This window comes from Variovorax sp. GW821-FHT09D04, from assembly GCF_059416405.1.
On sequence record NZ_JBWKPA010000007.1, the window covers coordinates 1 to 114,320 of the forward strand.

The 114,320-nt window shown below is 67.1% G+C and carries 98 protein-coding genes and 1 tRNA gene (1 of these 99 running past the window's edge); 51 read left to right on the top strand and 48 right to left on the bottom strand.

Features of this window, described 5'->3' with window-relative positions; all coding sequences use genetic code 11:
• From AC07O4_RS20935 to AC07O4_RS20945, 3 genes are all read left to right on the top strand, one after another.
• A partial coding sequence (locus AC07O4_RS20935) for an alanine racemase (protein WP_495305542.1) occupies positions 1-1,065 on the top strand: 1,065 nt, incomplete at its 5' end.
• A gap of 20 nt (positions 1,066-1,085) precedes the next feature.
• Positions 1,086-2,570, top strand: a complete 1,485-nt coding sequence (locus tag AC07O4_RS20940) for an N-acyl-D-amino-acid deacylase family protein (protein ID WP_495305543.1) — start codon at positions 1,086-1,088, stop codon at positions 2,568-2,570.
• A 42-nt stretch (positions 2,571-2,612) separates the two neighbouring features.
• Positions 2,613-3,572: a LysR family transcriptional regulator gene (locus tag AC07O4_RS20945; RefSeq protein ID WP_062481526.1), complete on the top strand. Its 960-nt coding sequence runs from the start codon at positions 2,613-2,615 to the stop codon at positions 3,570-3,572.
• A 33-nt stretch (positions 3,573-3,605) separates the two neighbouring features.
• Here AC07O4_RS20945 and AC07O4_RS20950 read toward each other — a convergent pair whose 3' ends face one another.
• Genes AC07O4_RS20950 through AC07O4_RS20960 form a run of 3 tightly spaced genes read right to left on the bottom strand, consistent with a single transcriptional unit; the run spans position 3,606 to position 7,088 of the window.
• Positions 3,606-5,048 carry an aldehyde dehydrogenase family protein gene (locus tag AC07O4_RS20950; protein WP_495305544.1) on the bottom strand — a complete coding sequence of 481 codons (1,443 nt, stop codon included), beginning with the start codon at positions 5,046-5,048 and terminating at the stop codon, positions 3,606-3,608.
• Between the two features lie 18 nt (positions 5,049-5,066).
• A complete protein-coding gene (locus AC07O4_RS20955) occupies positions 5,067-6,263 on the bottom strand; it encodes an ABC transporter ATP-binding protein (protein WP_495305545.1) in 1,197 nt (398 codons plus the stop codon).
• A gap of 36 nt (positions 6,264-6,299) precedes the next feature.
• A complete protein-coding gene (locus tag AC07O4_RS20960; protein WP_370681988.1) occupies positions 6,300-7,088 on the bottom strand; it encodes an SDR family oxidoreductase in 789 nt (262 codons plus the stop codon).
• 330 nt (positions 7,089-7,418) lie between these two features.
• Between AC07O4_RS20960 and AC07O4_RS20965 the strand changes: the two genes are divergently transcribed.
• The 5 genes from AC07O4_RS20965 (at position 7,419) to AC07O4_RS20985 (ending at position 11,662) form a co-directional block, all read left to right on the top strand.
• Positions 7,419-8,642 carry an ABC transporter substrate-binding protein gene (locus tag AC07O4_RS20965; protein WP_495305546.1) on the top strand — a complete coding sequence of 408 codons (1,224 nt, stop codon included), beginning with the start codon at positions 7,419-7,421 and terminating at the stop codon, positions 8,640-8,642.
• 77 nt (positions 8,643-8,719) lie between these two features.
• Positions 8,720-9,610 (top strand): carbohydrate ABC transporter permease, encoded by an 891-nt coding sequence (locus AC07O4_RS20970; protein WP_062481532.1) that lies wholly within the window; start codon positions 8,720-8,722, stop codon positions 9,608-9,610.
• Positions 9,607-10,461: a carbohydrate ABC transporter permease gene (locus AC07O4_RS20975; RefSeq protein ID WP_495305547.1), complete on the top strand. Its 855-nt coding sequence runs from the start codon at positions 9,607-9,609 to the stop codon at positions 10,459-10,461. Before AC07O4_RS20970 ends, AC07O4_RS20975 begins: the two co-directional genes overlap by 4 nt.
• Positions 10,462-10,588: 127 nt before the next feature.
• Positions 10,589-11,167, top strand: a complete 579-nt coding sequence (locus AC07O4_RS20980) for a DJ-1/PfpI family protein (protein ID WP_492697617.1) — start codon at positions 10,589-10,591, stop codon at positions 11,165-11,167.
• A 75-nt stretch (positions 11,168-11,242) separates the two neighbouring features.
• Positions 11,243-11,662 carry a ribbon-helix-helix domain-containing protein gene (locus AC07O4_RS20985; RefSeq protein ID WP_070062657.1) on the top strand — a complete coding sequence of 140 codons (420 nt, stop codon included), beginning with the start codon at positions 11,243-11,245 and terminating at the stop codon, positions 11,660-11,662.
• Between the two features lie 29 nt (positions 11,663-11,691).
• On the opposite strand, the gene AC07O4_RS20990 is transcribed toward AC07O4_RS20985, so the two are convergent.
• The 6 genes from AC07O4_RS20990 to AC07O4_RS21015 form a co-directional block, all read right to left on the bottom strand.
• On the bottom strand, positions 11,692-14,802 hold the full coding sequence (locus tag AC07O4_RS20990) for an autotransporter outer membrane beta-barrel domain-containing protein (protein WP_495305548.1): 3,111 nt from the start codon (positions 14,800-14,802) through the stop codon (positions 11,692-11,694).
• Positions 14,803-15,153: 351 nt separating this feature from the next.
• Positions 15,154-16,164 (bottom strand): Bug family tripartite tricarboxylate transporter substrate binding protein, encoded by a 1,011-nt coding sequence (locus tag AC07O4_RS20995; RefSeq protein ID WP_495305549.1) that lies wholly within the window; start codon positions 16,162-16,164, stop codon positions 15,154-15,156.
• Between the two features lie 56 nt (positions 16,165-16,220).
• Positions 16,221-17,198, bottom strand: a complete 978-nt coding sequence (locus tag AC07O4_RS21000; RefSeq protein ID WP_495305550.1) for a Bug family tripartite tricarboxylate transporter substrate binding protein — start codon at positions 17,196-17,198, stop codon at positions 16,221-16,223.
• Positions 17,198-18,403 carry a 3-oxoadipyl-CoA thiolase gene (pcaF, locus tag AC07O4_RS21005; protein WP_070062661.1) on the bottom strand — a complete coding sequence of 402 codons (1,206 nt, stop codon included), beginning with the start codon at positions 18,401-18,403 and terminating at the stop codon, positions 17,198-17,200. The genes AC07O4_RS21000 and pcaF overlap by 1 nt, the downstream gene beginning before the upstream one ends.
• Before the next feature lie 30 nt (positions 18,404-18,433).
• Positions 18,434-19,081, bottom strand: a complete 648-nt coding sequence (locus AC07O4_RS21010; RefSeq protein WP_139704866.1) for a 3-oxoacid CoA-transferase subunit B — start codon at positions 19,079-19,081, stop codon at positions 18,434-18,436.
• Positions 19,078-19,779 carry a 3-oxoacid CoA-transferase subunit A gene (locus tag AC07O4_RS21015; RefSeq protein ID WP_495305551.1) on the bottom strand — a complete coding sequence of 234 codons (702 nt, stop codon included), beginning with the start codon at positions 19,777-19,779 and terminating at the stop codon, positions 19,078-19,080. Before AC07O4_RS21015 ends, AC07O4_RS21010 begins: the two co-directional genes overlap by 4 nt.
• A gap of 137 nt (positions 19,780-19,916) precedes the next feature.
• On the opposite strand from AC07O4_RS21015, the gene AC07O4_RS21020 reads away from it, so the two are divergent.
• A complete protein-coding gene (locus AC07O4_RS21020) occupies positions 19,917-20,714 on the top strand; it encodes an IclR family transcriptional regulator domain-containing protein (RefSeq protein WP_492730959.1) in 798 nt (265 codons plus the stop codon).
• A gap of 27 nt (positions 20,715-20,741) precedes the next feature.
• Here AC07O4_RS21020 and AC07O4_RS21025 read toward each other — a convergent pair whose 3' ends face one another.
• Positions 20,742-21,746: a Bug family tripartite tricarboxylate transporter substrate binding protein gene (locus AC07O4_RS21025; RefSeq protein ID WP_495305552.1), complete on the bottom strand. Its 1,005-nt coding sequence runs from the start codon at positions 21,744-21,746 to the stop codon at positions 20,742-20,744.
• A 205-nt stretch (positions 21,747-21,951) separates the two neighbouring features.
• Here AC07O4_RS21025 and AC07O4_RS21030 point away from each other — a divergent pair, with 205 nt between their 5' ends.
• From AC07O4_RS21030 to AC07O4_RS21105, 16 genes are all read left to right on the top strand, one after another.
• On the top strand, positions 21,952-23,124 hold the full coding sequence (locus tag AC07O4_RS21030) for a YybH family protein (protein ID WP_495305553.1): 1,173 nt from the start codon (positions 21,952-21,954) through the stop codon (positions 23,122-23,124).
• Between the two features lie 77 nt (positions 23,125-23,201).
• Entirely contained in the window at positions 23,202-24,599 is a 1,398-nt protein-coding gene (locus tag AC07O4_RS21035) for a L,D-transpeptidase family protein (protein WP_495305554.1), read from the top strand.
• 373 nt (positions 24,600-24,972) lie between these two features.
• Positions 24,973-25,191, top strand: coding sequence for a Flp family type IVb pilin (locus AC07O4_RS21040; RefSeq protein ID WP_313906287.1), 219 nt, complete (start codon positions 24,973-24,975; stop codon positions 25,189-25,191).
• A 12-nt stretch (positions 25,192-25,203) separates the two neighbouring features.
• Entirely contained in the window at positions 25,204-25,707 is a 504-nt protein-coding gene (locus AC07O4_RS21045) for an A24 family peptidase (RefSeq protein ID WP_260685069.1), read from the top strand.
• Positions 25,708-25,779: 72 nt separating this feature from the next.
• The gene (gene cpaB / locus AC07O4_RS21050; protein WP_495305555.1) at positions 25,780-26,778 is read left to right on the top strand and encodes a Flp pilus assembly protein CpaB; all 999 of its coding nucleotides are present in this window, start codon (positions 25,780-25,782) and stop codon (positions 26,776-26,778) included.
• A 48-nt stretch (positions 26,779-26,826) separates the two neighbouring features.
• The gene (locus tag AC07O4_RS21055) at positions 26,827-28,200 is read left to right on the top strand and encodes a type II and III secretion system protein family protein (RefSeq protein ID WP_495305556.1); all 1,374 of its coding nucleotides are present in this window, start codon (positions 26,827-26,829) and stop codon (positions 28,198-28,200) included.
• 41 nt (positions 28,201-28,241) lie between these two features.
• On the top strand, positions 28,242-29,525 hold the full coding sequence (locus tag AC07O4_RS21060; RefSeq protein ID WP_493195764.1) for a CpaE/TadZ family protein: 1,284 nt from the start codon (positions 28,242-28,244) through the stop codon (positions 29,523-29,525).
• 3 nt (positions 29,526-29,528) lie between these two features.
• On the top strand, positions 29,529-30,845 hold the full coding sequence (locus AC07O4_RS21065) for a TadA family conjugal transfer-associated ATPase (RefSeq protein WP_139704881.1): 1,317 nt from the start codon (positions 29,529-29,531) through the stop codon (positions 30,843-30,845).
• Positions 30,838-31,842, top strand: coding sequence for a type II secretion system F family protein (locus AC07O4_RS21070; RefSeq protein ID WP_495305557.1), 1,005 nt, complete (start codon positions 30,838-30,840; stop codon positions 31,840-31,842). Before AC07O4_RS21065 ends, AC07O4_RS21070 begins: the two co-directional genes overlap by 8 nt.
• A complete protein-coding gene (locus AC07O4_RS21075; RefSeq protein WP_495305558.1) occupies positions 31,839-32,804 on the top strand; it encodes a type II secretion system F family protein in 966 nt (321 codons plus the stop codon). Before AC07O4_RS21070 ends, AC07O4_RS21075 begins: the two co-directional genes overlap by 4 nt.
• Complete coding sequence (locus tag AC07O4_RS21080; protein WP_495305559.1) at positions 32,801-33,724, top strand: tetratricopeptide repeat protein; 924 nt, start codon at positions 32,801-32,803, stop codon at positions 33,722-33,724. Before AC07O4_RS21075 ends, AC07O4_RS21080 begins: the two co-directional genes overlap by 4 nt.
• Positions 33,725-33,732: 8 nt before the next feature.
• A complete protein-coding gene (locus AC07O4_RS21085) occupies positions 33,733-34,146 on the top strand; it encodes a DUF3613 domain-containing protein (RefSeq protein WP_495305560.1) in 414 nt (137 codons plus the stop codon).
• 46 nt (positions 34,147-34,192) lie between these two features.
• A complete protein-coding gene (locus AC07O4_RS21090; protein WP_139704885.1) occupies positions 34,193-34,678 on the top strand; it encodes a TadE/TadG family type IV pilus assembly protein in 486 nt (161 codons plus the stop codon).
• Complete coding sequence (locus AC07O4_RS21095; RefSeq protein WP_139704887.1) at positions 34,675-35,160, top strand: TadE/TadG family type IV pilus assembly protein; 486 nt, start codon at positions 34,675-34,677, stop codon at positions 35,158-35,160. The genes AC07O4_RS21090 and AC07O4_RS21095 overlap by 4 nt, the downstream gene beginning before the upstream one ends.
• A 13-nt stretch (positions 35,161-35,173) precedes the next feature.
• Positions 35,174-36,943 carry a TadG family pilus assembly protein gene (locus AC07O4_RS21100; protein WP_495305561.1) on the top strand — a complete coding sequence of 590 codons (1,770 nt, stop codon included), beginning with the start codon at positions 35,174-35,176 and terminating at the stop codon, positions 36,941-36,943.
• A gap of 24 nt (positions 36,944-36,967) precedes the next feature.
• Entirely contained in the window at positions 36,968-38,380 is a 1,413-nt protein-coding gene (locus AC07O4_RS21105) for a sigma 54-interacting transcriptional regulator (protein WP_062479678.1), read from the top strand.
• A gap of 129 nt (positions 38,381-38,509) precedes the next feature.
• On the opposite strand, the gene AC07O4_RS21110 is transcribed toward AC07O4_RS21105, so the two are convergent.
• The 7 genes from AC07O4_RS21110 to AC07O4_RS21140 all read right to left on the bottom strand — a co-directional run bounded on the left by AC07O4_RS21110 (position 38,510) and on the right by AC07O4_RS21140 (position 51,852).
• Positions 38,510-40,084 carry a TolC family protein gene (locus AC07O4_RS21110; RefSeq protein WP_495305562.1) on the bottom strand — a complete coding sequence of 525 codons (1,575 nt, stop codon included), beginning with the start codon at positions 40,082-40,084 and terminating at the stop codon, positions 38,510-38,512.
• Positions 40,081-41,376 (bottom strand): HlyD family type I secretion periplasmic adaptor subunit, encoded by a 1,296-nt coding sequence (locus AC07O4_RS21115; RefSeq protein WP_495305727.1) that lies wholly within the window; start codon positions 41,374-41,376, stop codon positions 40,081-40,083. The genes AC07O4_RS21110 and AC07O4_RS21115 overlap by 4 nt, the downstream gene beginning before the upstream one ends.
• Positions 41,377-41,476: 100 nt before the next feature.
• Positions 41,477-43,315 carry a peptidase domain-containing ABC transporter gene (locus tag AC07O4_RS21120; protein ID WP_495305563.1) on the bottom strand — a complete coding sequence of 613 codons (1,839 nt, stop codon included), beginning with the start codon at positions 43,313-43,315 and terminating at the stop codon, positions 41,477-41,479.
• A gap of 91 nt (positions 43,316-43,406) precedes the next feature.
• Positions 43,407-43,700 (bottom strand): hypothetical protein, encoded by a 294-nt coding sequence (locus AC07O4_RS21125; RefSeq protein ID WP_495305564.1) that lies wholly within the window; start codon positions 43,698-43,700, stop codon positions 43,407-43,409.
• Positions 43,697-46,789, bottom strand: a complete 3,093-nt coding sequence (locus tag AC07O4_RS21130; RefSeq protein ID WP_159272919.1) for a glutamate ligase domain-containing protein — start codon at positions 46,787-46,789, stop codon at positions 43,697-43,699. The genes AC07O4_RS21125 and AC07O4_RS21130 overlap by 4 nt, the downstream gene beginning before the upstream one ends.
• A gap of 111 nt (positions 46,790-46,900) precedes the next feature.
• Complete coding sequence (locus AC07O4_RS21135) at positions 46,901-47,398, bottom strand: OmpA family protein (protein WP_062479666.1); 498 nt, start codon at positions 47,396-47,398, stop codon at positions 46,901-46,903.
• Between the two features lie 89 nt (positions 47,399-47,487).
• A complete protein-coding gene (locus AC07O4_RS21140) occupies positions 47,488-51,852 on the bottom strand; it encodes a hypothetical protein (RefSeq protein ID WP_495305565.1) in 4,365 nt (1,454 codons plus the stop codon).
• Positions 51,853-52,150: 298 nt separating this feature from the next.
• Between AC07O4_RS21140 and AC07O4_RS21145 the strand changes: the two genes are divergently transcribed.
• Positions 52,151-52,585: a DUF1841 family protein gene (locus tag AC07O4_RS21145; protein WP_062482964.1), complete on the top strand. Its 435-nt coding sequence runs from the start codon at positions 52,151-52,153 to the stop codon at positions 52,583-52,585.
• A gap of 7 nt (positions 52,586-52,592) precedes the next feature.
• Here AC07O4_RS21145 and AC07O4_RS21150 read toward each other — a convergent pair whose 3' ends face one another.
• Positions 52,593-53,588 (bottom strand): LysR substrate-binding domain-containing protein, encoded by a 996-nt coding sequence (locus tag AC07O4_RS21150; protein WP_495305566.1) that lies wholly within the window; start codon positions 53,586-53,588, stop codon positions 52,593-52,595.
• A 103-nt stretch (positions 53,589-53,691) separates the two neighbouring features.
• Between AC07O4_RS21150 and pcaH the strand changes: the two genes are divergently transcribed.
• Positions 53,692-54,414, top strand: coding sequence for a protocatechuate 3,4-dioxygenase subunit beta (gene pcaH, locus AC07O4_RS21155; RefSeq protein ID WP_062482599.1), 723 nt, complete (start codon positions 53,692-53,694; stop codon positions 54,412-54,414).
• 12 nt (positions 54,415-54,426) lie between these two features.
• Entirely contained in the window at positions 54,427-55,038 is a 612-nt protein-coding gene (pcaG, locus tag AC07O4_RS21160; RefSeq protein WP_159279303.1) for a protocatechuate 3,4-dioxygenase subunit alpha, read from the top strand.
• 81 nt (positions 55,039-55,119) lie between these two features.
• Here pcaG and AC07O4_RS21165 read toward each other — a convergent pair whose 3' ends face one another.
• Positions 55,120-55,812 carry a c-type cytochrome gene (locus AC07O4_RS21165; RefSeq protein WP_495305567.1) on the bottom strand — a complete coding sequence of 231 codons (693 nt, stop codon included), beginning with the start codon at positions 55,810-55,812 and terminating at the stop codon, positions 55,120-55,122.
• Positions 55,813-55,962: 150 nt separating this feature from the next.
• Here AC07O4_RS21165 and AC07O4_RS21170 point away from each other — a divergent pair, with 150 nt between their 5' ends.
• The 15 genes from AC07O4_RS21170 (at position 55,963) to AC07O4_RS21240 (ending at position 71,274) form a co-directional block, all read left to right on the top strand.
• Positions 55,963-56,817, top strand: coding sequence for an AAA family ATPase (locus tag AC07O4_RS21170; RefSeq protein ID WP_070062691.1), 855 nt, complete (start codon positions 55,963-55,965; stop codon positions 56,815-56,817).
• A gap of 3 nt (positions 56,818-56,820) precedes the next feature.
• On the top strand, positions 56,821-57,069 hold the full coding sequence (locus tag AC07O4_RS21175) for a hypothetical protein (RefSeq protein ID WP_159279304.1): 249 nt from the start codon (positions 56,821-56,823) through the stop codon (positions 57,067-57,069).
• 46 nt (positions 57,070-57,115) lie between these two features.
• Positions 57,116-57,703, top strand: a complete 588-nt coding sequence (locus AC07O4_RS21180; RefSeq protein WP_495305568.1) for a GNAT family N-acetyltransferase — start codon at positions 57,116-57,118, stop codon at positions 57,701-57,703.
• Positions 57,704-57,724: 21 nt separating this feature from the next.
• Complete coding sequence (locus AC07O4_RS21185; protein WP_062482585.1) at positions 57,725-58,912, top strand: vWA domain-containing protein; 1,188 nt, start codon at positions 57,725-57,727, stop codon at positions 58,910-58,912.
• 58 nt (positions 58,913-58,970) lie between these two features.
• Positions 58,971-60,902 carry an autotransporter assembly complex protein TamA gene (locus AC07O4_RS21190; RefSeq protein ID WP_495305569.1) on the top strand — a complete coding sequence of 644 codons (1,932 nt, stop codon included), beginning with the start codon at positions 58,971-58,973 and terminating at the stop codon, positions 60,900-60,902.
• An 8-nt stretch (positions 60,903-60,910) separates the two neighbouring features.
• A complete protein-coding gene (locus AC07O4_RS21195; protein WP_495305570.1) occupies positions 60,911-65,008 on the top strand; it encodes a translocation/assembly module TamB domain-containing protein in 4,098 nt (1,365 codons plus the stop codon).
• Between the two features lie 59 nt (positions 65,009-65,067).
• A tRNA-Arg gene (locus tag AC07O4_RS21200) sits at positions 65,068-65,142 on the top strand.
• 176 nt (positions 65,143-65,318) lie between these two features.
• Positions 65,319-66,542 (top strand): tyrosine-type recombinase/integrase, encoded by a 1,224-nt coding sequence (locus tag AC07O4_RS21205; RefSeq protein WP_062469482.1) that lies wholly within the window; start codon positions 65,319-65,321, stop codon positions 66,540-66,542.
• 70 nt (positions 66,543-66,612) lie between these two features.
• Positions 66,613-67,242: a site-specific integrase gene (locus AC07O4_RS21210; RefSeq protein WP_062469485.1), complete on the top strand. Its 630-nt coding sequence runs from the start codon at positions 66,613-66,615 to the stop codon at positions 67,240-67,242.
• On the top strand, positions 67,239-67,946 hold the full coding sequence (locus AC07O4_RS21215; RefSeq protein ID WP_062469487.1) for a hypothetical protein: 708 nt from the start codon (positions 67,239-67,241) through the stop codon (positions 67,944-67,946). Before AC07O4_RS21210 ends, AC07O4_RS21215 begins: the two co-directional genes overlap by 4 nt.
• A gap of 192 nt (positions 67,947-68,138) precedes the next feature.
• Entirely contained in the window at positions 68,139-68,402 is a 264-nt protein-coding gene (locus AC07O4_RS21220; RefSeq protein ID WP_082817927.1) for a helix-turn-helix transcriptional regulator, read from the top strand.
• 5 nt (positions 68,403-68,407) lie between these two features.
• The gene (locus AC07O4_RS21225) at positions 68,408-68,854 is read left to right on the top strand and encodes a hypothetical protein (RefSeq protein WP_495305571.1); all 447 of its coding nucleotides are present in this window, start codon (positions 68,408-68,410) and stop codon (positions 68,852-68,854) included.
• Positions 68,841-69,263 carry a DNA primase gene (locus tag AC07O4_RS21230; RefSeq protein ID WP_495305572.1) on the top strand — a complete coding sequence of 141 codons (423 nt, stop codon included), beginning with the start codon at positions 68,841-68,843 and terminating at the stop codon, positions 69,261-69,263. The genes AC07O4_RS21225 and AC07O4_RS21230 overlap by 14 nt, the downstream gene beginning before the upstream one ends.
• Entirely contained in the window at positions 69,260-70,783 is a 1,524-nt protein-coding gene (locus tag AC07O4_RS21235; RefSeq protein ID WP_495305573.1) for a YfjI family protein, read from the top strand. The genes AC07O4_RS21230 and AC07O4_RS21235 overlap by 4 nt, the downstream gene beginning before the upstream one ends.
• Before the next feature lie 188 nt (positions 70,784-70,971).
• The gene (locus tag AC07O4_RS21240) at positions 70,972-71,274 is read left to right on the top strand and encodes a hypothetical protein (RefSeq protein ID WP_495305574.1); all 303 of its coding nucleotides are present in this window, start codon (positions 70,972-70,974) and stop codon (positions 71,272-71,274) included.
• 771 nt (positions 71,275-72,045) lie between these two features.
• Here AC07O4_RS21240 and AC07O4_RS21245 read toward each other — a convergent pair.
• The 4 genes from AC07O4_RS21245 to AC07O4_RS21260 all read right to left on the bottom strand — a co-directional run bounded on the left by AC07O4_RS21245 (position 72,046) and on the right by AC07O4_RS21260 (position 75,022).
• Positions 72,046-72,885, bottom strand: coding sequence for a hypothetical protein (locus tag AC07O4_RS21245; protein ID WP_495305575.1), 840 nt, complete (start codon positions 72,883-72,885; stop codon positions 72,046-72,048).
• A gap of 9 nt (positions 72,886-72,894) precedes the next feature.
• Positions 72,895-73,530, bottom strand: coding sequence for a hypothetical protein (locus AC07O4_RS21250; RefSeq protein ID WP_495305576.1), 636 nt, complete (start codon positions 73,528-73,530; stop codon positions 72,895-72,897).
• A 13-nt stretch (positions 73,531-73,543) separates the two neighbouring features.
• Complete coding sequence (locus AC07O4_RS21255) at positions 73,544-74,338, bottom strand: TIGR04255 family protein (RefSeq protein WP_495305577.1); 795 nt, start codon at positions 74,336-74,338, stop codon at positions 73,544-73,546.
• Between the two features lie 411 nt (positions 74,339-74,749).
• Positions 74,750-75,022 carry a hypothetical protein gene (locus AC07O4_RS21260; protein WP_495305578.1) on the bottom strand — a complete coding sequence of 91 codons (273 nt, stop codon included), beginning with the start codon at positions 75,020-75,022 and terminating at the stop codon, positions 74,750-74,752.
• 177 nt (positions 75,023-75,199) lie between these two features.
• Between AC07O4_RS21260 and AC07O4_RS21265 the strand changes: the two genes are divergently transcribed.
• A complete protein-coding gene (locus AC07O4_RS21265; protein WP_495305579.1) occupies positions 75,200-75,850 on the top strand; it encodes a very short patch repair endonuclease in 651 nt (216 codons plus the stop codon).
• On the opposite strand, the gene AC07O4_RS21270 is transcribed toward AC07O4_RS21265, so the two are convergent.
• The 5 genes from AC07O4_RS21270 to AC07O4_RS21290 all read right to left on the bottom strand — a co-directional run bounded on the left by AC07O4_RS21270 (position 75,805) and on the right by AC07O4_RS21290 (position 84,797).
• Positions 75,805-77,382, bottom strand: a complete 1,578-nt coding sequence (locus AC07O4_RS21270) for a DNA cytosine methyltransferase (protein ID WP_495305580.1) — start codon at positions 77,380-77,382, stop codon at positions 75,805-75,807. The genes AC07O4_RS21265 and AC07O4_RS21270 overlap by 46 nt on opposite strands.
• Positions 77,383-77,528: 146 nt before the next feature.
• Positions 77,529-79,592, bottom strand: a complete 2,064-nt coding sequence (locus tag AC07O4_RS21275) for an AIPR family protein (RefSeq protein ID WP_495305581.1) — start codon at positions 79,590-79,592, stop codon at positions 77,529-77,531.
• Entirely contained in the window at positions 79,585-80,550 is a 966-nt protein-coding gene (locus AC07O4_RS21280) for a PD-(D/E)XK motif protein (RefSeq protein WP_495305582.1), read from the bottom strand. The genes AC07O4_RS21275 and AC07O4_RS21280 overlap by 8 nt, the downstream gene beginning before the upstream one ends.
• A complete protein-coding gene (locus tag AC07O4_RS21285) occupies positions 80,543-83,317 on the bottom strand; it encodes a Z1 domain-containing protein (protein ID WP_495305583.1) in 2,775 nt (924 codons plus the stop codon). The genes AC07O4_RS21280 and AC07O4_RS21285 overlap by 8 nt, the downstream gene beginning before the upstream one ends.
• Positions 83,310-84,797: an ATP-binding protein gene (locus AC07O4_RS21290; RefSeq protein ID WP_495305584.1), complete on the bottom strand. Its 1,488-nt coding sequence runs from the start codon at positions 84,795-84,797 to the stop codon at positions 83,310-83,312. Before AC07O4_RS21290 ends, AC07O4_RS21285 begins: the two co-directional genes overlap by 8 nt.
• A 755-nt stretch (positions 84,798-85,552) precedes the next feature.
• On the opposite strand from AC07O4_RS21290, the gene AC07O4_RS21295 reads away from it, so the two are divergent.
• The 4 genes from AC07O4_RS21295 to AC07O4_RS21310 all read left to right on the top strand — a co-directional run bounded on the left by AC07O4_RS21295 (position 85,553) and on the right by AC07O4_RS21310 (position 87,033).
• The gene (locus AC07O4_RS21295; RefSeq protein WP_495305585.1) at positions 85,553-85,681 is read left to right on the top strand and encodes a hypothetical protein; all 129 of its coding nucleotides are present in this window, start codon (positions 85,553-85,555) and stop codon (positions 85,679-85,681) included.
• A complete protein-coding gene (locus tag AC07O4_RS21300; RefSeq protein WP_495305586.1) occupies positions 85,678-85,971 on the top strand; it encodes a hypothetical protein in 294 nt (97 codons plus the stop codon). The genes AC07O4_RS21295 and AC07O4_RS21300 overlap by 4 nt, the downstream gene beginning before the upstream one ends.
• Positions 85,972-86,287: 316 nt before the next feature.
• Entirely contained in the window at positions 86,288-86,587 is a 300-nt protein-coding gene (locus tag AC07O4_RS21305; RefSeq protein WP_495305587.1) for a hypothetical protein, read from the top strand.
• A 47-nt stretch (positions 86,588-86,634) separates the two neighbouring features.
• Positions 86,635-87,033, top strand: coding sequence for a hypothetical protein (locus tag AC07O4_RS21310; RefSeq protein ID WP_495305588.1), 399 nt, complete (start codon positions 86,635-86,637; stop codon positions 87,031-87,033).
• 247 nt (positions 87,034-87,280) lie between these two features.
• Here AC07O4_RS21310 and AC07O4_RS21315 read toward each other — a convergent pair whose 3' ends face one another.
• Together AC07O4_RS21315 and AC07O4_RS21320 are read right to left on the bottom strand one after the other, a co-directional pair.
• Positions 87,281-87,664, bottom strand: a complete 384-nt coding sequence (locus AC07O4_RS21315; protein WP_307696962.1) for a hypothetical protein — start codon at positions 87,662-87,664, stop codon at positions 87,281-87,283.
• Between the two features lie 69 nt (positions 87,665-87,733).
• Positions 87,734-88,270 carry a hypothetical protein gene (locus AC07O4_RS21320; protein WP_495305589.1) on the bottom strand — a complete coding sequence of 179 codons (537 nt, stop codon included), beginning with the start codon at positions 88,268-88,270 and terminating at the stop codon, positions 87,734-87,736.
• A 187-nt stretch (positions 88,271-88,457) separates the two neighbouring features.
• Here AC07O4_RS21320 and AC07O4_RS21325 point away from each other — a divergent pair, with 187 nt between their 5' ends.
• Positions 88,458-88,859, top strand: a complete 402-nt coding sequence (locus AC07O4_RS21325; RefSeq protein WP_070062744.1) for a hypothetical protein — start codon at positions 88,458-88,460, stop codon at positions 88,857-88,859.
• Here the strand turns inward: AC07O4_RS21325 and AC07O4_RS21330 are convergent.
• From AC07O4_RS21330 to AC07O4_RS21375, 10 genes are read right to left on the bottom strand one after another with little or no spacing between them, the layout of a single operon-like run.
• Positions 88,822-89,541 carry an EthD domain-containing protein gene (locus tag AC07O4_RS21330; RefSeq protein ID WP_369645189.1) on the bottom strand — a complete coding sequence of 240 codons (720 nt, stop codon included), beginning with the start codon at positions 89,539-89,541 and terminating at the stop codon, positions 88,822-88,824. The genes AC07O4_RS21325 and AC07O4_RS21330 overlap by 38 nt on opposite strands.
• On the bottom strand, positions 89,538-90,722 hold the full coding sequence (locus AC07O4_RS21335; RefSeq protein ID WP_495305590.1) for an NADH:flavin oxidoreductase/NADH oxidase: 1,185 nt from the start codon (positions 90,720-90,722) through the stop codon (positions 89,538-89,540). The genes AC07O4_RS21330 and AC07O4_RS21335 overlap by 4 nt, the downstream gene beginning before the upstream one ends.
• Positions 90,723-90,731: 9 nt before the next feature.
• Positions 90,732-91,655, bottom strand: coding sequence for a DMT family transporter (locus AC07O4_RS21340; RefSeq protein ID WP_495305591.1), 924 nt, complete (start codon positions 91,653-91,655; stop codon positions 90,732-90,734).
• 1 nt (position 91,656) lies between these two features.
• The gene (locus tag AC07O4_RS21345; protein WP_095746773.1) at positions 91,657-92,625 is read right to left on the bottom strand and encodes an MBL fold metallo-hydrolase; all 969 of its coding nucleotides are present in this window, start codon (positions 92,623-92,625) and stop codon (positions 91,657-91,659) included.
• 28 nt (positions 92,626-92,653) lie between these two features.
• Positions 92,654-93,364, bottom strand: coding sequence for an ABC transporter ATP-binding protein (locus AC07O4_RS21350; RefSeq protein WP_095746774.1), 711 nt, complete (start codon positions 93,362-93,364; stop codon positions 92,654-92,656).
• A gap of 20 nt (positions 93,365-93,384) precedes the next feature.
• Positions 93,385-95,166, bottom strand: a complete 1,782-nt coding sequence (locus AC07O4_RS21355) for a branched-chain amino acid ABC transporter ATP-binding protein/permease (RefSeq protein ID WP_495305592.1) — start codon at positions 95,164-95,166, stop codon at positions 93,385-93,387.
• Positions 95,163-96,086 carry a branched-chain amino acid ABC transporter permease gene (locus AC07O4_RS21360; RefSeq protein ID WP_062469725.1) on the bottom strand — a complete coding sequence of 308 codons (924 nt, stop codon included), beginning with the start codon at positions 96,084-96,086 and terminating at the stop codon, positions 95,163-95,165. The genes AC07O4_RS21355 and AC07O4_RS21360 overlap by 4 nt, the downstream gene beginning before the upstream one ends.
• 55 nt (positions 96,087-96,141) lie before the next feature.
• Positions 96,142-97,341: an ABC transporter substrate-binding protein gene (locus tag AC07O4_RS21365; protein ID WP_062469728.1), complete on the bottom strand. Its 1,200-nt coding sequence runs from the start codon at positions 97,339-97,341 to the stop codon at positions 96,142-96,144.
• A 60-nt stretch (positions 97,342-97,401) separates the two neighbouring features.
• Positions 97,402-98,178: an SDR family NAD(P)-dependent oxidoreductase gene (locus AC07O4_RS21370; protein WP_095746777.1), complete on the bottom strand. Its 777-nt coding sequence runs from the start codon at positions 98,176-98,178 to the stop codon at positions 97,402-97,404.
• 34 nt (positions 98,179-98,212) lie between these two features.
• Complete coding sequence (locus AC07O4_RS21375; protein WP_095746778.1) at positions 98,213-99,967, bottom strand: FAD-dependent oxidoreductase; 1,755 nt, start codon at positions 99,965-99,967, stop codon at positions 98,213-98,215.
• A 191-nt stretch (positions 99,968-100,158) separates the two neighbouring features.
• On the opposite strand from AC07O4_RS21375, the gene AC07O4_RS21380 reads away from it, so the two are divergent.
• Positions 100,159-100,956, top strand: coding sequence for an IclR family transcriptional regulator (locus AC07O4_RS21380; RefSeq protein ID WP_070062752.1), 798 nt, complete (start codon positions 100,159-100,161; stop codon positions 100,954-100,956).
• 304 nt (positions 100,957-101,260) lie between these two features.
• On the opposite strand, the gene AC07O4_RS21385 is transcribed toward AC07O4_RS21380, so the two are convergent.
• The 6 genes from AC07O4_RS21385 to AC07O4_RS21410 are packed head-to-tail and all read right to left on the bottom strand — an operon-like array spanning position 101,261 to position 105,850.
• Entirely contained in the window at positions 101,261-102,007 is a 747-nt protein-coding gene (locus AC07O4_RS21385) for a lysophospholipid acyltransferase family protein (RefSeq protein WP_095948045.1), read from the bottom strand.
• A 58-nt stretch (positions 102,008-102,065) separates the two neighbouring features.
• Complete coding sequence (locus tag AC07O4_RS21390; protein ID WP_307637999.1) at positions 102,066-103,349, bottom strand: dihydroorotase; 1,284 nt, start codon at positions 103,347-103,349, stop codon at positions 102,066-102,068.
• Positions 103,346-104,308, bottom strand: a complete 963-nt coding sequence (locus tag AC07O4_RS21395) for an aspartate carbamoyltransferase catalytic subunit (protein WP_056577783.1) — start codon at positions 104,306-104,308, stop codon at positions 103,346-103,348. The genes AC07O4_RS21390 and AC07O4_RS21395 overlap by 4 nt, the downstream gene beginning before the upstream one ends.
• On the bottom strand, positions 104,308-104,805 hold the full coding sequence (pyrR, locus tag AC07O4_RS21400) for a bifunctional pyr operon transcriptional regulator/uracil phosphoribosyltransferase PyrR (protein ID WP_095948043.1): 498 nt from the start codon (positions 104,803-104,805) through the stop codon (positions 104,308-104,310). Before pyrR ends, AC07O4_RS21395 begins: the two co-directional genes overlap by 1 nt.
• On the bottom strand, positions 104,802-105,254 hold the full coding sequence (gene ruvX / locus AC07O4_RS21405; protein ID WP_495305593.1) for a Holliday junction resolvase RuvX: 453 nt from the start codon (positions 105,252-105,254) through the stop codon (positions 104,802-104,804). The genes pyrR and ruvX overlap by 4 nt, the downstream gene beginning before the upstream one ends.
• Positions 105,251-105,850: a YqgE/AlgH family protein gene (locus AC07O4_RS21410; RefSeq protein ID WP_062479100.1), complete on the bottom strand. Its 600-nt coding sequence runs from the start codon at positions 105,848-105,850 to the stop codon at positions 105,251-105,253. Before AC07O4_RS21410 ends, ruvX begins: the two co-directional genes overlap by 4 nt.
• On the opposite strand from AC07O4_RS21410, the gene AC07O4_RS21415 reads away from it, so the two are divergent.
• Positions 105,851-107,353 carry a cryptochrome/photolyase family protein gene (locus AC07O4_RS21415; protein WP_495305594.1) on the top strand — a complete coding sequence of 501 codons (1,503 nt, stop codon included), beginning with the start codon at positions 105,851-105,853 and terminating at the stop codon, positions 107,351-107,353.
• A 69-nt stretch (positions 107,354-107,422) separates the two neighbouring features.
• On the opposite strand, the gene AC07O4_RS21420 is transcribed toward AC07O4_RS21415, so the two are convergent.
• Together AC07O4_RS21420 and AC07O4_RS21425 are read right to left on the bottom strand one after the other, a co-directional pair.
• Positions 107,423-113,449, bottom strand: a complete 6,027-nt coding sequence (locus tag AC07O4_RS21420) for a hybrid sensor histidine kinase/response regulator (protein WP_495305595.1) — start codon at positions 113,447-113,449, stop codon at positions 107,423-107,425.
• A 31-nt stretch (positions 113,450-113,480) separates the two neighbouring features.
• Positions 113,481-114,320, bottom strand: partial view of a methyl-accepting chemotaxis protein gene (locus AC07O4_RS21425; RefSeq protein WP_495305596.1) — the final stretch only. Its footprint extends 1,485 nt past the window's final position; 840 of the gene's 2,325 nt are visible here — the last part of the coding sequence; its start codon lies beyond the right edge, outside the window — the gene reads right to left on this strand; it ends in the stop codon at positions 113,481-113,483.

Genomic DNA, 114,320 nt, shown 5'->3' on the forward strand with positions numbered 1-114,320 from the left:
AAGACCACCATGTCGCCGCAGCTGTTCCAGCGCCAGTTGGATGCGGGTGCGTGGGGCCTGACCTTTGCCACCGTCACCCAGCTGGCCGTGGGCGTGGCCGCGGGCGCGCGCCGCACGCTGATCGCCAACCAGGTCGTGAGCGATGAAGACCTCGCAGGCATCCAGCTGCTGCTGGCCGACCACGCGGACCTGCGTGTGGTGTTCCTGGTCGACTCGATCGCGCAGCTGGCGCTGATCGAAGACTGGTCGAAGCGCCATCCCGCCAGCGTGCCTTTCGAGGTGATGCTCGAGATCGGCATCGACGGCGGACGCACCGGTTGCCGCACGCATGCGGAAGCGCTCGCCGTGGCCAGTGCGGTGCGTGCCAGCAGCGCCGCGAAGCTGGTGGGCATCGAGAGCTACGAAGGCCTGAATGCCACCGGGTCCACCGAACAGGACACCGCCTTCGCCAAGGCCCTGATGGACCGGATCGAAGCCGTGGCCCGCCACTGCGACACGCAGCAGCTCTTCGAGACCGACGAGGTGCTGGTCTCGGCCGGTGGCTCGGCCATCTTCGACCTCGTGGCCGGGCGGCTCAAGCCTGCGCTGGGTTCGCCGGTGCGCGGCCTCTTGCGCTCGGGCTGCTACGTCACGCACGACCATGGCTTCTACAAGCGCATGGTGAATGTGGCGGATGAGCGCATGGGTTGCGAGTGCGGCGAAGGGCTGACGCCGGCGATGGAGGTCTGGGCCAACGTGCAGTCGCGGCCCGAGCCCGGCCTGGCGATCCTTTCAGTCGGCAAGCGCGACGTCTCTTTCGATATGTCGATGCCCATTCCCATTGCGCTCGCAGCACGCGGTGCATTGCAATCGCACGCTGTGCCCGCCAGCTGGAAAGTCACGGCGCTGAACGACCAGCATGCCTACCTGCGCTGGGACGCGAGCGACGAAGCGCACGCCCCGGTCGTCGGCGACCGTGTCGGCCTGGGCATCTCGCACCCTTGCACTACCTTCGACAAATGGCACTGGATGCCCGTGGTCGAAAACGACTACCGCGTGAGCGATGCGGTCGTGATCCATTTCTGAGCAAGGCAACGCATCCCTCCATGAACACACAGAAGAACAGCGCGACGCTGCTCGAAGGCGGCCTCGTGGTCGACGGTTCGGGCGGCCCCTCGTGGCCCGGCGACGTGCTGCTGCAGGGTGACCGCATCCTGGCGCTGGGCGAAGGCCTGCGCACGCGCCTGCCCGAGGGACTGGACATTGCGGACGTCGACGTGGTCGACTGCCGAGGCAAGGTGATCGCGCCCGGCTTCATCGACGCGCACACGCACGACGACGCCATCGTGCTGCGCGACCCGTTGTGCCTGCCGAAGGTGTCGCAGGGCATCACCACCGTGGTCACGGGCAACTGCGGCATCTCGCTCGCGCCGTACCGCACGCCGCAGTCGAAGCCGCCGCTCACGCTGCTGGGTGCGGATTCGTTCAAGCACGCGACCATGGCCGAGTACCGCGCCGCGGTCGATGCGGTTCAGCCTGCACTCAACGTGGCCGCGCTCGTGGGGCACACCACGCTGCGCTTCGCGGCGATGCAAGCGCTCGACCGGCCCGCGAACGGCGATGAACTGGAACACATGGCCGCACTGCTCGACGACTGCATGGCTTCGGGCGCGCACGGCCTGTCATCGGGCCTGTTCTATGAAGAAGCCTTTGCCGCGCCGGCCGAGGAGGTCACCGCGCTCGCGCGTGTCGTGGCGCGCCACGGCGGCGTGTACGCCACGCACCTGCGCAGCGAGATGCAGCAGATCATCGAGGCGCTGCACGAGGCCGGCGACTCGGCGTTCGAGGCCGGCGTGCCCTTGATCATCTCGCACCACAAATGCGCAAGCCCGGCCAACTGGGGCCGCACGAAGGAGACCCTGCCGCTGATCGACGCCCTGTCGCAGCGCCAGGAGATCGCGATGGACGTGTATCCCTACGTGGCCGGCTCCACCGTGCTGCGCGAGGACATGGTGGACGGCGTGATCGACGTGCTGCTGACCTGGTCCGAGCCCCACCCGGAGATGACCGGCCTCCTCATCGCCGACATCGCGCGCGAATGGGGCACGACGGAGAAGGAGGCCAGCCTGCGCCTGAAGCCCGGCGGTGCCTGCTATTTCCTGATGCAGGAAGAAGACGTGGAGCGCGTCATCGCGCATCCGCGCAGCATGATCGGCAGCGACGGCCTGCCGCACGACCGCCATCCGCACCCGCGCCTGTGGGGCGCGTTCCCGCGCGTGTTCGCGCGCTACTGGCGCCAGCGCAAGCTCTTCACGCTGGAGCAGGCGGTGCACAAGATGACGGGCATGACGGCGCGCAACCTGCGCATCGCCGATCGCGGCCTGCTGCGCGTCGGCACCATGGCCGACGTGGTGGTGTTCGACCCCGAGACCATCACCGACACCGCCACCTACGACCAGCCGCTGGGCGTGAGCGAAGGGATCGAACGCGTGTTCGTGAACGGCGTGCTCGCGTACCGCGGTGCGAACGAGGCGCGCGTGCTCGCGCGCGCGGGGCGCATGCTGACACGGCAGTCACGCGCCGCGAACTGAGCGTCGCCGCGCCCCTTCCCCGCCATCCCGTAGAGTGCACGCATGATCGAATCCACCACCCTTCGGTACTTCTACGAGGTCGCGGCCTTCGGCTCCGTGCGCGTGGCGGCGGAAAAGCTCTTCGTGGCCCAGAGCGCCGTGAGCCGGCAGATCGCGCTGCTGGAAGACGAACTGGGCGTGCCCGTCTTCGAGCGCCACGCGCGCGGCATGGCGCTGACCGCGGCCGGCGAACTGCTGCTTCGCTATGCGCAGGACAACAAGACGCAGCTGGCCGACCTGAAGGGCCAGATCCACGAGTACGAGACGCTGGCCAAGGGCCATGTGCGGGTGGGCTGCGTGGAAGGCATCCTGCACGGCCTGCTCACCAGCTTCATGCCGAGCTTCATCCGCACGCACCCGGGCATCACCTTCTCGCTCGATCTCATGGGCTCGCATGCGGTGGGCGAGTCGGTGGCGGAGCACAAGTACGACCTGGGCATTTTGTTCGGCGCCTCGCCGCGCCCCGACCTCATCGAGCTGCAGAAGATCGAGCAGCCGCTGTGCGTGATCGCTTCGACGCAGCATCCCCTGGCACAACAGCGCAGCTGCACGCTCGCGGAAGTCGCCGACGCGCCGCTGGCGTTGCCCGACCGCTCCTTCGGCCTGCGCCAGCTGGTCGACCGCGTCAGCTCCAAGGGCAAGTTCAAGCTGAACATCGCGGTCGAGACGAACTCCCTGTCCTTCGCGAGCCGGCTGGTCGCGGAGTCGGACCTCATCACCTTCCAGCCGAGCGACGTGGTCGCGCCGCTGATCGAGGCCGGCAAGGTGGTGGCCATTCCGCTCACCGATGCGTCGCTGCGCTCGGCGCGCGCCACGCTGGTCGCGAGCTATTCCAGGCGGCTGTCGCTCGCGGCCAATCACCTGTCGCAGTCGCTGATCGCCTACATGCAGGGGTGGCAGCGGCCCGTGAAGCCGGGGCGCGCCACCGCCGCTCGCACGCCCGCCAGGGGAAAGCCAGAATAGTTCCGGCGCGCGGGATCGTCGGCATCGAAAGGTTCAACCCGGCAGCGTGACCGTGATCATCTTGATCTCGGTCATCGCCTCCAGTGTGTGCATGCCACCCAGCCGGCCGATGCCGCTTTTCTTGCCGCAGCCACCGCCGAAGGGCAGGTGGATTTCCCACCAGGTGGTGCCCGCGTTGATGTTGACGATGCCGGCGGGGATCGCCTTGGCCATGGCGATGCCGCGGCCGATGTCTTGGGTGAAAACGCCCACCGAGAGGCCGTAGTCGTTCTGCAGGGCCAGCGCCAGGGCCTGCGCTTCGTCCTGGAAGGCGATGACCGGCACGACCGGGCCGAAGGTTTCTTCCCGGCACAGCCGCATGGGGGGCGTGACGTCGCGCACCACGGTGGGCTCGAAGAAGAGGTCGCTGCCCAGGTCCGGCCGCGCCCGGCCGCCGCACAGCACGCGCGCACCCTGTTCAACGGCATCGTCCACATGCGCGCGCACCTTGGCCGCCACCCGGGCGTTGTTGAGCGGCCCCATGGTCGTGGCGGGATGCAAGGGATCGCCCAGCACCTGCTCGGCGGCCCGGGCGACCAGCTTGTCGCAGAGGCGGTCGACCACGCTGGCATGGGCCAGCACGCACCCTGTCGCCGCGCACACCTGCCCGGCATTGAAGAACGCACCGCCTGCCGCTGCAGCGGCTGCCGCATCGAGGTCGGCGTCTTCGAAAACGATCAGGGGGCCATTGCCGCCGAGCTCGAGCAGCAGGGGCTTTCCGGCGCCCCGCTCGGCGATGCGCTGGCCCGTCGCGGTGCTGCCGGTGAAGGCGATGGCGGTCACGTCCGGATGCACCACCACCGCATCGCCCACGGTCGCGCCCTCGCCGATCACCAGGTTGACGACGCCGGCGGGCAGGCCGGCCTTTTCGATGACTGCCATCAGCGCGCAGGCCACGAGCGCGGTGGACGGCGCAGGCACCCAGACGAGGGTGTTGCCGGTGGCGATGCCGGGGGCGATGTACTCCACCGGAATGTTGACCGGGAAGTTCCAGGGCGTGATGACGCCGTACACGCCGCGCGGCTGCCGCAGGGTCATGACGAGCTTGCCCGGGTCTTCCGCCGGCAGCGTCTTGCCGCCCATCTGCTTGACGAGTTCGGCGGCGAGCCGGAAGCCGTCGGCGGCCTTGGCGACCTCGCCCAGCGCCTCGACCAGGACCTTGCCCTGCTCGCACGACAGCGTGTGCGCGAGGGCCTCGCGCGCGGCATCGATCTCGGCCGCGATCGCCATGCACATCGCCGCGCGTTCGAACACGGGCGTGGCGGCCCATGCGTTGGCCGCGGCCTTGGCGGCGGCCACCGCCTCGCCCGCCGTCTCGCGGCCCGAACGGGGCACCGTGGCGATGGTTTCGCCGTTGGCCGGGTTGACCACCGGCAGGGTGTCGACGGGGGTCGACCAGCGCCCGCCGATGCAGTTGCCCGTTTCGACTTCGGACATGCAGTGGTTGCGCATGGCCTAGCCGTACGAATAGGCGATCGACGCGGCGTGGCGCTGGCCTTCGCTGCCGCCGGCACGCGAATCCACGGTGGACGTGGACGGCCTGTAACCGGCCGGCGCGGGGGCTGCGACGCCCACATGGCGCTCGGTCTGTGCGTCGAAGCAATGAGTCGATGCGGCCTCGCGGACCTGCAGGTGCACGAGGTCGCCGGGCTTGAGGGCCACGCGGTCGTGCACGGACACGCACCAGGGCGTTTCGCTGCCCGCCACGGTGCCGTAGATCTGCGTCTTGTCGCCCGTCGACTCCGTGAGGATCACGCGCAGCGCCAGGCCCTCCGGAGCCAGCTGCAGATGCTCGGGCCGCAGCCCCAGCAGCACGTGCTGTCCATCGGCCAGCAGGGGCGTGCACCCGGAAGTCGGCAGGTCCCAGGCCTGCCCGTCGGGCAGCGCGAGCCAGGTGCGGCCGTGCGCGCGATGCACCTGCCCCTGCGTGAAGTTCATGGCGGGCGAGCCGATGAAGCCCGCCACGAAGCGGTTGACCGGGCGGTCGTAGAGCTCGAGCGGCGCACCGACCTGCTCCACCCGGCCCGCGCGCATCACGACGATGCGGTCGGCCATGGTCATGGCTTCCACCTGGTCGTGCGTGACGTAGACCATGGTGTTGCCCAGGCGCTGGTGCAGGGCCTTGATCTCGGCGCGCATCTGCACGCGCAGCTGCGCATCCAGGTTGGACAGCGGCTCGTCGAAGAGGAACAGCGCGGGCTCGCGCACCACGGCGCGGCCCATGGCCACGCGCTGGCGCTGTCCGCCCGAGAGCGCGCGCGGCAGGCGGTCCAGGTAGGGCGTGAGGTTGAGCAGGCTGGCTGCTTTTTCGATGCGCGGGCGGAAGTCGCTTTCGGCTTCGCCGCGCGTGCGCGGGCCGAAGGCGATGTTCTCGTAGACCGACAGGTGCGGGTAGAGCGCATAGCTCTGGAACACCATCGAGATGTTGCGCTTTTGCGGCGACAGGTCGTTGGCCCGCGCACCGCCGATGCGCAGCTCGCCGCCGCTGATGGGCTCCAGCCCCGCGATCATGCGCAGCAGCGTCGACTTGCCGCAGCCCGAGGGGCCGACGAGCACGACGAACTCGCCGTGGGCAATGTCCAGGTCGATGCCGTGCACGACGGGCACGCCCGCGAAATCCTTGCGCAGTTGCTTGAGTTGAACCTGAGCCATGGGGTCTCCTTGTCTTTGTGGAAGTGAGTCGCTGGCTCAGTAGTCTTCGACGGTGATCTCGCGGGCCATGGGCAGGATGCCCGCCATGAGGCCCGCATCCACCGGCAATGCCACGCCCGTGATGACGCGCGCGGCGGGCGACGCGAGGAAGAGCACGGCATCGGCCACGTCGTCCGGTGTCGCGAAGTCGCCCAGCGGGTACCACTTCTTCAGCTGCTCGAACACCTGCGGGTTCTTGTCGGCGCGCGCCTGCCAGGCGGGCGTCTTGACGGTGCCGGGCAGCACGATGTTGGCGCGGATGCCGTAGGCGCCCAGCTCCATGGCGAGCGAGCGGGTGTAGCTGACCAAGGCGGCCTTGGCCGCGCTGTAGGCCGGGTGACCGAGCGTGGTCAGCGCGTTGACCGAGCCGATGAGCACCAACTGCCCGCTGCGGCGCTCGACCATGGCGTGGCGCACCGCCTCCACGCAATGGAACGCGCCATTCAGGTTGAGCTGGATGTCGGCCTGCCAGTCCTGCGGCGTGGTCTTGCGCACCGTCGGCCCGCGCGCCGCTCCCACGTTCGACACCAGCACATCCACCGGGCCGACAGCCGCAACGGCCGTGGCCACCTTGTCGCACAGGCCTGCGCAGTCGGTGACGTCCGCCACCAAAGGATGCAGCCGCGCCAAGTCGTCGGCACTCACGCCCTGCCCGGCCAACACGGCCGCCAGGCCTTCCAGCGCGCCCGCGTCGTGGTCCAGCGCGATCAGCCGGTCGCCGGCCTGCAGCACGCGGCGGCACAGGGCCTGGCCGATGCCGCCCGCGGCGCCCGTGACCAGCGTCACGCGCCGGGACGGCGCGTGGGGATGAACCGAAGACGGAGTCGAAATTGATGTGTCCACGCAATGCGCCCTGTGAATTGCCAATACCTCTCCCGACCGGGCGGCAATGAATTACCGCGCGCAATTCGAGCTCGAATTTTGAAGCGTACAGGAGGCCACGGGAATTTGGCCTTCAATATTTCGCAGGCAGGGTTCTGTTTTTTAGAAATCGAGGGTTAGCTCTATCTATGGCGCCATTCGGCCGACTCGTAAGATAAAAAAGCGAAAGCATTGATCGCAGCAGATCCCGACGTGTATTCAATTAATTTTCAATCACTTCACGAGGAATTAAATATGAAAAATCGAAATACAACTCTATTGGCAGGCGCAATTCTTCTGGGTCTTTCCTCCCTCACGGCCCAGGCGGGAAATATCCGCATCGCCATGTCCAGCTACAGCGACAACACGCGCCCCTGGTTGGAGGCTTTGGCCCGGGACTACGAAAAGGCCAACCCGGGAGACAAGGTCAAGGTCGAGGTGGGAAGCTGGGAGAACATGCAGCAGAAACTGCAGGCGGAAATCGCCAGCAACAACCCGCCCGACCTGGCCCACGTCGCGACCCGCTGGGTCGGCGATTTCGTGAACGACGGCCTGGTGGAGCCGGTCGACAATTACGCCAATGCGGCGTTCAAGGACCAATTCATTCCGGCCTTCCTGAAAGCCGGAAATATCAATGGAAAGCCTTATGCATTGCCTATTGCGGCCAGCGTGCGCGCGATGTTCTATAACAAGGACATGCTGAGCAAGGCGGGCTTTCCCAATGGCCCCAAGACCTGGGACGACGTGATTGCCGCCGCGAAAAAGATCAAGGCCACGGGGGCCTACGGCTATGGCATCCAGGGCAAGGACCTGGATACCGACACTTATTTCTACTACGCGCTGTGGAGCATGGGCGGCGACGTGCTCGATGCCAGCAACAAGGCCGCCTTCAATTCGCCGACCGGCGTGAAGGCCGCCACGCTCTACAAAAGCATGATCGACCAGGGCCTGACCGAGCCCGGCGTGGCCGGCAACACGCGCTACGACCTGCACAACCTGTTCAAGCAGGGGCGTTTGGGCATGGTCATTTCACTGCCGCCGCTGGCCAAGGAAATCGCCAAGGACGCGCCGCAACTGAAATACGGCATCACCGGCGTGCCCAATGGCGGCAAGGACATCACCTTCGGCGTGACCGATTCGATCATGATGTTCAAGACCTCGAAGAACAAGGAAACCGCCCAGAAATTCCTGAACTTCATGTTCTCGAAAACCGCGCGGCTGAAGTTCGACCAGGGCGAAGGCTTCATGCCGGTGACGCGCGAGGTGGCCAACGACCCCGTGTTCAAGGACGACCCGGTGCTCTCCGAGTTCGTGACCCTGCTTCCCAACGCGCGTTTCGCCCCGCTGGTCGCCGGCTGGGAAGACTCGGCGCAGGCCGTCACCAACGCGCTGCAGGCCATCTACCAGGGCAAGGCGGAACCGAAGGCGGCGCTGGACAAGGCCGCGGCCGAAGCCAACACCAAGCTCAACAAGAAGTAAGCAAGCCCCGGGGCGCAGCCCTGGGCTGCGCCAGCTTTTCGCGTGTCGCACCACGTCTATTCCGATCGAATTGCCCTATGCAGAATCCCGTTCGAGGCCCTGCCCTGGCTTGGGGGCTGATTGCGCCGAGCCTGTTGCTCACCCTCTTCATCCTGGCCTACCCGCTGTCCACCCTGGTGTTCCAGTCGGTGCACGACATCTCGCGCTTCGGCCTGCTGCGGGCCTTCAACGGCCTGGACAACTTTCGCACCGTGTTCACCGATCCGGTGTTCGCCCATGTGGTGTGGCGCACGGTGCAATGGACGGTGTGCGTGGTCGGCGGCGCGGTGCTGTGCGCTGTGCCGATCGCGCTCATCCTGCAGCAGGATTTCTATGGCCGGGGCGTGGCGCGCACGATCGTGATGCTGCCCTGGGCGGTGTCGCTGACCATGACGGCCATCGTCTGGACCTGGTCCTTCAACGGCCAGTACGGCATGGTCAATGCAAGCCTCGCGATGGTCGGGATCATCCGGGAGCCGATCAACTGGCTGGCCGATGGACAGCTCGCGTTCTGGGTCGAGGTGGGCGTGGGCATCCTGGTGTCCATTCCCTTCACCGTGACCATCTTCCTGGGCGGCCTGTCGTCGGTGTCGCAGGACATCTACGAAGCGGCCGGCATCGAAGGCGCGTCGCGCTGGCAGCAGTTTCGCCGGCTCACGCTGCCGCTGCTCAAGCCGTTCATCCACATGGCGATCGTGCTGAACGTGATCTACGTCTTCAACTCGTTCCCCATCATCTGGATCATGACGCAGGGCGGGCCGGACAACGCCACGCACATCCTCGTCACCTGGCTGTACCAGCTGGGCTTTCGCCTGGGCCGCCCCGGCGAGGCAGCCGCCATTTCGCTCGTGATGCTGGCCTTGCTGCTGGCCTTCACCGTGTTCTACCTGCGCCTGCAGAAGCGCCAGTCCGCGAAGGCCGCCGCATGATCCGCCCCGACAAACTCGTGCGCAGCCTCTGGTGCTGGCTGCTGCTCGCGCCGCTGGTGGCCGTGGTCGTCTTTCCGCTCGCGGTGATGTTCTTCACGGCGCTCAAGCCGGCGTCCGAGATCTACGTCTATCCGGCGCGGTGGTTGCCGCAGCAGTGGCAGTGGAGCAACTTCTCCGCCATGTGGACCCAGACCGGCTTCGGGCGCGCGCTGCTGAACAGCCTACTGGTGTCGCTCTCTGCCACGGTGCTGACGATTGCCGTGAGCGTGCCTTCCGCCTATGCGCTGGCGCGCCTGAAGTTTCGCGGCCAGGGCGGCTACCGGCAGTTTTTGCTCATCACCCAGATGATCTCGCCCGTGCTGCTGGTGGTGGGCCTGTTCAAGATGGCGGCCAGCCTGCCCTGGTTCGAGGGCGGCAACATGACCGACTCGCGCCTGTCCGTGGTGGTGGCCTATGGCGCCTTCGGCATTGCCTTTGCTGTCTGGATGATGAGCTCCTACTTCGAGACCATTCCGCGCGACCTGGAGGAGTCGGCCTGGCTCGAAGGCTCGGGCCCGGTGCGCACGGTCTGCAAGGTGTTCCTGCCGCTGGCGCTGCCGGCCATGGCGGTCACGGCGCTGGTCACCTTCGTCAATGCCTGGAACGAGTTCGCGGTGGTCTACACGCTGATCCGTTCCACGGAGAAGCAGACGCTGACCGTGCTCGTCACCAACATGGTCGCGGGCCAGTACGTGGTGCAGTGGGAGCTGGTGATGGCCGCCGCCATCTGCGCCGTGGTCCCGGTCGCCATCCTGTTTGCGTGGATGCAGCGCTACATGGTGCAGGGCTTGACCGCAGGCTCGGTCAAATAGCGACCGCAGCGGCATCACAGCCCGCTGCTACCCGCTGCGCCCGCCCCCTTCGAATAATGCGGCGACGGCCGGCGCGCACCCTGCGCCGGCCGGTTTCGCTACACCTCATCCGAAGGAGACAAACCCGATGGCTCGCAAGATCCTCATGCTCTGCGGCGACTACGCCGAAGACTACGAAACCATGGTGCCGTTCCAGACCCTGCTGGCCGTCGGCCACACCGTGCATGCGGTGGCGCCCGACAAGAAGGCCGGCGACTGGGTGCACACCGCCATCCACGATTTCGAGGGCGCGCAAACCTACAGCGAGAAGCCGGGCCACCGCTTCACGCTGAACGCCAGCTTCGACGAGGTGCGCCCCGAGGCCTACGACGCGCTCGTGATCCCCGGCGGCCGCGCGCCCGAGTACCTGCGCATGCACAGCCGCGTGGTGGAGATCGCGCGCCACTTCCTCGCGACCGACAAGCCGGTGGCCGCCGTCTGCCACGGCGCGCAGCTGCTCGCGGCCACGGGCCTCATCAAGGGCCGCAAGGTGTCGGCCTACCCGGCCTGCCAGGTCGAAGTGGAACTGGCCGGCGCCGAGTACATGGGCATCCCGGTCGACCAGGCCGTGACCGACCGCAACCTCGTCACCGCACCGGCCTGGCCGGCGCATCCGGCGTGGCTGTCGCAGTTCCTCGCGGTGCTCGGCACCCGCATCGAACACTGACCTGAACGGATGGGCGCGGGCGGCGCTACAGTGCCGCGTCGCCCCGATTCATTCCGCCTCTCGAGGAGATGGCCCATGTGCGAAGTCTTCATCAGCGCCGATCCGCAAAGCTACGACGCGCGCACGCGCTCGGTGCGGCTGCACGGCGTGGTCACCAGCATCCGGCTCGAGAACCTGTTCTGGCAGGTGCTCGAAGAGATCGCGCAGCGCGACGGCATGGCCGTGGTGCAGCTCATCGAGCGGCTGTACGACGAGCTGGTGGCGGCGCGCGGCGAGGTCGGCAACTTCGCGTCGTTCCTGCGCGTGTGCGCGCTGCGCTACGAGGCGATGGTGGCGCAGGGGCGGATTCCGGCCGACACCTCGGTCGCGATCCGCTCGCTCGATGCGAACGCCGTGCTGCATGAACTGCCGCAGGGTTGGGGGCGGCCATCGCCTGCGCAGCCCGGCGAGGCCCGCGTGCACACGCTCCACGCCGCCGCGCGGCGGCATGCGTAGACGCCGCCCTTGCGCGCCCCTTCACGAGATCACCAGCGCATCTTCACGCCGACGCTCGCGTTGACCCCGCTCTTGATGCGCGAGTCGCCGCCGGAGCCCGACCACAGCTTGCCCAGCTCCACATACACGCTCGTGTTCTCGGCCACCTGCAGCGTGGCCCCCGCCGCCAGCTCGGTGCTGCTGCCGCCGGTGCGCGTCGCAATGTCGGTGAAGCCGGCCGGGCCGACGAAGCGGGTGACGTCGGTGCCGCGGCTGCTGCGGTGGAAATTGACCCGCACATAAGGCTGCAGCACCCCGGCGCGGGTGACGAACTCGCCCTTCACGCGCACGCCGGCGCGTGCCCGCCAGCCGTTGTGGCTGTTCTGCTGCACGAGCGCGCCGGAGATGCCCGTGTCGCCCAGGCTCACGCGCTGGTGCACCAGCTGCACCTGCGGCTCGACGGTCCAGTTCTGCGCGATGGGAATCGACTGCCCCACCTCGATGGACGCCAGCAGGCTGTTGCCCTTGCCGCCCCGGGAGAAGCCCAGCGTGGGCCTGGCGGTGTAGCGGTGGCGCCCGGCCTGCAGCACGCCGTCGACGTACACGCCGCTGGCGTGCTTCCAGGTGGCATAGGCGCCCAGGTATTCGCTCTTCTGGTTGTTGGTGCCCACGCCGAGGTTCGCCAGGCCGCTGGCAAAGCCGTTCACGCGCATGTCGCCGTCGAGCTGGCCGACGTACACGCCCGCGTGCCAGTCGGGGTTGGCCCACAGGTCGGTGCCGGCCTGGAAGCCCGTGAGGCGCCCCTTGCTCGTGGGGCTCACGGTGCCGCCCTGCGCGATGGTGCGCTCGGTGCTGATGATGCGGCCCCAGGCCTCGCGGTAGCCCTGCGTGGGCTTGGCCGGGTTTGCGCCCGCTACCAGGTCCTCGCCCATGCGCAGGCGCCTGTTGCCGAGCATCGCGAAGCTGGACTGGCGCAGCTGCTCGGGCAGCGCGGCGTACAGCGGCACTTCGGCGCGGTAGGTGGGCACGGCGAGCACGGGCACGATGCCGGTGCCGCCAGTGCCCGAGCCGCCACCGCCGGCAGGCGGCGTGCCGGGCGGGACAGGCGTCACGGGCGTCACGGGTGCAGTGGTCGAGCGCAGGTACCAGTTCTCGCCCGCGCCGGCGGCGTCGGCCGCATGCAGCCGGTACTCGTAGGCGCCCGCATCGACGTGCGTGCCGGCCAGCACGAACGCGCTCTTCGTGGTCTGCGCGGTGGTGGTCGCGCCGTTGAGGGCGCTGATCACCTCGATGCCGTTGCCGGTGGTGAGCGCGCCCAGGCCGCCCAGGTTGGTGATCTGCACATTCGTCGTGCCGCTGGCGACGGCGGTGGCGCCGCTCAGGATGAGCCGGTCGCTCGCGCTCGCGCTGCCGCCCAGCGCGGTCCCCAGTCGCAACGTGCCGCCGTTGCCCACCCAGGGACCGTTGACGGTGAGCGTGGTGCCGGGCACCGCGCCGACCAGCGAGACGGTGCCGCTGTGGGCCATCGACGCGAGGGTCTGGCTGTTGCCGGCCAGGTCAAGCGTCGCGCCAGTAGCCACGGTGAAGGGGCTCACGCTGCTGAGCACGTTGGCGGCGCCCGCGCGCAGGGTGCCCGCCGCGACGTTGGTGGCGCCCGAGTGGGTGTCGGCACCGCTCAGCGTCAGCACGCCCGCGCCGATCTTCACGAGATCGCTGGCGCCGGAGATCGCGCCGGTCCACGTCAGGGCGTTCCCGTTGGTGTCGATGGTGCCCGTGCCGCCCAGCAGCAGGGCGTTGCTGACGCTGAGGCCGCCGGCGCCCGCGATGACGCTGGCGGTGGCACCCGCGCCGATCGAAATCGCGCCCGTCATCGACGAGCCGGTGTTCAGCGTGAGGCTGTTGGTGCCGCCCGTGAATGCGACCGCCGCGGCGCGCGTGACGCCGTCGCCGCCCAGGCCGCCCGAGATGGTTCCGCCGTTGGTCAACGCGAGGTTCGCGCCGGTCACCCCGACGCCGCCCACCCCGTTGGCACCGCTCGGTCCACCGTTGCTGTTGGCCCCGCCGACGCCGCCCGCCCCGCCGGCGATGGTGCCGGTGTTGGTGACGGTTGCGCCCGCGCCGGTCGATGCGAGGCCCGCCCCGCCGTCGCCGCCAGCGCCCGGTGAACCGGTGCCGCCCGCACCGCCGCCGGCCGCGCCGCCTGCGCCCCCGGCACCGCCCGTGATCGCGCCGGAGTTGCTGACGGTGACGGCGACACCCGCCAACGTCGCGCCGATGCCCCCTGCGCCGCCGCCGCCGCCCGAGGCGTTGGAACGGGCGGGTGCCAATTCGGCCCCGCCGGCACCGCCCGCCCCGCCCGTGAGGGGACCGGTGTTGGTGAAGCTGAGCCCCGGGTTGGTCGCGTTCAGGTAGAACCCGCCGCCCCCGCTGCCGCCGCCGCCGCCCTGCGAGAAGGCGTCGCCGCCCTTGCCGCCGGCGCCGCCCGTGGAAGATCCCGTGGCCGTGTAGCTGCCGAGCGGGCCGCTGAGGATCGAACCGTAGCCGCCCGCGCCGCCGCCGCCCGCTGCCCAGTACCCGTTGCCGCCCGCGCCCCCGATACCGCCGGTGTAGCTGTCGGACGAATTGGCCACGTTGTTGGCGATCGACATGCCCTGGAAGCCGCCGCCGCCGCCCCCGCCATAGCCGTTGCCGTTGGCCGCGTCACCGGTCTGCGCCTGGCCCGCGCCACCCGCGTCGCCCTGGAACGCACCAGGACCGGTGGGCGTGCTGGCCGCGCCGGCCGCGCCGCCGGTGCCCGGCGTGGCACCGCCGAAGCCGCCGATGCTGGCGTTGGCCCCCGCCGTGACGCCGCCCGGCGTGGACGATCCGCCCGCGCCGCCGAAGGCATTGACCGTGGTGTCGTTGAGCCCGCCGCTGCCGCCCGTGCCGTCGCTGCCGCCCGTGCCCGCGTTCAGCGACGCGTCACCGACCGGCTGGCCGCCCGCGCCGCCGGCTGCGAGCACCGGCACGACGCAGACCCACAGCGCCGCCGTTGCCGCCGCGGCCGCCACCGCGCGCACGCCGCCCCCGCTGCACGATCGCGCGTGGCCGCGCGCGATTTCCGGCGCAGCCACCCAGGTGCCGGCGGTGGGACTCCACAGGGTTCGGAAGATCTTGTTCATGACTCAACTCCCTCTTCGTTCACTGACTGGGCAGGTGGACCTCCGTGTGCAGCAGCAATGGCTTGCTCCTCCCCACGGCGACGATTTCGGATTTGCAAGTCAAAAATGTAAGAACGCGTGCCAGTTACGCGTATCCCTGCAAGGGGCTACCCTGAAACGGGAGCGACCTGCCCCATGCGGGGCCATGTCGCCTCTGTCAGGGCGTTCGGTAGACGGTCTACCCTGTCACGTATCTATACGTAACATGTGACTTTTGGACAGCACAATCTCTCGCCCTGGGCGCGGCGCCCAAAAGAAAAGGCACCCTCGCGGGTGCCTTGTTCGTTGCGGATGCGCCCTGGGCGCGCGCTGTCAGTCCAGCGACACGTTCGCCTTGCGGATCACGTCGGTGAAGCGCTTCGTTTCGGTCGCCACGAACTGGTCGAACTGCGAGCGCGTGGTGGGGAACGGCTCGTAGCCGAAGCTCTTGAACTTCTCCAGCACGTCGGGTTCGGCCAGCCCCTTCTCGATGTCGCGCTTGATCTTGTCGGTGACCGCGGCGGGCAGGCCCTTTGGCACGGCGATGGCGTTCCAGCCGATGACCTCGAAGCCCTTCGGGCCGCCCGATTCGCTCACGGTGGGCACGTCGGGGAAGGCGGCCACGCGCTGGGGCGCGGCAGCCGCCAGGAAGCGCAGCTTGTTGGCGCGCTGCAGCGGGCCGGCGGTGGCGCTGCTGCCCAACGCAAAGGCCAGCTCGCCGGTGGCGACCGAGGTGTACAGCTGCGTGGTCTCCTTGTAGATCACGTGCTCCATCTGCGTGCCGGTGGCCGACTCGAACAGTTCCGAGCCCAGGTGCACCGGGTTGCCGACCGACCACGAGCCGTAGTCGAGCTTGCCGGGGTTGGCCTTGGCGTCGGCGATCAGGTCGCCCACGGTCTTGTACTTGCTGTTGGTCGCGACGGTGAAGAAGAAGTAGGTCTTGAACAGCGGCAGCAACGCGTCGAAATCCTTCGATGCGTCGTAGGGCAGTTTCTTGAACAGCGCCGGGTACGCGGCCAGGTGCACGTTGTCGAGCACGATGATGTCGTGGCCGTCCTTGGCACCGCGCTTGAAGGCGTCGATGGCGATGAAGCCGTTGCCGCCCGGGCGGTTCTCGACCACCACCGGCTGGCCCCAGGCGCGCGAGAGCTTGTCGGCCACGAGGCGGGCCACGCCGTCCGGGCCACCACCGACCGGGAACGGCGTGATGATGCGCACGGGCTTGGTCGGGAAGGCCGCAGGCTGCTGTGCCGAGGCGGTCAGCGGCAGCAGGCCGCCGGCGGTCAGGGCCAGCACGGCCGCAGCGAGGGCGCGGCGCGAAAGCGACGAACGGAAGAAGGACATGAGGGAAGTCTCCGGTTTGATGAATCGTTGATGGGTGGGAAGCGGTGGGCCGCCGCTCAGTCGACCGACGCGCCCGAGGCCTTGACGATGCCGGCCCACAGCGCGCTTTCCTTCGCGATGAGCGCGGCGTACTCGGCCGGCCCGCCGAGCAGCGGCACGGCGCCTTCCACGTCCAGGCGCGACTGGAACTCGGCGCCGCCCGCCACCTGCAGCATCTGCGCCGATAGCGTCTTCACGAACGCATCGGGCGTGCCGCGCGGCGCGAGGATGCCGTAGGTGAGCGTGCTCTCGAAGCCCGCGAGTTCGCGCAGGCCCGACTCGGCCACGGTGGGCACGTCGGGCAGCGACGGCAGGCGCTTCGCACCCGTGACGGCAATGGCGCGCAGGCGCCCGCCCTTGACCAGCGCAAGCGCGGGCGGGATGACGCTGAACATCATCTGCACCTGACCGCCCGCGAGGTCGGTGAGCGCGGGGTTGGTGCCCTTGTAGGGAATGTGATTGATCTTCGTGCCGGTGCGCTGCGCGAAGAGCTCGCCCGTGAGATGGCCGCCTGTGCCGCTGCCGCTCGAGGCGTAGTCGAGCAGGCCCGGACGCACCTTGGCCTCCTTGACGAGGTCGGCCACGCTGCGCACCTTCGAGGCGGCGGGCACCACGAGCACGAGCGCGGACGACGCGAACATGGCCACGGGCACGAGGTCCTTGCGGGCGTCGAACTTCAGGCCCTTGTACAGCGCCGGGTTGATCGACACGGTGCCCGTGTGGCCCAGCAGCAGCGTGCTGCCGTCGGGCGTGCTGCGCACCACCTGCTCGGTGCCGAGGTTGCCGCCCGCGCCGGGCTTGTTGTCGACGATGACGCCCGACTTGCGCACCTCGCCCAGGCCCTTGGCCATCTGGCGCGCGAACACGTCGTTGCCGCCGCCGGCCGCGAAGGGCACGACGATGCGGATCGGCTTGGCATCGCTCTGCTGCGCATGCGCCGGCAGGCCCGCTGCTGCCAGCAGGCCCAGCAGCAGCTCGCGTCGGGCGAGCGTCATCAGACGCGTTCCAGGATCACGGCAATGCCCTGCCCCACGCCGATGCACATCGTGCACAGCGCGTAGCGGCCGCCGCCCTTGTGCAGCTGGTTCACCGCGGTGGTGGCCAGGCGTGCGCCGCTGGCGCCGAGCGGGTGGCCCAGTGCGATGGCGCCGCCGTTGATGTTGACGCGTGCGTCGTCGTCCTTCAGGCCCAAGAGGCGCAGCACGGCGAGGCCTTGTGCGGCGAAGGCTTCGTTGAGTTCGATGACGTCGATCTGGTCGAGCGTGAGGCCGGTGAGCGCCAGCACCTTCTGCGTGGCGGGCGCCGGGCCGATGCCCATGATGCGCGGCGCGACGCCGGCCGTGGCCATGCCGACCACGCGGGCGCGCGGCGTGAGGCCGTGCTTGGCGGCGCTGGCTTCGTCGGCCAACAGCAGCGCGCAGGCGCCGTCGTTCACGCCGCTGGCATTGCCGGCGGTGACGGTGCCGTCGGGGCGCACGATGGGCTTGAGCTTGGCCAGCGCCTCCAGCGTGGTGTCACGCGGATGCTCGTCCTTGTTGACGATGAGGGCGTCGCCCTTCTTCTGCGGCACGCTCACGGGCACGATCTCGGCGTCGAAGAAGCCGGACTTCTGCGAGGCCACGGCGCGCAGCTGCGAGTTCAGCGCCATCAGGTCTTGCGCTTCGCGCTCGATCTTGTAGTCGGTGGCCACGTTCTCGGCCGTCTCGGGCATCGAGTCGACGCCGTACTGTGCCTTCATGAGCTTGTTGACGAAGCGCCAGCCGATGGTGGTGTCGTACACCGCGTTGTTGCGGCTGAAGGCGCTCTCGGCCTTGGGCATGACGAAGGGCGCGCGGCTCATGCTTTCCACACCGCCGGCGATCATGAGGCCGGCTTCACCGGCGCGGATGGCGCGCGCAGCGGTGCCCAGTGCATCGAGGCCCGAACCGCACAGGCGGTTGATGGTGCCGCCGCCCACTTCGATCGGCAGGCCCGCGAGCAGCGCCGACATGCGCGCGACGTTGCGGTTGTCTTCGCCGGCCTGGTTGGCGCAACCGTAGAGCACGTCGCTCACGGCCTGCCAGTCGACGTTCTTGTTGCGCTCGATCAGTGCGCGCAGCGGCACGGCGCCGAGGTCGTCGGTGCGCACGCTGCTGAGCGAACCGCCGTAGCGGCCGAAGGGAGTGCGGACGGCGTCGCAGATGAAGGCTTGATTGGTCATGTGAGTTGTCTCTTGAATGGGTGGAACGGATCAGGCGGCGATCGGAAGGCCGACCAGCGTCTCGAGTTCTTCGCGGCTCAGGCCCTCGACGGTGTCGACGAGCTTCAGGCCCTGCGGCGTGCACTCGAGCGTGGCGAGGTCGGAGTACACGCGCTTGACGCAGCCGATGCCGGTGAGCGGATAGGTGCACTCTTGCACCAGCTTGCTCGCGCCCTGCTTGGTGAGCAGATCCATCATGACCCACGTCTGCTTGGCGCCGATGGCCAGGTCCATCGCGCCGCCGACCGCGGGAATGGCGTCTTTCTCGCCCGTGTGCCAGTTGGCGAGGTCGCCGGTGGCCGACACCTGGAACGCGCCGAGCACGCAGATGTCGAGGTGGCCGCCGCGCATCATCGCGAAGCTGTCGGAGTGGTGGAAGAACGAGCCGCCCGGCAGCAGCGTGACGGGCTGCTTGCCGGCGTTGATGAGGTCGTAGTCTTCTTCGCCGGCCTCGGGCGCGGGGCCCATGCCGAGGATGCCGTTCTCGCTTTGCAGGATGACCTCGCGGCCCTGCGGCAGGTGGTTGGCCACCAGCGTGGGCTGGCCGATGCCGAGGTTGACGACGGCGCCGTCGAAGATGTCCTGTGCGACGCGGGCTGCCAACTGATCTTTGGTGCGACGGGTGTATGCCATGGTCATGCTGCCTTCTTGAAGCCACCCGCTTGCGTGGCGACACGTTCGATGCGCACCACCTGGTGCACGAAGATGCCCGGGGTCACGATGGTCTCGGGGTCGAGGGTGCCGAGCTCGGCGATGTCGTGCACGGTGGCGATGGTCTTCTTCGCGGCCATGGCCATCACCGGGCCGAAGTTGCGCGCGGCCTTGCGGTAGACCAGGTTGCCCCAGCGGTCGCCGCGCTCGGCCTTGATGAGCGCCACGTCGCCGTGGATGGGGTACTCGAGCACGTACTGCACGCCGTCGATCTCGCGCGTTTCGCGGTTGCCGGCCAGTTGCGTGCCGTAGCCCGTGGGGCAGTAGAAGGCGCCGATGCCGGCACCCGCCGCGCGGATGCGCTCGGCGAGGTTGCCCTGGGGCACGAGTTCGAGCTCGAGCTTGCCGCTGCGGTACAGGCCGTCGAACACCTGGCTGTCGGCCTGGCGCGGAAAGCTGCAGATGATCTTGCGCACGCGCCCGGCCTTGAGCAGCGCCGCCAGGCCGGTCTCTCCATTGCCTGCGTTGTTGTTGACGACCGTGAGGTCCTTGGCGCCCTGCTCGACGAGACCGTCGATGAGTTCGCCTGGAATGCCGGCGGTGCCGAAACCGCCGATGAGCACCGTGGCGCCGTCTTGGATGCCTGTCAGGGCATCGGCGACCGAGCGCGCGATCTTGTTGATCATGAAGCCTGTCTCCGGGAGTGAAGGAAGAAACCGAACGGTGCGAACACCCTGCCGAATTCACGAACCCTCGCAAACCGCAATTTGTTCGCCTAAAGAACTTTTGTTCGTATAATGAATTTTAGAGAGGATCGCTCGCCATGGCAACCCACCCCGTTTCCGTCACTTCCACCGCCGACACGCCCGCCCCTGGCGACAGCTACGTGCAGTCTTTTGCGCGCGGCCTGCAGGTGATCCGTTCGTTCAGCGCGAGCGCACCGCACCAGACCTTGAGCGAAGTGGCGGCCGGCAGCGGCCTCACGCGTGCGGGGGCGCGGCGCATTCTTCTCACGCTGCAGACGCTGGGTTATGTGGTGACCGACGGCAAGCTCTTCACGCTCACGCCGCGCATCCTCGACCTGGGCTTTGCCTACCTGTCGTCGATGCCGATCTGGAACCGCGCCGAGCCCGTGATGGAGGCGCTGGTGCAGCAGGTGCAGGAGTCGTGCTCGGCCGCCGTGCTCGACGCGACCGACATCGTCTACGTGCTGCGCGTGCCGACGCAGAAGATCATGCGCATCAGCCTGGGCGTGGGCTCGCGGCTGCCGGCGTACTGCACCTCGCTGGGCCGCCTGCTGCTGGCCGACTTGAGCGACGACGAGGTGCGCGCGCGCCTCGAGGCCTCGAACCTCGAAGCGCTGACCAAGCACACCGTGACCGACATCGACGCGCTCATGGCCAAGGTGGCCCAGGCGCGCAAGCAGCAGTGGTGCCTGGTGAACCAGGAACTGGAAGAAGGCCTGATCTCCGTGGCCGCGCCCATCGTGAACCGGCAGGGCCGCATGGTGGCCGCACTGAACATCAGCGGGCAGGCGAACCGCACGAGTGCGAAGGTGATGCAGGAGACGATGCTGCCGGCGCTGATCGATGCGGCACGGCAGGTGTCGGCGCTGCTGTAGCCGCAGCGCGATCGCTCCGGCGTTGGCTCAAGCCTCGGAGCGGATGCCCTTCATGAGGATCACGCCGCCCAGTCGCGTGGTGTCGGCGCGCATGCGCTTGGCCAGCGTGTCGGGCGAACCGGGCTGCGCCTGCCAGCCGGTCTTGAGCAGCTCGCCGCTCACCTCGGACGAACTGATCACCTCGACCAGCGCGGCGTTCAGCCGGGCCACGGCGGCCGGCTTCATGCTCGCGGGCGCAGCGAGCGCGGTCCAGATCTCGAGGTCGGCGCCGCGCACGTCGGCGTCGCGGATCGTCGGCAGCTCGTTGACCAGCGGGCTGCGCTCGGGCGAGGTCACGCCGATGGCCTTGAGCTTGCCCGACTTCACGTGCGGCATCGCCAGGCCGGGCGGCAGCAGCGCCAGCTGGATCTCGCCCGCGAGGATGCCGGCGATCACCTGCGGGTTGCCCGTGTAGGGCTTGTGCTGCGCGGTGATGGCCGCGCGGCTCTTGAGCAGCTCCATGCCCAGGTGGCCCACCGTGCCCACGCCCGGCGTGCCGTACTTGCCGGCGCTGCCCAGGTTGCGCACCCACAGCAGCAGGTCGGCCGCAGACTTGCCCGTGGCGCTGCCCGACACCACCAGCACCAGCGGCGCGGTGCCGATCAGGCCGACGGGGGCGAAGTCTTTCTCGGGGTCGAAATCGAGCGAGGGGTTCAGCAGCTTGGCGATCGTGAGGTTGCCGTTGATCAGCGCGCCGATCGTGTGGTCGTCCGTGGCCTTGGCCACTTCGGCGGCCACGAGATTGCCGCTGGCGCCGGGCTTGTTCTCCACCGTCACCGGCTGGCGCAGGAGCTTCGAGAGCGGCTCCGCGATGGCGCGCGCCGCCAGGTCGGGCGAGGCACCCGCCGGAAAGCCCACGAGGATGCGCACGGGCTTGGTTGGCCAGGCGGCATCGCCGCCTGCTGCGCGCTGGGCCCACGAGGCCGGCGTGAACAGCGAGGTGGCAATGGCTGCAGCGCCGCCTTCGAGCAGGCGGCGTTTGGTGATCTTCAAAACGGACTCCGGAGGGTTGGAAAAATCAGGGTAAACACGTGCATTTTGCTTACGAGACGTTACATGATGATGATGCAGTGCACAAGTTCGGCACAACTGTGAATAGGACCATCGCAGGGCTCCGTCAGCTTGGTATCCAGAGGTGACGGGCGCATTTACAATGCCTGCCGCATTCCCCTTCCCCACCAACGAGGTCTTGTCCGCAATGCCCAAGAGCCCCCGGCCTCGCGCCCGCTTCAGCTTCTCTCCCACCGTGCGCGCCCTGTTCCTGGCCGTTGCGGCCTGCGGCGCCGCGCTTCCCGCGCTGGCCGCGACCGAGCACGAAGAGGTCGACCGCCTGATGCAGTCCGGCAAGCTCGACGAGGCCATGACCAAGGCCGAGGCCTTCCTCAAGGACAAGCCGCGCGATCCGCAGATGCGCTTCCTGAAGGGCGTGATCCAGCTCGACACCGGCAAGCGCGCCGAGGCCATCGCCGCCTTCACCCAGCTCACGCAGGATGCGCCCGAGCTGCCCGAGCCGTTCAACAACCTCGCCGTCATCTACGCGAGCCAGAACCAGTTCGACAAGGCCCGCAACGCCCTCGAAAGCGCCATTCGCACCAACCCCAGCTACGCCACCGCCCAGGAAAACCTCGGCGACGTGTATGCGCGGCTGGCCAGCCAGGCCTACAGCAAGGCGCTGCAGCTCGACCAGAACAACACCGCGGTGCAGCCCAAGCTGGCCGTGATCCGCACGCTCTTCACCGCACCGCCGGCGGCCGGCTCGAAGGGCTCGACCCTCGTGGCCTCGGCCACGACGACGCCCGCACCGGCTCCGGCTGCGAAGCCTGCCCCGGCGCCTGCGCCCGCACCGGTCGCCAAGGCACCGGCACCAGCCCCCGTGCCCGCTCCTGCGCCCGTCGCCAAGGCACCGCCTGCGCCCGCGCCGGCACCCGCTGCCGCGCCTGTCGCACCGCCCGTCAAGGTGGCCGCAGCGCCCACGCCGGTCGCCAAGACGCCTGAACCGGCACCGGCACCAGCGCCTGCTGCAGCCCCGGCTTCCAACGCCGAGATCGAATCCGTCGTGCGCGGCTGGGCCTCGGCCTGGGCCAGCCAGGACATGGACCGCTACCTCGCCGCCTACGGCAGCGACTTCGTGCCCGCCGGCGGCCAGAGCCGCAAGGCCTGGGAAGAAGACCGCCGCGCCCGCATCGTCGGCAAGTCCAGCATCAGCGTGAACCTCGAGAACCTCGCGATCAAGGTCGACGGACAGACCGCCACCGCCAAGTTCCGCCAGATCTACCGCGCCGACAACCTCAACATCGCGAGCCGTAAGACGCTCGAGCTGCAACGCTCCGGCAACCAGTGGCACATTCGCAAGGAAAGCGTCGGCGGCTAGTGGCAGACATCGTCCGGCACGGCCGGCTTCAGACCCTCCCGTTCCCGCTGCGGAGCGGGAAGCTGCTCGCGGCCTTGATGGCCGCTTTTGCGCTCCTGCTGGCCACGCCCGGCGCCGCGCTCGCAGCCAACAACAGCAACAGCTCCAGCAGCAAGTCGGCCAACGCCAAGACCAGCGGCACCAAGGCCGCCAAGGCGGGCGGCAGCCGTGCGTCCGCCAAGGAAGCCCGAGGCGCCAAAGCCGGTAGCGGCGCCAGCAAGACGCAGCTGCAAGCCAAGGGCAAGCGGTCCGCCGTCGCAGCGGACAACGCCAGTGCCACGCGCCCGGCCCGCAAGACCGCCAGAACCGCCGCGCCGCTGCAGGAAGCCAGCGGCGCCGAAGCCCGCCTGATCGGCGTCTACGAACTGTTCGGCCGCGGCAAGACCCGCGAGGCTTTGGCCAAGGCCCAGACCCTCGTGCGCGACCACCCGAACTTCCAGCTCGCGCAGCTCGTGTACGGCGACCTGCTCGCGGCGCAGGTGCCGCCCTCGAACGCCATGCCCGACACCGCCGGCATCGCGCGCCTGCGCGGCAACCCGGCCATGGTCGAGCTGCACGAGGAATCGCGCCGCCGCTTGCAGGCCCTGCGCGAACGCCCGCCCGCCGGCACCGTGCCCTCGCAGTTCCTCACCCTCTCGACCCGCAGCCGCTTCGCCATTGCCGTCGACGCCTCGCGCTCGCGGCTGTACCTGTTCGAGAACTCCGACAAGGGCCTGAAGCTCGTCGCCGACTACTACATCTCGGTCGGCAAGTCGGGCACCGACAAGGCCGTCGAAGGCGACGCGCGCACCCCGCTGGGCGTGTACCACATCACCAGCAGCCTCGACCCGCGCTCGCTGAAAGACTTCTACGGCGCCGGCGCCCTGCCCATCAACTACCCCAACCCGTACGACGTGCGGCGCGGCAAGACCGGCAGCGGCATCTGGCTGCACGGCACCCCGCCCCAGCAGTTCGCGCGGGCGCCGCTGGCCAGCGACGGTTGCGTCGTCATGGCCAACCCCGACCTCAAGCAGTTGCTGCGCAAGGTCCAGATCGGCGCCACCCCCGTCGTCACCGCGCGCAGCCTGCAATGGATTTCGCAGCCGCAGGCCGAAAAAGAAACAAAGAAATTCGCCGATTCAATTACCGCCTGGAAAGACGCGCGCGCCAGCGGCAATGAAGCGCAATTGAAAAAATTCTATTTGCCGGATTTCCAGCGCGCCAGCCGCAAGCCCGTCGACGCCGATACGGTACTCCGTGACGAATTGACCTACGCACAAGGTAAACGAGTGCAAATCAAGGACACGTCGTACCTGCACTGGCGCGACACCGAGGACACCATGGTCGCCACCTTCGGCGAGGTGTTCGAGGGCGAGAAGAACGGCCGCACCCGCCGCCAGTACTGGCTGCGCCAGGGCGGCGAGTGGAAGCTCTTCCACGAAGAAATCCTCGGCTGAGCCCACATCACCGAAGGGGTCTCGGCCCCAAAAGTGTGATTTATTGCCCAAACGGAGCCGCCTTGTCGAGTGTTACAAATTGCACTCCTAGGTACCGCGCTACGTAACACGTAACGGGCATGTTCCCGTAACGCTCAACTTCCGGACGTTCCCGCGCCCGTAACGTGTTCCCCTCGTCCATGCAAGGCTGCATGCGGTTTACAGAGGGAAACGAACATCTCCAGACTGTGAATAAGTGACCTTTTCTGCCCCGTTGTGGGGGCCGAACGAGGCTGGCCGCCTTCCTGCTTTACCCCTCCGAGTAGCACATCCGGGACTCGATCCGGCGTGTTTCTCCTGTTGATACACGGAGTTACGCTGTATAACATCCACCGTGCCAGCCTTTGTTAACACTTCCTTTCAGGAGATCACCATGCTTAGTTCTATTACTCGTTTTCTGCGTGATGAAGAGGGTGCTACTGCACTTGAATACGGAATGATTGCAGGGCTTATTTCCATTGCAATCCTCGTATCTCTTCCCACGATTGGCTCCAAATTGGGTGCCATCTTCACCAAGATTTCGACCGAACTCGCCAAGATCGTGACGACTTGAAAGTCGATTGCGATGATCTTGACGGCGACTTTTTTGCTATGGCTGCTACTTGTCGCCGCCTATGACTTTCAGCAGCGCCGCGTCCCCAACTGGCTTGTGGTCGCAGGCGCGTCCCTTTCAGTTGCGGCACTCGCGCTGGGGACAGGGCCTCTCGGGTTCGATTGGCAAGCGGCGCTCCTTGGTGGAGCAGCAGGCTTCGGCTTTCTTCTGTTGTTCTACGCCACCGGCCTCATGGGGGCGGGTGACGTGAAGTTCGCAGGAGCCTTGGGGCTGTGGGTCGGGTTTTCCGCCTTCATCCCGATCTGGGTCATCGCCAGTTTGCTGGCTTGCGCTCACGCGATGCTTTGGCGCTATCTGGAGCGCTGGCCTCTTTTCCCTCGGCTGACCTCGATGCTCGCGGGTCCGTCGCGTACCACCGAATCCAATACGCCGGCACGCCGGCTTCGCATCATTCCCTACGCGGCCTACTTGGCCTTGGCCGCCGTGGTGTGGATGGTTTGGGGACGAGAGAGTTAGCCGCTCTGCTGCGTTTCGCAGGCCCTTCATCTCCCTCCTCATGATCGCTTGCTCCCCTTCCCTCCGCCGCCCATGATCAATCTCACCAAAATCATCGCTGCCATCCTGGTTCTGTTGGCCATCCTGCTGGGGGTCTATGCCTGGATGCTCGGTCGGCAGCCCACACCAAAGGCCCCTGCGGCCTCTGAACGAGGGAGCGAGCAGACAAAGAGCCAGCCCGCAGTTACCTACCCCGTTGTCGTCGCCGCCAAGCCGCTGCCCGCAGGTCAAGTCATTGCAGCAGATGCCCTGCGCGTCGAGCATCTCACCGTCAATCCTGCGGGCGCTTTTCAAGAGGTGGCAGCAGCGGCCGAACGCGTTCCGGTACTCGATCTCTCAGAGGGCACGCCCGTGATGGAGAACCAACTGGTCTCGGGCCTTGCCCTTCGCGTGGGAGCAGGCGAACGCGCAGTCGCTGTCAAGGCCGACGAGATCATGGGTGTCGGCAACAAGATTCAGCCCGGAGATTTCGTCGACGTGTTCATCACGCTGAAGTCGGACGGCAAGGACGTCGATCGCAGTCAGGCACGCCTGCTTCTCTCGCGCAAGCGCGTGCTCGCCTTCGGTTCGGCATCCGTCGATGGTCTTCCTTCGAAGACGGCGGACAAGCAGCAACAACAAGCCCAGCGCACCGAGCCTGCCCGCACCGCCGTACTGGCGGTGCCCGTCGATGACGTGAACCGCCTCACGATCGGCGATGCAACCGGTCGACTGATGCTGGCGCTGCGCAACCCCAACGACACGGGAGAACCCGACCCCAAACTCTTTGCCGATCTCCCGACCGCACTGCAGCCCGCCTCGATCCGGCCCGGCGAGCCTCGCCGCCCGCCTCTGGAAGGACTTGACCGTGCACAGGCAGGTTTGACGGCACTCGATCTTGTGACCGGCGGCAAGAACGTCGCCAGTCGCCCAGCCTTGACTGAAGCCCGCGCCATCTCGTCTGGCACACGGGCACCCCAACCAGGTACCGCTCGCGGCGGCCTTCAAGTCGAAGTCATTCGCGGCGACCGCAGCGAAACCATGAGCTATTGAGTGCAGCGCACTTCAGCCGTCACGTCCGTCATCCAGGAAAGAAGCCACATGCCCTACACGCCACGCGAACCGTCGAGCAGCCCTGCGGGCGCCCCGCCGCTGTTGCGTTCGTCGCTGATCGCCTTGTGTGCGCTGGCCCAGGCCGCCTGGCCGTTCGCCGCCAATGCCGCAGACACCCAGGCTGTGCGCACACAGCCCCAGCGGCCGCTGATTCTCAATGCGGGCACACAGCAGGAGCTTCTGATCGACAAGGGCATCGAGCGGATGGCCATCGCCGACGAGGCCGTCGCGGCCGTCACCGTCACCCGCAAGACACCAAGTTCTCCCGCGGCACGACTGATCATCACCGGCAAGGCTGCAGGACGCACCACGCTGATGGTCTGGGAAAAAGGCAACGCAGCGGCGACGACCTATGCCGTCGAAGTGCGGCGTCGCAACGCCACAGTCTCCGGCGCCATGGACAGCGTCGCGGCACACCAGCAAGCACGCGACACGGCCCTGGCGGGCGCGGGCGACAAGACGGAACTCATCGACCGCTCTGTCGTCAACGTGCGCAGCAACACCGTTCAGGTCGAAGTGAAGGTCGTCGAGTTCAACCGGAGTGTGCTCAAGCAGGCGGGTCTGAACATCTTCAGCACGCGCGCCAACTCCAATGGATTCAGCTTTGGTTCTTTCACACCGTCGTCACTGAAGTCTGCAACTTTCGCGTCGGATGGAAGTATCAGTGGTGAATACAGCAACCCTCTCGCACAAGCTTTCAGCCTTCTGTTCAACTTCGGCAAGGCCGGTATCGGGCTGAACGTCGGCTTTCTTGAGGGCAATGGCATGGCGCGCGTGCTCGCCGAGCCCACGCTGATCGCAATGTCGGGCCAGAGCGCCAGCTTCCTGGCCGGCGGAGAACTGCCCGTTCCAGCTCCTCAGGGTCTGGGCACCACGAGCATCGAGTACAAGCCCTTCGGTATCGGCCTGACGCTCACACCCACGGTGCTGTCCAACGACCGCATCGTGCTCAAGGTGGCACCGGAAGCCAGCGACCTCGACTACACCAACTCGCTCAGCATCGGCGGCGTCGCCGTACCCGCGATCAGCACCCGGCGCGCCGACACCACGGTAGAACTGGGAGACGGAGAAAGCTTCATCATCGGCGGCCTCGTCAGCCGCACTACCACCTCGAATGTCGACAAGGTCCCGCTTCTTGGCGACCTGCCGATCCTGGGCACCTTCTTCCGCCAGAACAAGTACCAGATGAGCGAGAAGGAACTGGTGATCCTCGTCACCCCGCATCTGGTCAAGCCGATTGCCCGCAACACCGATCTGACGCCCTACCTCCCAGGCGGCGCCGAGCAGCGCGACGGCCCCGTGTGGCGTTCGCATTTCCTCGGCGGCGCAGCCAACACGGCGGTGCCGGGCTTCTCCCGCTGATGGATGACGGTCTTACGAATCGCACATCGCAGAACGGCACCATGAACGCCCCACGCGACAACCTTCCGGAAACTGGCAGCGAAACCTACCTGTTCGCGTCAGCCAACGGCGGCCACATCACCTGGCTGACAGACGCCCTGAGCCACGAAGGCTCAGTCGTCGTCCTGAGCCAGGACACGAAGACGATCGACGAGCGCATTTCCTTGCTCGGCCCCGTGGCTGTGTTCATCGACTTCTCTCCCGAGCAAGCCACCGCAGCCAGCGAGCTCCATCAACGCCTGAAGCGCGACTGGCCCACCCTGCCCGTGCTGGCCGCCGGTGTGTCGTCGCAACCCGCGGCGATGCTGGCCGCCCTTCGCGCCGGTGTGGACGACTTCATCGACCTCTCGGCCACGCCCGATGAAGCCGTGGGCACCCTGCGCGCGCTTCTCGAAAAGCGGCGCTCGCTCCCCGGGGGCCTGCGTGGCAGCACGCTGGCCCTGCTGGGCGCGCGTGCCGGCCTGGGCGTCACCACGCTGGCCACGAGCCTGGCGCTCACGCTGTACGACCAACTGGGGCAAGCGCCGGCACGCACGCCAGGCCGCAACGGCCGCCATGGCGTGGCGCTACTCGACCTGGGCCTACCCGCACGCGACGGACTGCTGTACCTGAATACGCAAAGCGGTTTCAGCTTCGTCGATGGCGTGCGCAACCTGCGACGCCTCGACCAGACCCTGCTGCACACGGCACTCGCGCATCACACCAGCGGCGTCGCCGTGCTGCCACTGCCGACCAATCTGGCGCAGGTGCGCGAGATCTCGCACGCCGATTCCGTCTCGCTGATCCGTCGCCTAGCCGACTTCTTCGACTTCCAGATCGCCGACCTCGGCGGCTTCTCGACCATCGACTTCATCGCCCAGACCGTGCGCGAAGCACAGAACGCGTGGGTGGTGTGCGACCAGAGCATCGGCGCCATCGTCTCGACGGCCAACATGCTCAAGGAGCTGCGCGCCCGCAATGTCGAGACCGAGCGGATGACTCTGGTCGTGAACAAGTTCGACGCTCGCGTCGGCCTGTCGGCCAAGGACATCGCCGAACGCCTCGAGCTGCCGCTGCAGCACGTGCTGCCCGAGCGCAGCACCCAGCTGCTCGCCGCCGGTTGCCGCGGCGAAATGCTCGTGCGCACCGCCCGCAACGATCCGTATGCACAGGCCGTCGGCGGCCTGGCCCGCACCCTGCACCAGGAATACATGTCCGTCTCCGGTCAACCGCCTGCCAAGGACCCACGCTGGGTGGCACTGATGGCGCAGATCACGGGGCTCTGGAAGAGAGATAACGAAGGCTGATCCATGTCCACTGATATCGAATTTGCCGACGACGACCAGGCGTTCATCAACTCCCAGCAGTTCCAAGACATCAAGAGCTGGACGCACGATCACCTGCTGAGTCGCATCGAAGAGCTGGGCGCGGAGTTCGGCCGCTGGTCGCGCGCGTCGATCCAGCAGTTCGTCGAACTCGAGGTCGACAGCTTCGTGCGTCTGCGCCGCGTGCCGATCAACGACCGCGAGATGCAGCTCATCGCCGATGCGCTGACGAAGGAGCTGGCCGGCTTCGGCCCGCTGGAAGACCTGCTGAACGATCCGGCTGTCGAAGACATCCTGATCAACGGCTACCAGAACGTTTATGTGTCGCGCCACGGCATGCTGGAGCGCGAAACGCTGCGTTTCACCGATTCCGAGCACGTGATGCGGATCGTGCGGCGCATCCTGGCACCGCTGGGACGCAGGCTCGACGAGTCGAACCCGATGGTCGATGCGCGCCTGCCCGATGGCGGCCGCATCAACGTCATCATCGAGCCGTTGGCCATCGATGGCTTGTCGGTCTCGATTCGCAAGTTCCGCAAGGAGCCCCTGACACCCGCAGACCTGGTGAAGCTCGGCACCTTCGATGCCGGTATGGCGCAACTGCTCGAGATCGCAGTGCGTGCGCGCTGCAACATTCTCGTGAGCGGCGGCACCAGCTCGGGCAAGACCTCGCTGCTCAACGCGCTGGCCAGCTTCATCCCCTCGCGCGAGCGCGTGATCACCATCGAAGACACGGCCGAACTTTCGCTGGGCACCAGCCACGTGGTGCGCCTCGAAAGCCGCCCCGGCGGCTTCGACGGCACCGGCGTGGTGTCGATCCGCGACCTGCTGCGCAACAGCCTGCGCATGCGCCCGGACCGGATCATCGTGGGCGAAGTGCGCGGTGCCGAAGTCATCGAGATGCTGCAGGCCATGAACACCGGGCATGAAGGCTCCATGGGCACCATCCACGCGAGCTCGCCGCGCGAATGCCTGTACCGCCTGGAAATGCTCTCCGGCTTTGCTGGGTATCAAGGCAGCGAGGTCAGCCTGCGCCGCCAGATTGCCAACGCCATCGACTTCATCGTGCAGATCGGCCGGCTCTCCAACGGGCAGCGGCGCATCATCTCGCTCAGCGAAGTCACCGGCGTGAACGACAACGTGGTGGCGATGCAGGAGCTCTACCGCTACGAACCGGTCGTGTCGCCGGACGGCGAAGAGCGCGATCGCTGGGTCTCGCTGGGCATCGCGCCGCACTCGCCAAAGATCACCCGCTTCCGTCAATCGATGGCACGCGCGCAGAACGGAGAAGGCCGTGCGTGAAGCCCTGCTCATCGTGACCTGCATCGCGCTGCTGCTGGCAGCCGGCGGCCTGTTGCTCTGGCAATGGGCAAGAAGCCGGCAGACCCGCCAGGCGACCGGGCGCCACCTTGAGCAGCAGATTCTGGCAAGCAGTGCCGACGCGGTGCCGTCCGTTGCGAATGTGCCGATGCCATTGCGCGATCCGTCATCGGACAGCTATGTCTCTGGCATCACTTCGGATCCTTGGCTCAACACAGAGGCGACGACCGGCACGCCGGCCCGCAAGGGCCTGATGGAGACGGTCTTGCCCGACTGGCTGCTCGGGGTCATTTCGCCGAAGGTCGCCACGCTTGCCGTGGTCGGCATCGTCGTGCTGTGCCTTTTGGCGGGGCTCTTCGGCGGGGCAATCGCAGCGGTTGGTTTTCTGTTCCTGCTCGTCCTGGTTTCGGTTTTTGCGGTCTGGCTGCGGCTCCAAAAAATCCGTCGCCAACTGATCAGCCAGTTGCCGGCATACATCGACGCGATGGTGCGTTTGATCACCATCGGAAACTCCACGCAAGCGGCATTCCAGCTCGCGATTGCGACGACGCAGGAGCCTCTGCGCGGGCACATGGAGCGCTCGGCCGCCTTGGTTCGTGCGGGGGTGGATCTCGACCGTGCGTTGCACCAGACGGCGACCAATGTGCGGGTGGAAGAAATGTTCCTGTTGGCGTCCATCCTCGGCCTTGGCGTGCGCTATGGCGGGCGGGCCGACCTTCTTCTCGAACGGGTGGCCAACTTCATGCGCGACCGCGAGCAGGCAGAACACGAACTGGTTGCGATGTCTGCAGAAACCCGGCTTTCCGCCTGGATTCTGGGGCTCCTTCCTATTGGCGTGGGCACCTTCATGATCCTGAGCAGCCCGGCTTACTTCCTGGGCATGTGGAACGATGAGATCGGCCGCACGCTGATCTTCTCTTCCGCTGGATTGCAGGTGCTCGGTACCTTCTTCCTGTATCGATTGGCAAAGCTGGCATGAGCTTCACTTCCAATCACTTCGCCATTCTCAGCCTTGCACTCCTGGCACTGGGGCTGGTGATTGCGGCCGGCGCCCTGATCGCGACAGAGCTTCGCCGCAGTCGCAGCGGCCAGGTGATTGGCCGCGCGCTTCGACGGGACACCACGACGCAGATCGACCTCAAGACCCCCCTCGATGCAACTCCAGGTCCGGGCGATCCGCCACGCACCGATATCGAACTCCCTTTTCATTGGCTCGACTCTCGCGTCGGGCGAGCCCTCGTGGCCAACGAGGACCGACGACTCATCGACCAATGCGGATACCCCTCCAAGCGGACGCAACTGATCTTCCTGGTCACCCGCCTTCTGCTTGCATTCTTCCTGCCGGCGTTCGCTTATGTCGTCTGGAAAGGCGCACTCGCCGAACGCGCCATGATCATCGCGCTCGCCGGCGCCCTCGTGGTCGGCTTCATGATCCCCAAGTGGGTGCTCGGCCGCATTGCCGCCGGCCGACGCGAACGCATCCATCGTGAGCTTCCGCTCTTTGTGGATCTGTTGAAGCTCCTGCAGGGCGTGGGCCTCAGCCTCGATCAGAGCCTGCAGATCATGGCCGACGATTTTTCCCACGTGCTGCGCGTGCTCGGCCATGAGTTGACTCTCGCGAACCGCCAATACAGCCAAGGGCGAACACGCGAGCACTCGCTGCATCGACTCGCCACGCTTCATGGCAATGAAGATCTTCGCGGTCTGGTTTCGCTGCTCGTTCAGGTCGATCGCCACGGTGGAGCGGTGCAAGAGCCCCTGCGCGTATTCGGCGAGCGGCTGCGCGAACGGCGCCGCTCGGAAATGAAGGAGCGGATCGGAAAGATCACCGTGAAGATGACGGCCGTCATGGTGGGCACATTGCTCCCCGCACTGGTGATAGTGACCGCCGGTCCGGGATTCATTGCCGTCTTCCGTTCTCTTGGAGCAGTCGCCAAATGAAGAGCATTCATCTCCCTGGAAGGAAGCTCCGCGGCATGCGGGGTCGCATCACGGTACAAACCGCAGCGTGCCTGACGGCATTTGCGCTCGTTGGGTGCGCCACCCAGAAGGATCAGTACGCGGCCAGTGCCGAAGCCCAGCAACGCATGGCCGCCGAAGCCGCTGCCGACACCAAAGCGGGGAACTCAGTCGACACGAAAGAGACCTACCTCAAGCTTGTCGAGCAGATGCAGCGAGAAGGCCTGTGGTTCGCCTCGCTGGCGCACATCGATGCCCTGGAGCAGCGCTGGGGAACGTCGCCCGAATCCACGCGCCTGCGCGCCGATGCCTTGCGGCAGACAGGACAGGCGGCGCAGAGCGAAGCCATCTACAAGCGTTTGATGGGCACGCCGCTTGAAGGCGCTGGCTATCGCGGACTGGGCCTTCTGGCGGGTGCCCGTGGCAACTACCCCGAAGCCATACAGCTTCTGAAGCAGGCCCAGCGCCACGCCCCAACCGATGCACTGCTGTTGAGCGATCTCGGCTATGCCCATCTGCGTGCGGGCTCGACCGAGGAAGCACGGCTTCCGTTGATGCAGGCACTTCAACTGCGGCCGGACAGTGCGCAGGCCCAAGCCAATCTGGCGCTGTATCTCGAGCTCACCAATCAGCAAGAGCAAGCGACCGCCATGATGGACGCGAACCGCATGTCTCCCACAGCGCGCTCGGCGGTCAAGGAGGCTGCGCAGCAACTCCGCGCTGGCGCAACCGCAGTGCCCCTGCGCTCCACGACTGGTATGCCGCTTCCCGACGAAACCACGGCCCCCCTCGCGCTGAAAGCGTCTCGCTGGTCCCCCCCTTCCGGCGTCCGCACCGCCATTCAGTCGAATCCGGCAGCAACCGCCTCTTCGACACCCTTGCCATCGAGCCCGACTCCATGAGGTACACCATGAAAAAAGAATGCGGCACGGTTTTCCGCACCCTGTCCGGGTTGAGCTGGGCCATCGCCCTTCTCACCTCCTCGTCGATGGCGATGGCACAAAGCGCCACGCAGTCCGAGCCGCCTCCCGCCTCCAAGGCGCAAAGCACGCAAGTGACGACAGAGGCGTCTGCCAACCCGTCTCAGAACGACGCCACGGACGCCGAAGAGTTTGACCATGTGTCGCTCCAAGTGGGCGACGCCACTCAAGGGTTGCTTGCCTGGCAACGCAGCGGTGACATCGCATCCAAGACACCGCGCCCCATTGCAGGCAATGTTGCGCAACGAAGCTATGAACGTTATCTGAAGAGTTTCGAGTTCCCGATTCCGGAGCGAATGAGCTCGACGGTCAAGACGTCCTCCGGAACTGGCGGCGCCAAGTAGCAAGGAAGGCAGACCCTCCCGCTATCAGCCCTCTATAGAAACAGCCATGAAAGCGATCCGCGCTTCCACATCATCACGCGCTCAGCGCGGCGTGTATGCGATCGAGTTCGCCGTGGTGTTCATGATCTTCTTCAGCCTTCTCTATGCCGTTATCTGCTACGGCATGCTTTTCGCGTTCCGGCTTGGTCTTCAGAACGCGGCGGAAGACGGCGCAAGGGCCGCACTCCGCTACCAGAGCAGCCTGGAGGAACGCAGGCAGCATGCGGTCGCCATTGCAACCGCCCAGAGCAAGTGGATGCCTGCCGTGGTGCAACCCGTTGTATCCGCCCAGATTTGCGCCGCCGAAACCAACAACTGCGATCCAACCAAGCCTGCCAGATGTGGAGTCGCCTGGAGCCATCGCTGCCAGGTCGTGGTCCTCGTGCAAGCGAACAATTTGAGTTCGCTCCTACCCCCATTGCCAAGCTTTGCACTGCCCGCCCAGATTGTGGGCAACGCCAGCATGCTTCTGGACATGAGGTCCGGGTCATGAAGGCAGTTGCACAGGACATCTGTACGGGTTGCCGTACGCAACGTGGCGTCGCAGCCATCGAGTTTGCGCTGGTGATCATGGTCCTCTTTCTTGTGCTGTACGCGTTGCTGACCTTCGGTGCGGCCCTCTACACGCAGCAGGTCGTTTCTCGCGCCGCGGAAGATGGCGCTCGCGCGGCGACCCTGCTGCCGCGACCACCCGATCCGGTCAAGGTGAAGCAGGCCGTGGTTGAGTCCCTGGCTCGTTCGCTCATCGTTCCTGCATCGGCGAACGGCAATCTGACCAGCCGCAAGAATTGGATCTCGGCTCACATCACGATCGAATCCTGTCCTGTCGCACCGAGCACGCCCACTTGCGTCGTGACCGTCACCTACCCCTATGAGACCGACGCTCGCTTCCTTCCTCAGATGCCGCTTTTCGACGCCAGCAACTGGATAAAGCAGCTGCAGGGCAAAGCAACTGCCGCGCTGGCGACATCATGAGAGGCCTGAAGAAATGACCGCAGTATTCACCCGACCGGTCGCCAGCTCCTCTTTCCAACGCCGTGGTCGAGGTTCGATCCTCATCAACACGGCCATCGCGATGAGCCTCATCGTCATCACCCTCATCGGTGTTGAACTGGGATACCTCTTCTTCGTGAAGAGAGAAATACAAAAGGCGACCGATCTGGCCGCCCTCGCCGGCGCCCAGATGATCTCCAGCGCGGACGGTTGCACCGACGCGAAAACCGCCGCCAAACTCAGTGCCAACGGAACGGGGGCCACCGACACCAAGCGGAATCTTCCGCCAGTTTTCTCTCTGGTCGATGAAGATATCGAATGCGGTCGATGGTCTCCCGACAAGGCAACGGTTGATCATTTTGAAATCGCGACGACCGAGCTGAATGCCGTTCGTGTCACGATCAAGAGGACACCGATCTCTCTCCTGCCATTTTTTGAAGCGGATCGAACGATTCAAAGCAAGGCAGTCGCAGCCAACGATCCGATCGCCTCGTTCTCGTTGGGAACCGGCCTCGCCAGTTTGAATGAAGGCGTTGCCAATCAGCTCTTGAATGCACTACTCGGCACCGGCAACAAGATCAGTCTCAAGCTGGTGGACTACCAAGGTCTGGCCAAAGCACAGGTTCGGCTGCTTGACCTGATCTCCGCAATCCCAAATGTCGGGACCGTGGACGAGCTTCTCAACACTCCCATCAAGTTGAACGACCTGATGCTGGCCATGGTGCAGGCCCTCGGGAACTCCAATGCGTTGGCAGTGCAGGCACTCAATTCGATCATCTCCGCCAATGTGAAGTCCGTGGAGATCAAGCTGGGTGATCTGCTCAAGGTCACCACTCCTTCTCGGGAGGGCGCAGCCAACGCGGCGATCAACGTACTGGATTTGCTGACCACCACGGCTCAGATCGCCACCGGAAAGAATCTCGTCAAGCTCGGTTCAACTATTGATCTGGGTGCATTGGCCAAGGCCGATGTTCAACTCGTGGTGATTGAGCCACCATCTATCGCCATCGGCCCTGCAGGCAAAGACGCCAACGGCAACTGGCGGACGCAAGCACATTCGGCCGCGGTAAGACTGCTGCTCGATGTCAAGCTGGTGGACACCAACGAAATTCCGGGCCTCTCCTGGCTGGTAAAGGTGACTCTCTTGCGTTTGCCCATCTATCTCGAAGTGGCCCAAGGGCATGGGCGACTGAGCAGTATCAAGTGCGCAAGTACCTTGGCCGACTGCCGAGTCGACATCGAGGCAAAACCGGGATTGGCGAGCATCTGCATTGCGGGCGTTTCCGATGCACTGATGTCAAACACGACTACCCCGATAAATTGCAGCGCAATGCCTCCCGCCATGATTAGTGAGATCAGTGCACTGGGAATTCCGGTCTTGCAGGTCTACGCCAAGGTTCCGGTGCAAGCGGAAACTCCTGATACCAGCTATCAAAAACTCACGTTCAATGGTGTCATCGGAGACACAGACGATGTCCAGACCGTGAATTCCAATGCCGTCGGCTCCGTACTATCCAACACACTCAGCAACTTCACCGATGGCACGAAGTGGACCCTGACCACCGTGCTTCTCGGCGCGCTCCCACTTCCACTGGGCGGGATCCTCTCTCCCCTGTTGTCCTTTGTCTTGAGCATCCTGAGCCCGTTGTTCGGTTTGCTCGATGCGATCATCGTTCCATTGCTCAACCTGCTTGGGGTTCAGCTTGGCTATAGCGATGTCCGGTTCCTTTCTCTTTTGTGCGGCGAATCCAAGCTCGTCTACTAGCACTTCGCCATTGCCTTTCGATACATGAGTGCCTCCAACTTCGACGAACTCGACCTCTTTGTCTGGGAAGGCAAAGCCGACATCCTCGACCGCATTGCGCGGTGCATGGCGAGCTTCGACGTGGAAGTCATCCGGGCCGATGGCCTGCCGCCTCCGCAGCAGGACCGCGGCGTCGCGTTGCGTCCTTCCGTCGCGATCATCAGCGTCACCGTCATCGACGGTGGAGGTCTTCCGCACGCGACCGAGCTGCTGCAAGGCATGCCGGTGATCTGGGTCGCTGCGGCTTCGCGCGAGCGCGATTCGCGCACGTATCCGCCCGAGTACCTGCACGTCCTGCCCTACGACTTCACCTGTGCCGAGCTGCGCACGATGGTGGCCAAGCTGGTGCGCCAGTTGCGTGCGCGCGATGTCGCGCCGCAGGCGCCCGACGTGCTGGTGGCGCATTCCGATGCAATGAAAGGGCTGCTCGCCGAAGTGGGCGCCTTTGCGGACTGCAACCATCCGGTGCTGGTGCGCGGTGAGACCGGCGTGGGCAAGGAACGCATCGCACAACAGCTTCACATCGGGCACCAGCAGTACGGCAAGGGCGCGTTCGTGGCGGTGAACTGCGGCGCGATTCCCGACGGGCTGTTCGAGTCGCTGTTCTTCGGCCACACGAAGGGCTCGTTCACGGGCGCGGTGCACGCGCACCGCGGGTACTTCGAGCAGGCCACGGGCGGCACGTTGTTTCTCGATGAGATCGGTGACTTGCCTCGCTATCAGCAGGTCAAGTTGCTGCGCGTGCTCGAAGACAGCGCGGTCACGCGGCTGGGTGCAACGTCGCCGATCCGCGTCGACTTCCGGCTCGTGGCGGCGACGAACCGCAACCTGCGCGAGATGGTGGCGAGCGGCGAGTTTCGGGCCGACCTGTTCTACCGGCTCGCGGTGATCGAGCTGCATGTGCCGAGCCTCGAAGAGCGCGGCGAGATCGACAAGATCGCGATCTTCAAGGCGCTGCTGGCGAACGTGCTCGGCGACGAGCTCGAGGCCCTGGGCGAAACGCCGCACTGGCTCAGCGATGCGGTGGCCGAAACCTACTTTCCCGGCAACGTGCGGCAGCTGCGCAACCTCGCGGAGCGCGTGGGCGTGATCGCGCGGCAGTTGCACAGCTGGGACCAGAACCTCATCCAGCGCGCGATCGCGCTCACGCGGGGCACGCCGGCACCGGCTGCGCTGGCCACTGACCGCAACGGCACGGGGGTCCCGCTCGATGCGAACGGCGATCGCAAGGGCTGGAACAGCAGCGAGCGCAACCGCATCATCGCGGCGCTCGAGATCAACGACTGGAAGCGCCAGGACACGGCGCAGCACCTGGGCATCAGCCGCAAGGTGCTGTGGGAAAAGATGCGCAAGTACCAGATCCTCGACGGCGAGCCTGGCATCCCCGAAGAAACTTAGCTCGCCCCCAGGCTGCGCGGCACTTCGTGTCCGCTTCTCCTTCCCCCTACCGGGGGCAACACCTACGGCCCGGCAAAGCCGGTTCCGTGGTGTTTCGCGAAGGGGCTTCGCTGGCGCTTGCCTCGGGAGTCAGTTGATTCCGAGGCGCGTTGACCGGCGCAGCGGCGGGTTCGCAATCGATGCGCCCGGTGCGCGGTCGACCAACGGTTCGCTCGCGCAGGTCGTGTTGCTCGAGATGCACAGCGCGCCCAGCAAGCCGTCTTCGGTCAGCACGTTGCGGCTCGGGGGGCCGAAGATGCGGTCGATCCAGTTGTTGGCGCCGATGGGGTCGATGCGCAGTTCGCCAGTAGTGCGCGCCAGGCGCAACTCCGAAATGCGCAGGTCGAACACGCCGTCGATGTAGTCGAACAGCAGGGTGTAGTAGTCGAGCTGCGCATCGAGCACCTGGGGCAGGGTCTCGCGGCCGAACTCCATGAGGCGGCGGCGGCCGCGGAAGGCCTGGCCCGAGGTGCTGACGGCTTCCATCAACTGGCGCTCGCGTTCGCGGCCGGCCACGGTGCGGGACCACGACGACGCGGTGAGCTCCATCAGGTTGAGCTTCACGCCCTCCATCTTGGCTTCCTGGTTCGCGACTTCGGCCAGGGCGCCCTTGAGCTTGAGCTGGCGGTCGAAGCCGTTGCCGAAGTTCCAGTTCAATTCAAACGCGGCGCGCGTGGGGTCTTGCGGCGACACGCCGCGCGGGTCCTTGCTCTTCACGACGACGGCGTCGAGCGTGGGGTACAGGCTGGCTTCGGTCTGGTCGACCAGCGCACGCGCACGCGCCACGCGGCCCTGGGCTTCGGCCAGTTCGGTGCTGCGCGCTTCGGCGCGGCGCAGCGCTTCTTCCTGCGAGCCGATGCGCCAGTGCGCCGGCGCGGCGAGCACGGGCAACGATTCGGGCGCGGGCGAGAACTTGAAGTAGTTGCGGAACTTGGCCAGGGCCTCGTCGCGCTGGGCCTCGAAGTCGGACTCGCGCGCGGCAACGAGGGCGCGGCGCGAGGCGGCCATGTTGAGGTCGTTGTCGCCGCTCACGCCGAGCGCCACGCGGCGTGCCTCGGCCTTCGACAGGTCGGCCACCACTTCGGTGGCGCGGTGCGCGATCTGCTTCTTCAGGTCGAAGCGCTGCACCTGCAGGTAGGCGGTGAGTGCGTCGAGCACCACTTTCTGCGAGGTGGTGGTGACAGCTTCGTCGTCGGCCTGGTTGCCGAATTCGGCGGCGCGCTGCGCCGCGCTCATGGCGCCGCCGTCGATCAGGCTCACGCGCGCTTCGGCGGTGAGCACGGTGTAGTTCTCGCTCTTCGCGTCCTTGGCGCCGCTGCTGTAGGTGCCCGACGAGGTGCCGACCTTGAAGCGCGGGTAGCGCGCCATGCGGGCCGCGTCGACGCCGAAGCTGCTGGTGTTGGCCGCGGCCTGCGCGGTCAGCACTTCGGGGTACTCCTGCGACAGCGCGATGAGCGCCTGCTTCACGCGCTGCGCGTAGCTCGCGGCGCCGAGGGACGGTGGCGACAGGCGGCGCGACAGTGCCAGCGCTGCAGGCGGCCCCTCCTGCTCCGGCGACGGTTGGGCGTAAGCGGTGGGCGGCAGCGCCATGCTGACGCACAAGGTCGCGCAAAGCACACCCGGGGCGATGCGCGCGCGCCGGCCCGGCAACACGGGCTTGCTCATGGTTCGCGGAAGGCTTCGCGCCGCAGTTTGAGCACAGGCCGCAGGATGTACCAGATGAACGGATCGGTCCCCACGCGCAGGTCGACTTCGGACTCCATGCCGGCGGTGACGCGGTTTTCCGGCCGCCCCACGTGCGACTGCGACATGCTGATGAGCAGGCGGTAGTAAGGCGCGCCGCTGGCAATGGCGGCATCGCGGTCGGCGTCGGCCGCCACGAGCTTGACCTTGCCGTCGACCGCGCCGTAGCGCAGGTAGTCGTAGGCGGTGATCTTCACGCGCGCCTCCTGCCCCACTTCGACAAAGCCGCGGTCGTTCGGGTTGAGGCGCGCCTCGACCATGATCTCGTCCTCGTCGGGCACGACCTCCAGGATGGATTCGCCGGGCTTCACGACCCAGCCGGCGCTGGAACTGCGCAGGCCCTTCACGATGCCGTCGGCCGGCGCCTTCACCACCGTGCGCGAGCGCTGGGTGCGGGCGCGCGCGAGGTCTTCGCTCAGGCTGGCGAACTGGCGCTCGACGGTGGCGAGTTCATCCGATGCGCGGCGGCGAAAGCGGCCCTCGGCCTCGGCCATCTTGGCCTGCGCCTCGGTGATGGCGGCCTGCGCCGAGATCACGCCCTGGCGCGCCACGGCGAGTTCGCTGCGCACGGCTTCAGCCTGGCGGCGCTTCTCGAGCACCTCGACCTGGCCGACGAGTTTTTCGCTGAGCAGTTGTTCGGAGATCTCCTGCTCTTTCTGCATCAGCGCGAGCCGATCGTTCAGGCCCTTGGCCTTGGCCTGCTGTTCGAGCTGCTTGCTGCGCGCCTGCTCCAGGCCCGACACGGCACCGGCCATGACGCCGCGCTGTTCGAGCGCGCGCGCCTGGTAGGCACCGACCTCGCCTTCGAGCACGGCTTCGTCGATGTCGGCATCGAACGAATCGCGCTTGAGCGGTTGGCCACGGCTCTCGGCAATGAGTCGCACGCGCGTGGCCTGCGTGGCGGCGTATCGCGCGGTGAGCTCCTCGAAGTTCAGGCCGCTGCCGCCCAGGTCGATCTCGACCAGCGACTGGCCCTGCTTGACCTTGTCGCCTTCTTTCACGAGCACGTTGCTGACGATGCCGCCTTCCAGATGCTGGATCGACTTCACGCGGTCGGAGGGGATCACGCGGCCCGGTGCGACGACGACGGTTTCCATCGGAAAGCCGAGCCCCACCGCCGCCAGCACCGCGACCGCGCCGCCGATGATCCACTGGCGCCGCCGGCCTTGCGGCGTGGTCTGCGCCGCCTGTTTCTCGCTCTCGCCCTGAAGCACCTGCGGCAAGTCTGGTTTCAAAATCCCGTTCCCCTGTCTCTGTCTGTCAGTCGGTCGATCCGTGGCAACCACGAATCACGCATCGCGTGGCCCTTCTTGCTCACGCCATCGAGCGCGAGGCGGCCGGGACGCCTGCATTGCTGCTGCCACTGCCGTCGTCGGTGGTGTCGCCCAGCGCCACGAGCGGCTTCTTCACGCCGAAGAGCTTGGGCACCATGACGGCGGCGGAGCCGATTTCCACGTTGCCCTGGCCGGTGACGTGATAGACGGCGGAGGCCGCCGACACGATGCGCAGCGAGTGCGTGACCACGACCACGGTGCGCACCTTGGCCACCGCGAGCATGGTCGCGAGCAGGTTGCGCTCGCTTTGAAAGTCGAGGTCGTTGCTGGGCTCGTCGAGCACCAGCACCGAGGGCTTGCGCAGGAAGCTCATGGCCAGCGCGAGCTTGCGCCGCTCGCCCACCGAGAAGCCGGTGCCGCCCTCGCCCACCACGGTGCGATAGCCGTCGGGCAGGCGCGAGATGAAGTCGTGCGCGCCCGAGAGCTTGCAGGCCGCGACGATCTGCTCGTCGCTCTGGCCCGGCGCGCCGCGGCGCATGGTGTCGACCAGCGGGCCGCCGAACCAGTACACCTCTTGCGAGAGGTAGCTGATCCAGCGCGACAGCTCTTCGCGGCCGAACTGCGAGAGGTCGTACTCGCCGATGCTCACCACGCCGTGCGTGGGCGTGTACAGGCCCGACAGCAGCTTCACGAGCGTCGACTTGCCCGCGCCGTTGCGCCCGACGATCACATGCAGGCCGCCAGGGCCGATGTCGAGGTCGACGTTTTCCAGCACGGGCTGCGGCGCGTCTTCGGTGAAGCTGAAGCTCACGTCTTTCAGCGTGACGCGGCCCAGCGGCTGCGGCAGCGCCATGCCGGTGGGCGCCTTCTCGACCGGCTCGCCGAGCACGGTCTCCAGGCGCTTGGCGGCTTCCTTGGCGGTGGCCAGCGCGCGCCAGTTCGACACCAGCCCGGCCACCGGCTGCAGCGCCTTCAGCGCGAGCATGTTGGAAGCGACGAGGCCGCCCACCGTCATCCACTGCTGCATGACGGCGATGGCGCCGACGGTGACGACGATCACCGAGAACACGGTGAGCAGCACGGTGGTGCCGTCGCGCGCGGTTTCGATCTGGCCGTTCTTGCCGAAGCTCTCGCTGAGCCAGGCGTTGTAGGTCTGCTGCCAGACCTCGATGGTCGGGCCGTCGTTGGACTGCGCCTTGAGCGTCTCGCGCGCATGGCAGATCTCGGAGGTGATGCGATCGAGCCCGCGCCCGCGCAGCACTTCTTCGACGCGGCCGGCGCGCACTTCGTCGGCCCACCACCAGGCCAGGAACGCCATGATGGCCAGGAAGGCCGCCACCACGGGCAGCACCGGCAGCGCGACGATGCCGATCACGATCAGCGCGAAGATCGCCATCGGCAGGTCGAAGATCGATTGCGCGAGCCCGCCGGTGACGGTGCCGCGCACCGCGCCCACGTCGCGGAAGAACAGCTGCCAGGACGAGGCCGGCCGCGCCTCGAGCGCGCGCAGCGGTCGCCCGAGCATGGAGTGCAGCAGCGCGCCCGACACGCCGTGGTCGACAGTGGCGCCCGCGTTGCGCAGCAGGCGCGAGCGGCGCGTGCGCAGCCAGAACTCGATGCACAGGAAGAACAGGATGCCGCTCACCAGCGCGGCGAGCGTGGAGACGCCGCTGCGCGAGAGCACGCGGTCATACACCTGCAGCAGGAAGATCGAAGGCAGCAGCCCGAACAGGCTGATGGGCAGTGACAGCCAGGCCGCGCTCTTGACGAGCGGGTAGGCCGCGCGAAACGCATCGTTCAGCGCATTGGCATACGGACTGGCGCCGGGGACTTCCGGCCTGTCGGCAACCAGCTGGCTGGGCAAGAGGAACTTGATCATGGAAAAAGACCGATCCGTCGGGCAACGACGCCTGCATCATTATCAACTGTTACCCGACTGTTACAAGGCAAAAATTCGCCTCTGACGCCTCTCAGCATCGGTGGGTGCGAACCTGCGCCGGACCGGTCGTTTCCGCGCCGCGCGCTCCTTGCGGCGCGGCGTTTTCCCTGAGCGTGCAATTCATCGTTTTGTGGGCATGGCTGTGGGTCGCGGTGCGGCCGGACGAGCCCGGCAGGCCTTCGGCAAAAACGAGGGCGATGTTGGCGCACAGCAGCATGAGCAGCACCCAGGCGCACAGCAGCTGCAGCCAGCCCAGCCACCAGCGCCGCGGGGGTACCTCGCGTTCGGATTCATAGGGGATGTGGACCAGTGCGTTCCATCTCATGGCAGTGCTTTCAGGACCCGGGCCAGCCGGGAAAGACCGACACCCGCGGAGCTCTTCGCCAGCACCCAGTCGCCTGGTTGCAGCAGCCCGCCGAGTGCGGTGGAGAGGTCGGACACATCGACAAACCAATGGGAGCGGACCTTGGTGCGGATGCGCGTGTGAAGCGCCCGCATCAAAGGTCCGCACAAGAGCACGCGGTCAGGTTGCGACGCCAGCAACTCGGCCTCCAGATCGAGGTGATGGCGTTGCGCCGCGGGCCCCAGCTCCTGCATGTCGCCCAGAATGGCCACCCGGCGCGCAGGCTCGCAGGGGGCTTGTGACAGCAACTCAAGCGCCGCCCGCATCGAACTCGGGTTGGCGTCGTAGGTTTCATCGATCAGCTTGAAGCTTCCGCCGCCGATGTGAATGGTGTGCAGCGCACCGCGTCCGCCCGGCGGCTCGAAGTGCGCAAAGGGTTCGACGGCGGCGGCCAGCGGCAGGCGCAGCGCCTGCAGCGCGGCCAGCGCGGCCACGGCGCTCGCGCCCATGTGGCGGCCCGGCGCATTCAGGCGCAGCTGGAAGGGTTCGCCGGCCACCTCGGCCTGCACCTCGCCGTGGTCGAAGGCGAGCAGGCGCACGTCGGCGTCCTTGTGCTCGCCGTAGGTCACGATCTGCAGCTGGTGCGCCATGGCCGCTTCGGCGAAGGTGGCGAACTCGGGCATGTCGCGGTTGAGCACCACGCGATCGCCCGCGGCCATGGCCTGGAACATGCGGCAATCGAGCCGCGCGGCGGCCTCCGACGGGCCGCGGTGTTTCTGCGACGCGGCCGACAGCCCCGTCACCACGATGAGCGAAGGCCGCATCAGCTGCGCCGAGGCCGGCATGTGCGAGGTACCCATTTCGAGCACCCAGTAGGCGGCATGGCGCGGCATGCAGGTGAGGTTCCACGCGATGCCTGAGGGCAGGCTGATGTTGCCTTCGGGCTGCGCCACCTCGCCCCACACGGTGAGCGCGCCGGCCAGCATGGCGGCCACGGTGCTGCTGCCCGCGCCGCTGCCCAGCACGCCGCACACGCGGCCGGTGAATTCGGTGCGTGCGTGGTCGCCCAGCTCGAGCACGGCCTGCAGCACGTTGGCCACCTGCAGCACGGGCACGCGCTTGTCCAGGTGCGGCTTGGGGTCGGTGCACAGCACGGCCGCGGCCGGCTGCAGCACGCCCTTGAGCGTGACGGCGGCCAGCGGCGTCTTCGAGGGCCGGGCCTGGTGTTCGAACACGACGCGGCCCTTGCGCATGAAGGTGCGCTGGGTCACGCCGGTGGCGCGCCAGCCGTCCTCGGGCTTGACCACCCATTCGCCGCCGGTGACGCGGGCCATCTCGCTGGCCGTCCAGACCGCGCCGTCGTCGCGCACGCCACCACCACCGCCGCCGGGGCCCGCGCCGCCAGGCTGGCTGCGCCGGTCGAGCAGGTAGCGGTGGTAGGCCGCGAAGCCCGTCACGTACTGCTCGACGTCGTCGATGCGCACGCGGAACGAGTGGTGCCGCACGAAGAAGGCGCCGACGACCGTGGACGGCCGGCGGAAGTACATCGCCATCTCGGGCCAGAAGAAACCGTTGAGCAGGTAGTGCGCGCGGTAGTCGAGCGCGCGGTAGAACTTCTCGGTGTCCAGCTCGTCGAGCAGGTGCCGCATGGCGGGCATGCTCTCCAGCCGCTGCAGCATCTGCTGCGCCGCCAGCATGAGGCTGAGCAGCGTGGGAAAGGTAGTCTTGCGGTCGAGCACGAAGTCCAGGTAGCCCGCCACGTTCTGCAGCCCGAAACGGAAGTAGCGCTCCTGCGGGCTCCACTGCGTGAGCTCGTTCACGCAGCCGCTGAGCCAGTGGTCGTGCGATTGCCAGTGCTGGCTGGCAATGAAGTGGTCGAAGGCCTTCTCGACCGCGGCCAGCCAGCGCGGATCGCGCGTGAGGCCGTACAGGCGCATGAGGCCGAAGGCCGCCTCGCCGTCGTAGAAGATGACGCGCGAGGCCTGCTTGAGCGACAGGTCGGCCGCGTGCAGCACGTGGTCGAAGCGCCCGCTGGCGGGGTCTTGCAGCGCCACGATGCCCAGCGCGAGCTTCTCCAGCAGCGGCAGCCAGTGGCGCGTTTCCATCAGCTCGCAGTAGCGCACGAACATGCGCACGCAGGCCGCGTTGCCGCCCAGTCGGATCTCGCCGCCGGTGTCGACCAGGTAGGCCACCTCGCGGCCGTCGGGCAGCGTGTAGTCGCGGATCAGCGCGTCGGTGAGGTGGTCGATGGCACGGTCGATGGCCGCGCGCAGCGTGTCGTCGCGCGTGAGCTCCCAGGCCTCGAGCATGGCGTGCACGGTGCCCGCATGGCGCATCGCGTCGTAGGTCGGAATTCGGCGGTCGAAGCACGGGAAGTAGCCGTACACGAACAGGCCGTCGCTTTGCATCTGGCGCGCCAGGTACGACGAGCCGCTGCGCACCAGCTCGAGCACCGCCTGCGGGTTGAGCGCCGGCAGCTGGCGGCGGCCCGCGTCGAGCCCCGTGCCCACGAGCTTGTGCACCACGCCGTCGGGCTGGCAGAACACGCCCACCGTGGCCAGCAGGTACACCGTGCGCTCGGACGACTCTTCCAGCGGCAGCGTGCGCTCGAAGCGGGCCTGCGCATAGACGTCGAAGTTGCGCACGTTCACCACCGAATGCGCGATGGTCGAATCGCCGCACAGCATGGCGTTGGCGTTGAGTTCCTGCTCGGTGAAGGCGAAGCCGAAGTCCTGGTCGAAGGCCAGGCCGAGCCGGAAGTAGTTGCGCTTGACCGCGGTGAGCTGGGTCTTGAACTGCGTCCAGTCCATGGGACTGGCGCCCTCGACCCAGTCGATGCGCAGCCAGGGCGAGACGATGCCGCGCTCGCGCACCCATCGCTCGACGAGGTCGGCGCCTTCGCGCCAGGCGGTCTCGAAGTCGTCGGCCCGCGCATGCACGACGTGCGCACGCTGGGAGCCGTCGCTCACCGAGAAGAAGAGCGTGAAGGCCGGGTACGGGGCAGGCAACGCCGCGCACACGGACACCAGGCGCTCGTGGCAGGCGTGGAGCTGGTCTGAGAAGGACATCATTCGGCCCCGGTCGAATGCGGGCGAAGGCCGGTCGCGTCCGTCATCTGCTCTCGCTTGAATGACGTGATCGCGGACCGGAAACCGCCCGTGAAATCATCGCGTGCTCCCGATTCAGCGGTAGCTGAACTCGGCGCGACGATTGAGCTGATGGCCCTCCTCGGTGGTGGCAAGCGATGCGGGCTTTTCAATGCCCCAGCTGACGGCTTCGATGCGTTCGCCCGGCACGCCCATCTGCGTGAGCATGCGTTGCACGGCCTCGGCGCGGCGCTGGCCGAGCGCGAGGTTGTACTCGCGGCCGCCGCGCAGGTCGGTGTGGCCTTCGATCACGACCCGGCTCGCCGGCCGGTTGCGCATGTAGCCCGCGTGCGCCTCGACGATGCTGCGGTCGCCCGTCCTGACGTCGTACCGGTCGAAGTCGAAGTAGACGATCTTGGCCGGTGTGTTCGGCGGCGGCGGCGGGGGTGCCGGCTCCACCTTGGGCACTTCGCGCACGCTCTTGTTGGAGTAGTAGTAGGTCGCGTCGTCGCGACCGCCCTTGGGAGGCACACCGCAGGCAGCGAGGCTTGCGCCCATTGCCACGAGGGCCAGTATCCGGAAATTCTTGTTCATGACGGTCCTTTCGCGGGACGGGCCGCTGACGGCCCGTCCCTGTCTGCTTGCTATCGAGGTTTCCCTTCCTCCTTCTTCGTGTCCTTGGATCAGCCCAGCAGGCCGTGCAGGATGTTCGTCACGGGTGCCAGGGCACCGCCGGCCGGGCTCTGGTCGAGCAGGCTGGTGATCGGGGTGAGCACGTTGTCGAGCACCGGGGCCACCGTGTGTTCGACGGTGTCCAGCACACCGGTCACGACCGCGGCCACCGGGGCTGCCGGCGTGCCGGCGAGGATGTCGGTCACCGGTTCGACTGCGTTGGTCACGGTTTCGACCACCGTCGAGACCACCGAGCCGGCCGAGCCGTCGAGGATGCTCGTCACCGGTTCCAGGATGCCGGCCACCGGTTCGGCACCACCCGTCAGGCCGCCGAGCAGGCCGCCCACGAGGCCGTCCGCACCGAGCAGGCTGCCGACCAGGCCGTCGTCACCGAGGGCGCCGCCGAGCAGACCGCCTTCGCCGCCGCCGAGCACGCCGCCCAGGAGGCCGCCGTCACCGCCGAGGACCCCACCGAGCAGGCCGTCGTCGCCCAGCACGCCATCGAGCAGGCCGCCGGCGTCGCCACCGGTCACGCCGCCGAGGACGCCACCCAGAAGGCCGTCGTCACCGAGGATGCCGTCGAGCAGGCCACCGGCGTCGCCACCGGTCACACCGCCGAGGACACCGCCCAGCAGGCCGTCGTCGCCGAGGATGCCGTCGAGCAGGCCGCCAGCGTCGCCACCAGTCACACCGCCGAGGACACCGCCCAGCAGGCCGTCGTCGCCGAGGATGCCGTCGAGCAGGCCACCAGCGTCGCCGCCGGTCACGCCGCCGAGGACACCACCGAGCAGGCCGTCGTCGCCGAGGATCCCGCCGAGCAAGCCGCCGTCGCCACCGAGGACGCCGCCCAGGAGGCCGTCATCACCCAGCACGCCGCCGAGCAAGCCGCCGTCGCCACCGAGGACGCCGCCCAGGAGGCCGTCATCACCCAGCACGCCGCCGAGCAGGCCACCGTCACCGCCGAGGACGCCACCCAGAAGGCCGTCATCACCCAGCACGCCGCCGAGCAGGCCACCGTCGCCGCCAAGGACGCCACCCAGGAGGCCGTCGTCACCCAGCACACCGCCGAGCAGACCACCGTCGCCGCCGAGGACGCCGCCCAGGAGGCCGTCATCACCCAGCACGCCACCGAGCAGACCACCGTCGCCGCCGAGCAAGCCACCCAGCAGACCGTCGTCACCCAACACGCCGCCAAGCAGACCACCTTCACCGCCGAGGACGCCACCCAGGAGGCCGTCGTCACCCAGCACGCCACCGAGCAGACCGCCTTCACCGCCGAGCAAGCCGCCCAGCAGGCCGTCGTCACCCAGCACGCCTCCGAGCAGACCACCTTCGCCGCCGAGGACGCCACCCAGGAGGCCGCCCTCGCCGAGCACGCCACCCAGCAGACCGCCTTCACCGCCGAGCAAGCCGCCCAGCAGGCCGTCATCACCCAGCACGCCGCCGAGCAGACCACCGTCGCCGCCGAGGACACCGCCCAGCAGGCCGCCGTCGCCACCCAGCACGCCACCCAGCAGGCCATCGCCGCCGATCAGGTTGGCCACGCCGTCGGTCACGAAGTCGACCTGCGTATCCACCGCGTTCAGCAGGCCGTTCGTCGCGCCGGCGCCGAGCAGCTGGTCGACCACCGGGCTGACCAGGCCGCCCACGCCGTCCGTCACGTCGTCGACGAGGCTGTCGGCCGGGTCGAGCACGTTCGGGTCGTTCGGCGTGAAGCTGGAACCGAGCACCGGGGCCAGCAGGCCGTCGACCGTGTCGGTCAGGCTGTCGGTCAGTTGCGAGACCGGGGCCAGCACGTCGCCCAGGCCGAGGTCGCCGAGCACGCCGTTGTTCAGGCCGTTCACCAGGCCGGCCACCACGCTGTCGGCCGGGTCGAGCAGGGCCGCGCCGGTGCCGGGGGTGCCGCCACCGCCGATGCCGCCGAGCACGCCGCCCAGCAGACCGCCGACGAGGCCTTCTTCACCGAGCAGGCCGCCCACAGGGCCGTCTTCGCCCAGCAGGCCGCCGACCACGCCGTCCGGTCCGAGCAGGCCGCCGACACCGTCGCCGCCGAGCAGGCCACCCAGCGGGCCGTTGTCGCCCAGCAGGCCGCCGAGCAGGCCGTCGTCACCGAGCAGGCCGCCGATGGGGCCGGTGCCGCCGAGCAGACCGCCGACCAGGCCGTTGTCGCCGAGCACGCCGCCCAGCACGCCGTCGCCGCCGAGCAGCCCGCCGATGGGGCCGGCATCGCCGAGCAAACCACCGACCAGGCCGTCGTCACCCAGCAGGCCGCCCAACGGGCCGTCGCTGCCGAGCACACCGCCCAGCAAGCCGTCGTCGCTCAGCAGGCCGCCGATCAGGCCGTCGTTGCCGAGCAGGCCGCCGATGGGGCCGCCTTCGCCGATGACACCGCCGAGCAGGCCGCCCAGCAGGCCGTCGTCGCCGCCAAGCAGACCGCCCAGCGGGCTGTCGGCGAGCAGGCCGGAGATCGCGCCGTCCTGGCCGAGCAGGTTGTCGATGAGGCCACCCTGGCCGAGCAGTTCGCCGGTGAGGCCTTCCGAACCGGCCAGGCCGGCCAGTGCGCCGTCGCCGCCGAGCAGGCCACCCACGAGGCCGTTGTCGCCCAGCAGGCCGCCGATCGCGCCGTCGTCGCCGAGCAGACCGCCCAGCAGGCCCTCTGCACCGAGCAGGCCGCCGGTCAGGTTGCCGAGGGCGCCGTCGCCGAGCAGGCCGCCGACGAGGCCGTCCTCGCCGAGCACGGTGTCGAGCAGGCCACCGACGGCGGTGTCTTCACCCAGCAGGCCGCCGACCAGGCCGTCCGGTGCCAACAGGCCACCGACCAGGCCGTCTTCGGCCAGCACGCCGGCCACGAGGCTGCCTTCGCCGAGCACGTTCTCGAGCAGGCCGCCGAGCGCGCCGTCATCGCCCAGCAGCTGGTCGGTGACGCCGCCCAGGCCGAGGGCGTCGGTGAGGCCGCTGACGATGCCGTTGTCGCCGACGAGGTTCTCGAGCCCGTTGTTGAGCGCGTCGGTCACGTAGTCGACCTGGCCGAGCAGGCCGTCCAGGATGGCACCGGCGGCGCCGGCACCGAGCAGCGGATCGAGCACCGGGCTGAGCGCTTCGCCGAGCGGGTCGGTGATGCTGCCGACGGTGTCGTCGATCGGGTCGAGCTGGTTCGGGTTGTTGGCCTGGAACTCTTCGCCGAGCAGCGGAGCGAGCACGTCGTCGACGACGTCGGTCAGGTCATCCACCACCCCCGCCACCGGGGTCAGCGAGCCACCAAGGCCGAGCGCGTCATCCAGGCCGTCGACCACGCCACCCACGATGCCGTCGGCTGGGTCGAGGAGGTGGTCGGCGTCTGCGTCGGAGTCGGAATCGCTGTCCGAGTCGGAGTCGCTGTCCGAATCCGAATCAGAGTCGCTGTCCGAGTCAGAGTCAGAGTCTGAATCCGAGTCACTGTCCGAGTCGGAATCAGAGTCGCTATCCGAGTCGGAGTCGCTGTCCGAATCCGAGTCAGAGTCCGAATCAGAGTCGCTGTCCGAATCCGAGTCGCTATCGCTATCGCTATCGCTATCGCTATCGCTGTCGGAGTCGCTGTCGGAGTCGCTGTCCGAGTCGGAGTCAGAGTCCGAATCGCTGTCCGAGTCCGAATCGGAATCCGAATCCGAATCCGAATCCGAGTCAGAGTCGCTGTCCGAATCCGAGTCGCTGTCAGAGTCCGAGTCGGAATCCGAGTCCGAGTCCGAGTCCGAGTCCGAATCAGCGTCCGCATCGGACTCACCGCCCGGGCCGCCCACGAACAGCGGGAAGCCGGTGGTGCCACCGTCGCCGCCACCACCGCTCAGTGCAGCACCCAGCGCCGCGGCGCCCAGGGCGCCCAGCGCGAATTCACCGAGGCCGATGCCGCTGCCGGCCGCGGTCTTCTTGGTCACTGCCAGGGCGGCCGCATCGGCGTCGCTGTCCGGCGGGGTCACTTGCAGGTCGCCCGAGGCGACGTCCACATTCACTTGTTCGAGGCCGCCGGGCAGCTTGGTCGAGCCGATGGTCGCATCGGTGCCGCCGGTGAAGACGCCGGCCAGCGGCGCCTTGTTGGAGGCCGATCCGGGGAACAGCACGTTGGCCTGGCCGCCGTCCGGCACGATCACGCGGTCGCCGGCCATCAGGGTCTGATTGCCGTCCACCGGAATGCGGACACCCTCGCGCATCACTGCAACGCCGGGCGTAGCATTGGACAATGTGCCCACGCTGGGCGACGCCACGGCCGCAGGCGCGGCGGAGGCGCCGGCGCTGATGCCCGGCGTGCCGAGCGGCGTGACGGTGGCTTGGGCGAGAACCACGGGCGCGCCAGTGGCGGCGAGCCCTTCGGTCGAAACGGTCGATGCTTGTGGAGCGGTCATGGCAGCCTCTGTGACAAAAGATGCATCTACAGGGGCAACTTGCGTGCCGCTTTTCCGCCGCCGTGCCAACGCCGCGCCATCGGCGCCTCAAGTGATTGATTTGTATGGATATTTTTCTGAAAACCGCGCAACGCACCGACCTCCGAAACAGCCCGTAAGGAGGTCAATTCGCGATTCGTTACGTAACGATGTAACGCCTCGTACCCGGAACGCCGGGCGTGTCGCGCGCACTTTCCACAGCCCTGGCGCCCGCGCCGCGCCACCCGCGTTTTCTCTTTCCTTCTTCTCTCTTCTATATATGTTCAATCCCTCCCAGGAAGACGTGCGCCGCTTCTTCTGCGACGTGTACGCCAAGCACCGGCAGGGCCTGCCGATGGAGCCGCTGGAGACCATCGCGGCCGGCTGGATCGACGAGCACCCCGAGTACCACGAGGACCTGATCGACGCCGACGCGGCCGTGGCGCGGGTCTACGACGGATCGAACGGCCGCGAGAACCCGTTCCTGCATCTGTCGATGCACCTGTCGATCAGCGAGCAGTGCTCCATCGACCAGCCGCGCGGCATCCGCCAGGCCGTCGAGCTGCTGGCCGCGCGCCGCGGCTCGCTGCTGCATGCGCACCACGAGGCGATGGATTGCCTGGGCCAGATGATGTGGGAGAGCCAGCGCGCGGGGCGCCCACCGGATGGCGATGGCTACGTCGCCTGCGTGCAGCGCCGCGCCACGAAGGACTGACGAACCGTCAGCCGGTCGCGCGCGGCGTTCCTTTTCGCGCCGGCAACGCGCCCTGCGCTTTCGCCGCTTCGCGCAGCAGCCCCGCCATCGCGGCGCGCAGCGGCGACGGCTCGGCCTCGCTGCGCTGCAGGAGGCCGACCGGCTCCTCGGTGCCGGTGGTGTCAATCGGCAGGCGCACCAGGCGGCCATCGGCCAGCTCGCTGCGCGCGGCGCCCAGCGGCGTGATCCACACCGCGTCCGACACCGCCACCAGCGCGCGTGCCACCGCCACGTCGAGCGTCTGCAGGGCATTGCGCGGCAGCGCCAGGCCGCGCGCCGACAGGAAGCTCTCGGTGTTGTGGCGCGGGATCGTGCCCTCGCCGTACACCACCAGCGGATAGTCGAGCACCGCCTGCACCGGCGCCGGCTTGAGCGCGAGCGGATGGTCGGCGCGCACGGCGAACACCAGCGGCTCGGTGTGCAGCAGCTCGAAGCTCAGGCCGCCCATGAGACGCGGATCGCTCATGCGGCCGACCACGAGATCGAGCTCGCCGGCGCGCAGCTCGTCGAGCAGCACGGCGTTGGCCGCGCTCTTCACCAGGATCTGCACCGCCGGCCAGCCCTCGCGCAGCCGCGCCAGCGCCACCGGCAGCAGCGCGGGCGCCACGCTGGGCAAGGCGCCGATGCGCAGGCGCTCGATGCGCCCGCCCGCGGCCGGCGCCACGGCCTGGGCGCTGGCGTCCATCGCTTCGAGCACGCGCAGGGCGTGGGCCAGCAGCTGTTCGCCGGCCGGCGTGAGGCCCTGCACGCCGCGGCGGCCGGCCTGGCTGCGCTCCACCAGCCGGGTGCCGACCACGGCCTCGAGCTCCGACAGCGTCTTGGACACCGCCGGCTGGCTCAGCGCCAGCCGCTCGGCCGCGCGCGCCAGGTGGCGCTCCTGCGCGACCGCGACAAAGGCGCGCAGGTGCCGCAGCTGCACGTTGCGCACGAAATCCTGGCGAAGCTCGGCGGGAGACTTTTTCAATGCCTTCTGGTTATTGAAACTGGAACAATCTTCAATTTACATCATTGATCGCGACTTCTACAGTGCGGGCTTCGGATTCGTCCCACGACAGGAGACAACGTACATGACCAAGACCAGCGGCGTTCAGCCCACCCTCACCCCGCGCGACTGGGACGCCCACCCCAGCTACATCTACCCCGGCTACAAGTCGACCGGCAAGCGCGGCCCGCAGAAGCCGCTCATTCCGCTGAAGGCCTCGCTCGGCGAGCTGCAGCAACCGGTGTACGGCCACGACAGCATCGGCGAGTTCGACCACGACCTCACGCGCAACGCGCGCGTCAACGGCGAGCCGCTGGGCGAACGCATGATCCTCACCGGCCAGGTGCTCGACGAGCGCCGCCGCCCGGTGGCCAACACGCTGGTCGAGCTGTGGCAGGCGAATGCCTCGGGCCGCTACGTGCACAAGGTCGACCAGCACGACGCCCCGCTGGACCCCAACTTCCTGGGCGCGGGCCGCTGCCTGACCGACAGCGAAGGCCGCTACCGCTTCCTCACCATCAAGCCCGGCGCGTATCCCTGGGGCAACCACCCCAACGCCTGGCGCCCGCAGCACATCCACCTGTCGCTGTTCGGCCAGAGCTTCGCCAGCCGCCTCGTGACGCAGATGTACTTCCCCGGCGACCCGCTGCTGCAGTACGACCCGATGGTCACCGGCACGCCCGAGCGCTACCGCAACCGCCTCATTGCCGACTTCAGCCTCGACATCACCGAGGAAGGCTACGCCCTGGGCTACCAGTTCGACATGGTGCTACGCGGCGCCGATGAAACGCCGTTCGAGAACCGCTGAAAGGAATTCCCCATGCCATTGATGACCGCACAGGAAGCCGACTTCGGCCAGACCCCCTCGCAGACCGTGGGCCCCTACTTCGCCTATGGCCTCACCGCCACGCAGTACGGCTACAACTTCAACCAGCCCTTCGACGCCGTGCTGGCGCTGGACACCGCCAGCGGCCAGCGCATCCGCCTCGAAGGCCGCGTGATCGACGGCGACGGCAACCCGATCAACGACGCGCTGGTCGAGATCAGCCAGCCCGACGGTGAAGGCCGCTACCCGCAAACGCCCGACGAGGCACGCGCCCTGGGCTTTCGCGCCTTCGGCCGCGTGGGCACGGGCACCGACGCGCAGAACCGCTTCGTGTTCCACACCGTCAAGCCCGGCGCCGAAACGCCCGGCGAAGCCCCGCACATCAACGTGATCGTGCTCATGCGCGGCCTGCTGCTGCATGCCTTCACGCGCGTGTACTTCAGCGACGAGGCCGAGGCCAATGCGAAGGACGCCGTGCTGCAGAGCGTGCCGGCCGATCGCCGCCACACGCTGATCGCCGAGCGCGTGGAACAAGGCGGCGCGGTGACGTACCGCTTCGACATCCGCATGCAGGGCGCGGACGAGACGGCCTTCTTCGACGTCTGACCCCCGGGAAAATCCGGACGAAAAAAAGCCCGCATCAGCGGGCTTTTTCTTTGGAGCACCAGTCTTGCGGACTGGCCTGGCTCACTGAGGCGCGTGATGCAGGCGCGATTCAGGCACGACCTTCAGTTCGCCGGGCAGCGTGCTGATGTGGGTGGCCAGCGTCTTCAGCTCGGCGTTGGTGAACTTCTTGGGTTCGACCTGTGCGGCCATCACGGCGTTCGAGCGGCCCAGGTGGGGGTTGTTCTTCACGCGGTACGACTTCAGCGCCACGAACAGGTAGTCGGCGTGCTGGCCGGCCAGCTTGGGCACGGTGCCGTCGTTCGGCGTGTTGAAGTTGGCGCCGTGGCACTTGGTGCAGCTGTTGTCCTTGTCGCGCGCGATGAGCGCCTGGACGTTCTCGGACGCGGCCTTGGCCGGTGCTGCCGGAGGCGCGTCGCCTTCCTTCACGCCCAACTGGCTGTAGTAGGCCGAGAGGTCGGCGATGTCCTGTTCGGTGAGGCTGTCGGCGATGGCACGCATCGTCGGGTGCTTGCGGTCACCGCCCTTGTATGCGGTGAGCGCGGCCGAGATGTAGGTGGCGCTCTGGCCCGCGATCATCGGGACCTTGTGGATCTCGGGGAAGCTCGCCTGGTAGCCGATGATGCCGTGGCAACCCACGCACATCTGGACCTTCTTGGCTCCGTCCTGGGCCTTGCCAGTGACTTGTTGGGCTTGGGCCGAGACCGTCACGCAAGCGACAGCAAGGGCAAACATCGTGGTCAACAACTTGTTCATTTTGCGCGCACAATCTCGTGGAGATACAGTTTTTCGAATCAACATTCGATTATATGCAAGGGTCCCACGGGAACCTCGCGCGGGCTGCACAAGAGACTGCGCAATGCAGATCGAGTGTGTTCTTTTCTCCACCCTGCCTCCGCTCCACTCATGAAATTCAAGGGCTCAGACAACTACGTCGCCACTCAGGACCTGATGCTGGCGGTCAATGCGGCCATCACACTCCAGCGCCCCCTGCTCGTCAAGGGCGAGCCCGGCACCGGCAAGACCATGCTGGCCGAGGAAGTGGCGCAAGCGCTCGACATGCCGCTGCTGCAGTGGCACATCAAGTCGACCACCAAGGCGCAACAGGGCCTGTATGAATACGACGCCGTGAGCCGCCTGCGCGACTCGCAACTCGCCGATGTGGACGGCGGCCAGCGCGTCAAGGACATCCAGAACTACATCGTCAAGGGCGTGCTGTGGCAGGCCTTCACGGCCGACAAGCCGGTCGCGCTGCTGATCGACGAGATCGACAAGGCCGACATCGAATTCCCGAACGACCTGCTGCGCGAAATCGACCGCATGGAGTTCTACTGCTACGAGACGCGCGAACTCATCCGCGCCAAGCACCGTCCGCTGGTGTTCATCACCTCGAACAACGAGAAGGAACTGCCCGACGCCTTCCTGCGCCGCTGCTTCTTCCACTACATCAAGTTCCCCGATGCCGAGACGATGAAGCACATCGTCGCCGTGCACTTCCCGAACCTGAAGCAGGAGCTGCTCACGTCGGCGATGAAGACCTTCTACGACGTGCGCAACCTGCCCGGCCTGAAGAAGAAGCCCTCGACCTCCGAGCTGCTCGACTGGCTCAAGCTGCTCGTGGCCGAGGACATTCCGCTCGAAGCCCTGCAGAGCAAGGACGACAAGGTCGCCGTGCCGCCGCTGGTGGGCGCGCTGCTCAAGAACGAGCAGGACGTGACCCTGTTCGAGAAGCTCGTCTTCATGCAACGCAACAACCGCTAGGCCATGAGCCGGCAACCGCATTCCACCAGGCAGCTGATGAAGCTGGGCATCGCCCAGGCGGTGCTGTTCGTGGTGGGCGCGCTGATCGGGCGCGGGATCGGGCTCTTGCTCGGGCTCGACGCCTTCGGCACCGACAGCAAGTACGGCACGCGCGAGATCGTCGGCATTGCGCTGATCGGCCTGGGCGGCGGCGCCGGTGCGCAGGCCGCGCGCGCGTGGTACGTGCACAAGTACGGCGACCCGCGCGGCTGAGCCCCAGATCCATCGAGACCCGCACGGAGACACGGAGAGTTTGCACATGGCGTTCGTCGAACCCGTCACGCTGAAGGCCCGCGGCCTCGCGCTGGTGCCGCTGGCACTCACCCACGAAGACGGCCTGCGCACCGCGGCCGCCGATGGCGCGCTGTGGAAGCTGCGCGTCACCTCCGTGCCCGAGCCGCAGGACACGCGCGCCTACATCGAGACCGCCCTGAAGACGGCCGACCGCTTCGCCTTCGCCGTCACCGACGAAGCCAGCGGCACCGTGCTGGGCAGCACGAGCTTTCACGACATCCTGCCGGGCGTGAAGCGCGTCGAGATCGGCTACACCTGGTACGCCGAGCGCTGCCAGCGCACCCACGTCAACACCACCTGCAAGCTCCTGATGCTCACGCACGCATTCGACACGCTGGGTTGCAACGTGGTGGGCTGGCGCACCGACAACTTCAACTTCGCCTCGCAGCGCGCCATCGAGCGCCTGGGCGCGAAGAAAGACGGCGTGATCCGCGGCCACGTGATGCGCCGCGACGGCACCATCCGCGACACCGTCATGTACAGCCTGCGCGCGGGCGAATGGCCCGAGGTGAAGGCCCAGCTGCTGTACCTGCTCGACAAGCCGCGCGGCTGAACGAAACACAAGGAGCGCTCCATGCTCATCGACTTCTTCTACACCCTGCGTTCGGCCAAGCTGCCGGTGTCGGTCAAGGAATACCTCACGCTGCTCGAGGCGCTCAAGTCCGACGTGGTGGGCCCGAACTCCGACGGTGCCTACGGCATCGACGACTTCTACTACCTCTCGCGCACCGCGCTCGTGAAGGACGAGAAGCACTACGACAAGTTCGACCGCGCCTTCGCCGCCTACTTCAAGGGCGTCGAGATGCTCACCGACTTCACCAAGGAAGTGCCGCTCGACTGGCTCAAGAAGACGCTGGAGCGCGAGTTCACGGCCGAAGAGAAAGCCAAGATCGAGAAGATGGGCTGGGACGAGCTCATGGAAACGCTCAAGAAGCGCTTCGAGGAGCAGAAAGAGCGCCACGAAGGCGGCAGCAAGTGGATCGGCACCGGCGGCACCTCGCCCTTCGGCAACGGCGGCTACAACCCGCAAGGCATCCGCATCGGCGGCGCCGGCAAGAACCGCAGTGCCGTGAAGGTGTGGGACCAGCGCGCCTACAAGGACTACGACGACACGCAGGAACTGGGCACGCGCAACATCAAGGTCGCGCTGCGCCGGCTGCGCAAGTTCGCGCGCGAAGGCCACGAGGAAGAGCTCGACCTGGACAACACCATCCACTCGACCGCCGCCAACGCCGGCTACCTCGACATCAAGATGCGGCCCGAGCGCCACAACAACGTCAAGGTGCTGCTGCTGATGGACGTGGGCGGCACGATGGACGAGCACATCCAGCGCGTCGAAGAACTGTTCTCGGCCGTGAAGACCGAGTTCAAGCACCTGGAGTTCTACTACTTCCACAACTGCGTCTACGACTTCATGTGGAAGAACAACAAGCGCCGCTTCTCCGAGAAGTTCGCGACCTGGGACATCCTGCGCAAGTACAACAAAGACTACAAGCTGATCTTCGTGGGCGACGCCACGATGAGTCCTTACGAAATCTTGCAACCTGGCGGCAGCGTCGAATACAACAACGAAGAGGCCGGCGCCGAATGGATCCAGCGCCTCACGCACACCTTCCCCAAGTTCGCCTGGATCAACCCCGAGCCCCAGGGCGTGTGGCAGTACCGCCAGAGCATCGCGGTGATGCAGCAGCTCATGTCCAACCGCATGTACCCGCTCACGTTGCGCGGCCTCGAAGAGGCGATGCGCATGCTGTCCAAGTAACCCGCGGCCCCGCACAAGTGGGGGGCATCGCCCGCACGTGTGCTGTCAGAATGCCCCCATGGTCAGGGTGGCATCCGTTCTTTCGCCGGCGTTGTGGCCGGCTTTGCTTTTTTCCGGCGTCCTGCTTTTGCAAGGCTGCAGCCTGCTGCCTAAAAAAGAGGCGGCGGACACCGGTGCGTCCACCGCGGGCGTGGTGCGCAGCGGCGACAGCAACGGAGACACCGCCAAGGACGACGACAAGGCCAAGGCCGACGGCCGGCGCAACGCCTTCACCGTCGACGTGCGCGGCCCCGAAACCGAGCGCGACTACCTCGCGCGCCACCTCGAAATCCAGCGCTACCGCGAGCTCGACGACCTGGGCGTGACCGAGGTCTCGCGCCTCATGGTCGCGGCCGAGGCCAATGCGCGCGAACTGCTGGGCACGCTGGGCTACTTCACGCCCACGCTCACGCTCGAACTCAACGAGACGCCCGACAGCACCGAGGCCCCGCGCGAGGTCGTCATCACCGTGGCGCCCGGCGAGCGCACGAAAGTGTCGACGGTGCAGATCCGCTACGCCGGCCAGATCGCCAACGACCCCAGCGCCGAAGCCCAGCGCGACGCCATCCGCACCGGCTGGGCGCTGCGCGCCGGCGAGCCCTTCACGCAAGGCGCCTGGGACGACGCCAAGACCACCGCGCTGCGCAGCCTCACGGCCAGGCGCTTTCCCACCGGCAGCGTGGAAATCAGCCGCGCCGAGATCGATGCCGACCGCCACGAGGCCCGCCTCGGCGTGACCTACCAGTCGGGCCCGGCCTACAAGTTCGGCCCGCTGGTGCTGCGCGGCGTGGAGCGCTACGACGCCGACGCCGCGCGCCGCATCGCGCGCCTGCCCACCGGCACCGACTACGACCAGCAGAAGCTGCTCGACGCCCAGCAACGCCTGGCCAGCAGCGGCTACTACGACTCGGTGTTCCTCACGCTCGACACCGACAGCCACACGCCGCTGGCCGCACCCGTGATCGCCCAGCTGCGCGAAGCGCCGCTGCAGAAGGTCGTGATGGGCGTGGGCTTCACCACCGACAACGGCCCGCGCCTGTCGATCGACCACACCCACAACCGCATGCCGCTGCTCGGCTGGCGCGCGGTGTCGCGGCTCTCGCTGGACAACGACATCCAGTCGCTGGGCACCGAGTGGAACGCCGTGCCCGACGACCGCGGCTGGCGCTGGTTCGCCGGCGGCGAACTCAAGAGCGAGCAGTCGGGCAGCTACGTGGTCGACAGCGGCCGGCTGCGCGGCGGGCGCAACAAGTCCAGCGACCACATCGACCGCAGCTACTTCCTGCAGTACGACTACGCCCACAACCGCGGCACCGACGCGCCGCCCTCGGCCTCGGCCGTCACCGCCAACTGGGGCTGGACCGGGCGCTACTTCGACGACAACTCGGCGCCCTCGCGCGGCTACGGCCTGGCGCTCGAAGTGGCCGCGGGCTACACGCTCACCGGCCAGCAGGTGCCCTTCACGCGCACCTACGCGCGCTGGCTCGGCGTGCTGCCGCTGGGCGCGGCCGACGACAGGAACGCCCGCGCGCGCCGCAGCCGGCTGCAGATGCGGCTCGAAGCCGGCGCCGTCGCGGCCAAGGACAGCGCGCAGATCCCGTCCACGCTGATGTTCCTCACCGGCGGCGACACCACCGTGCGCGGCTACAGCTACAAGCAGATCGGCACCGTGCGCGCCGACGGCAAGACCGTGGCGGGCCGCTACCTCGGCGTGGCCAGCCTCGAGTGGCAGCGCCCCTTCGTCTACAAGGACAAGCTCACCGAATGGGAGAGCGTGGTGTTCGTGGATGCCGGCGCCGTGGCCGACAAGCCCGGCGAACTCAAGCCCAAGGTCGGCGTGGGCGTCGGTGCGCGCTGGCGCAGCCCGGTCGGCCCGGTGCAGGCCGACCTGGCCTACGGCGTCGACTCGAAGAAATTCCGCCTGCATTTCCGCCTCGGCTTCACCTTCTGACCCGCTTCATGCCGTCCACGCCCACCACAGCCACGCCCCGTCCCCGCTCGCGCACCCGCCGCGTGCTGCGCGCGCTGGGCTGGACGCTGGCGGGCCTGTTGCTCGTCGTGCTGCTGCTCGCCGCAGGCACCTGGTGGTGGCTCGGTTCGAACACATCGCTGGCCTTCGCGCTCGCGCAGGCCGCACAGCGCCTGCCCGCGGGCCAGACGCTCGAGAGCCGCGACGTGACCGGCTCGCTGCGCACCGGCGGCCGCATCGGCTGGCTCAAGTGGCAAAGCGAGAGCCTCGCGGTCGAGGTGAACGACGCCACGCTCGGCTGGCAGCTCGCGCCGCTGTTCCAGCGCAAGGTGCAGCTCGGCGAGATCCACGCCGCAAGCCTGTCGATCGAACGCCGCGGCCCGCCCAGCGACGCGCCGACCGAGCCGCTCACGCAGGTCGCATTGCCCGTCGAAGTGGCCGAAGTGCCCTTCCGCATCGACGAGGTGCGCTGGGCCGGACCGCCCGCGCTGGAAGCCAAAGGCCTCGCGGGCCGCTACAGCTACCTCGGCGCGCAGCACGCGCTGGACATCGAAGGCGTCGACATCGCCGACGGCCACTACAGCGCCCGCGTGCGGCTGCAGGGCCCCGCGCCGATGGCGCTCGACGCGACGCTCGACGGCCGCGTGAAAGCCCCGCTCGCCGAAGACCGCCACATCGAGGTGCAGGCCAAGGCCTCGGTGAAGGGCACGCTGGCCGGCCCCGAGGCGCGCCTGCAGGTGGCCGCCGACCTGCAGCCCACCGAGCCCGACGCCGAAGCGCCGATGGAAGCCAAGCTGCGCGCGCAGATCGCGCCCTGGCTGCCGCAGCCCGTGATCGACGCCAAGGCCGACCTGCGCAACGTCGACGCCGCCAGCCTCTGGCCCGGCGCGCCCCGGACCCGGCTCACCGGCACCGTCGAGCTCGCGCCCGATGCCGCCACCGGCCCCGCCGCGTGGAAGGCCTCGGCCGACATCCGCAACGCCGTCGCCGGCCCGTGGGACGAACAGAAGCTGCCGGTCGAACAGGTCCAGGCGCAGGTCGGCTTCGACGGCACGACCTGGACCGTGCCCGAAGCCACCGTGCGCGCGGGCGGCGGCCGCATCGACGCCGAAGGCAGCTGGAGCCCCGCGCCCTCGCCCTGGCAGGTGCGCGCCACCGTGCGCGGCGTGCGGCCCGGTGCGCTGTACAGCGAGCTGTCGGGCGCGCCCGTCGGCGGGCAGATCAGCGCACGGCAGGCCGAAGATTCCGACACCCTCGTCTTCGATGTGGCCCTCCGCGCCGAAGGCAACGGCGGCGCCGGCAGCAAGGCGCTGCCCGGCTTCGGCCTGGACCGCGCGCTGGCGCAGGGCCAATGGAAAGACCAGGTGCTCGACCTGCGCACGCTGCGCGTCGAAGCGATGCGCGCCAGCATCGACGGCAAGCTGCAGGTGCGCGTGGCCGAGCAGGCCGCCAGCGGCAAGCTCGCCCTCTCGCTGCCGGGCGGCAGCGCGCAGCTCGACGGCCGCATCGCGCCCACCACCGGCGGTGGCGACCTCCAGGCACGCATCGACGACGCCGAAGCCCTGCAGCGCTGGGTGCAAGGCCTGCCGGGCCTGTCAGCTGTGTTCGCGAACGCCAGCGCCAAGGGCAGCGTCCGCCTCGACGCCAGCTGGCAAGGCGGCTGGCAGACCGTGCAGCGCCGCATCGAGAACCCCGGCGCTCCAGCCGCGCGCGGCAACGCCGAGCCCAGCCTCAAGGCCGCGCTCGCCGTGCCGCGCCTCGACCTGAACCTGCCCGCCGCCCAGCCCGGCGGCACGGCCACCAATGTGCAATTGCGCGCACTGCAAGCCGACCTCGCCGGCAGCATCGCCCAGGCCACGCTGACGCTCAAGGGCGAGGCCACCACCGGCACGCAGAAGCTGGCGCTCGACACCCGCGCCAGCGGCGGCCTTGCCAGCGCCAACCAGTGGCGCGCCACCCTCGCCAGCCTGCGCCTGCAGGCACAGGACACCGCCACCGCGCGCCCCGGCCAAGGGCCCTGGGTGCTGGAGCTGGGCCGCGAAGTCACGGCCACCGTGCGCGCCGCCGACAACCGCCTCGACGTCGAGGCCTCCGCCGCCGACGCCACACTGCGCGGCCCGCTGCCCGGCACCGTGCGCATCGACTGGCAGCCGCTGCGCTTCAACCAGAGCGGCGCCGCGCCCAACCGCGTGTTCCGCCTGCAGTCCAAGGGCCAGATGCAGGGCCTGCCGATGGCCTGGGCCGGCGCGTTCGGCGCCAACGCCACGCTGAGCGAACTCGGCATCAGCGGCGACCTGCTGTTCAACGGCGACTGGGACATCGACGCCGGCGACACCCTGCGCGCCAAGGCCCGCCTTGCGCGCCAGAGCGGCGACATCCGCGTGCAGGCCGGCGAGGCCGCGCTCGTCACCCGCATCACCAGCACCGGGACCGGCACCGCGAGCGAACGCACCATGAGCTCGGCCAGCGGCAAGAACGAGGTCAACGGCGTCGACGTCACCGCCACGCCCGCCGGCCTGCGCCGCGCCGAACTGCAGCTCGACGCGCAGGGCGACGCCGTGCGCGCCACCCTGGCCTGGGACAGCGAACGCGCCGGCCGCCTCGACGCCGAACTCGGCACCCGCATGCAGCAGCGCAGCGGCGGCTGGCAGTGGGCGCCCGACGCGCCCCTGAACGGCACGCTGCGCGCCGCGCTGCCCAACCTCGGTGTGTGGTCGATGCTCGCGCCGCCCGGCTGGCGCATCGCCGGCACGCTCGACGCCAACGCCACCCTGTCGGGCAACCGCACCGCGCCGCGCTGGAACGGCACGCTCGGCGCCGACCAGCTCGCGCTGCGCGCCCCGGTCGAAGGCCTCGACCTGCGCGACGGCCGCCTGCGCGCCTCGCTCACCGGCGACCGCCTGGAGATCACCGAGTTCACGCTCAAGGGCGGCGCCGGCAGCAACGCGCGCATCGGCGGCCAGAGCGGCAACCGCAGCACCGCCGCCAGCGAAGCGCGCACCGACGGCGGCTCGCTCACCGCGCGCGGCGACCTCAGCTGGGGCAGCAACAACAGCGCGACCAGCACCGGCATCCGCATGGCCCTGCAGGCCGAGCTGCGCGCCCTGCGCGTGCTGGTGCGCACCGACCGCCAGGTGTCGCTGTCGGGCAACCTGCAGGCGCGGCTGGACGACGGCCAGTTCAACGTGCGCGGCAAGCTCAAGACCGACCGCGCCGTCATCATCCTGCCCGACGAGACCGCGCCCAGCCTGGGCAGCGACGTCGTCGTGCGCTCGGCCGCCAAGGACAAGGCCGCCGCCGAGGCCGCGCAGCGCGAATCCGCCAAGGCCGACGCCCAGGCGGCCAAGGCCGCCAAGCCCCAGACCGCCAAGCCGCCCGACATCGTCGTCACCTTCGACCTCGGCGACGACTTCGCCGTGCAGGGCCGCGGCATCACCACGCGGCTCGAAGGCGAACTGGAAATCCGCAGCACCCGCCTCGATGCCCCGCCGCGCATCACCGGCGAGGTGAAGACCGTCAAGGGCCAGTACCGCGCCTACGGCCAGCAGCTCGACGTCGAGACCGGCATCGCGCGCTTCAAAGGCCCCTTCGACAACCCCGCGCTCGACATCCTGGCCATCCGCCCGAACATTGCGCAGCGCGCCGGCGTGCAGATCACCGGCTCCGCGCAGTCGCCGCGCGTGAAGCTCTACGCGGAGCCCGCGCTGTCTGACGCCGAGACGTTGTCATGGGTCATCCTGGGCCGCGCCTCGGCCACCAGCGGCGGCGAGTCGGCCCTCTTGCAGCAGGCCGCCCTGTCGCTGCTCGGCAAGATCGGCGGCACCACCACCGGCGGCAGCCTGGCCAGCCGTTTCGGCCTGGACGAACTCGGCTTCAAGGGCCCCGGCAACGGCGGCGACCTGCGCGAGTCGGCCGTCACGCTGGGCAAGCGGTTGTCCAAAGACTTCTACATCACCTACGAACGCAGCCTGGGCGGCACCTTCGGCACCCTCTTCATCTTCTACGACCTGACCAAGCGCCTCACGCTGCGGGGCCAGGCGGGGCAGACGAGCGGGGTGGACCTGATCTATACGGTGAAGTACGACTGAGGGTTGGGGACACCCCAAGCTGGTAAAGTGCGGGCCGCACCGCAGCAGCGGCGCACACCGTCTTCGTAGTTCAATGGATAGAACGGGGTCCTCCTAAGACTCAGATACAGGTTCGATTCCTGTCGAAGGCACCATGGGATCGAATCACAGCATCCCACAAAGACCCAGAACCCGCACGTTTCCCAAGCGTAGCGGGCTTTTCTTTGCCCCACGTAGTGTCATGACGTAGCATGTCAGCGCAGAGAAATATGGGCATTTTTGTTGGTATCTCGAAAAAGCCCAAAAGCCAGATACCAACAGGAAGGCGGCAATGGCACTCACCGACATCCGCATCAGGCAGCTCAAGCCCCTCGGCGCGGCCAGCGGGGAAAAGTACGCGGACGAGCGCGGCCTGTACCTGCACGTCACCGCCACCGGGAAGTACTGGCGGATGAACTACCGCTTCGCCGGGAAGCAGAAGACCCTGGCCCTCGGGGTCTACCCCGATGTCACCCTGCTCAAGGCCCGCGCCCGGCGCGACGAGGCCCGGGCCCTTCTGGCGGATGACGTCGACCCCGGCGTCGCCAAACGCGACGAAAAGCGAAACAAGGCCGAGGCCTCCATCCACACCTTCGAGAAGGTCGCCCGCGACTGGCTCGCCAAGACGGCGAACAAGCGCGCCGCCATCACCCAGACCAAGGTCACCCGCTGGCTCGAGAAGGACGTGTTCCCGTTCATCGGCAAGCTGCCCGTGTCGACCATCCGCGCGAAGGACGTGCTCGACAGGGTCGCCCGCCGCATGGAGGACCGTCACATCCACGAGAGCGCGCACCGCATCGTGCAGATCTGCGCTCAGGTGTTCCGCTACGCGGTGGCGGTCGGGCTGATGGAGCGTGACGTGACGGTCGACCTGCGCGGCGCGCTGGCCTCAGTGCAAAAGACCAGCTACGCCGCGATCACCGAGCCCCGGCAGGTCGGCCAACTCCTGCGCTCCATCCATGCCTACGGCGGGCACCCGACGGCCGTGGCCGCCCTGCAGCTGACGCCGCTGGTGTTCGTGCGCCCCGGCGAGTTGAGGGCCGCGGAGTGGGCCGAGATCGACCTCGACGCCGCCGAGTGGCGCATCCCGGCCGCCCGGATGAAGATGAAGGTCGAGCACCTCGTGCCGCTGTCGCGGCAGGCCGTGGAGATCCTGCGTGCCCTGCACCCGTTCAGCGGGCACGGCCGCTACGTGTTCCCCAGCATCCGCACGGGCGAGCGCTGCATGAGCGAGAACACCATCAACGCCGCGCTGCGCGGAATGGGCTACGCCAAGGACGTGATGACCGCCCACGGTTTCCGGGCCACGGCCCGCACCCTCATGGACGAGGTGCTGGGCGAGCGCGTCGACCTGATCGAGCACCAGCTCGCGCACACCGTCAAGGACCCGAACGGGCGCGCCTACAACCGCACAGCGCACCTGCCGGCCCGCCGGGAAATGATGCAGCGCTGGGCGGACTACCTGGACAAGCTGCGTACCGGGGCAGACATCGTCCCGATCAACCGGGCCGCGTGATGACTCTCTGCCAGCCGGTCAAGGTGAAGCACATGGCGGCCGCCCTCAGCCCGCGCAGGCGGGCGCATTGATGCGCGTCATCGGCGCCGATGCAGGGCAGCGCGCTGTCCACGCGGGACCGAGGCCGTCTGCGCTGCTGTTCCAGTGGCCCGGCAACGTCCGCGCCATGGCGGGGACCGACCTCGACACCGAGACTGCGGCGCTCAGGACATCCCACCACCCGACGACGAAGCGCCCCCCTCTCGGGAAAGTCAACGGGTGGCCGCATCTCGTGCCGCTCGCGATCCTGGAGGCGTCGCGCGTCCCGACCTGGCGTGGCCGCTTCGTGCCCTCTTCATTGCTGACTGGCGGGCGCTGCGCGAGCAGGAAGACCGTCCGCTCGGCGCTGCGCCGCAGGGGCTACGCCAACGACAACAGGACTGCCCCCGAGTTTCGCGTCATGGCCTCCGGCCGCGCGGAGTTCATGGCCCGGCACCGCCAGCTGATGACGTCATGGGCCGCGTATTTGGATCGCCTGCGAGGGGGCACGGGCGATCATGTTCCAGAAGGCATGCCCCCCGTGAATCCCCTCTTTTGTTGGCAGGTCGCGTCTAGAGTGACGACCGAGAAATCGGTCTTCCCGGTCCCGGCGCGGCGTTCTTTTTCAACGCATCACGAGAGGTATTCATGGAACCGGATTGGATGGAACATTGGCGCTTGAGCGCCGACCTGAGCGTCGTTCACGCAGCACTGCTGATGGCGGGCATTACCCCGGGCAGCGAGGTAGGAGCAAATTGCGATGGCTGGGAGACGAGCCGGCAACCGCCGGCCTACGTCGCGGCGAAGGCTGCGCTGACGACCGCCATCAAGAACAACAGGCTCGAGGCGAAAATTCGTCGCAGTGCCTGGCACCGCGGCTGGGACGAAAACCCCGGAGAGGGAGAAAGCATCGCGAGAGCCGAGGTTTACCCGGACTACTCGGCCGAGGCCGAGTCGCCCGGTCGCGGCAGGGATTCTCCCTTGACCACGAAGTTGCGCGAGCTGGTCTACCGCGCAGCGCCGGACTGGAACTTGACCACGGTGGAGGTCGAGGCGCTGCGCGCTTGGCTCTCGACGCGCGGCATCAGGAACGGATTCTTTTTCCCCCAGGCACGGCACGCAACCGACCTGCCGGCCTACCTCGACAAGTCTCATCCGCGCTACGCGCCCAAGCTGGCCGCATCGTTGGTGGCGTGGGAGCGGGCGGAAGGCAGCCCGGACAGCAAATCCCCCAAGGAAACTCTCGAGCAGATCCTGTACGAAATCGCTGCGGACTTCGGGCTGATCGGCGATGACGGTAGGCCCAACAAACAGGGCATCGAGGAATGCAGCAAGGTCGCGAACTGGCGGCCTCGCGGAGGCGCTCCGAAGACCCCTGCGAAATAACCCACCCACCCCAAGAACCCGCGCCGTTGCTCGCGATTCATTGATTCAGTGGAATAAACCTACCCACCCCTAGGGCCCAAACCCACCCCCCCGCCTGTTCAGTAGGGGGGGGTGGGTTTTCTGAACCCGCCCATCTATTCCGAGTGCTGCCGACTTTCGAAGATGGCCTCCTGTTCATTCATGGAGGCTCACATGCACGCAGCACCGATCACCAAGCCGCAGGCCGCCCGCCCCAAGCGCGGCACGGTCAATCCTCAACCCCTGCACGTGGCGCAGATTGCCGAGGCGCTGCTCGTCATGAGGAACGTTTCCGCCCTGACGGGGCTGTCGCCGTCCTCGGTATACCGCCGCTTGGCGCGTCACGATTTCCCCCCGCCGGTGCGTCTCGGCAACCGCTGCACCCGCTGGCGCGCGGGCGACGTGACGGCGTGGCTGGCAGCCCAGGCGGAGGCGTAACGGTCATGACCACCAATCAAGATCCACAGAAAGCGCTGCGTACGCTTCAATACAAGGAGGGCCGGCATCTGATCCGCGCCTACCTCATTCGCCTCCACTCGAGCAAGGTCGCTCCCAAAGAAGAGCTGGCGGTCACGGTGGCCTCGCTGAAGGGCTACACGCTGGTGATCTTCTGCCGCTTTCTCGAAAATGCCCTGCTCGAGGGCCTCTCGGCCAAGACGCAGGTCATCAAGCTCCGCGCACAGATCGACCCCGACGAGGCGCGCTTCGACGCTCTGGCGGTGCGTTTCGCCAAGACGGGCTGTGCGCTGCTGCGCAAAAGGACGGCTGGCTACCCGACCACCTATCAGGTGGCGTGCCTGGGCCGCGTCATCGAGTTCTTCAACGGCCTCGACGCTGCAGAGCGCTTTCTGCAGCAGCACACGATCGGCAACAGCGATGTCGCCACCTAGCCCCCTGCTGCACAGGCTTCTGCAACGGCTCGAACTCGTCAAGTCCTCCGCGCACGGGTTCTCCGCGCGCTGCCCGGCACATGACGATCACAGCCCCTCGCTGTCGATCAAGGAAGGCGAGGATGGCCGCGTCCTGGTGCACTGCTTCGCGGGCTGCGCCTTCCAGGACGTGGTCGCTGCCCTGGGGCTGACGCCGGCCGATCTGTTTCCCGCGAACGGCCAGCTGCGCTGCCCGCCGCCTGCGCCCGGCGTCACCCGCACGGCGCTGGGTGCGGCAGTCGAAATCGAAAAAGCCGTGCTCGTCATGGTCGCCTCCGACCGAGCGAATGGCATATCCATCAGCCCGACGGATGCTGCCCGCGAGCGCCTTGCCAAGCAGCGCATCGAACTGGCGCGGAGGGCCGGATGAACGACCACAGCGATGTGTGGGCCGCGATGGCGGCGGCCGATGCCGCCGCATCGGGCTGGCCCGCCCCGACCCCTCTGCCTGACGCGCTGCCTCCCGTGCAGCCCTTCGTTCCCGAGCTGATGCCCGAGGAGCTGCGCGGCTGGGTCGTGGACATCGCCCACAGAATGCAATGCCCCGCTGACTTCCCCGCAGTCGGCGTCGTGGCGGCGCTTTCGAGCCTGGTCGGCGCGCGGGCCGTGGTGCAGCCCAAGGCCTACGACGACTGGCAGGTGGTGCCGAATCTGTGGGCTTTGGTCGTGGGCCGTCCCGGCGTCATGAAGTCGCCAGCCCTGGGCGAGGTGCTGAAGCCGCTGCACAAGCTGCAGGCGGCCGAGGTCGAGCAGCACAAAGCGGCGCACCTGACATGGGCGCTCGACAGCAGGCTGGCCGAACTCCAGGGTGCGGAGCGCGAGAAAAAAGCCAAGGGGCTCGCAGGCAAGGACCCGGCGGCAGCGCGCGCGCTTCTGGAGCCGGTGGACACCACGCCCGAGCCGGTCGCGCGGCGCTACGTCGTGAACGACCCCACCGTCGAAAAACTCGGCGAGCTGCTGATGGCGAACCAGTGGGGCATCCTGACCTATCGGGACGAAATGCACGGCCTCCTGGCCGCCATGGACAAGCAAGGACAGGAGGGTTCGCGCGCCTTTTTCCTGCAGAGCTATGACGGGAATCAGGGCTACACCTTCGACCGCATCGGGCGCGGCACGGTGCACATTCCGCGTGTCTGCCTCGCCATGCTCGGCGGCATTCAACCGGGCAGGGTCCAAGAATATGTGCGCGGCGCCGTATCGGGCGGCAGTGCCGACGATGGCCTGTTGCAGCGCTTCGCCTTGACCGTATGGCCCGACACGGCCAGCGAGTTCGTCAACGTGGATCAATGGCCCGACACGCCCGCCAAGATGCGGGCATGGGCAGCGTTCGAGCGACTGGCATGCCTGCAGCCGGCGAGCGAGACCGAACCCAGGGTCTGGAAGTTCGATGCCGTAGCGCAAGCCCTGTTCGCGGAATGGCGCACGCCATTCGAGCAAGAACTCAAACGCGGCGAGCTGCACCCGGCGATGGAAAGCCACCTCGCAAAGTACCGCAAGCTGATCCCGGCGCTGGCACTCTTGTTCGCGTTGATCGACACGCCCGATGCCGGCGCGATCGGCGAGCGTGAGCTGCTTCGCGCCCTGGCCTGGGGCGACTACCTGCGCAGCCACGCGCAGCGGCTGTACAGCGCAGCAGTGACGCCGTCGACGGGCGCGGCTGTGGTGCTGCTGAAAAAGCTCAGGGCTGGCGTTCTGGGTGATTCATTCTCACCCCGCGAGGTGGCTGTGAAAGGATGGTCGGGCCTGCCGGATTCGGAGGCGGTGCGCAAGGCGGCAGACCTGCTGTGCGACTTCGACTGGCTGCGGCGTGTCGTGATGCAGGGAGGCGTGATGGGCGGCAGGCCCAGCGAGCGCTACATCATCAACCCGGCGGCGAAGGGGGCGCCATGAGCTGGCTTGCCCGACTGAAAGATCAGAGCACCCCTGCGCCTCACCCTACGAAACCTACAAAAGAGGGTTTCGTAGGTTTTGTAGCCCCCTCTCAGAGGCAGATTGGGATTTTCGCAGAGACAGGGTCGCTCAAGGCAAACGGCACCATCCTCGACCCCAATCGCGATTGTTGGCCCGCCAGTGACGCCATGACCGGCGTGGAGATCGACCGCTTCACCGCGCGGCTGGCGAAGTTCACCGACAACGGGCTGCCCCTCGTCGCGGCCGAGGCGCTGGCCGACCGCCTGGTGATCCGTGACCGGGACGGTGACGACCGGCGGCTATGCCTTGAATGCGCACACCTTAGCGGCCGGCGCTGCGGCGCGTGGCAGCGCGCAGCCGTAGGCGGTCCGGTGCTGCCGACCACCCTACTGGCGTTGCCCCAGAGATGCGCCGCGTTCGACGCGGGCCGGACAAAGGAGGATGTTGCCGCACACGCTCCGCGAACCTAGAACACCCGTGTGTACGCGCCCGTAGGCCTCGTTCCACGCGGGGTCACCCCCCCTCTTCACAGGGCACGAAAAGCAATCGCCGCGCTTCAGCTCTTCACGGGCGTTGAAGACGGCTGGCCGATGCCTTGATGATCCAGCAGTGATTCCTCACTGAGAGGCATTTCTGATGCCTGCGAATCGACGCGCCAATCCTCTTTTATGCAGTGCACAAACTGCCAAAACGCATCGAGGCGTAGCGCACCCAACCCGCTGAAGAACTCGCGAGGGGTCCCTGGATCGACCGGCTTGCAGTAGTGTCCGTCGCATGGGCGTGCTCGAATGGATGATCTTCAAGGCGATGGTCCTCATCGTCGCCGTGGCCATTTATGGCTTTTGGCTTGGCCGCAAGGACCGCGACGGCTGAGCAGATGGTTTGCCGACAGCATCTCACGGCACCGCGCAAGGTTCGATTCCGATTCCGATGCCGGTACGTTCGTCCGTGTCTCACCATGAAACAACCGGGCGAAGGAGAAACAATGGCGGCTCACCAGTGGCGCCTCCGCAGACGATGGGAGCAATTCGCGCCGCGCGCACCACAGCTCGAACCGACAAGTCGCTTCAAGTCTTCCTAGAAAAATTGTCGCCCCACCTAGCCGCCGTTCGTGAAGGCGACGGCGGCTCCCGACCCACAATGAAACTTTGCGCCGCCCGTCAAACCTTCTAAAAGCCATCACTACCAATTTCAGCGGACCAGCCAGCGCCGGGCCGCTCGCGAGACCGAACTCAGCAGCTCTACTCGGCCAGCACAGGCTGCTGCGGCTCTGCGGCCAGGCTGATGTGCTCCAGCCTCCAGCGCTTCAGTTGCTTAAATTGCTGGTAGGTCAGAACCGATTCCGACACCACATCACAGAAGCGCAGTTCGATGTGCTGCCACGTCTTGGTAGGGTCGAACAGCTTGTCCCTGAATGCCTTCTCGATCGCCTTGGCCGCTGTTTCCGCCCCCTTCTCTGCCGCTTCGAAGTCAGAGTCAGCCGAGTGCAGGATGGTGATGTCGAGGGTGTAGGTGTCGTCGGGGCCTTCGCGAGGGACTTCGGCACCTTCGTCTACATCGAAAAAGACGCCAACAATCAACTCCCCATGAGGTCTCACGGCCTTGGCAATTTTCTCGTGCAGCTTGAATTCCTTCGCGGTCAGGCGGCGCTCGAATTCGTCGGGGAATGCCGAGCGACGATAGCGACTGGCCAACCACATCTGAAAGATGGCTTGGTTCTCTTGGGACAGGTGCGCATCGGGGCGAGGGATAAATTCGTTCAGCGCGAGCTTGTCGACATAGATCTTGGCGGTCGCCTCGAACTCGGTCCAGAAAACGGCAGCGCCCGCAAACTCGATATGGAGCTTGCGGGCGTTCTTGGCATGGGTGCAGTTGCCATCTCTGTCCGCCACCAGAAGGCCAACGACCACCTCGACGACAGGCTCCCCTTCGGGAGCTTGTGCGAGGTCACAGTCGTGGCTAGCGACGATGGCGAGCGTCTGGTCGAGTGCCGCCGCGTGATGAAGCCCCAAGGCCTCAATCGCGTCTTTGCCCAGTAGATGCCCTTGGCGCCATGGGGTATCACGATTCCACTCCGCCACGTCCTACCTTCACGAATGGTCGTTGGGCGCAGGAAGGTCGAAGTCGACGCTCGCGGGCGTCTTCACCCGATTCACGAATCGAGCATTCATACGTTCGCGTTGCGCCGCCTCGCGTTTATGAATCTGGATCAGCATCAGGGCAGCCTCCCTAGCGGACTCACCTGCCTGCGCAACCTGCATCAGTGTCCGACCGTTGGCGAACTTGCGCTTCAATAGGACCGAATTGATGCTCACGCCTTCGTACGCCAGCACGTCAGCAGCTCGGGCAAGGTCCTGCAACTTCGCAGCGTTCTCGTTTGCAACGGGTTCGCCATTGAGCCAGTTGTAGACAGATTGCCGCGACACGCCGAACGTTGTCGCCAGGTCGGAGACGGCCGGGTTCAGCACCTCGCGGATGCGCGACAGGTCTTCGCTAGGCGTGCGAATCTGCTCAACCTCCGCGACCTCGAACGCGGACACCCTGTGCTGTGCCCGCTGATCGCTCCGTTGCAGATGCTCCAACGAAAGCTCGCCTCCAGTGCCAATGCTGGTCAATGCGACACCTGCGGCAGTCATCCACCCCGCCCAGCGAACAAGGGTGGAAGTCACGCCTGTTGCGTCCGGCCGGTCGGTAACCCAGCCGCCATAGGTCATTGCTGCGCTCATGATGTTCCCTTCTCTAGGCCCAAGAGGCCCGGGCATGGTCGGTAACCGTAGCATTGAAGGACTTGACGATTTCGTCATGGAGCGCCGTCAGTCGTGCCCCCACCTTGGACAGGTCGAACACTTCTCGCTGGCCGATGGATGCATCTGTATCGACGATGGCATGCAGGCCCTCGCGTTGGGTAAATCGAGGGTCGATGGTTGGGGCAAAGCCGCTCAGTTCCAGGGGAAGGCCGACGTGCCCATGGCGGATGAGGACACGCGACACAAGTTGCCCAGCGGCAGTCGAGACGATGGTCTCGCTGACCGATTGCTCAAGTTGACCTTCGCCTCGCAGCGCAAGACCCAGCACTTCCGGCACGAGGAATTCCCGCAACGTTTCGCCGTCCTTCGACGGCTGAACAGCGTCCAAGTACCGCAGCCCGATGCGCTCAACGAAGTCGAGACGCAGGGCGTCGTGCAGCATGCTGAGCCCCTTCAGAAGGATCTCGGAAAAGGTTTCGAAGGTATCGTAGCTCGTGGTCTGAAACGACAGGGCATTCGTCTCCAGCAAGAACAGCGTGCGCCCAGCAATGTCTCCGAATTGATAGCGCGCCTGCGGCGTAACGGTCGGTGCGGCCATCTGCCCTTGTTCTCCTCCGCCGAAGGGCAGAACAAGCTGCTGAAAGACTTCTTTCTTATAGTCGGGGAAATGCGCCTCCCGCATCTTGGACTGGATGGCGGGTATGTACCCATCCAAATCCAGCACCGGGTTGAACCGGACTTGGGCAACGGTGTAGTAGACCGGCGCGCTGGTCAGCTTCTTCCCCATATTACTTTTCCTCGACTATGTGCTTGACGGGCAGGTTGACACTTTACATCACGGTTGACACCCCTTGTCAGCCGGGGTGTGTAAAGTTCCATTGGCCCTACTCGGGCGATCTGCAGCGGCCATCGGCAATTTGGCGCTGCGCATGCCGGCTATGCCTCGACCGGCTTGACCTTGCGCCGACATCCGCTCGTGCTGCTGCGCGAGCGCCCCGCCCGGCGTGAGCTCATGACGGCACGGGCTCTCGATGCCATGCAGCGGTCGCCGACATTCCGCCTGACTCGCATGAATGAGTACTACGAGCGAATAGCGGCCGGGGGGACACGAAGGCCATGACTCACGTGGAAAGCAAGCGCGAACCCTTCAACATTTGAGCGATATCTATTGGCAGGCTCGCCTCGCCCGGTTGCACAATTACTGCTCACAGGAGCGGACCGAATGCCAGCCCTTCACCTTGTCGAACGCCTCGGGAACACCCACAAAGTCAAAGACTCCGCCAACCCGCACGAATACGACTGCGGATATTGGGTCGTCTCGGTGCCGACCGCCGAGCGGCTCGTGGCAGAGGGTGGAGACCTTTACCTTCATGACGGCCAGAATGAGCCGTCCCGATTCGGCGGAAAGATCGTTGGCTTTCACGTACACCAAGGTGGCCCCGAGAACGGGCGCCTTGTCTTTCGCATCCAAGCGACGCCGGAACACAGGGGCGTAAGGACGGGGCGCGAGGGCTGGGGAAACGAAAAGAAGATTGTTTGGTAGAGCTTCCACGTTAGCCGTTGCGAAGGCACTGACGTCGCGCGCGACTGAGTTGCGTAGAGTCCGCTTGAGGGCATAGCAAAGGACCGAAGGGTACCCAAAACGGCGTTGCTGTGTCCGCACCCCCTGCTGGTCACGATTGCACTGGCGTTAACAAGCTGGAATCGCCGCTATAGTTTTGTTGTCGAGAGCATCCGTGACGAATCCTTCCCAAGGCTCAGCGAACAAGCCGCCTCCTCCGACGCGCGATTCGCGCGTGCCCCGCTCCTGAAGCCGGGTAATCCGATGTGTGCCGACATCGTCAGCCCTGCAGTGCGCAGTTCAATGATGTCCCGCATTCGGGGCAAGAACAGCCGCCCCGAACTCGCTCTGCGCAGGCAGCTGTTCACGGCCGGCTACCGTTTCAGGCTCCATCGCCGAGACCTGCCCGGTTCGCCAGACATCGTCCTGCCCAAGCATCGGGCGGTCGTGTTCGTACATGGGTGCTTCTGGCATCGCCATCAAGGGTGTCCGAAGTCGACGACCCCGTCCAGCAACGCGACCTTCTGGGCGACCAAGTTTGCCTCCAACATGCGGCGCGACGCGGCAGCGATCGACCAGCTCGTCGCGCTCGGCTGGCGCGTTGCAGTGGTCTGGGAGTGTGCCCTGGGTGCCGATGGCCTTGATCCGCCGCGCTTCTCCCAGTTATGCGCTTGGATCGGTCAGACGGCCGATCAGGCCGGTGCTGACGCGCGGCGAAATCGGCTCGAAGTACCTTGAGCTGATCGAGGAACGAGCATCTTCGACACGATCGCCGCGATGCGGTTGGCAAGCAGTGGCGGCACGGCGTTGCCAACCTGCGTGTATTGCTCCGTCCGGGTCCCTTCGAAAAAGTAGTCGTCGGGAAAGGTCTGCAGGCGAGCGGCCTCTCGTACGGTGAGACTGCGGCACTGGACCGGGTCGTAGTGGATGTAATAGTGGCCGTCCTTCGCGATGTGCGAGACGACGGTGGTCGAGGGCTCGTGTCCGCACTGGACACGGAAGCGGTCCGGAAACGGGATCGGTCCGCCATCGCTGCTCGACGCGTTGCGGTGCTCGGGAAGCAACAGCGGTGGAAATTCGGGCAGCTTGGGAGAGCGATGGTATTCCCGTGCGAAGGTCGCGGCGAAGAGGTATCTCGCAAGGTCCGCCCCCATGTGCGATCGCGCCTCGTGCTGCAGGATGCCACCGACCTTGGGCCGTAGCACCCACGACCTGTATGCAGCCGCTTCGGCTGCGAGATTGCCTGCAGCCTCGATCGGAGGGGCGGCAAGAAAGGCCTGTCCAGTCCCATACAGTGACGCGGAGGACGCCGCCGACGCCCGCATCCGCTCCGAGATTCTGGTCACCGAGCCGCCCGACCAGCCCTTCACGAGCTTGCTGGCCCTGGATACGGCTCGATGCCATTCGGCCGGGGAGTCTTCGCCGCGGGAGAGTCGGCTGCGTAGCGCCGGGAGGTCCCAAATGGCCTCTCGCACGCCGATCGACCGCATCGGCCGGAGCAGCTCATGCGGAACGGGGTTGCCGGACTTGCGCACGCCGAGCAGGATCACGCGGTGGCGAGCCTGCGGGATCCCGTACTTTTCCGCCTCGATCAGATAGTCCACGGGTGCGAGGCCCTGGCCTTGGTCGTCGCACACGAACGAGCGGATCTCGTACTCGACTCCGTCATGCGGCCGCGCGAGGTCATCGATGATCCGGGAGAACATAGAAACGCCGGAATGTTTGGAAGAGAGCAGACCCTTGACGTTCTCCATGACGAAGATTGCAGGTCGATGCGCGCGGATGATCCGAAGGTACTCCCGATAGAGGAAGTGCTTCACGTCCTCTGAAAAGGAGGCGTCGTTGGTCCGGCGCGCTCTTCCTGCCAGCGAATAGGCCTGACAGGGAGGCCCGCCGATGAGCACCCAGGAAGTGCTGCCTCCGAGCGCGTGTCGGATCTCGCGGTCGATCTGCGCTTCCGTCGTCTTTCCGAGTTCGAACTGGCGCGCCTCCGTTTCGGCCTCCCGAAATGCGCGCGCAACTGCGGGAACGGCGAGAAACTGCTCGCGAGAAAGTGACCCGCGGACATAGTCATAGTAGTGGCGCTCGTGGGGCGTGCCGTCCAGCAAGCGATAGACGGCGCGTAGCAACAGGGTGCGGTGAGCGCTGGATTCCTTCTCGATGGAGATGCCAAGGCGGAATACGGGGCGGCCTCGTTCGTCGCGTAGCGCGGCGAATCCTTCGCCGAGACCGCCTGGCCCGGCAAAGAGATCAATGATGGGAATCGGCATTCTGGTGAGGGGTGGAGTGGCTCCGATGTTACCAGGCGCGGCATGGTCGAAGGTTCGAATCCGGGCTGCATGGCTTATCGGCCACAGGGTTCGCGCTAATTCGTTGCCGGGTAGAACCCTGCGCGACCCGCGTGCGGGTCAGGGGCTCAGTAGCTGATCTCTAGCCGGTCGAGAAGCAGCTTGAGCGCGTTCTTCTCTGCCTTCAGCAGATTCAGTCGTCCCGCAGCCAGCTTGTCCAAGGCGCGCGAGCTGTTGTCGGAGAGCAGTTGCTTGCCCCGCGCCAGATCGCGGATTGAGCCAATCCGAGGTATCAGGCTGACAAGCGCGATGTCGAAGTCGAGTTCCCGATTCTTTTTGGACTCCTTCCTTCCCGACGCGGCATCTGCCGCGAACTCCTGCAGCGGCACGCCAAACTCCCGGATGTCCGGTCGCAGACCGTCCATCTTCGGCTGGACATGCAAGGTCCAGCAGAACTCCTTCTTGCAGAACTCTGAGGGGTTGCGTACCGCCCCGGGCGGGTTGCTGAGAATGGGGTGGATGCGCTCGGCGAGTACCATCATCCAGTCGAGGAGTCTCGAGGGCACCGACTGATCCCGCCAGACGCGCATCAAATCGAGTTGCATGCCGGCCAACCTGAATGCATGGGCCGCCGCTGCCAGCGTGTAGGCGACCGTCTGGGCCTTCAAGCCCTTCGCATCGCGGTACCAGGTCGATCGAGCGACTTCGGTGTCCAGGCTGCGGAAGATGATGGCCTTGGCCACCGCACACTTGAACCAGAACTCGTTGATCGCCAGCCCGTCGCCATAGGCCTCGGCCGCGGATGCGATGAATCGCTGGAAGCATTTCTGCTCCCCTTCCGACACGTGATGTGGTCGCGATTCGAAGGCCAGTTCGTATTTGGCAAGCTCCGTCTTCGTGATCAGCTGTCTCTTCGGATACTCTGCCTCGAGCCGCTTGCGCTGGGCGGCCGACTGGTAGGAGAACAGATTCGTGAACTGGCCCCTGGCGCGCTCGTAGAACCATTTCGTCGCATACAGGGCACCTTCGAGCTGAGGGGCCGGTACTTCGCGAGAGAGTCGCTGAATCTGCACCTGCATGGGACTGTTGGAAGCGAGATCGGCCAGCGACACCTTGTTCTGCGTGTTGGCATACGCCGAAATCTTCGGAACGACCTCGCCGAGCTTTTCTTCTCCCACAACCGACAGCTTGACTTGAATGTGAACGTTCGCGAGGTCCGACTTCTGGCCATCACGGGCGTAGAGGATCGATGCGGTCGTCTGGCCGCCGTTGACGATCTGCAGGTCCTTGATGCGGGCAATCCCGAGTGATCCGTCGGGAAGCCGATCGGTTTGGACCGATGAGGCGGTGCCGGTCAGGCCGTTGTTGTAGGCGAAGAACATTGACGGCTCCTCGGCGATGGTCTTGAGGATGCCGCGATTGACGCTCGTCTTGGCCTGCAGGTAGGTCCTGACGTTCTGTTCGAGCAGACGGTTGCCGTATGTCGCGAAGACCTGCGCAAGCACGGGCGCATGGATCGCGAACAGGTAGCTGCTGAAGCCCGTGTCGCCCATGGATGCAGGAAGGCACTGGACCGCTCCGCCGAAATCCTCGACGAAATCGATCTCGACCGGATCCGCCCCGCTGCTGGAGATGCGGGCATACCTCTCGATGTCGAACACGTTGATGTGTACGGCAAGGTCCCCGAACGCGCGCGATTCGAATGCCTTGCGCTTCGTTCGCAGCTGGGCGTTGGTGAAGATCAGCAGCCGGACGCGTGCCAGTCTGGGCAGGACGTGGCGTATCTGCATCGCCACCCTGTAATCATGACTCGATTCCTCCATCAGCTCCACCGCACTACCGGAAAGAGCTGCGCGCAGGAAGCGTGTGGCCTGCGCCACCGCGGCGTCGACGTCACGGGCGTTGATCACTGGCAACTCGGGGTCTTGACGGAAGAGACAGACCGCGAGATGCAGGTCGCCGGAGCGATCCTCCTCACCCTCTGGAATGTCGAGAGCGAAACCGTCGATCCTGTAGCCCAGACCGCTCTCGCTGAGCGCCGGGGAATAGTCCAGGTCCGGTGAGTCCGCGTTCTCCGCGGCGAGCAGCGCATAGATGTTGAAGAATTCGGTAACCTTCAGCTCTCCGGACGCGGTACTCGCAATGGCTATTTCGCCGGCGAGATCGGCATACGTCTGTGCAGGGTCAGGCATCGATCGCCTCCAGCAGGTCCGACCACTCCACCCGGCAGCGATCCACTGCGGGGCCTCCCACCTCGTACTGGACCGCGAGGACCCCTGGGTCCACCTTCGCGGGCGTGAGCCGCGGGAACGCGTCGTTCACGGCATAAGTCAATCTTTCGTCGACGACCCAAGGCTGACGTGAAACGGCGGCATCCGGATCCATGCAGGAAAGGGTAATGGTCCGCTCGAAGGCGTGCAGCGCAACCGGCAGATCCGCGAGCATTCCCCACACGGCACTGCAGACTTGGGCGAGCGATCGGCCGGACTCCCCCGGCGAGAGCCGTATGGCAACAAGAAAGACGCTCTGCCCACGATCGTCGAGCTGCGCGAGCGACGAGATCCGCAACCGGTTGGCACTGGTCGCGCGCTGGGCCTTCACTTCAATCCGGGCGGCCCCGACTCCGATGTCCCGCGCATCGCCTTCCGGTCCGCGCCAGCCGCCAACGATCGCCGCTGCACCGGCCGTGCTCTCCAACAGCAGCGATTCCACGACAACGAGTTCGCCCAGCAGCCCTAGCGCCTCGTTCTCCGTCAGTCCGTCACCTTCTCGGCGTCTGAAGAGTTCGGCCCAACTGTCGAGGGCTGCGAGGAGCATGCCGGCTGCCGCGCGCGGCGTCTGTGCCGCCTTGGTGCGCTCGGCAAGGTCGTGGCACATGACGGAGAAGTTACGCGCCAAGCCTTCTTTCGTGAGCGTGAGACCAACACGCGTTCCGCCGGACAAAGGAACCTTCACGACCGTGATGTTCCTGAAAGCAGGTAGCTCGAACTCGTCGATTTCAACGCCGCGGATCTCGATTGCCAGCTCGCGCTCGCCGCCGATCGAGTACTGCACATAGAAGTCCAAGATGTGGTCCGGACTCACGCGGTAACGGCCGGCCGCATGGCCGGACGCGGCGATCGATGACCAGCGAGACTCGAACTCATTCATCGTCGGCGTCCTCGTCTGCCTCGGCCTGCTCCCGGATCTCTGCAAGCAGCTGGATCAACCGTGGGGACGCATAGTACTTGCGGGCCCTGCAGGCCATGGATGTCTCGGGAAAGACGATGCTGATGGTCACGACAGGCTGCGTCGGATCAAATGAAAGCTCCAAGCCGGAACCCGAAGCCGGGGACAGCTGCAGGAGATGCACCAGCAGAAGCGGCCTCGTGCGCGACATCGCAAGCCGGGTGCCCTCCGAAGGCGCCTCGTCGCCAGCTGCTTCCGCGTCGATTCGAATGACTTCGGCGCGGGCCTTCAGTGCTTCGCGGTCCGCTTCGCCGAGCTTGAGGTCGTCCACGCCGAACGCGACGGCGTTCTTGGCCGAGATCTTGACGAGGGTTCCATCCTCGACCGCACTTGCGCGCGACCTGCAGAGCAGGTCGCCTTCCCCGGCGGACGCGACATAGGGGAACGCAACCACGTGACTCTCGGATCCGGCCTTGCGCCGGATGAAGGGAATCGCGACATCCCAGTCCTTCAGCTCGCCGGCCGCGCGGTCTTCGATGTAGGCGCCGACAAGACTGCTGGCTCCGTCGATTTCGAGCGCGTTGAATTCCGTCTGCGGCAACTGCATCGTTCGCAGAAGGCTGAGGATGGTCGCGACGGGCACGCCGCTCCAGACAAGGGCGTTGCGATCCTTTGCCGGCGGCGCGGCAGCGGTGGCCGGAAGGCCGGCAACGAAGGTGTCGATGGCCGCTCGATTGGCCCGGTTGACCGCGTCGGTCGAATAGATCGCGTACGCCTGAAGGTGTCGGGTGCTGAAATCCTCAGCAAGCGAGAGCGGCGCGGCGCTGCGCATCTTGTTCTTGGCCGTGATCGCGATGCCGGTCGGGCTCTGGCGGACCTTGAGTCCGAACTCGAAAGGCTTCTTGCCAAGCAGCGCCATGCGCCGGAAGTCGGCACGCAGCTCCTCTACAGACTCGCTGACCTCTCGGAAGTCGCCGACCAGTCCGGGGGTGACATGGATGCGGCAAAGATTCTCGAATCCGGGGCGGTATCCGAACCACCGCCCCATCTGCAGGAGGGTGTCGGCGGCGCCGACGTTGCGAAGCACGTAAGAGACGAGCAGGCCTTCGAGCGTGAGCCCGCGGGCGAGTGCAAGGCCACCGATGCCGATCACGTGTAACCCGGTCGAAGGCGCCCGTTCATACTCGATGGTGCCGCCGCGCATGTTCACCAGGAGGCTCGAGATGGAAGAGATCGAGGGGTTCAGGTGAGGCCGGATCTCGTCCCAAGTCATGCCTGCGATGTCCGCGTATTCGGCGTCCCAGACCCTCTTGAGGTGCAGGAGCGCCGGGGACTTCTCCCAGCTGGCCATTGCCCATGTCTCGATGCTTGAGCGCAGGTCGGTCAGTTCGCTCTCGATGAGATCGCGAACCTGGGACTGCACCGCGTTGAAGCGGCTCACGTTGACCAGCATGGCTGAATGCCGGGCTCCGTCGCCCTTGGCGATGCGCAGGGCGCGTGCCAAGACATATTCACGGATTGCGTCGATCAGGCTCGCCGGGAGCGCGGACACCTTCCATCCGGCTTGGTGCGCAACGGGCAGCAGGTCGACATAGTCGGCCGGAATTTCGCGAACGCACGAGGATGCGAGGTCGCCCTCGTCGCCGAAGAGACGTTGCGAGCCCACGTAGTTGTCCGGCGGATCCAGAGATTTGATGAAATCGGCGGGAAAGAGATCCTCGCGGTCCCAGTCGTCGGTGGTGTCGGGGTCGATGAAGATGTTGGCGAACGGTGTTGCCGTGTATCCGACGTAGGTCGACTGCTTGCACGTGTGCAGCAGCGAGCGGATCCGCTGGTTGATGATGGTGGCCCGGTCCGGGTCGGTACTGGTGTTGACGCTCGCGTTATCCGCCTCGTCATCGATCAACAGCATCGGTCCATCCAGCTTCTCATCGTGTCTCAGACCCTTGAGCCAGTCCGCCAGCCGCTCGAGGACCTTGGGATTCTTCTTGGTCACGAAAAGGATCGGGTCGGCGAAATTCCCCTCGTGTGCACCCGTCGTGTTGGCGGTGGAGGCGTTGAAGTCGGACAGTTGCGAGGTGCCGCAGAAAGGATGGCGTGCCACGTAGCCTTCCTGCCCGGCGAAAGACCGTGCCACGTCGTAGATCTTCGAGTGCGCGGCGTCGCTGATCGACGACTTGCCGACAAACGTCTGGTCGAGCCTCACCTGGGTCTGGTATCGCAGGGAGTTCGTGATGCCGGCGAGGATGATGATGATCCTGTAGCCTGCATCTGCAGCCTTCGAGACCAGCGCCGAATAGTTGGTCGTCTTGCCCATCTGGACATGCCCCATCACGAGGCCCCGCCGGCGATTCCAGCCGGCGCGATCCTTGGGATTGCCCAAGAACCCCATGATCTCGTCTGTCACCTGGTCGACCGATCGGATCACGTCGACTGGCAGGATCGAGCGATCCTTCCAGTACTTCTCGAGCCGACGCCAGTAGTGGAACTCGATGGACGCCTTCTCTTTGGGATACCACTCCGCGAAGTCCCCGCGCAAGAGATGGCCATCGTCCTGACGAGTTCCAAATATCGTCTCGAGGTGCCTGACAGCGCGTTCGTGCTCAAGCGTCGACAGTTTGAACATGCCGCCGTGCTCGGACACCGCCTTGTCCAACTGGCCCGGGACCACGGTGGTCCTGCCCTGCAGTTCGGACTCGATCGTCATCTGCAGGTAGACGAGCATCGCCTTGAAACGATCTTCACTCACGATTCAGACTCCATTCCTTTTCCACCTTCTCTTTGATGTAACTCTCCGCGTACTTCCAGTGTCCAGAAATCGGCTCCGTGCGCTTGGCAAACGCAAGGAAATCCTTCGCGGACGGCGAGCCGCTCTTCTGGCCTAGGTAGGCAATCCAGCACGCCAGGATCAACGAATCGAACTCGACCGGGTCCGTGATGGTCTGAACCAGGCCGGCGTCGACCTGATGTGCATCCTGCGCAATGTTGTTCACCGGCACGCAGGCTTCGATCATCTTGAGCGCTTCGAGCGCGACGAACGGATCGCCTGCCTGCGCAAGCATCTGGCGAATGACGGGGTGCTGCTTGTTGATCTGGTACCTGATGCGCCCCGAGTGGACGTTGCGCTTCCAGACCTGTGCCTTCTCGCCGGGCTCCAGATCGACGCCCCTGTGCCGGTGGACACTGACAGACCGTCTGGAAAACCTCTGGACGACTTCCCGCAGGCGCCTGCGCAGGTTGACCGGCAGCTGGGCATCGGACTTGTCCAGCGTGATCTTCCAGTCGGTATCGAGGGTGTTCGGAAGGTCCACCCGTATGCGCGTGAGCTGCGACAGTTCTCCGTGCGGGACCAGCCTGAACCAAGTACCGTGGATGATCAGTCTCCTGTTCCGGTACACGTAGAACCCCTGGTTGCGCACCAAGCCTTCCGGGCCGCCGAGGAGGTTACGCTGTTCGACGGTCAGCTTGGAAAAGTGGGGAATCACGTACGGTCTCACCCGGATGCTCTCGCTGCCCCTCACCGGTAGGACCTCCTCATCGAGAGACTGTGTCGCAGGATGAGAACTGAGGAAGGGGTCGGCTGGCTCGAGGGGAATGCCCTGGACCGTGATTGCGAGCCTGCTGCCTCCATCGCCCGCGAGGTAGCGGTGAAAGACCAGGGCCAGCTGCTTCCTCGCCTGCGATATCTTGTCGTTCAGCCTCTCATCGATGGTCGCATTGAGCCCGATGTCGTAGAGCCTGTCGCAGCGTGTCCATATCACCTCGGTTCCGCTGTCGGAAGCACGAAGGCTTCCTAGGAGCGCCTTGGCCTCCGGACCTCGGAAAACGTGCATGCTCCAGCCGTCCAAGTCATCAATATCCCACCGGCCTGCGTTGACCTCTTCGCCCTGCCACGACACGACGGTCAGCACGCGGGCCTGGGAAAGCGATGCCGACTTCAGTCCCCAGCCGAAGCGGCCCAAGTCGCTAATGTCGCGCTGTTCGTCTGGGTTCCTGCTCGCAGGTCGCAGCGCCGCAACAAGATCCGTATATGACATCCCACGTCCATCGTCCCGTATTCGGACCGTGACGTCGTCGTCGACCGGATCGAAGCCGACCCACACGTTCGCGGCGCCCGCTTGGATACTGTTGTCCACGATATCCGCGAGCGCGGCTGCGAGGTCGTAGTTGCCGAAGCTGCGCGCCGTCGTCATCAGCGAAGCCGCATTCGGCGCGTTGGTGATTCGCAAAACCTCTCCTTGTTTCGGCATCCGTGCGAGCAGACTCCTCGACAGGGATGTCACGCCTCCGAGCCATCACTTCTATGCGTCTCCTCGGCCCGCTGCATCGTCGCGCAGGGCCGTCGATTGGCGCTTGGCACCCCGAGGGGAACATGTACTCCAAAATGTATCCGAACGTATGCCTTTCGTGCGAAGCGGAAGCCCCTATGTGGCGGTTCCACTACGCCATGTACGCGGTGAGGGGCTTCTTGTTCGCGGACGAATGCACACGAACCCACACTACGGCAGTGCTGACAGCACCATGACATACCACTGCGACCCGCGCGCTGGCGGCAGAACTCTGCGCGCGACGAGCCTGCGCAGTCGAACGAGGTGCAGTGCCCGGACCTGAGTTTGCTCGCCAAGGCGATCCGTCCGTCTGTGGCGAACAGTTGCTCGCCCGACTCGTGCGTCTGCGGTAGCCGCTAGAACTTCAGCAGCTTGGTGCTCTAGGGCATGTGTATGTGGGGTGGGGCGCAGCTATCGGCGGCGGTTGACCGCCGAGTCGGATTCGGTGGTCAAGTTGGCGGGAGCGCCTCGTGATGCTGCAGGAGCTGACCCGAGACGGTCGGAGCCAGAGTGCCCCTACGCATGCATCGTAGGCATCGCGCTGCGCAATCCGCAACCGAACTAAGACATGACAAATGCCCCTCGCGCCCGCGCCGTTGTTGCTATAGCCTTTCGATCCACCCAACCGAAAGGCGGTCATCCCGAAAGAGGCATGAGTGGCTTCAGTTCTTGCAATTATTTCTCTTGCGCGTGTCGGTGCCGTGCTGGATGCGGCTGAGCAGGTGAATGGCAAGCTGGACGAAATCCAAGACCGGTCATGCGACACTGAATGGGAGATGCAATGACACCCGAGACTATCGAGAGCATCGCCAAAGAGATTCGAGAGCGCGTGACGCGTCTAGAGTCCCGCATGGTGCAACTTGGCGACCACGTTGGCGCCAACCTGCGAACGAAACAGCGAATCACCGTCTCCCCCGTCAGCCCTCCGTGCGGCTCCGTGGCGCGCGTGGAAATCGACGCGCTGGATGTCAGTGTCTCGCGCATTCTCACGGAACTGCGGCAGCACGGCGTCATAGAGCGTGGCCCTGTCGACGTGTGCTGCGACGGGCGTCGCGTGTTGACCCTGCACATGTAACTTGTCGACCGAGTAACTCGCAATGAACTTGAGTGAGGGCGTGCGACGACTATTTCTCGTGTTTCAGTGGACGGCGGTGGTCTTGGTTCTCACCGTCGGGTGGGAGCGGCGTCCGCAGCCGACCGAAAGGCTCTTTCCCTGGGAAGCGAACGGGAGCGTTCCTGCTGGCCCGCGCCTCGTCCCCGTGGACTCCGCCCCCTTCGTCGTGAGAGCCACGCCGCCTGCAACATCGGCGGTGCCTCCAGCAACCAAGCCCACCTACGTCACAGATCCGGTTCTCTTGGCGCGCCTCAATGCCCCCGAGCCACCGGCGACCATGTCGCTGACAGAGGCCGCAGGAATCGCCGCTGCTCATATCGTCGCGCGCGAAGGGCAGATGCGCTCGGCTGCTGTAGACCCCGCGCCCAAGCCCAACTACGTCACAGATCCGGACCCCTTGGCGCAGCTGAACGCGCCCGAGGTGCGGCCAATGTCCGCTCCTACCTGGGAGGACTGGACCAAGCATGTCGCGCTGGTGACGTTCAGCGCCGTCTTGGCCTACTACCTTGTATTTGCCGCCCGGAAGCTGCTGGTGTGGGTTTGTAGCGGCTTTGTCGCTACTTCGCGGCGCGGCTAAGGCGGCGCGCAGCACTTCATGGCCTTCCGATCAGAAACCTACTCCGTATGCCTCAACCGACCATTTTTTGGCGCTTCAACTACAACTCGGATTTCGAGTTGGATCAGATGGTGGAGCAGGGAACGTTGATCCTGCCAACCATTGGGCTTCGAAGCTCAAAATACGATCCGGAGGTATGCCGCGACAGGCGCATGAGGACCGGAGACGGAGTTTTGCTGGCGCGTTTTGAAGAGGACGTGGGACGCGGGCAAATTGCGGCTATTGGCATACTGCTGGACGATCGCCCGGTGACTCAAGTCGATTGGCGTCGCTATCGGAGGCAGGTGAGTCCTAACCCGCAAGGCGGGTTTCCTCCTTGGCGCGAGCGATGCTTTCGCTTTGAAGGTGCTCGAGCCGATGCATACAATTTCGCCGCCGACTTCTTGAGTGAGTTTCCTGACCGATAGTCCTTGATGAAAACGGCGATGCCTAGTTAAACCCGCTGCACCTAGCGCATCACCGTTACTCCAAGACGGCAACCGTGATTTTTGTTGGTATCTTTGTTGGTATCTTTTTTTCAGGAACCCAAAGAATCCAACAACCATGAGGGTTACTGGCTTATTTTCGATTCCTGTCGAAGCACCATGAGGCCGCATCGCGCCGTCTCATGGACCGTCGAGGCGAGACGCCCGAAAGCCCCCCACTCCTGCCCGCTCAAGAGGTCGCGAACTTCTTCAGGCACGCCGCCGAAGCGTCCACTTCCTTGCTGAAGGGGAGCATGTCGGAGTACTTGGAACGGCGCAGTTCGTACGTACCGTCGTCGTGAATGTCGGCCACGATGTACTGAAACGCCTGCGCGATCACGTCGACCCGGTACCCGAAAGCCCGCTTGGTCTGCCGGACATGCGTGGCGATCGCGGTGTTCTGCGCGCCCAGGAATCCATCGAAAACGCAATCCATGAACTCAGGCTGCTCGGCCTTGTTGTAGGTACCGTGATGCACGGTCCAGAACGTATCCGGCTTCGCCGCGGTCGTGGGGGCCGTCGTGCAAGCAGACAAAGCGCCAGCAGCCAGCGCAGCCAATACAACTCTCAACATTCCTCGTCCTCCAAGATTTTTGAGCCCCGATCGTAGTGGCTCGATCCGCCTGGAGGAGACGTCACCCACCTATTTGAACGGCGGCGGCACCCGGATCTTCTGCCACTCCTCCGGCGTGATGAACTTCGCGCAGGTCGGCAGCGCGCTGATGACGCGGCGCTGCGGCTTCATCGGAACGAGTTGCGCGTTCTCCTCTTCCCGATAGAGGTTCACCCCGCAGGCTTCGTACGCGATGCCCTGCTTGCTCTCGATCTCGCGGCGCGCCTCGAAGCGTTCGCGCAGGTTCCGGAACGACTGCCCGACGATCCGGTAGCGCTTGCCTTCCTCGGGCAGGAACGAAAACGAAATCCGGCACGCGGCACGGCCGTGGTACTCGATGAGCGCCTCTTCCCCCGCGCGGATGAACATCGCGCCCTTGAGTTCGGTGCGCCCGCGGTAGCAGCCCTCTGCGTTGAGGTTGTTGATCACCACACCGTCCTTCGACTCGACAGTGACCTGTGCCCGGCTTTCCTGCTCGGCCGGCAAACGGTACGGTGTTTCACAGGCGCTCAGCAATGCAGCGGCGGCAATGGCGAATGCGTACGGGCGAATCGCTCTGGGTGACATGGTGCGGCGCTCCCCTTGGTCTTGTGGTGCCGCGCGATGCTAAGGCAGCGGCACCCCGCGTACGCCCCGCCCCGCGCAGCGACGAGATTTCAATCGACGCCCCGACGGCGCGCCGGACTACTTTTGGATGCACCGCGTAACGGCATGCTGTCCTTCGTAGCAAGAGACAAGCAACAGGGGGCAAGCGATGAACAAGACCGAGGCCTTGGCGGCCATGGTGGAAGTGGCACGGATCGGGCGCGGCATGACGCCCGCCGATGCACTCACGCAGCTGGGCGAGCTGATCGCGCAGGAGTCGCCGGACGATCCGGCGCATGACGTGAAGGTCGAAAAGCTGCTGCGCCTCGGCGCCTGCATCTGGTCGCTGCGGCGCGGGGTGTTCCTGCCCGAGCCGCCCGGGCGCAGCGACGAACCGGAAGCTCCGCCGGTGCAGCGGCCCCGCGAGATCGCGCCCATCGGCACGGTGCCCGCGCGCGCATCGCACCCCGTCTCCCACCACCCGGTGATCCCGGCCCTGAGCACCTCGGTGCACTACGGGCTCGCGTCGGCCTTCACACCACCCGAAACTCCTCCACCACAAAGGCCGTGATCTCCGCCAGGAAGGTCTTGGCGTGCGCCATGGTGCGCTGGCCTTCGGGCGAGGCAAAGGCGGCGTTCAGCGTGTCGGTGTTCTCGAACCACAGTTCCACGATGCCGTCGATCGGCAGCTCGGCGTAGCCGCAGGGCGTGCCCTTCTCGAACTCGCGCGCGACCACCACGTTCTGGCGGTAGCCGGCCACGCCGGGCATGCGGCGCACGTGGTCGGCGTGCACCTTCCATTCGCGGCGGAAGTCTTCTTCCGACTGCGCGACCGGGCGGCGCAGGGTCGAGATGCGCTTGAGCATCGCCGGCCCCGCCGACGATGCGGGCGACGGCGGCGCGATGACCTCGGTCTGCTCGACCGTCACGATGTGCAGCCCACCCAGGAAGTGGCGCTCGTCGGCGCGGATCTCTGCCGCCAGCTCGCCGGTGTTGAAGGCCGCATCGGCCTGCGCTGCGGCGTCGAACTGCAGCTGCGAAAAACCATCGAAGTCCCACGGTCCGCGCGCGAAGTCGATGCCGCGCTGCAGCCGGTCGGTCACGCGGTTCTGGCGGTAGGCGCGCAGCGTGGGCAGCCGCGCGACAAGCGGGCCGTGACGTTCGCGCCAGTGGCGGCTGAAGGCCTCGTCGGTCCAGCCGGGCTGCTTGCGGATCAGGCCCATGCGCAGGGTCGTCGTCGTGGGTTCGGTCATCGGTCGGTCTCCTTGTGGGGTGGCGCGTTCTGCGCCTCGGCGCGCGCACGCGCCAGGCCGGGCGCACGCTTGGCGAGCCAAACGCCGTGGCGCACGGGCCAGCGTTGGTACTGCGGATCGGCGCCGAGCGCGGCGGCCGCGTGGTGCGGCCAGTAAGGGTCGAACAGGGCTTCGCGGCCGAGCGCGACGAGGTCGGCCTGCCCCGCGGCGAGCACGGCCTCGGCCTGTTGCGCGTCGACGATCATCCCGACGGCCTGCGTGACCACGTCGGCCTCGCGCCGGATGCGCTCAGAGAACGGCACCTGGAAGCCCAGGCCGCGCGGCACGGGCAGCGCGCGCGTCTCTTCGGTGAGGCCGCCCGACGAGCAGTCGATCACGTCGACGCCGCAGCGCTTCAGCTCGCGCGCGAGCACCACCGAGTCGTCGAGGTTCCAGCCGTCGAGCGTGCCGTCCACGGCCGAGAGGCGACAGAACAGCGGCTTGCCGGCGGGCCATGCGGCGCGCACGCGCTGCGCGATTTCCAGTGCGAGCGACATGCGGTTCTCGCGGCTGCCGCCGAGCGCGTCGTCGCGGTGGTTGGCGTTGGGCGACAGGAAGCTCGCCACCAGGTAGCCGTGGCCGAAGTGCAGCTCGACCACGTCGAAGCCGGCCTGGTCGGCGCGCACGGTGGCATCGACGAAACGTTGCACGACCTCGGCCATGTCCTGTGCATCGAGCGCACGCGGGGCCGACCAGCCGGGGCCGGCCGCAAGCGCGCTGGGGCCCAGGCGCTCCCAGGGTTCGTCGTCGGCCGCCATGCGCGCCGGGTCGATGGCCGCCCCGCCCTCCCACAGCGGCTCGCTGCCGGCCTTGCGGCCCGCGTGCGCCAGCTGCACGCCGATGGCACTGCCTTGCGCATGGACGAAGTCGACCACGGCCTTCAGCGGTGCGATCTGGCTGTCGTTCCACAGGCCGAGGTCGGCGGTGCCGATGCGCCCGCGCGGATCGACGGCGGTGCTCTCGGTGAGGATCAGGCCCGCGCCGCCGAGCGCGAACTTGCCCAGGTGCACCAGGTGCCACGGTGTGGCATGCCCGCGCTCGGCGGCGTGCTGGCACATGGGCGAGATGACGATGCGGTTGGCCAGCGTGAGCTCGCGCAGCTGCAAGGGCTGGAACAGCAGGGGAAGAGAAGAATCAGGCATGTGAAGAAATCAAGGAGCCGGCGCAGCCACGGGCCGCGTGCCGAGCCAGGTGCCGCTCATCACCGCGGCAAAGCCGAACAGGTGCCACCACGTGAGCACCTCGCCCAGCAGCAGCGCCGCGAACAGCACGCCGAACACCGGCACCCAGTAGAGAAAGACGGCCGTGCGCGCCACGCCGATGACGGAGATCGCACGGTTCCAGATGAGGTTGCCCGCGGCGGTGGCTGCGATGCCAGAGAACAGCACCAGCGCCCACGGCCACAGGCCGGGAAAGAGCTGCGCCGCGGTGAGCCGCGACGGCCCGAGCAGCGTGTGCACCACGAGCATGAACGTGCCGATGAGGTAGATGACCCAGCTGATCGACAGCGGATCGATCTGCCGCGCCAGCCGCTGCACGCCCACGCCGCCGACCGCGAAGCTCACCACCGACAGCGCGAGCATCAGGTCGCCGACGCCGGCGCTCGACAGCCCCGCGCCCGGGTGACTCAGCACCACCGCCGCCACGCCCGCGAAGCCCAGCGCGACGCCCACCATGCGGCGCGCCGTGAAGCGCTCGCCGAAGACCAGCGCGGCCATCAGCGCCGACACCAGCGGGCTCAGCGCCATGATGAGCGCGCCGTTGGTGGCGGTGGAACGCAGCAGCCCCTGCGCGAACAGGATCTGGTTGCCGTAGACCATGAGAAAGGCGCAGCCCGCCATCACCGCGAGCTGCCGCGCCGTGAGCCGGGGCACGCCGCCGCGCCGCCACAGCACGATGGCGCTGAGCGCGATGCACGCCACGCCCATGCGCAATGCCGCCAGCGGCAGCGTCTCGAAGGAGCCGGTGAGCGCCTTCACGGCCGAGACGTTCACGCCCCACACCAGCATCGCGAGCAGCATCCAGCCCTGCACGGACGCGGGCGTGGCGCCGTGCGAAGGCGCGGGTTGGTTCACCTCAGCTTTCGAGCGCGTTCCACATTTCGATGTCGCGCTCCGCGGTCCAGATGCGCGGATGCACATGGCCGGTGGCTTCGTCGTAGGCACGCGTCACGTCGAAGGGCATGCAGTGGTCGAAGATCACCCAGTGGCCGTAGGTCGGGCGCAGCGCGGCCACGGTTTCCTTGTAGATCACATTGAGCGACTTGCCTTCGGCCACGCCGTTGTTCACCAGCGTGTAGACGTCGGAGATGAAGGCGCGCGTGGAGGCAATCGCCTTGCGCACGTCGGCGGCGTTTTCCAGAGCGGCACCACGGCCGGGCACCAGCTTTTCGAAACCGAAGCCGGCCAGGCGATCGAGCGTGGTGGGCCAGTCGCGGAAGTAGCAATCGCCGGCGTAGGCGGTGCTCTGGTATTCGACGAGGTCGCCCGCGAAGCAGATCTTCTGGTCTTCGAGGTAGGCGATGGTGTCGCCCTTGGTGTGGCCCCGGCCCACTTGCGCGATCTTCACTTCGAGCTTCTTGCCCAGCCACACGCTCATGGTGCCGTCGAAGGTCATGGTGGGCCAGGTGAGGCCGGCCGGCACCGACTCGACGTTGCGGAACAGGCGCGGGAAGCGGCCGATCTCGCTGGCCTTGTCCTGCTCGCCGCGCTCGACGATCAGGTCGTAGGTGTCGCGGCTGGCCAGGATCTGCTCGGCGCCTTCCTTGAAGTACGCCGACGCGCCCAGCACGCGCACCGCGTGGTAGTGGCTCAGCAGCACGTACTTGATAGGCAGCGGCGTGACTTCGCGAATGCGGCGGATCACGTCCTGCGCCATCGCGGGCGTGGCCTGGGTGTCGACCACCATCACGGCCTCGTCGCCGATGAAGACGCCGGTGTTGGGATCGCCCTCGGCGGTGTAGGCGTAGGCGTTCTCCGAGAGGCGGGTGAACGAGACCTTCTTTTCTTCGAGGTCGGCCTGGCTGGCGAATTTCTTGGTGGTCATGAGTGGTCCTTTGAAGTGAGAGGGAAAGTCAGTGCGTGCCGAGATAGGCGGACTTCACCTTGGGGTTGTCGAGCAACTCGCGGCCGGAGCCTTCGAGCGTGATGCAGCCGGTTTCGAGCACGTAGGCCCGGTCGGCCACGCCCAGCGCCTGCTTGGCCATCTGTTCCACCAGCAGGATCGTGAGACCCGAGCTGCGCAGCTGGCGGATGGCGTCGAAGATGTCCTTGATGATGAGCGGCGCCAGGCCCAGCGAGGGCTCGTCGAGCAGCAGCAGGCGCGGCTCGCTCATGAGCGCGCGGGCAATCGCGAGCATCTGCTGCTCGCCGCCCGACAGCGTGCCGGACAGTTGATGCGCGCGTTCCTTCAGGCGCGGAAAGCGCGCGAACTCGCGTTCGATGGCGCGCTCCACGAAGGCCTTGTCGTTGCGGCGCGAGTAGGCGCCGAGCATCAGGTTCTCGCGCACGGTCTGGTCGGGGAACACGCCGCGCCCCTCGGGCGACAGCGCCACGCCCAGGCCCACGCGCTGGTGCGCGGGCACGTGCGTGCAGTCCTTGCCGTCGATGAGCACGCGGCCTTCGGCCACGGGCTCCAGCCCGACGATGCTCTTGAGCAGCGTGCTCTTGCCGGCGCCGTTGGCGCCGATGATGGTGACGACCTCGCCCGCGCGCACTTCCAGGCTCACGCCCTTGACGGCCTCGATGGCGCCGTACGAGACCTTCACCGATTCGATTTTCAACATGATGGTTTCGGTCCTCTGGCTCAGGCGGGCACGGCGGCCATGTCTTCTTCGTCGTCCACGCCCAGGTAGGCCTCGACCACGCGCGGGTTCGACTGCACCTCGGCGGGCTTGCCTTCGGCGATCTTCACGCCGTAGTCGAGCACGATCACGTGGTCGGAGATCGACATCACCAGGTCCATGTGGTGCTCCACCATCAGGATGGACACGCCGCACTTTCCGATGCGCACCAGCAGTTCGCCGAGCTCGGCGGTTTCCTGCGGGTTGAGGCCGGCGGCGGGCTCGTCGAGCAGCAGCAGCTGCGGCTCGGTGGCCAGCGCGCGCGCCAGTTCCACGCGGCGCTGCAGGCCGTAGGGCAGGCTTCCGGCGGGCCAGTGCGCCAGGTGACCCAGGCCCACGAGGTCGAGCAGCTGCAGCGCGCGCTCGCGCGTGGCGCGCTCCTGCTTGCCGGCCGTGGGCCAGGCCACGAGCGACGACAGGAAGCCGTTGCTCATGCGGCTGTGCCGTCCGAGCATCACGTTGTCGAGCACCGAGAGGTCGGCGAACAGGCGCAGGTTCTGGAAGGTGCGGCCCATGCCCAGGCAGCAGATGGTGTGCGCCGGCTGGCCCACGATGTTGCGGCCCAGGAAGCGGATCACGCCCGCGTCGGGTTCGACCACGCCGGTGAGCATGTTGATCATGGTGCTCTTGCCCGCGCCGTTCGGGCCGATGAGCGCATGGATGTGGCCGCGCTGCAGGCGGAACGACACGTCCTGGGCGGGCTTCACGCCGCCGTACGACTTGGTCACGCCCTGCACCACCAGCAGCTCGCCTTCGCCGCCGGGACCGATCTGGCCCGGCATGCCGTTGCCGGCCGCCCCTTCGCCGCGGTGGCGCGACTTGAGGAACCACTTGTTGAACAGGCCCACCACGCCGCCCGGCATCACGTACAGCGCGAACAGCAGCAGGAAGCCGTACAGGAAGTGCTGCGCCGAGGGCCAGCGCGCGAGCAGCGCGTCGGTCGCCGTGAGCAGCACCGCGCCCACGATGGGGCCGTACATCGAGCCCGCGCCGCCGAACAGCACCAAGAGCAGGATGAAGATCGACAGGTGGAAGGTGATGAAGTCGGAGTTGATGTACTGGTTCTGCTGCGCCACGAGCGCGCCCGCGATGCCGCAGGTGACGGCCGCGACCACGAAGGCCATGACCTTGGCGCGGTACACGCGCACGCCCACCGACGACGAGGCGATCTCGTCCGCCTGCAGCGACAGCAGCGCGCGGCCGAAGCGGCCCTGCAGCAGGTTGCGCAGCAGCAGGTGCAGCGCGGCGCTGAGCACGATGCCCAGGATCACCCATTGCACGCTGCTCAGGGGCTGGCCGTTCCAGGTCAGCGGGCGGATGCCGTAGATGCCCTGCGCGCCGCCGAACACGTCGGTCCATTCGCCCACGAGCTTCTCGACCACGATGCCGAAGGCCAGCGTGACCATCGCAAGGTACGGGCCCTTCACGCGCAGCGAGGGCAGCGCGATGAGCACGCCGCACACGCCCGAGACCACGGCCGCGATCACCAGCGCGAGCCACGGGCTCAGCTCGGTGCGCGAGGTGATGAGCGCGACCGCGTAGGCGCCGGCCGCGAACAGACCGGCCTGGCCCAGCGATTTCTGGCCTGCATAGCCGACCAGCACGTTCATGCCGGCCGCGCACAGGTAGTAGACGCACATCATGAAGGCGATGCGCAGGTAGTAGTCGTTGCCGGAGAGCGAGACCAGGCCGCACAGCACGGCCGCCACCAGCACCACGGCGGCGGGATGGGCAAGGCGCTTCATACCTTCTCCACCGTCGAGCGGCCGAACAGGCCCGTGGGCCGGAAGGCCAGCACCAGGATCACGAGCGCGAACACCGCGACCTCGCGCCACTGCGCCTGCCAGAGGTTCACCATCGACTCGAGCACGCCCAGCAAAAAGCCGCCGATGACGCAGCCGCGCGGATTGCTCAGCCCGCCGATCATGGCGCCCGAGAAGCCCTTGAGCCCCACGGTCAGCCCCATGAAGAGCGAGGCCTGCGCGATGGGCGCGAGCAGAAAGCCCGACAGCCCCGCCAGCGCCGAGCTGACGACGAAGGCGCCGATCATCATGGCGTTGGTGTTGATGCCCATGAGGCTCGCCACGTTGCCGTTCTGCGCCACGGCGCGCATGGCCTTGCCGATCATGGTGCGGTTCATCACGCGGTCGAAGCCGATCATCACGACCACGGCCACGCCCAGCGTGAGCAGTTCCTGCGGGCGCACGCCCACACCGAACATGCGGATCACGGTGTCGCCCACGGGCGCGGGCACCACCACGGGCTTCGGGCCCCAGATGGCCAGGCCCACGCTCTGCAGGATCACGCCGAAACCCAGCGTGCTCATGACCCAGGCCATGCCGGGGCGGCCCGCGAACGGGCGCACGCCGAGCACGTAGAGCAGCCAGCCCAGCAGGCCCATCACGCCGAGCGCGGCGACCAACGCAAACAGCTGCGCGCCCGCGCCGGGCACGGCATCGCCGAAGGTGGTGGAGCTGAGCGGCTTGCCCAGCACGAGGAACAGCGCGCTCATGCCGATGAACGCGCCGGCCGAGACGAACTCGCCGTGCGAGAAGTTCAGCGTCTTGGTCGTCGTGAACGTGATGCTGAATCCGAGGGCCACCAGCGCATAGGCACCGCCGACGGCGAGCCCGCTGATGAGCGCCTGCAGGAGCGCTTCAACCATGGTGTGTATCTCCGTTGCGGAACGAGGCTGCGCCCCGCTCCTTTGTCTCAGACGTTTATTGCTTGAAGTCGGCCGGCTTGAGCGCACCGATCAGCGCGTCGCTGTAGGGCAGCAGCTTGCCGTCCTTCCAGCGGATCCAGACCAGGTCCTTGGCCGTCAGGGCTTCGTGGTTGGTCTTGCTGAAGGGCTTCTCGTAGGTCTTGAGCACGCCCTGCACCGGCGTCTTCAGGTCTTCGAGCGCGGCACGCACGGCGGCGCCGTCGGTGCTGTTGGCCTGCTTCATGGCCTGGGCCAGCAGCAGCACCGAGTCGTAGCCGTGCAGCGCGAACGAGAACGAGCCCGGTGCCTTCAGCTTGCTGCCGATGCGGTCGAACAGCTTCTGCTGCACGGGCGTGCGCGTCTCGCTCACGGTGCGCATGAAGATCGGCTTCTCGGCCAGCGCCTTGCCGGCCGCGTCGTAGAAGGTGATGTTGTCGGCCGCCCACGAGGTGAGCGTCAGCGGGAAGTAGTTGATCTTCTCCATGCTGCGCACCAGCTGCGCGATGGGCGTGCCCTGCGCCCACACCACCACGGTGTCGACGTTGGCGGCCTTCATCTTGGAGAGCTGCGAGGTCATGTCGGTGTCGCCGACGCCGAAGCGCTCGGTGGCCGCGATCTTGATGTCCTGCAGCTTGGCGATTTCTTCCATGTCCTTCAGGCCGCCCTGGCCGTAGCCGGTGGTCTCGGCCATGAGACCCACGACCTTGGAGCCGGCCGTGTTGCGCTTCACGTAGGCCATGAGCGCGGCGACCTGTTCGCGGTCGACCATCGAGACGCGGAACATGTAGTTGTCGGCGCCGGCGCTCATGGGCTTGGTGATGTCGGTGCCCGAGCCCACGTTGCCCAGCACGGGGATCTTCTTCTGGTTGGCGATGTGCTTCCAGGCCATGGCGTTGCCCGAGTTGGTCGGGCCAAACACGGCGACGACCTTCTCGTTGTCGACCAGGTCGCTCATGTTCTGGATCGACTTCGGCGGCGCCGAGACGTCGTCGCGCGTGACCAGCGTGAACTTCCGTCCGAGCGCGCCGCCGGCGGCGTTCAGGTCGGCAATGGCCGCTTCCATGCCCAGCACCGCGGCCTGGCCGCTCTGCGCCGAAGGCGACGCCGAGAGGTCGCCGTTGTAGCCGAGCTTGATGTCTTGCGCGTAGGCGCCTGCCGAGAACGCAGCGAAGGCGGCGGTCGCGAGCAGGGTCTTGTACAGACGGATCGTTTTCATTCTTTGTCTCCTAAGGGTTGACGGACGGGGAACGGGAAATCGAAAAGGAAGAGGCGTGGCTCAGACGGCGAGGAAGCCGCCGTCCACCGGCAACGTGATGCCGGTGACGTAGCGCGACATGTCGCTGGCCAGGAAGATCACCGGGCCCACCAGGTCTTCGGTCTGGCCGACGCGGCCCAGCGGGATGCGCGTCATGAACGACTCGAGGCGCTGCGGGTTCTCGCGCGTGGCGGCGGTCATGGGCGTCTCGATCACGCCGGGTGCGAGTGCGTTCACGCGCACGCCGGCCGGTGCGAGCTCCTGCGCCAGCGACTGCGTGAGCATCTTGATGGCGCCCTTCGAGGGCGAGTAGCCCAGGCTCGCGGCCTGCCCCGCGTAGGCGGCGATGGAGGCGATGTTGATGATCGAGCCCTTCGTCTGCTTGAGCACGGGGATGAAGGCCAGCGTGGTGTTGAAGGTGCCGTGCACGTTCACGTCGATGGTCTTCTTCCAGTTGGCCGCGGCGTTCGGGCTGCTGGTGGTCTCGCGGATGATGATGCCGGCGTTGTTCACCAGCAGGTCGACGTTGCCGACCTCTTGCGCCACGCGCGCGGCCAGCGCCTGGCAGGCCTCGGGCGCGGTGACGTCGAGCACGAACGACCAAGCCTCGCCGCCTTCGGCGCGCACCAGTTGCGCGGTCTCGGCCACGGTGGCTTCGTTCATGTCGGTGACGACGACGCGCGCGCCCGCCTGGGCCAGGCCGAGCGCGAGCGCGCGGCCGTTGCCCTGGCCGGCGCCGGTGATCAGCGCGAGGCGGCCTTCGAGCAGGCGCGGTGCGACGTGAGGAGGAAAGGGCATGGTCGGCTCCTTGGGTTGACTATCGGAACGGGGATCAGGCGCCGCGCGGCACGGCCACGGCTTCGCGCTGTTCGACGTGCAGGGGCACGGCCACTTCGGCCTGCGCGACCTGCAGGCCCGCGACATAGCCGAAGGTGAGCGCCGGGCCGAGCGTGATGCCCGCGCCGGGGTAGTTGCCGCCCATCACGCTGGCCGCGTCGTTGCCGACGGCGTACAGGCCCTTGATCGGCTGGCGGTCGGCGTCGAGCACGCGGGTCTTCTCGTCGGTGACGAGGCCGGCGAAGGTGCCGATGTCGCCGATGACCAGCTTGATCGCGTAGTACGGGCCGTTTTCCAGCGGTGCGACGCAGGGGTTGGGCGTGACGTTGGCGTCGCCCTGGTAGCGGTTGTAGGCCTTGCTGCCCTTGCCGAAGGCGGGATCGTCGCCGGTGCGCGCGCCCTGGTTGAACTCCTGCACGGTGGCTTCGAGCGCGGCGGGGGCGATGCCGATTTCTTTCGCCAGTTCGCCGATGCTCGCGCCGCGCTTGAGGTAGCCGGTCTTCAGGTGGCGGCCGATGGGCAGCGGCGCAGGCGCGACGCAGCCCAGGCCGTAGTCGCGCAGCGCCTTGTGGTCGCACAGCAGCCAGGCCGTGACCTCGGGCTCGCCCTCGCAGGCCTTGACCATCGCCTGTACGAAGTCGTGGTACGAGTTGCCTTCGTTGGCGAAGCGCTTGCCCTTGGGCGTGACCGCGATCACGCCGGGCTTGGCGCGGTCGATGAAGTGCGGCATGACGCCCTTGCTGCCGTCGGGGCGCGTGGTGACCGAGGCCGGCACCCAGGCCGCGGCATGCGGGATGGTGCCGTCGACGCGGCCGCCCACGGCCTCGGCCAGGCGCAGGCCGTCGCCGGTGTTCGTGGAAGGCGACGGCGAGTAGTGCTCCTTGCCGGTCGGTGCGTGCGGAAACAGTTGCTTGCGGCGCTCCACGTCGTAAGGGAAGCCGCCGCAGGCCAGCACCACGCCACGTTTGGCGGTGATGCGCACCGTCTTGCCTTCGTGCTGCACCACGGCGCCCGAGACGCCGTCGTACTCGACCACGAGCTTCTTCACGGGCGACGAAAGCCACACGGGAATGTCCAGGTCCATCGCGGCCTTGGCCAGGCGGCCGGCCAGCGCATTGCCGTTGGTCAGCGTCATGCCGCGGCCGTGGCGCACCACGTCCAGGAAGTGCCGGGTCAGGCGCTTGGTCACGTACCAGAACGAGGTCGGCGACTTGAAGGCCCGCATGAAGTGTTTGATCTCGGGGCCCGAGCCCAACATCATCCCGAACACCGTGAGTTCGGGCAGCGGCGGCGCCAGGTGCTTGATGCGCGCACCGAGCTCGCGGCCGTCGAACGGGCGCGTGACCATCGAACGGCCGCCGGGCTGGCCGCCAGGCGCTTCGGCGTGGTAGTCGGGGAAGACGGCTGGCATGTCGAACTGCACGCAGGTGTTGCGCGTGAAGAAGTCGATGGCCTTGGGGCCCATGTCGAGGAAGGCGCCCACGCGCGCGGCATCGAAGTGCGTCGTGGTCTCGTGCTTCATGTAGTCGAGCGCCGCGCCGGGCGGCTCATGGATGCCCTGCTCCGTGGCCAGGCGCGTGCCCGGAATCCACAGCCAGCCGCCCGAGCGCGCGGTGGTGCCACCGAAGCGCGGCTCCTTCTCGACCACCAGCACCTTCAAACCCTGCGACGCCGCCGTGACGGCGGTGGCCATGCCCGATGCGCCGCTGCCGACGACGAGGACATCGCATTCCCACGTGTTCTGTTCCATCTCTGCCTCTGTTCGCTCTCGTGTTGTGTGTACGACTTAAGTTGCGGCGGAGTGTAGGCAGCGATGTTGATATGGTCAAGTCGTTTAGTTACTATCAGATGATCAGTCATCGTCGATTGAACACGACAATATCAGTAGAAACCCTGATGGCTATACTCGCTCCCACTCTCAACCCCCACGCCGGGCGCCCCATGGAAAAGCCAAGACGTGGCATTCAATCCGTCGAAATCGGAACGCAATTGCTGGTCGCGCTTGGCCGGCACGTGGCGCCCATGGCGCTGCGCGATCTCGGCAAGGCCGCGGGCGTGCCGGTCGGCAAGGCGCACCCCTACCTGGTGAGTTTTCTGAAGGTCGGCTTCGTGGTGCAGGACGGCACCGGCCGCTACGAGTTGGGCCCGCTGGCCCTGCAACTGGGCCTGGCCAAGCTGCAGCGGCTCGACCCGATCAAGGAAGCGTCGCCCCTCATCGAAGCGCTCGCGTCGGAGACCGAACAGAGCATCGCGGTCGCGGTCTGGGGCAACTTCGGGCCGACCGTGGTGCGGCTGGAAGAACCGATCCACCCGCTGCACGTGAACCTGCGCACCGGCACCGTGATGTCGCTGGCCTACACGGCCACGGGCCGGCTGTTCGCGGCCTACCTGCCGCCGAAGGTGGTGGAAAAGATGATGCTCGAAGACCTGGCGCGCACGCGCCCGGCCGACGGGCGCGGTGCCAGCGAAGAGCTGTCGAAGTCGCAGATCGAGGCGCTCCTGGTCGAGACGCGGTTGCACGGCATCTCGCGCACGCTGGGCCAGCCGATTCCGGGCATCGACGCCTTCTGCGCGCCGGTGTTCGACTCGACCAACAACCTGGTGTTGGGCATCACGGCCATGGGCCCCGAGGCCACCTTCGACAGCGACTGGAACGGCCGCGTGGCCGTGCCGCTGAAGGCCTGCGCACTCGAAATCTCGCGCCGCCTGGGCTTCGTGCCCACCGACGAAGCGGGCTGAACCGTCGGCCCGTGCCGTGTAGGCAGGCGCTCACGCGCTTGGTTTGCCTTATCCCGCACGCGCGGGCCGCAGACGCGGCCACCGTAGAGGCCTACCTACCTCACGGAGACCGGTCATGAAAAGCATCATCCTTTGGCTCTGCGGCGTCCCGCTGATCGTGATCATCGGGCTGAAGGTGTTCGGCATTCTCTGACCGGCCACGCGCCACGACGAACGATCCCGCTTCCTCCTCACGGCGCTTCTTGCGTCGTTACAGCGCCCCTCCCGGGGCGCTTTTTTTGCGGATCGATCCGGTCAGTGCCGCTCAGTGGGTATTGCGCCGCAGCTGCTGCACGTCTTCATGCAGCGAATGCGCCCAGCTGCGGCGTTCGCGGCTGTACGAAGGCTGCGGCTCGCCGAAGCGCACGATGGCCAAGAGCGGCGGCGCGCGCAGCGTGTTCCACACCGAGGCCAGCAGGCTGTCGTCGTCGATGTAGCGCGGCGCCTGGCTGGTCTCGCCGGTGGCGGCGTCGGCAAAGCGCAGCGCGGCCGGGATCACCGGCGCGCCCGAGGAAATCGCGGCCTGCAGCAGGTTGGCATGGAACGGCAGCAGCCCGCGCCCGTCGCTCGTGGTGCCTTCGGGGAACACGCCGATCAGGTCGCCGCCGCGCAGCGCCTCGGTCATGTGGTGCACCACGCGCATGGCGTCGCGCCGGCGTTCGCGCTCGATGTAGAGCGTGCCCGAGCCTGTGGACAGCGTGCCGATCACCGGCCACTGCTTGACGTCCGACTTCGACACGAAGCGCACATGGCGCGCCGCATGGATGGCGGTGATGTCGAGCCACGACAGGTGGTTGCAGATGAGCAGCGCCGGCCCGTGCGCGGGCGGCTCGCCCTGCACGCGCAGCGTGACGCCCATGATCTGCAGCATGCGCGCCGACCAGGCCTGCACGCGCGCGTTGCGCTCGTCCTGCGGCAGGCGGGGGAAGGTGAAGCGGATCGTCCACCAGCCCGACAGCGCATGCGAGGCCGCATGCAGCAGGCGCCAGCCGGCCTTCAACGAGTGCAGCATCTGGACGCGGGCCCTCTTCTTCTTTTTGACGGCGTGCCGTGTGGCGGGCGGCTGTCGCTCAGCCGTGCACGACGCGACCGGCCACCAGCGTGTGGCGCGCGCGCCCCTGCATCGGGTAGCTGGAGAACGGCGTGTGCTTGCCCTGGCTGCGCAGCGCCTCGGGCACCACCTGCCATTCGAGCGACGGATCGGCGATGCACAGGTCGGCCACGCCGCCCTCGGCGATGCGGCCGATGCCGCTGGCCGCGTCGGCCGCGTTCAGCAGGCGCGCCGGCGCCGAGGTGACCACCTCGATGGCACGCGCCAGGCCCGCGCCGCTGCGCTCGCCCCACTGCAGCGCGAGCGGCAGCAGCAGTTCGAGGCCGGTGGCGCCGGGTTCGGCTTCGGCAAAAGGCAGGGTCTTGGCGTCGGCCTCGACCGGCGTGTGGTCGGACACCAGCGCGTCGATGGTGCCGTCGGCCAGCGCGGCCGAGAGCGCGTCGCGGTCGCCCTGCTGGCGCAGCGGCGGGTTCAGGCGCGCGCGGCTGTCGAAGAAGCCGATGTCGGTGTCGGCCAGGTGCAGCGAGTTGATGCTGACGTCGCAGGTGATCGGCAGGCCCTGCGCCTTGGCCTCGCGCACCAGCGCCACGCCGCGGGCGCTGGAGATGCGGCACAGGTGCACGCGTGCGCCGGTGCTCTTCATGAGCTCGATGATGGTGAAGATGGCGATCGTCTCGGCCGCCACCGGCACGCCGCCCAGGCCCAGCCGCGTGGCGAGCGCGCCGCTGGCGGCCACGCCCTTGCCCAGGTCGCGGTCCTGCGGGCGCAGCCACACGGTGTAGCCGAAGGTGCTGGCGTACGACAACGCGCGCTGCAGCACCTGCGTGTCGGCCAGCGGCACGTCGGCCTGACCGAAGCCGATGCAGCCGGCCTCGGTGAGCTCGGCCATCTCGGTGAGCACGCCGCCGGCCAGGTTGCGCGTGAGCGCGCCGAGCGGGAACAGGCGCGCGCACTGCAGTTTTTCGGCGCGGAACTTGAGCATCTCGACCAGGCCGGGCTCGTCGAGCACGGGGTCGGTGTCGGGCGGGCACACGAGGCTGGTCACGCCGCCCGCGATGGCCGCGGCCATTTCGCTTTCGAGCATGCCTTCGTGCTCGTAGCCCGGTTCGCGCAGGCGCGCGGCAAGGTCGACGAGGCCGGGGGTGACGATGCAGCCCGTGGCGTCGAGGGTGCGCTCGGGCTTGAAGCCGGCCGGTGCGCGTCCGATGCCGGCGATCTTGCCGTCGGCGATGGCGATGTCGGTGGGCTTGTCGGTGCCCGAGGCGGGGTCGATGACTCGGCCGTTGGTGATGAGGATGTTCATGCTTCGTTCCCTGCCACGATGCTCATCACGGCCATGCGGACCGCGATGCCGAAGGTGACCTGCGGAAGGATCACGCTCTGCTTGCCGTCGACCACGGCGGAGTCGATCTCCACGCCGCGGTTGATCGGGCCCGGGTGCATCACGATGGCGTCGGGCTTGGCCAGCTGCAGCTTTTCCTGCGTGAGGCCGAAGGTCTTGAAGAACTCCTGCGACGAGGGCAGCAGCGCGCCGCTCATGCGCTCGTTCTGCAGGCGCAGCATGATGACGACGTCGCAGTCCTTGATGCCTTCTTCGAGCGTGTGGCACACGCGCACGCCCATGCCGGCCATGTCGGCGGGCACCAGCGTCTTCGGGCCGACCACGCGCACTTCGGCGCAGCCGAGCGTGGTGAGCGCATGAATGTCGGAGCGCGCCACGCGCGAATGCAGCACGTCGCCGACGATCGCGACCGTGAGGTTCGAGAAGTCTTTCTTGTAGTGGCGGATCGTGTACATGTCGAGCAGCCCCTGCGTCGGGTGCGCGTGGCGGCCGTCGCCGGCGTTCACCACGTGCACGTGCGGTGCGACGTGCTGCGCGATCAGGTAGGGAGCGCCCGACTCGCTGTGGCGCACCACGAACAGGTCGGCGGCCATGGCGCTCAGGTTGGCGATGGTGTCCAGCAGCGACTCGCCCTTGGTGGCCGAGGAGCGCGCGATGTCCAGGTTGATGACGTCGGCGCTCAGGCGCTTGGCCGCGATCTCGAAGGTGGTGCGCGTACGCGTGCTGTTCTCGAAGAACAGGTTGAACACACTCTTGCCGCGCAACAGCGGCACCTTCTTCACCTCGCGGTCGCTCACGCTCGTGAAGTTGGCTGCGGTGTCGAGGATGTGCGTGACGATGTCCTTGGGCAGGCCCTCGATCGACAGCAGGTGGATCAGCTCGCCATTCTTGTTGAGCTGCGGGTTTCGCTTGTAGAGCATTACTTGTTGTCCTCCACCTTTAGGCTGAAGGCGCCGTCGTCGGCGCGCGCGAGGGCTAGCAATTGGGTGTCGGGCAGCTTGAGCGTCGTTGCCGCGAAGTCGGCGGCCACGGGCAGTTCGCGACCACCGCGGTCGACCAGCACGGCCAGGCGCACGCAGGCGGGACGCCCGAAGTCGAACAACTCGTTGAGCACCGCGCGAATCGTGCGGCCCGTGTAGAGCACGTCGTCGAGCAGCAGCACGTCGGCACCGTTCACGTCGAAGGGCAGCGCGGTCTGCGCGCTGGCCGAGAGGCCGCGGCGCGCGAAGTCGTCGCGGTGCATGGCCGACGAGATGATGCCGGGGGCGCCGGCCAGGCCCAGGTCTTTTTGCAGGCGCTCGACCAGCCAGGCGCCGCCGGAGGTGATGCCCACCAGTTTCGTCTCGGGGCGCATCAGCGCCTTCACGCCGGACAGCAGCGTCGTGTAGAGCGCTTCGGCATCGGGGATTGAACTCACGGGAGACTCCTCAAAAACTGTTCCAGGATGATGCAGGCCGACGCCGCGTCGGCATCGCGGGCGCCGGAGGCCAGCGCCTCGGTGGTGCTGTAGCGCTCGTCCACCTCGAACACCTGGAGATTGAAACGGCCGCGCAGCTGGCGCGCGAACTTCTGTGCGCGGCGGGTGTTCTCGTGCGGGGCGCCGTCGGGGTGGTAGGGCACGCCGACCACCAGGGCGTCGGGCTGCCATTCCTTGATGCGCGCCTCGACCTGCGCAAAGCGGGCGTCGGCGCCCTCGGCCTTGATGGTGGCTTGCGGGGTCGCCGTGCGCAGCAGCCGGTTGCCGCTGGCCACGCCGGTGCGCTTGGCGCCGAAGTCGAAGGCCAGGAAGCTCTGGAAATGCGCGGGAACGGGAGCGGGAACGGAAGCAGGGGCGGATGCGGGCGCGTCGGACATGACGTCGCTCATGCGTGGCCCGCGTCGGGAGACAAGGTCCAGGCCTCGAGCCCCAGCAGCATCAACGCCTTGTCGTAGCGCTTTTCCACCGGCGTATCGAAGATCACCGCCGGGTCGGCCAGCACGGTGAGCCAGCTGTTCTCGGCCAGTTCGGACTCCAGCTGGCCCTCGCCCCAGGCCGAATAGCCCAGCGAGACCAGCACCTTGCGCGGGCCGGCGCCGGTGGCCAGGGCCTCCAGCACGTCCTTGGAGGTGGTCATTTCGAGCCCGCCGGGGATGGTCATGGTCGAGGCGTAGACCGATTCCTCGGGCTTCTCGGCCTGGGTGAACACCGGCTCGTGCAGCACGAAGCCGCGCTCGGTCTGTACCGGGCCGCCCTGGAAAACGGGGGCCTCGCCCAGCTCGGGGCGGGCCAGGTGCAGCTCGATCTTCTCGAACAGCACCTTGAGGTTGATGTCGCTGGGTTTGTTGATCACCAGCCCGAGCGCGCCGCGCTCGCTGTGTTCGCAGAGGTAAACGACGCTGCGGTTGAAAGTTTTGTCTTCCATCCCCGGCATCGCGATCAGAAAGTGATGCGTCAGGTTCATCGGGGCAGAATCGGCAGCCATATGCCCCCGATTTTACTGGCCGTCGACAAGACCTATCCCAAAGGGCTCATGTGGTTTCGCCGGGACCTGCGGGTGGACGACAACGCGGCGCTTTACCGGGCCTTGCGGGCCTGCCGGCAGGTGGTCTGCGTTTTCGTGTTCGACCGGGCGATCCTGGACGCCCTGCCCCGCGCGGACCGGCGGGTCGAATTCATCCGCGAATCGCTGGTGGAGCTCGAAACCGAGCTGCGCGGCCTGGGCAGCGGACTCATCGTGCGGCACGCGGTGGCCGCCGAAGAGATTCCGGCGCTGGCCCACACGCTCGACGTGCAGGCGGTGTTCGCCAACCGCGACGACGAACCCGACGCCCTGGCACGCGACGCCCGCGTGCTCGGCGCGCTGGCCAACACGGGCATCAGCTTCCACACCTTCAAGGACAGCACCGTCTTCGATCGCGACGAGGTCATGACCAAGGCCGGCCTGCCTTACACGGTATTCACGCCGTACAAGCGGGCCTGGCTGACGAAGGTGGATTCGTTCTTTTTGAAGTCGTACCCCGTGCGCAGCCACGCCGACGCGCTCGCCCCACCGCCCCCGGCCCTGAACGGGCCGGTGCCCACGCTGGGCGAGATCGGTTTTGAAAGCACCAACCTCCAGACGCTGGAGATCCCCACCGGCACGCGCGGCGCGGGCGCGCTGTTCGAAGACTTTTTCGAGCGCATCGACCGCTACGACGAGGCGCGCAACTTCCCGGCCGTGCGCGGCCCGAGCTACATGGGCGTGCACCTGCGCTTCGGCACGGTGTCGATCCGCCAGCTGGCCAGCGTGGCGCACCAGCTGGCGCTGCAGGGCAACACCGGGGCCGCGACCTGGCTCAGCGAGCTGGTCTGGCGCGACTTCTACTTCCAGATCCTGGCGCACTTTCCGCACGTGCACGCGAACGGCGAGTCGAAGAGCTTCCGCCCCGAGTACGACAAGATCGCCTGGCACCACGGCAAGCACGCCGACCAGCTGTTCGACGCCTGGTGCGAGGGCCGCACCGGCTACCCGCTGGTCGACGCCGCGATGCTGCAGATCCGCCAGAGCGGCTACATGCACAACCGGCTGCGCATGGTGGTGGCGAGCTTCCTGTGCAAGGACCTGGGGCTGGACTGGCGACGCGGCGAGCGTTACTTTGCGCTGCACCTGAACGACTTCGAGCTGGCCTCGAACAACGGCGGCTGGCAGTGGGCCAGTTCGACCGGCTGCGACGCCCAGCCCTACTTCCGCATCTTCAACCCGGTGACGCAGAGCGAACGCTTCGACCCCGAGGGCAAGTTCATCCGCCGCTACCTGCCGCAGCTCGCGGGCCTGTCGAACGTGGCGATCCATGCGCCCTGGCTGGCCTCGCCGGTCGAGCTGGAGGCAGCGGGCGTCAGGCTGGGCGAGAACTACCCGAAGCCGGTGGTGGACCACGCCGAGGCGCGGGAGAAGACGATGCAGCGCTATGCGGCGGCACGCGCCAAGGCCCTGCAAAAGCCCTAACCCAAGAGAAAAGAGCCCCGAAGGGCCCTTTTTCCTTTGCGCGCCGATTGCCGGCGCTGCCGAAGCCGATCAGGCCACCGCCAACGCGGCCGGCTCGCTCGTGTACGCACGCACCAGGCGCAGCAGCTCCTCTTCCGAGTACGGCTTGCCCAGGTAGTGGTTCACGCCCAGGTCGCGGGCGTACTCGCGGTGCTTCTCGGCGATGCGCGAGGTGATCATGATGATCGGCAGCTCGGCCAGGGCCACGTCGGCGCGGATGTTGCGGGCCAGGTCGAAGCCGTCCATGCGCGGCATCTCGATGTCCGACAGCACCACGGCCGGGCGCTCCTGCTGCAAGCGCTCGAGCGCCTGCAGGCCGTCGGCCGCGAGCGACACGCGATAGCCTTCGCGCTGCAGCAGGCGCTGCGTGACGCGGCGCACGGTGATGGAGTCGTCCACCACCAGCACGAGCGGGATCTGCGGCACCACCGGGGCAAAGGCGGCCGGCGTCTGCGGCGCGCCGGTGTCCACCGAAGCGGCATGCGTCGGCGCGGCCAGCGCGGCGGTCTGGCGCGCACGCGCCTGGTCGCCGTGCACCGCGGCCAGCGCCACCGGGTTGTAGATGAGCGCCACCGCGCCCGAAGCCAGCACCGAGATGCCGGCCAGGCCGGGCAGCCGCGCGAGCTGCGGGCCGAGGTTCTTCACCACGACTTCCTGGTTGCCCAACACTTCGTCCACGTGCAGGGCCACGCGCTGCGCCGCGCTTCGCACGATCACCAGCGTGTTGTTCTTGGTGGCGGCGTGCTCGCTGCGGATGGAGTGCTGCAGCAGCGCGCCGGCCCAGTAGAACGGCACCTGCTCGCTGCCGAAGGCAAAGCTGTGATTCAGGTAGGCGGCTTCGAGGTCGGCACCGCTCACGCGCTGCACCAGTTCCACGAGGTTCGACGGCACGCCGATCGACACCTCGCCCGCACGCAGCATCACCACGTGCGTCACGGCGGTGGTCAGCGGCAGCACCAGCTTGAAGGTGGCGCCCTGGCCCGGCGTGCTGTGCGTTTCGATGCGGCCGCCGAGCGCGGCGATCTGCGCGCGCACCACGTCCATGCCGATCCCGCGGCCGGCCAGTTCGGACACCTGTCCGGCGGTGGAGAAGCCGGGCTTGAAGATCAGCTCGGTGGCTTCTTCGGGCGACAGGTCCTGGTCGGGGCCGAGCAGGCCGAGGGCGCGGGCGCGTTCGGCGATGCGCTTCTGGTCGAGGCCGGCGCCGTCGTCGCGGAAGCTCACCGACACGTCGTTGCCTTCGTGGTGCAGGTCGATGACGATGAGGCCGCTGGCGTCCTTGCCGGCCTTCTCGCGCGCCACCACATCCTCGATGCCGTGCGCCACGCAGTTGCGCAGCAGGTGTTCGAAGGCGGGCGTCATGCGGTCGAGCACGCCGCGGTCCATTTCGATGGAGCCACCGACGATGTCCAGGCGCACCTGCTTGCCGGTGTCCTTCGAGGCCTGGCGCACCACGCGGTACAGGCGGTCGGAGATGCCTTCGAACTCCACCATGCGCGTGCGCAGCAGGCCGCGCTGCAGTTCGCGCGTCTGGCGTGCCTGCACGCTCAGGTCGTCTTCCGTGGCCTGCACGGTCTTTTGCAGCGTGCGCTGCACGGTGGCCACGTCGTTCACCGACTCGGCCATCATGCGCGTGAGTTCCTGCACGCGGGTGAAGCGGTCGAACTCGAGCGGGTCGAAGCTCTGCTGCGAGTCCTTGGCCTGTGCCAGGCGCGACTGCATCTGGCTTTCGGCCTGCACCTCGATGTCGCGCAGCTGCTGGCGCAGGCGGTCGAGGTTGCCCGTGAGGTCGGCGAGCGAGCCGCGCAGCTGGCCGAGCTCGGCCTCCAGGCGCGAGCGCGTGATGATGACCTCGCCGGTCTGCGCGACCAGGCGGTCGAGCAGCTGGGTGCGGATGCGCACGGCCTGGCCCGACGCTGCACGCAGCGGCGCGAGCAGGGCCGGCGCGGGGCGCGGCAGCAGGGACGACGGAGCGTCAACGGCGGATTCGGCGGAAGCCGCTTCGGCCTGGTCGTCGTTCGCCGACTCGCGCACCTCGGGCGCCGCCTGCACGCGCTGGATGGCGGGTGCGGTCGGGCTGGCGGTGGCGATCAGCTGGGCCACTTCGACCTGGGCGGCGTCGTCAGCCGCGCGCAGGGCGTCGAAGGTGTGTTGCAGCGTGTCCAGGCGCGTGAGCAGCTTCTCGATGTCGGCCCGCTCGGCCCCCTGGGAACCCAGGAGTTCGATCTCGGACTCCATGCGGTGCGCGCGCTCGCCCAGGCGCATGGCGCCAGCCAGCCGGGCACTGCCCTTGAGCGTGTGCAGCGTGCGCAGCACCGAGGCGCGCGGCGCGGCGTCGTCGGGGTGGTGCGACCACTGGCGCAGCGCCTCGCCCAATTGCGGCATCAGTTCGGCAGCCTCTTCCTCGAAGATCGGGAACAGGTCGACGTCGACCGCATCGGCCAGGTCGATGGCGTCTTCGTTGTCGTCCAGTACCACGTCGGCAAAGGCGTCGTTGGCGACGACCTGCTTGGGCAGCAGCGTCTCGAAACGGGCCGCGGCGATCTCGGGCGGCATCGGTGCAGCGGCGATCTCGCGCAGCGCCTGCAGCGTGGCTTCGGACGGGTCGCGCAGGAAGCCGACGGCGAACTGGTGCAGCAGGCGACGCAGCTCATCGGCCGCGGCGACCAGCACGACGCCCTGCTCGCGCGTGCCGCTGCCCTGCATCTGCAGATGCTGCAGCGCCGATTCGAGCAGGCGGGCCATGCCCGAGAGGCTGTGGAAGCCGACGGTGGCCGAGCTGCCGGCCAGCGAGTGGGCCAGCGCAATGGTCGAGTCGGGCAGGCGCTCGTGGGTTTCGAGCGCCCATTCGCCGACATCGGTCGCCAGCTGGCGGGACCATTCGTCGGCTTCGTTGAGGTAGACGTTGTACAGCGCGATGCCGATGCGCAGCGGGCCGATCACCTTGACCTGGTCTTCGGCGCTCGGGGCGATGGAAGACTCGGGTTCAGGAGTGGCCTCGGCCAGCACGGGCTCAGGCTCCGACACGGGTTCCGGTTCGGCCACGACGGCGGCTGGCAGCTCTTCGACGACAACGGGGGCCTCGGGGGCGACTTCGATGGCCGCCGACACAGGTTCCGGCTCCGGCTGCAGTTCAACCGGCACTTCCAATGCGGGCAGTTCTTCGGCGGCCTCGATGACTTCGACAGGTGCCACCGTCTCGGCGACAGGCTCCGCAGCCGCCAGCGGCAGCGGCAGCGGCTCCGGCGCCCATTCGAGATCGGGCAGGCCCGACGCGGTCGGCACCGTCGCTTCGATTTCCGGGGCGGGCTCGGGTTCGACGTGCGACACGGCGGGCTCGGCCGGTGCATGCGTCTTCGGGGGTGCGAGGAAATCGAAATCGTCGCCGCTGGGCAGCGCTTCGAGCGGTGCGGGCGCGGTGCTCTGCTTGCCTTCGAAGTCGAGGAAGTCGGTGGAAGCGAAATCGTCGTCGGGCTCGGGTGTGACAGGCTTGGTCGGTGCGTGTGGCGCTTCTTGCGCCTGCTGCCAATCGGAGAAGTCCAACGTGGCGTCAGGGGCTGCGACATCTTGCGGCGTCAGCGACAGGTCGGGGAGCTCAGGCAGCTCCGGCAGTGCGAGCGGCGCCGGCTCCGCGGCGATGTGGCGCGCGGCCACCGCGAGCGCTTCGGCGTCGGCCACGCGCACCGGCGCGGGCACGGGCTCGCCGGCCAGCAGCGCGTTGGCCACGCGGCTGAACGGTGCCGAGTGCCAGGTGCCCGCATCGCCGGCAGCGATGGCTTCGACCCACTGGCTGAAATCGCGCAGCATGCGCTCGGTGCTCGACAGCAGCTCGGGCGTGGCATCGCGCTGGTCGGCCAGCCAGGTGTTGAGCACCTGCTCGAGCGACCAGGCGGCGTCGCCGAAGTCGGTGAGGCCGACCATGCGCGAGCTGCCCTTGAGCGTGTGGAACGCGCGGCGCAGGATGGTGAGTTCTTCGGTGTCGCCGGGACGGTTGCCGAGCGCGGCGATGGCGGCCAGGCCGTTGCCCACCACTTCGCGGGCTTCGTCCAGGAAGATGTTCTGCAGGTCGTCTTCTTCGAGCTCGGTGACCTCGGTGTCGGGCAGCGCCGACGGGCCCGTGATCTTGGTGGTCCAGCTCTCGGCCTTGCGGCTGAACTCCTCCAGCGGCGACGGCTTGGTCTTGCGGTTGGGCGTGGCCAAGGCGGCAAGCTTGGAAGCGATCTGCGCGTCGACCTCCTCGATGCTGAGCACGGGCTCGGCGGCCGGCGCGGCAGCGCCTTCGGCCGGGGCCGCGGCATCGATGGCCTGGCGGCCCATCAGCGGCTTGAGTTCGCCGGCCTCGGCGTCGAACACGAACAGGCGCTTGGCCAGTGCGGGCTGGTAGCCCAGCATGTCGATGAGGAAACCGAGCGCGCCCAGGTTGTTGCCGAGCGCGTCGAAGGTGGCCATTTCCTCGACGGGCGAGCGGTTGACCTGCAGCATCTGCTCGACGTCGTCGCGCATGCGTTGCACGGTGTGCGCGGCCTGCTCGAGCCCCAGCACCGAGAACACGCCGCGCATCTGCATGAGCTGGGTGGGCACGGTGCGCAGCAGCGGCTTTTCGGCCGGGCGGCGGAAATACTGGTCGAGCGACTTCTCGAGTTCGCTCAGGTGGCTGCGCAGCTCGTCGACCACGGTGCCCATGGTCTGGCGGTCGCTGACGCGGCGGTACAGGTCCTCCATCCACGGCTCGAGCGGCTCGGAACGGCCGCCGTCGCGCACGCGCTCGATGCGGCCGGCCAGCTGCAGCGTGCGGGCCGTGAGCTGCGGGTCGCTGGGATCGAGGTCTTCGAGCGCGGCTTCGAGGTACAGCACCGAGGTGGCGACTTCCATCGCCAGTTCGGTGTCGGGCGGCTGGCCGGAACGCACCGAGGCGTCCACGGCGTGCGTCAGCGCCTGCACCATCGGCTGGCTCGGCGGGTGCAGCTTCAGCAGCGATTCGCCGAGCTGCGCGAACGTGTCGGCCACTTGGCGCGTGCGCGTGATGTCGCCGCCCGAGAGCGCCGACCACATTTCCTTGGCGGTCTCGATGCGCTTGCGCGCCTGCGAGAGCACCAGCGGGTCGAAGCGGCCGAACTGCACCACGGTGTAGTCGACGCGCGGTTCTTGCGTCACGCCCCAGGCGCTGCGCACGGTGCGCAGCGTGGCGGCGTCGTCCTGCGCGCCGGGCACGGCCTGGGCGCAGAAGAAGAGCAGGTCCTGGCCGAGACGGTCGGACACCACGCTGTCGCCGCGCGCCAGCGTGGCGTACTGCAGCAACACGCGCGAGGCGGCGCGCTTGACGTAGGTGTCGGCGGGAATCAGGCCCAGTGCGAGGGCTTCGAAGAAGCCCGCGGCCAGCGTCCAGAAGCTCGCCACGCGCGGCAGCAGCGCACCGCGCCCGAGCCCCAGGCACAGCGCATGCAGCCGTCGCGCGGCCTGCGCGTCGCCGCTCTTGACCAGTTGCAGCACCTCGCGGTCAAGCCGCGAACGCACGGCCGGGTCATAAGCGAGCGCCGCTTGCGTGAGGGCCGGCTTGACCTCGACCCAGCGCCATGCGGTGCTCCACAGGTCCGCCGGATGGACGCGCTCATTGCCGCCCAGCTCCAGCACGTCGCGGTACTGCGGAAACAGCGCCACCGACGACACGGCCTTGCCGGCCAGCAGTGCGCTGAGGAAATCGGTGACGGCGAAGCCGGCACGCTCAATCTTGTGCACGGCACTCTCGGTGCAGCGCTGCGGTTCGGCAATGAAGCCCTGCACCGCGAATTCGATGGTGCCGAGCACCAGCGCGGGCGAGCTGTGGCCGACCATCTGCAGCGCGCCGACGGCCTGGTGCAGTTGCTGGCGGGCCATCTGCAGCGGACCGCTCTCGGGCTCCGTGGCACTGCCCACGTCGCGCACGAAACGCCGCAGCGACTTGCCGACACCGTCGAGGGATTTCTGGATTTCTCCCAGCACCCAGGCCAACGGCCCGAGGTCTTCGGTGGCCGGCATGTTGCCGGCGAGGGGGGCCGTGGCAGGGGTTTGAATCGACACGTGGTTGCTCGCCGTTCTTATCTATCTGTTGTCACGCGATCTTGAAACGAGCGACGGAGCGACGCAGTTCTTCGGCCATCTGCGAGAGCTCGCGCACCTGCTGGGCCGTGGTCCGCGTGCCTTCTCCGGTCTGTTCCGTCACCGCAAAAATGTGCTGGATGTTGGCGGCCACCACGTTGGCCGAATCGGCCTCGCGGGAGGCGGACTGGGAAATCTGCTCGATGAGGTCAGCGAGTCGGCGCGACACGCGGTCGATCTCGGACAGCGCGGTACCCGCGTTGTCGGACAGCTTCGCTCCTTCGACCACACCCTGCGTGGAGCGCTCCATGGCGCCCACCGCATCCTGCGTGTCGGTCTGAATCGCCTTCACCAGCGCCGAGATCTGGCGCGTGGCGTCTGCGGAGCGTTCGGCCAGTCGCTGAACTTCTTCCGCCACCACCGAGAAGCCTCGGCCGGCTTCACCGGCGGATGCCGCTTGAATGGCGGCGTTCAGGGCCAGCACGTTGGTCTGTTCGGTAATGTCCGAGATCAGCTCGGTGATTTCGCCAATCTCTTGCGACGATTCGCCCAGGCGCTTGATCCGCTTGGAAGTTTCCTGGATCTGGTCGCGGATCGAGTTCATACCGCCGATGGCGTTCTGCACGGCCTGCAGGCCCGACGATGCGGCTTGCAGCGACTGGCGCGCCACCGTGGCGGACTCTTGCGCTTGCGAGGACACGCCGTTGATTCGCTCGGCCATGGTCAGCACCGACTGGCCGGTTTCGCGAATTTCGCGCAGCTGCTCGGTCGAGGCGGCGAGCAGTTCAGTCGAGGTGTTTTCCACCTGCGACGTCGTCTGCGCCACGCGGGTTGCCGTGTTCTGCACGTTGCC

What these genes read in the sequence shown, in the direction of transcription:
- AC07O4_RS20940 (WP_495305543.1), top strand. Translation starts at nt 1,086, where the DNA reads ATGAACACACAGAAGAACAGCGCGACGCTGCTCGAAGGCGGCCTCGTG.
- AC07O4_RS20945 (WP_062481526.1), top strand. Translation starts at nt 2,613, where the DNA reads ATGATCGAATCCACCACCCTTCGGTACTTCTACGAGGTCGCGGCCTTC.
- AC07O4_RS20950 (WP_495305544.1), bottom strand. Translation starts at nt 5,048, where the DNA reads ATGTCCGAAGTCGAAACGGGCAACTGCATCGGCGGGCGCTGGTCGACC.
- AC07O4_RS20955 (WP_495305545.1), bottom strand. Translation starts at nt 6,263, where the DNA reads ATGGCTCAGGTTCAACTCAAGCAACTGCGCAAGGATTTCGCGGGCGTG.
- AC07O4_RS20965 (WP_495305546.1), top strand. Translation starts at nt 7,419, where the DNA reads ATGAAAAATCGAAATACAACTCTATTGGCAGGCGCAATTCTTCTGGGT.
- AC07O4_RS20970 (WP_062481532.1), top strand. Translation starts at nt 8,720, where the DNA reads ATGCAGAATCCCGTTCGAGGCCCTGCCCTGGCTTGGGGGCTGATTGCG.
- AC07O4_RS20975 (WP_495305547.1), top strand. Translation starts at nt 9,607, where the DNA reads ATGATCCGCCCCGACAAACTCGTGCGCAGCCTCTGGTGCTGGCTGCTG.
- AC07O4_RS20980 (WP_492697617.1), top strand. Translation starts at nt 10,589, where the DNA reads ATGGCTCGCAAGATCCTCATGCTCTGCGGCGACTACGCCGAAGACTAC.
- AC07O4_RS20985 (WP_070062657.1), top strand. Translation starts at nt 11,243, where the DNA reads ATGTGCGAAGTCTTCATCAGCGCCGATCCGCAAAGCTACGACGCGCGC.
- AC07O4_RS20990 (WP_495305548.1), bottom strand. Translation starts at nt 14,802, where the DNA reads ATGAACAAGATCTTCCGAACCCTGTGGAGTCCCACCGCCGGCACCTGG.
- AC07O4_RS20995 (WP_495305549.1), bottom strand. Translation starts at nt 16,164, where the DNA reads ATGTCCTTCTTCCGTTCGTCGCTTTCGCGCCGCGCCCTCGCTGCGGCC.
- AC07O4_RS21000 (WP_495305550.1), bottom strand. Translation starts at nt 17,198, where the DNA reads ATGACGCTCGCCCGACGCGAGCTGCTGCTGGGCCTGCTGGCAGCAGCG.
- pcaF (WP_070062661.1), bottom strand. Translation starts at nt 18,403, where the DNA reads ATGACCAATCAAGCCTTCATCTGCGACGCCGTCCGCACTCCCTTCGGC.
- AC07O4_RS21010 (WP_139704866.1), bottom strand. Translation starts at nt 19,081, where the DNA reads ATGACCATGGCATACACCCGTCGCACCAAAGATCAGTTGGCAGCCCGC.
- AC07O4_RS21015 (WP_495305551.1), bottom strand. Translation starts at nt 19,779, where the DNA reads ATGATCAACAAGATCGCGCGCTCGGTCGCCGATGCCCTGACAGGCATC.
- AC07O4_RS21020 (WP_492730959.1), top strand. Translation starts at nt 19,917, where the DNA reads ATGGCAACCCACCCCGTTTCCGTCACTTCCACCGCCGACACGCCCGCC.
- AC07O4_RS21030 (WP_495305553.1), top strand. Translation starts at nt 21,952, where the DNA reads ATGCCCAAGAGCCCCCGGCCTCGCGCCCGCTTCAGCTTCTCTCCCACC.
- AC07O4_RS21035 (WP_495305554.1), top strand. Translation starts at nt 23,202, where the DNA reads ATGGCCGCTTTTGCGCTCCTGCTGGCCACGCCCGGCGCCGCGCTCGCA.
- AC07O4_RS21045 (WP_260685069.1), top strand. Translation starts at nt 25,204, where the DNA reads ATGATCTTGACGGCGACTTTTTTGCTATGGCTGCTACTTGTCGCCGCC.
- cpaB (WP_495305555.1), top strand. Translation starts at nt 25,780, where the DNA reads ATGATCAATCTCACCAAAATCATCGCTGCCATCCTGGTTCTGTTGGCC.
- AC07O4_RS21055 (WP_495305556.1), top strand. Translation starts at nt 26,827, where the DNA reads ATGCCCTACACGCCACGCGAACCGTCGAGCAGCCCTGCGGGCGCCCCG.
- AC07O4_RS21060 (WP_493195764.1), top strand. Translation starts at nt 28,242, where the DNA reads ATGAACGCCCCACGCGACAACCTTCCGGAAACTGGCAGCGAAACCTAC.
- AC07O4_RS21065 (WP_139704881.1), top strand. Translation starts at nt 29,529, where the DNA reads ATGTCCACTGATATCGAATTTGCCGACGACGACCAGGCGTTCATCAAC.
- AC07O4_RS21075 (WP_495305558.1), top strand. Translation starts at nt 31,839, where the DNA reads ATGAGCTTCACTTCCAATCACTTCGCCATTCTCAGCCTTGCACTCCTG.
- AC07O4_RS21080 (WP_495305559.1), top strand. Translation starts at nt 32,801, where the DNA reads ATGAAGAGCATTCATCTCCCTGGAAGGAAGCTCCGCGGCATGCGGGGT.
- AC07O4_RS21085 (WP_495305560.1), top strand. Translation starts at nt 33,733, where the DNA reads ATGAAAAAAGAATGCGGCACGGTTTTCCGCACCCTGTCCGGGTTGAGC.
- AC07O4_RS21090 (WP_139704885.1), top strand. Translation starts at nt 34,193, where the DNA reads ATGAAAGCGATCCGCGCTTCCACATCATCACGCGCTCAGCGCGGCGTG.
- AC07O4_RS21095 (WP_139704887.1), top strand. Translation starts at nt 34,675, where the DNA reads ATGAAGGCAGTTGCACAGGACATCTGTACGGGTTGCCGTACGCAACGT.
- AC07O4_RS21100 (WP_495305561.1), top strand. Translation starts at nt 35,174, where the DNA reads ATGACCGCAGTATTCACCCGACCGGTCGCCAGCTCCTCTTTCCAACGC.
- AC07O4_RS21105 (WP_062479678.1), top strand. Translation starts at nt 36,968, where the DNA reads ATGAGTGCCTCCAACTTCGACGAACTCGACCTCTTTGTCTGGGAAGGC.
- AC07O4_RS21110 (WP_495305562.1), bottom strand. Translation starts at nt 40,084, where the DNA reads ATGAGCAAGCCCGTGTTGCCGGGCCGGCGCGCGCGCATCGCCCCGGGT.
- AC07O4_RS21120 (WP_495305563.1), bottom strand. Translation starts at nt 43,315, where the DNA reads ATGATCAAGTTCCTCTTGCCCAGCCAGCTGGTTGCCGACAGGCCGGAA.
- AC07O4_RS21125 (WP_495305564.1), bottom strand. Translation starts at nt 43,700, where the DNA reads ATGAGATGGAACGCACTGGTCCACATCCCCTATGAATCCGAACGCGAG.
- AC07O4_RS21130 (WP_159272919.1), bottom strand. Translation starts at nt 46,789, where the DNA reads ATGATGTCCTTCTCAGACCAGCTCCACGCCTGCCACGAGCGCCTGGTG.
- AC07O4_RS21135 (WP_062479666.1), bottom strand. Translation starts at nt 47,398, where the DNA reads ATGAACAAGAATTTCCGGATACTGGCCCTCGTGGCAATGGGCGCAAGC.
- AC07O4_RS21140 (WP_495305565.1), bottom strand. Translation starts at nt 51,852, where the DNA reads ATGACCGCTCCACAAGCATCGACCGTTTCGACCGAAGGGCTCGCCGCC.
- AC07O4_RS21145 (WP_062482964.1), top strand. Translation starts at nt 52,151, where the DNA reads ATGTTCAATCCCTCCCAGGAAGACGTGCGCCGCTTCTTCTGCGACGTG.
- pcaH (WP_062482599.1), top strand. Translation starts at nt 53,692, where the DNA reads ATGACCAAGACCAGCGGCGTTCAGCCCACCCTCACCCCGCGCGACTGG.
- pcaG (WP_159279303.1), top strand. Translation starts at nt 54,427, where the DNA reads ATGCCATTGATGACCGCACAGGAAGCCGACTTCGGCCAGACCCCCTCG.
- AC07O4_RS21165 (WP_495305567.1), bottom strand. Translation starts at nt 55,812, where the DNA reads ATGAACAAGTTGTTGACCACGATGTTTGCCCTTGCTGTCGCTTGCGTG.
- AC07O4_RS21170 (WP_070062691.1), top strand. Translation starts at nt 55,963, where the DNA reads ATGAAATTCAAGGGCTCAGACAACTACGTCGCCACTCAGGACCTGATG.
- AC07O4_RS21175 (WP_159279304.1), top strand. Translation starts at nt 56,821, where the DNA reads ATGAGCCGGCAACCGCATTCCACCAGGCAGCTGATGAAGCTGGGCATC.
- AC07O4_RS21180 (WP_495305568.1), top strand. Translation starts at nt 57,116, where the DNA reads ATGGCGTTCGTCGAACCCGTCACGCTGAAGGCCCGCGGCCTCGCGCTG.
- AC07O4_RS21185 (WP_062482585.1), top strand. Translation starts at nt 57,725, where the DNA reads ATGCTCATCGACTTCTTCTACACCCTGCGTTCGGCCAAGCTGCCGGTG.
- AC07O4_RS21190 (WP_495305569.1), top strand. Translation starts at nt 58,971, where the DNA reads ATGGTCAGGGTGGCATCCGTTCTTTCGCCGGCGTTGTGGCCGGCTTTG.
- AC07O4_RS21195 (WP_495305570.1), top strand. Translation starts at nt 60,911, where the DNA reads ATGCCGTCCACGCCCACCACAGCCACGCCCCGTCCCCGCTCGCGCACC.
- AC07O4_RS21205 (WP_062469482.1), top strand. Translation starts at nt 65,319, where the DNA reads ATGGCACTCACCGACATCCGCATCAGGCAGCTCAAGCCCCTCGGCGCG.
- AC07O4_RS21210 (WP_062469485.1), top strand. Translation starts at nt 66,613, where the DNA reads ATGCGCGTCATCGGCGCCGATGCAGGGCAGCGCGCTGTCCACGCGGGA.
- AC07O4_RS21220 (WP_082817927.1), top strand. Translation starts at nt 68,139, where the DNA reads ATGCACGCAGCACCGATCACCAAGCCGCAGGCCGCCCGCCCCAAGCGC.
- AC07O4_RS21225 (WP_495305571.1), top strand. Translation starts at nt 68,408, where the DNA reads ATGACCACCAATCAAGATCCACAGAAAGCGCTGCGTACGCTTCAATAC.
- AC07O4_RS21230 (WP_495305572.1), top strand. Translation starts at nt 68,841, where the DNA reads ATGTCGCCACCTAGCCCCCTGCTGCACAGGCTTCTGCAACGGCTCGAA.
- AC07O4_RS21235 (WP_495305573.1), top strand. Translation starts at nt 69,260, where the DNA reads ATGAACGACCACAGCGATGTGTGGGCCGCGATGGCGGCGGCCGATGCC.
- AC07O4_RS21240 (WP_495305574.1), top strand. Translation starts at nt 70,972, where the DNA reads ATGACCGGCGTGGAGATCGACCGCTTCACCGCGCGGCTGGCGAAGTTC.
- AC07O4_RS21250 (WP_495305576.1), bottom strand. Translation starts at nt 73,530, where the DNA reads ATGAGCGCAGCAATGACCTATGGCGGCTGGGTTACCGACCGGCCGGAC.
- AC07O4_RS21255 (WP_495305577.1), bottom strand. Translation starts at nt 74,338, where the DNA reads ATGGGGAAGAAGCTGACCAGCGCGCCGGTCTACTACACCGTTGCCCAA.
- AC07O4_RS21270 (WP_495305580.1), bottom strand. Translation starts at nt 77,382, where the DNA reads ATGCCGATTCCCATCATTGATCTCTTTGCCGGGCCAGGCGGTCTCGGC.
- AC07O4_RS21275 (WP_495305581.1), bottom strand. Translation starts at nt 79,592, where the DNA reads ATGCCTGACCCTGCACAGACGTATGCCGATCTCGCCGGCGAAATAGCC.
- AC07O4_RS21280 (WP_495305582.1), bottom strand. Translation starts at nt 80,550, where the DNA reads ATGAATGAGTTCGAGTCTCGCTGGTCATCGATCGCCGCGTCCGGCCAT.
- AC07O4_RS21300 (WP_495305586.1), top strand. Translation starts at nt 85,678, where the DNA reads ATGACACCCGAGACTATCGAGAGCATCGCCAAAGAGATTCGAGAGCGC.
- AC07O4_RS21305 (WP_495305587.1), top strand. Translation starts at nt 86,288, where the DNA reads ATGTCGCTGACAGAGGCCGCAGGAATCGCCGCTGCTCATATCGTCGCG.
- AC07O4_RS21310 (WP_495305588.1), top strand. Translation starts at nt 86,635, where the DNA reads ATGCCTCAACCGACCATTTTTTGGCGCTTCAACTACAACTCGGATTTC.
- AC07O4_RS21315 (WP_307696962.1), bottom strand. Translation starts at nt 87,664, where the DNA reads ATGTTGAGAGTTGTATTGGCTGCGCTGGCTGCTGGCGCTTTGTCTGCT.
- AC07O4_RS21320 (WP_495305589.1), bottom strand. Translation starts at nt 88,270, where the DNA reads ATGTCACCCAGAGCGATTCGCCCGTACGCATTCGCCATTGCCGCCGCT.
- AC07O4_RS21325 (WP_070062744.1), top strand. Translation starts at nt 88,458, where the DNA reads ATGAACAAGACCGAGGCCTTGGCGGCCATGGTGGAAGTGGCACGGATC.
- AC07O4_RS21330 (WP_369645189.1), bottom strand. Translation starts at nt 89,541, where the DNA reads ATGACCGAACCCACGACGACGACCCTGCGCATGGGCCTGATCCGCAAG.
- AC07O4_RS21335 (WP_495305590.1), bottom strand. Translation starts at nt 90,722, where the DNA reads ATGCCTGATTCTTCTCTTCCCCTGCTGTTCCAGCCCTTGCAGCTGCGC.
- AC07O4_RS21345 (WP_095746773.1), bottom strand. Translation starts at nt 92,625, where the DNA reads ATGACCACCAAGAAATTCGCCAGCCAGGCCGACCTCGAAGAAAAGAAG.
- AC07O4_RS21350 (WP_095746774.1), bottom strand. Translation starts at nt 93,364, where the DNA reads ATGTTGAAAATCGAATCGGTGAAGGTCTCGTACGGCGCCATCGAGGCC.
- AC07O4_RS21355 (WP_495305592.1), bottom strand. Translation starts at nt 95,166, where the DNA reads ATGAAGCGCCTTGCCCATCCCGCCGCCGTGGTGCTGGTGGCGGCCGTG.
- AC07O4_RS21360 (WP_062469725.1), bottom strand. Translation starts at nt 96,086, where the DNA reads ATGGTTGAAGCGCTCCTGCAGGCGCTCATCAGCGGGCTCGCCGTCGGC.
- AC07O4_RS21365 (WP_062469728.1), bottom strand. Translation starts at nt 97,341, where the DNA reads ATGAAAACGATCCGTCTGTACAAGACCCTGCTCGCGACCGCCGCCTTC.
- AC07O4_RS21370 (WP_095746777.1), bottom strand. Translation starts at nt 98,178, where the DNA reads ATGCCCTTTCCTCCTCACGTCGCACCGCGCCTGCTCGAAGGCCGCCTC.
- AC07O4_RS21375 (WP_095746778.1), bottom strand. Translation starts at nt 99,967, where the DNA reads ATGGAACAGAACACGTGGGAATGCGATGTCCTCGTCGTCGGCAGCGGC.
- AC07O4_RS21380 (WP_070062752.1), top strand. Translation starts at nt 100,159, where the DNA reads ATGGAAAAGCCAAGACGTGGCATTCAATCCGTCGAAATCGGAACGCAA.
- AC07O4_RS21385 (WP_095948045.1), bottom strand. Translation starts at nt 102,007, where the DNA reads ATGCTGCACTCGTTGAAGGCCGGCTGGCGCCTGCTGCATGCGGCCTCG.
- AC07O4_RS21390 (WP_307637999.1), bottom strand. Translation starts at nt 103,349, where the DNA reads ATGAACATCCTCATCACCAACGGCCGAGTCATCGACCCCGCCTCGGGC.
- AC07O4_RS21395 (WP_056577783.1), bottom strand. Translation starts at nt 104,308, where the DNA reads ATGCTCTACAAGCGAAACCCGCAGCTCAACAAGAATGGCGAGCTGATC.
- ruvX (WP_495305593.1), bottom strand. Translation starts at nt 105,254, where the DNA reads ATGAGCGACGTCATGTCCGACGCGCCCGCATCCGCCCCTGCTTCCGTT.
- AC07O4_RS21410 (WP_062479100.1), bottom strand. Translation starts at nt 105,850, where the DNA reads ATGGCTGCCGATTCTGCCCCGATGAACCTGACGCATCACTTTCTGATC.
- AC07O4_RS21415 (WP_495305594.1), top strand. Translation starts at nt 105,851, where the DNA reads ATGCCCCCGATTTTACTGGCCGTCGACAAGACCTATCCCAAAGGGCTC.